The sequence below is a fragment of the Martelella sp. AMO21009 genome, assembly GCF_053484295.1.
This window is the reverse complement of sequence record NZ_JBAKFR010000003.1, coordinates 118,972-234,314: the sequence shown is the minus strand read 5'-3', so window position 1 is coordinate 234,314 and position 115,343 is coordinate 118,972. Positions and strand designations below refer to the sequence as shown.

General features: G+C 61.2%; 99 protein-coding genes, 2 tRNA genes and 4 pseudogenes (1 of these 105 running past the window's edge). 61 read left to right on the top strand and 44 right to left on the bottom strand.

From position 1 onward, the window contains the following. Positions 1–20 carry the 3' portion of an alpha-amylase gene (amyA, locus tag V6766_RS05335; RefSeq protein ID WP_448464331.1) on the top strand. It extends 1,468 nt beyond the left edge of the window, so 20 of the gene's 1,488 nt are visible here — the last part of the coding sequence; its start codon lies off the left edge, out of view; it ends in the stop codon at positions 18–20. A 6-nt stretch (positions 21–26) separates the two neighbouring features. Here the strand turns inward: amyA and V6766_RS05330 are convergent, their stop codons facing one another. Further along, positions 27–569, bottom strand: a complete 543-nt coding sequence (locus V6766_RS05330; RefSeq protein ID WP_448464329.1) for a VOC family protein — start codon at positions 567–569, stop codon at positions 27–29. Positions 570–663: 94 nt separating this feature from the next. Here V6766_RS05330 and V6766_RS05325 point away from each other — a divergent pair, with 94 nt between their 5' ends. After that, entirely contained in the window at positions 664–1,326 is a 663-nt protein-coding gene (locus tag V6766_RS05325) for a TetR/AcrR family transcriptional regulator (protein ID WP_448464327.1), read from the top strand. 7 nt (positions 1,327–1,333) lie between these two features. Here V6766_RS05325 and V6766_RS05320 read toward each other — a convergent pair whose 3' ends face one another. The 4 genes from V6766_RS05320 to V6766_RS05305 all read right to left on the bottom strand — a co-directional run bounded on the left by V6766_RS05320 (position 1,334) and on the right by V6766_RS05305 (position 5,882). Then, a complete protein-coding gene (locus V6766_RS05320) occupies positions 1,334–2,272 on the bottom strand; it encodes an esterase-like activity of phytase family protein (protein WP_448464325.1) in 939 nt (312 codons plus the stop codon). Next, complete coding sequence (gene cobT / locus V6766_RS05315) at positions 2,269–4,167, bottom strand: cobaltochelatase subunit CobT (RefSeq protein ID WP_448464323.1); 1,899 nt, start codon at positions 4,165–4,167, stop codon at positions 2,269–2,271. Before cobT ends, V6766_RS05320 begins: the two co-directional genes overlap by 4 nt. Before the next feature lie 10 nt (positions 4,168–4,177). Continuing rightward, positions 4,178–5,170: a cobaltochelatase subunit CobS gene (cobS, locus tag V6766_RS05310; RefSeq protein WP_448464321.1), complete on the bottom strand. Its 993-nt coding sequence runs from the start codon at positions 5,168–5,170 to the stop codon at positions 4,178–4,180. Positions 5,171–5,240: 70 nt separating this feature from the next. Continuing rightward, positions 5,241–5,882, bottom strand: coding sequence for a DnaJ domain-containing protein (locus V6766_RS05305; RefSeq protein WP_448464319.1), 642 nt, complete (start codon positions 5,880–5,882; stop codon positions 5,241–5,243). A 162-nt stretch (positions 5,883–6,044) separates the two neighbouring features. On the opposite strand from V6766_RS05305, the gene V6766_RS05300 reads away from it, so the two are divergent. Beyond that, a complete protein-coding gene (locus V6766_RS05300) occupies positions 6,045–6,326 on the top strand; it encodes a BolA family protein (RefSeq protein ID WP_448464317.1) in 282 nt (93 codons plus the stop codon). Between the two features lie 279 nt (positions 6,327–6,605). After that, entirely contained in the window at positions 6,606–7,046 is a 441-nt protein-coding gene (locus V6766_RS05295; RefSeq protein ID WP_448464315.1) for a VOC family protein, read from the top strand. Positions 7,047–7,052: 6 nt separating this feature from the next. Here V6766_RS05295 and recQ read toward each other — a convergent pair whose 3' ends face one another. Next, positions 7,053–8,867, bottom strand: coding sequence for a DNA helicase RecQ (gene recQ / locus V6766_RS05290; protein WP_448464605.1), 1,815 nt, complete (start codon positions 8,865–8,867; stop codon positions 7,053–7,055). A gap of 132 nt (positions 8,868–8,999) precedes the next feature. On the opposite strand from recQ, the gene V6766_RS05285 reads away from it, so the two are divergent. Beyond that, on the top strand, positions 9,000–9,797 hold the full coding sequence (locus V6766_RS05285; RefSeq protein ID WP_448464313.1) for an RNA methyltransferase: 798 nt from the start codon (positions 9,000–9,002) through the stop codon (positions 9,795–9,797). Further along, the gene (gene murI, locus V6766_RS05280) at positions 9,778–10,596 is read left to right on the top strand and encodes a glutamate racemase (RefSeq protein ID WP_448464311.1); all 819 of its coding nucleotides are present in this window, start codon (positions 9,778–9,780) and stop codon (positions 10,594–10,596) included. The genes V6766_RS05285 and murI overlap by 20 nt, the downstream gene beginning before the upstream one ends. Before the next feature lie 234 nt (positions 10,597–10,830). On the opposite strand, the gene V6766_RS05275 is transcribed toward murI, so the two are convergent. After that, positions 10,831–11,571 (bottom strand): HAD-IIB family hydrolase, encoded by a 741-nt coding sequence (locus V6766_RS05275; protein WP_448464309.1) that lies wholly within the window; start codon positions 11,569–11,571, stop codon positions 10,831–10,833. A gap of 4 nt (positions 11,572–11,575) precedes the next feature. Next, entirely contained in the window at positions 11,576–12,913 is a 1,338-nt protein-coding gene (locus tag V6766_RS05270; protein ID WP_448464307.1) for a glycosyltransferase family 4 protein, read from the bottom strand. Between the two features lie 204 nt (positions 12,914–13,117). Between V6766_RS05270 and V6766_RS05265 the strand changes: the two genes are divergently transcribed. The 7 genes from V6766_RS05265 (at position 13,118) to V6766_RS05235 (ending at position 19,922) form a co-directional block, all read left to right on the top strand. Then, on the top strand, positions 13,118–14,398 hold the full coding sequence (locus V6766_RS05265) for a glycerate kinase type-2 family protein (RefSeq protein ID WP_448464305.1): 1,281 nt from the start codon (positions 13,118–13,120) through the stop codon (positions 14,396–14,398). Between the two features lie 194 nt (positions 14,399–14,592). Beyond that, a complete protein-coding gene (locus V6766_RS05260) occupies positions 14,593–15,567 on the top strand; it encodes a polysaccharide deacetylase family protein (RefSeq protein ID WP_448464303.1) in 975 nt (324 codons plus the stop codon). Between the two features lie 135 nt (positions 15,568–15,702). Next, positions 15,703–16,818, top strand: coding sequence for a 3-isopropylmalate dehydrogenase (leuB, locus tag V6766_RS05255; RefSeq protein WP_448464301.1), 1,116 nt, complete (start codon positions 15,703–15,705; stop codon positions 16,816–16,818). 97 nt (positions 16,819–16,915) lie between these two features. Beyond that, on the top strand, positions 16,916–17,665 hold the full coding sequence (locus V6766_RS05250) for a phosphatase PAP2 family protein (RefSeq protein WP_448464299.1): 750 nt from the start codon (positions 16,916–16,918) through the stop codon (positions 17,663–17,665). Between the two features lie 130 nt (positions 17,666–17,795). Further along, positions 17,796–18,626, top strand: a complete 831-nt coding sequence (locus V6766_RS05245; RefSeq protein ID WP_448464297.1) for a phosphatase PAP2 family protein — start codon at positions 17,796–17,798, stop codon at positions 18,624–18,626. Positions 18,627–18,653: 27 nt separating this feature from the next. Continuing rightward, entirely contained in the window at positions 18,654–18,776 is a 123-nt protein-coding gene (locus V6766_RS05240; RefSeq protein ID WP_292055220.1) for a hypothetical protein, read from the top strand. 114 nt (positions 18,777–18,890) lie between these two features. Then, entirely contained in the window at positions 18,891–19,922 is a 1,032-nt protein-coding gene (locus V6766_RS05235; protein WP_448464295.1) for an aspartate-semialdehyde dehydrogenase, read from the top strand. Positions 19,923–20,041: 119 nt separating this feature from the next. Here the strand turns inward: V6766_RS05235 and V6766_RS05230 are convergent, their stop codons facing one another. Beyond that, positions 20,042–21,193 (bottom strand): CaiB/BaiF CoA transferase family protein, encoded by a 1,152-nt coding sequence (locus V6766_RS05230; protein ID WP_448464293.1) that lies wholly within the window; start codon positions 21,191–21,193, stop codon positions 20,042–20,044. Positions 21,194–21,408: 215 nt separating this feature from the next. On the opposite strand from V6766_RS05230, the gene V6766_RS05225 reads away from it, so the two are divergent. Beyond that, a complete protein-coding gene (locus tag V6766_RS05225; protein ID WP_448464291.1) occupies positions 21,409–22,509 on the top strand; it encodes an AbrB family transcriptional regulator in 1,101 nt (366 codons plus the stop codon). Here V6766_RS05225 and V6766_RS05220 read toward each other — a convergent pair. Further along, positions 22,493–23,071, bottom strand: a complete 579-nt coding sequence (locus V6766_RS05220) for an alpha-ketoglutarate-dependent dioxygenase AlkB (RefSeq protein WP_448464289.1) — start codon at positions 23,069–23,071, stop codon at positions 22,493–22,495. The two genes, V6766_RS05225 and V6766_RS05220, sit on opposite strands and share 17 nt — an antisense overlap. A gap of 268 nt (positions 23,072–23,339) precedes the next feature. Next, positions 23,340–23,416: transfer RNA gene (locus V6766_RS05215), tRNA-Met, on the bottom strand. A 231-nt stretch (positions 23,417–23,647) separates the two neighbouring features. Here V6766_RS05215 and V6766_RS05210 point away from each other — a divergent pair. Continuing rightward, positions 23,648–24,094 carry a metallopeptidase family protein gene (locus V6766_RS05210; protein WP_448431452.1) on the top strand — a complete coding sequence of 149 codons (447 nt, stop codon included), beginning with the start codon at positions 23,648–23,650 and terminating at the stop codon, positions 24,092–24,094. 18 nt (positions 24,095–24,112) lie between these two features. Here V6766_RS05210 and V6766_RS05205 read toward each other — a convergent pair whose 3' ends face one another. Both V6766_RS05205 and pdxY read right to left on the bottom strand, forming a co-directional pair. Beyond that, positions 24,113–24,754 (bottom strand): carbonic anhydrase, encoded by a 642-nt coding sequence (locus V6766_RS05205; protein ID WP_448464287.1) that lies wholly within the window; start codon positions 24,752–24,754, stop codon positions 24,113–24,115. 36 nt (positions 24,755–24,790) lie between these two features. Next, positions 24,791–25,672: a pyridoxal kinase PdxY gene (pdxY, locus tag V6766_RS05200; RefSeq protein WP_448464285.1), complete on the bottom strand. Its 882-nt coding sequence runs from the start codon at positions 25,670–25,672 to the stop codon at positions 24,791–24,793. A gap of 212 nt (positions 25,673–25,884) precedes the next feature. Between pdxY and V6766_RS05195 the strand changes: the two genes are divergently transcribed. Both V6766_RS05195 and V6766_RS05190 read left to right on the top strand, forming a co-directional pair. Continuing rightward, positions 25,885–30,666, top strand: coding sequence for an NAD-glutamate dehydrogenase (locus tag V6766_RS05195; protein WP_448464283.1), 4,782 nt, complete (start codon positions 25,885–25,887; stop codon positions 30,664–30,666). Positions 30,667–30,794: 128 nt separating this feature from the next. After that, a complete protein-coding gene (locus V6766_RS05190; RefSeq protein ID WP_448464603.1) occupies positions 30,795–32,117 on the top strand; it encodes an MFS transporter in 1,323 nt (440 codons plus the stop codon). Here V6766_RS05190 and purH read toward each other — a convergent pair. From purH to htpX, 4 genes are all read right to left on the bottom strand, one after another. Further along, entirely contained in the window at positions 32,098–33,714 is a 1,617-nt protein-coding gene (gene purH, locus V6766_RS05185) for a bifunctional phosphoribosylaminoimidazolecarboxamide formyltransferase/IMP cyclohydrolase (protein WP_448464281.1), read from the bottom strand. The genes V6766_RS05190 and purH overlap by 20 nt on opposite strands. Positions 33,715–33,853: 139 nt before the next feature. Beyond that, positions 33,854–35,455, bottom strand: a complete 1,602-nt coding sequence (locus V6766_RS05180) for a heparinase II/III family protein (RefSeq protein WP_448464279.1) — start codon at positions 35,453–35,455, stop codon at positions 33,854–33,856. Between the two features lie 194 nt (positions 35,456–35,649). Further along, the gene (locus V6766_RS05175) at positions 35,650–37,014 is read right to left on the bottom strand and encodes an RsmB/NOP family class I SAM-dependent RNA methyltransferase (protein WP_448464601.1); all 1,365 of its coding nucleotides are present in this window, start codon (positions 37,012–37,014) and stop codon (positions 35,650–35,652) included. Further along, complete coding sequence (gene htpX, locus V6766_RS05170; RefSeq protein WP_448464277.1) at positions 37,005–37,952, bottom strand: zinc metalloprotease HtpX; 948 nt, start codon at positions 37,950–37,952, stop codon at positions 37,005–37,007. Before htpX ends, V6766_RS05175 begins: the two co-directional genes overlap by 10 nt. 202 nt (positions 37,953–38,154) lie before the next feature. Here htpX and V6766_RS05165 point away from each other — a divergent pair, with 202 nt between their 5' ends. Both V6766_RS05165 and V6766_RS05160 read left to right on the top strand, forming a co-directional pair. After that, the gene (locus V6766_RS05165) at positions 38,155–38,370 is read left to right on the top strand and encodes a DUF1674 domain-containing protein (RefSeq protein WP_448464599.1); all 216 of its coding nucleotides are present in this window, start codon (positions 38,155–38,157) and stop codon (positions 38,368–38,370) included. 56 nt (positions 38,371–38,426) lie between these two features. After that, on the top strand, positions 38,427–38,882 hold the full coding sequence (locus V6766_RS05160) for a thermonuclease family protein (RefSeq protein WP_448464275.1): 456 nt from the start codon (positions 38,427–38,429) through the stop codon (positions 38,880–38,882). A 3-nt stretch (positions 38,883–38,885) separates the two neighbouring features. Here V6766_RS05160 and V6766_RS05155 read toward each other — a convergent pair whose 3' ends face one another. From V6766_RS05155 to V6766_RS05130, 6 genes are all read right to left on the bottom strand, one after another. After that, a complete protein-coding gene (locus V6766_RS05155) occupies positions 38,886–39,245 on the bottom strand; it encodes a VOC family protein (protein ID WP_448464273.1) in 360 nt (119 codons plus the stop codon). 51 nt (positions 39,246–39,296) lie between these two features. After that, positions 39,297–40,349, bottom strand: a complete 1,053-nt coding sequence (locus tag V6766_RS05150) for an ABC transporter ATP-binding protein (protein ID WP_448464271.1) — start codon at positions 40,347–40,349, stop codon at positions 39,297–39,299. Between the two features lies 1 nt (position 40,350). Beyond that, complete coding sequence (locus V6766_RS05145; RefSeq protein ID WP_448464268.1) at positions 40,351–41,646, bottom strand: MGH1-like glycoside hydrolase domain-containing protein; 1,296 nt, start codon at positions 41,644–41,646, stop codon at positions 40,351–40,353. Beyond that, the gene (locus V6766_RS05140) at positions 41,643–42,893 is read right to left on the bottom strand and encodes a carbohydrate ABC transporter permease (protein WP_448464266.1); all 1,251 of its coding nucleotides are present in this window, start codon (positions 42,891–42,893) and stop codon (positions 41,643–41,645) included. Before V6766_RS05140 ends, V6766_RS05145 begins: the two co-directional genes overlap by 4 nt. Continuing rightward, the gene (locus tag V6766_RS05135) at positions 42,890–44,188 is read right to left on the bottom strand and encodes a carbohydrate ABC transporter permease (protein ID WP_448464264.1); all 1,299 of its coding nucleotides are present in this window, start codon (positions 44,186–44,188) and stop codon (positions 42,890–42,892) included. Before V6766_RS05135 ends, V6766_RS05140 begins: the two co-directional genes overlap by 4 nt. Before the next feature lie 106 nt (positions 44,189–44,294). Beyond that, positions 44,295–45,638 (bottom strand): ABC transporter substrate-binding protein, encoded by a 1,344-nt coding sequence (locus V6766_RS05130; RefSeq protein ID WP_448464262.1) that lies wholly within the window; start codon positions 45,636–45,638, stop codon positions 44,295–44,297. A 416-nt stretch (positions 45,639–46,054) separates the two neighbouring features. Between V6766_RS05130 and V6766_RS05125 the strand changes: the two genes are divergently transcribed. Next, positions 46,055–46,849, top strand: coding sequence for a DUF1206 domain-containing protein (locus V6766_RS05125; RefSeq protein WP_448464260.1), 795 nt, complete (start codon positions 46,055–46,057; stop codon positions 46,847–46,849). Positions 46,850–46,927: 78 nt separating this feature from the next. On the opposite strand, the gene V6766_RS05120 is transcribed toward V6766_RS05125, so the two are convergent. After that, a complete protein-coding gene (locus tag V6766_RS05120) occupies positions 46,928–48,196 on the bottom strand; it encodes a mechanosensitive ion channel domain-containing protein (protein ID WP_448464258.1) in 1,269 nt (422 codons plus the stop codon). Between the two features lie 236 nt (positions 48,197–48,432). Beyond that, the gene (locus V6766_RS05115) at positions 48,433–49,044 is read right to left on the bottom strand and encodes a hypothetical protein (protein WP_448464255.1); all 612 of its coding nucleotides are present in this window, start codon (positions 49,042–49,044) and stop codon (positions 48,433–48,435) included. A gap of 299 nt (positions 49,045–49,343) precedes the next feature. On the opposite strand from V6766_RS05115, the gene V6766_RS05110 reads away from it, so the two are divergent. From V6766_RS05110 to V6766_RS05065, 10 genes are all read left to right on the top strand, one after another. Beyond that, complete coding sequence (locus V6766_RS05110) at positions 49,344–51,119, top strand: IlvD/Edd family dehydratase (RefSeq protein WP_448464253.1); 1,776 nt, start codon at positions 49,344–49,346, stop codon at positions 51,117–51,119. Positions 51,120–51,338: 219 nt separating this feature from the next. Continuing rightward, positions 51,339–52,658 (top strand): UDP-glucose dehydrogenase family protein, encoded by a 1,320-nt coding sequence (locus V6766_RS05105; RefSeq protein WP_448464251.1) that lies wholly within the window; start codon positions 51,339–51,341, stop codon positions 52,656–52,658. Positions 52,659–52,665: 7 nt separating this feature from the next. Next, positions 52,666–54,138, top strand: coding sequence for a glycosyltransferase (locus V6766_RS05100; RefSeq protein ID WP_448464249.1), 1,473 nt, complete (start codon positions 52,666–52,668; stop codon positions 54,136–54,138). 9 nt (positions 54,139–54,147) lie between these two features. Further along, positions 54,148–55,329 carry a hypothetical protein gene (locus V6766_RS05095; RefSeq protein WP_448464247.1) on the top strand — a complete coding sequence of 394 codons (1,182 nt, stop codon included), beginning with the start codon at positions 54,148–54,150 and terminating at the stop codon, positions 55,327–55,329. Continuing rightward, positions 55,326–56,726, top strand: a complete 1,401-nt coding sequence (locus tag V6766_RS05090) for a sugar phosphate nucleotidyltransferase (RefSeq protein ID WP_448464245.1) — start codon at positions 55,326–55,328, stop codon at positions 56,724–56,726. The genes V6766_RS05095 and V6766_RS05090 overlap by 4 nt, the downstream gene beginning before the upstream one ends. Beyond that, positions 56,723–58,306 (top strand): right-handed parallel beta-helix repeat-containing protein, encoded by a 1,584-nt coding sequence (locus V6766_RS05085; RefSeq protein ID WP_448464243.1) that lies wholly within the window; start codon positions 56,723–56,725, stop codon positions 58,304–58,306. The genes V6766_RS05090 and V6766_RS05085 overlap by 4 nt, the downstream gene beginning before the upstream one ends. A 1-nt stretch (position 58,307) precedes the next feature. Continuing rightward, entirely contained in the window at positions 58,308–59,027 is a 720-nt protein-coding gene (locus tag V6766_RS05080; RefSeq protein WP_448464241.1) for a hypothetical protein, read from the top strand. Beyond that, positions 59,020–60,066, top strand: coding sequence for an alginate O-acetyltransferase AlgX-related protein (locus V6766_RS05075; RefSeq protein ID WP_448464239.1), 1,047 nt, complete (start codon positions 59,020–59,022; stop codon positions 60,064–60,066). The genes V6766_RS05080 and V6766_RS05075 overlap by 8 nt, the downstream gene beginning before the upstream one ends. Before the next feature lie 95 nt (positions 60,067–60,161). Further along, positions 60,162–62,822: a hypothetical protein gene (locus tag V6766_RS05070; protein WP_448464237.1), complete on the top strand. Its 2,661-nt coding sequence runs from the start codon at positions 60,162–60,164 to the stop codon at positions 62,820–62,822. 2 nt (positions 62,823–62,824) lie between these two features. Next, positions 62,825–63,940, top strand: a complete 1,116-nt coding sequence (locus tag V6766_RS05065; RefSeq protein ID WP_448464235.1) for an alginate lyase family protein — start codon at positions 62,825–62,827, stop codon at positions 63,938–63,940. On the opposite strand, the gene V6766_RS05060 is transcribed toward V6766_RS05065, so the two are convergent. Continuing rightward, positions 63,941–64,531, bottom strand: coding sequence for a transglycosylase SLT domain-containing protein (locus tag V6766_RS05060; protein ID WP_448464233.1), 591 nt, complete (start codon positions 64,529–64,531; stop codon positions 63,941–63,943). Positions 64,532–64,742: 211 nt separating this feature from the next. Here V6766_RS05060 and V6766_RS05055 point away from each other — a divergent pair, with 211 nt between their 5' ends. Both V6766_RS05055 and V6766_RS05050 read left to right on the top strand, forming a co-directional pair. After that, positions 64,743–65,132, top strand: coding sequence for a TIGR02300 family protein (locus V6766_RS05055; RefSeq protein ID WP_026173289.1), 390 nt, complete (start codon positions 64,743–64,745; stop codon positions 65,130–65,132). 238 nt (positions 65,133–65,370) lie between these two features. After that, a tRNA-Ala gene (locus tag V6766_RS05050) sits at positions 65,371–65,446 on the top strand. A 572-nt stretch (positions 65,447–66,018) separates the two neighbouring features. Here V6766_RS05050 and V6766_RS05045 read toward each other — a convergent pair. Genes V6766_RS05045 through V6766_RS05035 form a run of 3 tightly spaced genes read right to left on the bottom strand, consistent with a single transcriptional unit; the run spans position 66,019 to position 68,685 of the window. Then, a complete protein-coding gene (locus V6766_RS05045) occupies positions 66,019–66,777 on the bottom strand; it encodes an iron ABC transporter ATP-binding protein (protein ID WP_448464231.1) in 759 nt (252 codons plus the stop codon). Continuing rightward, entirely contained in the window at positions 66,774–67,742 is a 969-nt protein-coding gene (locus tag V6766_RS05040; protein WP_448464229.1) for an iron chelate uptake ABC transporter family permease subunit, read from the bottom strand. Before V6766_RS05040 ends, V6766_RS05045 begins: the two co-directional genes overlap by 4 nt. After that, on the bottom strand, positions 67,732–68,685 hold the full coding sequence (locus tag V6766_RS05035) for an ABC transporter permease (protein ID WP_448464227.1): 954 nt from the start codon (positions 68,683–68,685) through the stop codon (positions 67,732–67,734). The genes V6766_RS05040 and V6766_RS05035 overlap by 11 nt, the downstream gene beginning before the upstream one ends. Positions 68,686–68,826: 141 nt before the next feature. Here V6766_RS05035 and V6766_RS05030 point away from each other — a divergent pair, with 141 nt between their 5' ends. After that, the gene (locus V6766_RS05030; RefSeq protein WP_448464225.1) at positions 68,827–69,786 is read left to right on the top strand and encodes a siderophore ABC transporter substrate-binding protein; all 960 of its coding nucleotides are present in this window, start codon (positions 68,827–68,829) and stop codon (positions 69,784–69,786) included. A 249-nt stretch (positions 69,787–70,035) separates the two neighbouring features. Here the strand turns inward: V6766_RS05030 and V6766_RS05025 are convergent, their stop codons facing one another. Together V6766_RS05025 and V6766_RS05020 are read right to left on the bottom strand one after the other, a co-directional pair. Then, positions 70,036–72,066 carry a mechanosensitive ion channel family protein gene (locus V6766_RS05025; protein WP_448464223.1) on the bottom strand — a complete coding sequence of 677 codons (2,031 nt, stop codon included), beginning with the start codon at positions 72,064–72,066 and terminating at the stop codon, positions 70,036–70,038. A gap of 445 nt (positions 72,067–72,511) precedes the next feature. Then, the gene (locus V6766_RS05020) at positions 72,512–72,688 is read right to left on the bottom strand and encodes a helix-turn-helix domain-containing protein (RefSeq protein ID WP_448464221.1); all 177 of its coding nucleotides are present in this window, start codon (positions 72,686–72,688) and stop codon (positions 72,512–72,514) included. A 53-nt stretch (positions 72,689–72,741) separates the two neighbouring features. Here V6766_RS05020 and V6766_RS05015 point away from each other — a divergent pair, with 53 nt between their 5' ends. The 10 genes and pseudogenes from V6766_RS05015 (at position 72,742) to V6766_RS04970 (ending at position 84,437) form a co-directional block, all read left to right on the top strand. Beyond that, entirely contained in the window at positions 72,742–73,158 is a 417-nt protein-coding gene (locus tag V6766_RS05015; RefSeq protein WP_448464218.1) for a hypothetical protein, read from the top strand. 614 nt (positions 73,159–73,772) lie between these two features. After that, the gene (locus V6766_RS05010) at positions 73,773–74,981 is read left to right on the top strand and encodes a glycosyltransferase family 4 protein (protein WP_448464216.1); all 1,209 of its coding nucleotides are present in this window, start codon (positions 73,773–73,775) and stop codon (positions 74,979–74,981) included. A 193-nt stretch (positions 74,982–75,174) separates the two neighbouring features. Continuing rightward, positions 75,175–76,509, top strand: a complete 1,335-nt coding sequence (locus tag V6766_RS05005) for a hypothetical protein (protein ID WP_448464214.1) — start codon at positions 75,175–75,177, stop codon at positions 76,507–76,509. Between the two features lie 53 nt (positions 76,510–76,562). Beyond that, positions 76,563–77,564 carry a sulfotransferase family protein gene (locus tag V6766_RS05000; protein WP_448464212.1) on the top strand — a complete coding sequence of 334 codons (1,002 nt, stop codon included), beginning with the start codon at positions 76,563–76,565 and terminating at the stop codon, positions 77,562–77,564. 78 nt (positions 77,565–77,642) lie between these two features. Continuing rightward, entirely contained in the window at positions 77,643–78,731 is a 1,089-nt protein-coding gene (locus V6766_RS04995; RefSeq protein ID WP_448464210.1) for a DUF1972 domain-containing protein, read from the top strand. A 59-nt stretch (positions 78,732–78,790) separates the two neighbouring features. Continuing rightward, positions 78,791–79,600 carry a glycosyltransferase family 2 protein gene (locus V6766_RS04990; RefSeq protein WP_448464208.1) on the top strand — a complete coding sequence of 270 codons (810 nt, stop codon included), beginning with the start codon at positions 78,791–78,793 and terminating at the stop codon, positions 79,598–79,600. A gap of 33 nt (positions 79,601–79,633) precedes the next feature. Further along, positions 79,634–81,064 (top strand): hypothetical protein, encoded by a 1,431-nt coding sequence (locus V6766_RS04985; protein WP_448464206.1) that lies wholly within the window; start codon positions 79,634–79,636, stop codon positions 81,062–81,064. After that, a complete protein-coding gene (locus V6766_RS04980) occupies positions 81,061–82,248 on the top strand; it encodes a polysaccharide pyruvyl transferase family protein (protein WP_448464204.1) in 1,188 nt (395 codons plus the stop codon). The genes V6766_RS04985 and V6766_RS04980 overlap by 4 nt, the downstream gene beginning before the upstream one ends. After that, positions 82,245–83,438, top strand: coding sequence for a hypothetical protein (locus V6766_RS04975; RefSeq protein ID WP_448464202.1), 1,194 nt, complete (start codon positions 82,245–82,247; stop codon positions 83,436–83,438). Before V6766_RS04980 ends, V6766_RS04975 begins: the two co-directional genes overlap by 4 nt. A 17-nt stretch (positions 83,439–83,455) precedes the next feature. After that, a pseudogene (locus tag V6766_RS04970) lies at positions 83,456–84,437 on the top strand (IS630 family transposase). A 208-nt stretch (positions 84,438–84,645) separates the two neighbouring features. Here the strand turns inward: V6766_RS04970 and V6766_RS04965 are convergent. The 3 genes and pseudogenes from V6766_RS04965 to V6766_RS04955 all read right to left on the bottom strand — a co-directional run bounded on the left by V6766_RS04965 (position 84,646) and on the right by V6766_RS04955 (position 86,955). Then, positions 84,646–85,577 (bottom strand): annotated as a pseudogene (locus V6766_RS04965) (IS630 family transposase). Positions 85,578–85,674: 97 nt separating this feature from the next. After that, positions 85,675–85,881 (bottom strand): annotated as a pseudogene (locus V6766_RS04960) (IS3 family transposase); the annotation flags it as partial. A gap of 78 nt (positions 85,882–85,959) precedes the next feature. Next, positions 85,960–86,955: a hypothetical protein gene (locus V6766_RS04955; protein WP_448464200.1), complete on the bottom strand. Its 996-nt coding sequence runs from the start codon at positions 86,953–86,955 to the stop codon at positions 85,960–85,962. A gap of 276 nt (positions 86,956–87,231) precedes the next feature. Here V6766_RS04955 and V6766_RS04950 point away from each other — a divergent pair, with 276 nt between their 5' ends. Beyond that, positions 87,232–87,762, top strand: a complete 531-nt coding sequence (locus V6766_RS04950; protein WP_448464198.1) for an Hsp20/alpha crystallin family protein — start codon at positions 87,232–87,234, stop codon at positions 87,760–87,762. A gap of 135 nt (positions 87,763–87,897) precedes the next feature. Next, on the top strand, positions 87,898–88,677 hold the full coding sequence (locus tag V6766_RS04945; RefSeq protein WP_448464196.1) for a response regulator transcription factor: 780 nt from the start codon (positions 87,898–87,900) through the stop codon (positions 88,675–88,677). Here V6766_RS04945 and V6766_RS04940 read toward each other — a convergent pair. Further along, entirely contained in the window at positions 88,596–90,932 is a 2,337-nt protein-coding gene (locus tag V6766_RS04940; RefSeq protein ID WP_448464194.1) for a PAS domain S-box protein, read from the bottom strand. The two genes, V6766_RS04945 and V6766_RS04940, sit on opposite strands and share 82 nt — an antisense overlap. 373 nt (positions 90,933–91,305) lie before the next feature. On the opposite strand from V6766_RS04940, the gene V6766_RS04935 reads away from it, so the two are divergent. Together V6766_RS04935 and prs are read left to right on the top strand one after the other, a co-directional pair. Continuing rightward, positions 91,306–92,151, top strand: a complete 846-nt coding sequence (locus V6766_RS04935) for a Crp/Fnr family transcriptional regulator (protein ID WP_448464192.1) — start codon at positions 91,306–91,308, stop codon at positions 92,149–92,151. A 46-nt stretch (positions 92,152–92,197) separates the two neighbouring features. Then, positions 92,198–93,643, top strand: coding sequence for a ribose-phosphate diphosphokinase (gene prs, locus V6766_RS04930; RefSeq protein WP_448464190.1), 1,446 nt, complete (start codon positions 92,198–92,200; stop codon positions 93,641–93,643). A gap of 66 nt (positions 93,644–93,709) precedes the next feature. Here the strand turns inward: prs and V6766_RS04925 are convergent, their stop codons facing one another. Continuing rightward, positions 93,710–94,165, bottom strand: a complete 456-nt coding sequence (locus V6766_RS04925) for a host attachment protein (RefSeq protein ID WP_448464596.1) — start codon at positions 94,163–94,165, stop codon at positions 93,710–93,712. A 100-nt stretch (positions 94,166–94,265) separates the two neighbouring features. Continuing rightward, positions 94,266–95,036 carry a phosphoribosyltransferase gene (locus V6766_RS04920; protein WP_448464188.1) on the bottom strand — a complete coding sequence of 257 codons (771 nt, stop codon included), beginning with the start codon at positions 95,034–95,036 and terminating at the stop codon, positions 94,266–94,268. An 11-nt stretch (positions 95,037–95,047) separates the two neighbouring features. On the opposite strand from V6766_RS04920, the gene V6766_RS04915 reads away from it, so the two are divergent. The 4 genes from V6766_RS04915 to V6766_RS04900 all read left to right on the top strand — a co-directional run bounded on the left by V6766_RS04915 (position 95,048) and on the right by V6766_RS04900 (position 97,560). Further along, positions 95,048–95,323: a nitroreductase family protein gene (locus V6766_RS04915; RefSeq protein WP_448464186.1), complete on the top strand. Its 276-nt coding sequence runs from the start codon at positions 95,048–95,050 to the stop codon at positions 95,321–95,323. 292 nt (positions 95,324–95,615) lie between these two features. Next, positions 95,616–96,263 (top strand): BON domain-containing protein, encoded by a 648-nt coding sequence (locus tag V6766_RS04910; RefSeq protein ID WP_448464184.1) that lies wholly within the window; start codon positions 95,616–95,618, stop codon positions 96,261–96,263. 47 nt (positions 96,264–96,310) lie between these two features. After that, positions 96,311–97,294 carry a zinc-dependent alcohol dehydrogenase family protein gene (locus V6766_RS04905; protein WP_448464182.1) on the top strand — a complete coding sequence of 328 codons (984 nt, stop codon included), beginning with the start codon at positions 96,311–96,313 and terminating at the stop codon, positions 97,292–97,294. Between the two features lie 92 nt (positions 97,295–97,386). Beyond that, positions 97,387–97,560, top strand: a complete 174-nt coding sequence (locus V6766_RS04900) for a hypothetical protein (RefSeq protein WP_448464180.1) — start codon at positions 97,387–97,389, stop codon at positions 97,558–97,560. Positions 97,561–97,709: 149 nt separating this feature from the next. Here V6766_RS04900 and V6766_RS04895 read toward each other — a convergent pair whose 3' ends face one another. Continuing rightward, positions 97,710–98,630, bottom strand: a complete 921-nt coding sequence (locus V6766_RS04895; protein WP_448464178.1) for a LysR family transcriptional regulator — start codon at positions 98,628–98,630, stop codon at positions 97,710–97,712. Between the two features lie 96 nt (positions 98,631–98,726). On the opposite strand from V6766_RS04895, the gene V6766_RS04890 reads away from it, so the two are divergent. The 5 genes from V6766_RS04890 to V6766_RS04870 are packed head-to-tail and all read left to right on the top strand — an operon-like array spanning position 98,727 to position 104,136. Further along, a complete protein-coding gene (locus V6766_RS04890) occupies positions 98,727–100,226 on the top strand; it encodes a CoA-acylating methylmalonate-semialdehyde dehydrogenase (RefSeq protein ID WP_448464176.1) in 1,500 nt (499 codons plus the stop codon). 13 nt (positions 100,227–100,239) lie between these two features. Next, positions 100,240–101,382, top strand: a complete 1,143-nt coding sequence (locus V6766_RS04885; protein WP_448464174.1) for an acyl-CoA dehydrogenase family protein — start codon at positions 100,240–100,242, stop codon at positions 101,380–101,382. Position 101,383: 1 nt separating this feature from the next. Then, a complete protein-coding gene (locus V6766_RS04880) occupies positions 101,384–102,421 on the top strand; it encodes a 3-hydroxyisobutyryl-CoA hydrolase (RefSeq protein ID WP_448464172.1) in 1,038 nt (345 codons plus the stop codon). A 52-nt stretch (positions 102,422–102,473) separates the two neighbouring features. Then, the gene (mmsB, locus tag V6766_RS04875; RefSeq protein WP_448464170.1) at positions 102,474–103,373 is read left to right on the top strand and encodes a 3-hydroxyisobutyrate dehydrogenase; all 900 of its coding nucleotides are present in this window, start codon (positions 102,474–102,476) and stop codon (positions 103,371–103,373) included. After that, the gene (locus V6766_RS04870; RefSeq protein ID WP_448464168.1) at positions 103,366–104,136 is read left to right on the top strand and encodes an enoyl-CoA hydratase; all 771 of its coding nucleotides are present in this window, start codon (positions 103,366–103,368) and stop codon (positions 104,134–104,136) included. Before mmsB ends, V6766_RS04870 begins: the two co-directional genes overlap by 8 nt. A 341-nt stretch (positions 104,137–104,477) precedes the next feature. Here V6766_RS04870 and V6766_RS04865 read toward each other — a convergent pair whose 3' ends face one another. The 4 genes from V6766_RS04865 to V6766_RS04850 form a co-directional block, all read right to left on the bottom strand. Next, positions 104,478–105,323, bottom strand: a complete 846-nt coding sequence (locus tag V6766_RS04865) for a transporter substrate-binding domain-containing protein (RefSeq protein WP_448464166.1) — start codon at positions 105,321–105,323, stop codon at positions 104,478–104,480. Between the two features lie 176 nt (positions 105,324–105,499). Beyond that, positions 105,500–106,396 (bottom strand): polysaccharide deacetylase family protein, encoded by an 897-nt coding sequence (locus V6766_RS04860; protein WP_448464164.1) that lies wholly within the window; start codon positions 106,394–106,396, stop codon positions 105,500–105,502. After that, positions 106,393–107,160 carry an SDR family NAD(P)-dependent oxidoreductase gene (locus V6766_RS04855; protein ID WP_448464162.1) on the bottom strand — a complete coding sequence of 256 codons (768 nt, stop codon included), beginning with the start codon at positions 107,158–107,160 and terminating at the stop codon, positions 106,393–106,395. The genes V6766_RS04860 and V6766_RS04855 overlap by 4 nt, the downstream gene beginning before the upstream one ends. Before the next feature lies 1 nt (position 107,161). Next, positions 107,162–107,953 (bottom strand): IclR family transcriptional regulator, encoded by a 792-nt coding sequence (locus tag V6766_RS04850; RefSeq protein WP_448464160.1) that lies wholly within the window; start codon positions 107,951–107,953, stop codon positions 107,162–107,164. Between the two features lie 82 nt (positions 107,954–108,035). On the opposite strand from V6766_RS04850, the gene V6766_RS04845 reads away from it, so the two are divergent. From V6766_RS04845 to V6766_RS04825, 5 genes are all read left to right on the top strand, one after another. Continuing rightward, positions 108,036–108,785 carry an SDR family NAD(P)-dependent oxidoreductase gene (locus V6766_RS04845; RefSeq protein ID WP_448464158.1) on the top strand — a complete coding sequence of 250 codons (750 nt, stop codon included), beginning with the start codon at positions 108,036–108,038 and terminating at the stop codon, positions 108,783–108,785. 153 nt (positions 108,786–108,938) lie between these two features. Further along, a complete protein-coding gene (locus V6766_RS04840; protein WP_448464594.1) occupies positions 108,939–109,655 on the top strand; it encodes an ABC transporter permease in 717 nt (238 codons plus the stop codon). Beyond that, the gene (locus V6766_RS04835; RefSeq protein ID WP_448464156.1) at positions 109,655–110,374 is read left to right on the top strand and encodes an ABC transporter permease; all 720 of its coding nucleotides are present in this window, start codon (positions 109,655–109,657) and stop codon (positions 110,372–110,374) included. The genes V6766_RS04840 and V6766_RS04835 overlap by 1 nt, the downstream gene beginning before the upstream one ends. A 14-nt stretch (positions 110,375–110,388) precedes the next feature. Further along, positions 110,389–111,156, top strand: a complete 768-nt coding sequence (locus V6766_RS04830; RefSeq protein WP_448464154.1) for an ABC transporter ATP-binding protein — start codon at positions 110,389–110,391, stop codon at positions 111,154–111,156. Positions 111,157–111,166: 10 nt separating this feature from the next. Beyond that, positions 111,167–112,336, top strand: coding sequence for a M20 family metallopeptidase (locus V6766_RS04825; protein ID WP_448464152.1), 1,170 nt, complete (start codon positions 111,167–111,169; stop codon positions 112,334–112,336). Here V6766_RS04825 and V6766_RS04820 read toward each other — a convergent pair. Both V6766_RS04820 and V6766_RS04815 read right to left on the bottom strand, forming a co-directional pair. Further along, positions 112,289–112,551, bottom strand: a pseudogene (locus V6766_RS04820) (transposase); the annotation flags it as partial. The gene V6766_RS04825 and the pseudogene V6766_RS04820 sit on opposite strands and share 48 nt — an antisense overlap. A gap of 176 nt (positions 112,552–112,727) precedes the next feature. Beyond that, a complete protein-coding gene (locus tag V6766_RS04815) occupies positions 112,728–114,908 on the bottom strand; it encodes a hypothetical protein (RefSeq protein ID WP_448464150.1) in 2,181 nt (726 codons plus the stop codon). Positions 114,909–115,343: the final 435 nt, after the last annotated feature.

The following is a 115,343-nucleotide window of genomic DNA, read 5'->3' as shown; positions in this document are numbered from 1 at the left end:
TGCGCGAGGATGCGCTCTGAAGATCGCTATCCGCGCGGCAGCGTGCGGAAGGCCTTCTTCGCGGGCGAGCCCTGCCATTCGGGATGCTCGGCTTCCGCCTGTTTCCACGCCGCAGCCGAACGCCGGTAGGCCATGGGCGAGGCGATTTTCGGGATATGCGCCAGTTCCCAGTGGATGCCGTTGATGGGATCGTCGAAAAACACGCCGTAATAGCCGGGCGCATAGACCGGATATTCCGCCGGGGTCTCCGTCACGGGAACGTCGTTAGGAACGAGGAAATCGCTATGGAAGCGATCGACCTCCTTCCGGTTCTTCGCCCACAGCGCGATGTGATGAATGCCGGTGGCGCGCGCCGCGTGATCGAGCTTGCCGCCGGTCTTGGCCGGCTGGATGCCGATATAGCTGTGGGGAAAGGGAAAGCGCGCCATGTAATAGGTCGAGTGGTAGCCGATATCCATGGTCCAGAAACTCTTGTATCCCAGCCAGCCGAACATCCGGTCGTAGAACGCCACCGAGTTCTCGTAGTCGATGACCGAGAATTCAACATGATTGACACCGCGCCAGCGCATTGTGCATCTCCTGTTTTGCGGCGGAATTGGACCTCGCCGTCATTTCGTGCAATACGTTAGACCACTGGTCTAAAATGTCAATGAAAGCGGATTGATGGCTGCGGAAGACAAGAGAAAGCCGATGGCGGAGGGCGACACGGCGCTTGCAAGGCTAAAAGCGCTGGCGCCGGAGCGCCGCGCGTGCCTGCTGGACGCGGCCGAGGCGGCATTCGCGGAGGCGGGCTTCGCCGGCGCTTCGATGAACGCCATCCTGGCCGCGGCCGCCATGAGCAAGGGGCAGGCCTATTACTATGTGCACGACAAGTGCGACCTCTATTCCGCCGTGATCGAACGCGCGCTCGGCGAACTGGTCAACCGGATGGATTTTTCCGCGCCGCTCCAGGCCGAAACGATCGATCTCTTCTGGGATGGCATTTACGCGGCGTTCGAGCGCCTCAGCGGGGCTCTTGTCGCCGATCCCGTCATGGCGGCGCTTGGCCGGACGATGTATGAGGGCCCGCAGACGGAAAAGGCGCTTGAAGCGCCGCTTGCGCGGATCAGGCGCGCTCTGGAGCTGCTCGTGGAAAAGGGGCAGGGACTGGGCGCCGTCCGCTCCGACATGCCGCGCGCGCTGATCGTCGACATGGTGCTTTCCGCCGCCCGCGCGCTTGACCGCTGGTTTGCGGAAAACTGGGAGGCTTTGTCGCCGGAAGAGGCGGCGCGCCTCAATCTCGAGGGGCTGAAGATGATCCGGGCGATGGCCGCGTCCGCCGGTTGATCCAGCGTCAGCCGGCCAGCCTGAACTCCAGCATCAGCGTCTGCTGCAGCACCGAATCATTGTCGTCCGAGATGATGATCAGATGCAGGCTACCGTCGGGCATCGCAATAACGTCGAGCCCTTCCATATTGTCGATCCGGTTCAAGCCGCTTGCCTGCATGATCACCGGACCGTCGACCACCGCGCCGGCGCGGATCGTATCGGCGGGTATGCGGCGGATGCGCATGCCGATGCCGCCCAGAAGCGAAAACCGACGTTCCAGGAGCAGCAGATCGCCATCCGGCAGGAAGGCAGCGTCGGTGACGTCGAATTCCTGATTCTTGACGACCTTGAAAATGCCCTTTCCGGAACCGGAAATGATGGCCGCGAACAGGTTTCCGTCGCTGTCGATGCTCTTTTCCGCAACCACCACGGTCCGGCCATCAGCATTGGTCGCCATCGCCTCGAGGCCGCCATTGGCGCGCAATTCGTTGCGGGGAATCAGGAAACCGGGGCCGCGCGTTGCCGTCGCGTTGTCATGGCCCTTCAGAGGGTACTGGTCGATCCGGTGCATGTTCTCGAAGCCGACGAGGATCCGTCCGTCCTTGATCGTCATGCTCTCGGCATCCATGGCGACCTTTTTGGCGTGCACGCCACTGACGTTCTTCATCGGCGTGACCGTCACGTCGGCGACGCCGGAAAGTCGTCCCCTGCCATCGCGGGTAATCTCGCCATCGATCCATTGGCCGTCATCGGCGACCGCGATGAAGCGTTTGCCGCCAGGCAGGAAACGGATCGAGGAAAGCGAATGCAGGCCGGAAAGCTTGAGCCCGCCGACGAATTGCAGCGCGCCGAAGCGGGTCACGGCCGGGTCATTGGCGAAACTATCGATCCGCGTGGAAGAGACATCCGCAGCCGAAGCCTGCGCGCTGACGAGCGCCAGCGCAAGAAGAAGGGCGCGTATCATCGAGCGCGTCGACGCCTCGGCGCCTCGGCGCCCTGTTCCTCGAACAGCGCGGCAAGCTGGTCGGTCATCGCGCCGGCCAGTTCGTCGGCATCGACGATGGTGACGGCGCGGCGGTAGTAGCGGGTGACATCATGGCCGATGCCGATCGCCAGCAGCTCCACCGGTGAGCGCGTCTCGATATGCTCGATCACCGCGCGCAGATGCTTTTCGAGGAAATTGCCGGGGTTGACCGAGAGCGTCGAATCATCGACCGGCGCGCCATCGGAAATCATCATCAGGATGCGGCGCTGCTCGGGCCGGCCCATCAGCCGGTCATGGGCCCAGATCAGCGCCTCGCCGTCGATGTTCTCCTTCAGCAGCCCCTCGCGCATCATCAGCCCGAGATTGGCGCGCGAGCGCCGCCAGGGCTGGTCTGCGGATTTGTAGATGATATGGCGCAGATCGTTGAGCCGGCCGGGGGCCGCGGGCTTGCCGGCCTCCAGCCACTTCTCGCGCGACTGGCCGCCCTTCCACGCCTTGGTGGTGAAGCCCAGGATTTCGACCTTGACGCCGCAGCGCTCCAGCGTGCGCGCCAGAATGTCGCCGCAGGTGGCGGCAACCGTGATCGGGCGGCCGCGCATCGAGCCGGAATTGTCGATCAGGAGCGACACCACGGTGTCGCGGAACTGGGTGTCGCGCTCCATCTTGAAAGAGAGCGGCTGCATCGGATCGATGACCATGCGCACCAGCCGCGCGGTATCGAGATAGCCTTCCTCGAGATCGAAATCCCAGGACCGGTTCTGCTTGGCCATCAGCCGGCGCTGCATGCGATTGGCAAGCCGGCCGACCGCGCCCTGAAGGTGGGCGAGCTGCTTGTCGAGATGGGCGCGCAGGCGCTGAAGCTCTTCCTGGTCGCACAGTTCCTCGGCGGTGATTTCCTCATCGAACTCGGTCGAGAACACGCGGTAATCGACCTTTTCGTTGAAATCGTCGAAGGCGGTGTTTGGGCGCTTGGTCTCGCCGGCGACTTCCGAATCGGGATCGGCCTCGTCGTCGAGATCGGTATCGGCCACTTCCGCGCCGTCGAGTTCGCCCTGGTCCATTTCCTCGTCGGCGCTGTCGCTGTCATCGGCGGAGGCCGAATCCTCGCCGGCCTGCTCCTCGACCTGTTCGTCGTTCTCGCGTTCGGAGCGCGGCTGCTCCTCGTCGGAGAGGTTTTCCTCTTCGTCGTCGTTTTCGAGGTCGTCGCCGGCATAGTCGTCGGCCATTTCCATCGATGACAGCATCGAGCGGACAACGCGGGCGAAGGCGTCCTGATCGTCGATCGAGCCCGCCAGCCGGTCGAGGTCGACGGCGGCCTTGTCCTCGATGAAATCGCGCCAGTAATCGAGCACCTTTCCGGCTGATTCCGGCGGTTTTTCGCCGGTCAGCTTTTCGCGTACCAGCATGGCGACGGCTTCGGAAACCGGCGCGTCTTCCTTGCGATCGATGGCGGCGAAATTGGCCTTTTCGTATTTTTCCGCATGCATGGCGGCAAGGTTCTTCGCCATGCCCGGCATGCGCTTCGCCCCGATCGAATCGATCCGGGCCTGCTCAACCGCGTCGAAAATCGACTGCGCCTCGGTGCCGCCGGGCGACATGTGGGCGTGGGTCACGGGATTGTGGCAGGCCATGCGCAGCGCCATGGAATCGCCAAGCCCGCGCACCACGGCCAGTTCCTCCGGCGTCGGGCGCTTGGAGAATTCCGGAAGCCGGATCTGGTGGCCGCTCATGCCCGGCCGGTCGCGCGAAAACACGACCTCCGCCTCCCGTTCGCCGGAGATCGCGCGCACGCAGCCGGAAACGGCCCGGTGCAGCGGCTCCAGGTCTACGGGCGCATAGGGATTGGATTTTCGATTGTCGCCGGGACCGGCCATGGAAATTTCCTCAGGCGCTGATCACGACGTTGGCGGCGCTTTCCTTCAACTCCTCGCCGAAGGCGCGCTGATATTGTTCGGCCACCAGTGTGCGTTCCAGCTCGTCGCACTTGTTGAGGAAGGTGACGCGGAAGGCAAAACCGACATCGCCGAAGATCTCGGTGTTCTCGGCCCAGTTGATCACCGTGCGCGGGCTCATCACCGTCGAAAGATCGCCATTGACGAAGGCCGAACGGGTGAGGTCGGCGACGCGCACCATATTGGAGACGGTTTCGCGGCCCTCGGCCGTGGCGGCAAAGCTCTTCACCTTGGCGAGAATGATGTTCACCTCCTGCTCGTGCGGCAGGTAGTTGAGCGTGGTCACCAGCGACCAACGGTCCATCTGGGCCTGGTTGATCTGCTGGGTGCCGTGGTAAAGCCCGGTCGTGTCGCCGAGGCCAACCGTGTTGGCGGTCGCAAACAGGCGGAAGGCCGGGTGGGGGCTGATCACGCGGCTCTGGTCGAGGAGCGTCAGCCGGCCGGAACTTTCCAGAACGCGCTGGATCACGAACATCACGTCCGGTCGGCCGGCGTCGTATTCGTCAAACACCAGCGCGACATTGTGCTGATAGGCCCAGGGCAGGATGCCGTCCTTGAACTCGGTGACCTGCAGGCCGTCCTTGACCACGATCGCGTCCTTGCCGACAAGGTCGATACGGCTGACATGGCTGTCGAGGTTAACGCGCACGCACGGCCATTTCAGTCGCGCCGCAACCTGCTCGATATGGGTCGATTTACCGGTGCCGTGATAGCCGGAAACCATGACGCGGCGGTTATGGGCAAAGCCGGCGAGAATGGCGAGCGTGGTGTCGCGATCGAACAGGTAGTCGGGATCGAGGTCGGGCACATAGGGGTCGTCGGTCGAATAGGCCGGGACTTTCAGGTCGACATCGAGGCCGAAGGTTTCACGAACCGAGACGGTGGTGTCGGGGAGGTTCGAATAGTCCAGATCGATCTTGCTCATCATTTCTCCAGCACGGCCTCCTGGGAAAAGGCCGCTCAACGGTCTTTTATCTGCTTTTGATAATAGCGTCCTAGCAGAAGCCGGACTGCTTTAACAATTGGTATGCCTGCACCACGGCGCGAAAAGTTTCTTCCGAGCCGCGATCGCCGCCATTGGCGTCGGGGTGGTGTTTCTTGACCAGCAGCTTGTACTGCTTCTTGATGTCGTCGGAGGTCGCCGAGGCGCTCAAGCCGAGCGTGTCGAAGGCCTTGGCTTCCAGCGTCTTCAGCTTGCGCTCGCGCTTCGGACGCTGCGGCCGGCCATCCCTGCCGTCATGAACGAAGCCGAACGGATCGCGCATGCGTGCGCCCGAGGCGGCATTGCCGGCCTTCCTGGAGCCGTTGAGCGGCGTCTTGCGGGTATCGCCGTTGACGCCGACGGTCCAGGTCGGGCGATGGCCGGTGAGCGCTTCCTTCTGATAGCGTGCGATCTCGCTGTCCGACAGGCCCTCGAAATAATTATAGCCCTTATTGTAGGCCTTCACATGCTCGAAGCAGAACAGGAAAAACTGTCCCTCGGCATTGCGGCCGACGGGCGCCTTGTGCTTTCCGGGCTTGTGGCAGCCGTCCCACTGGCACTCGGGCACAGCGGTCTCCGCATCGGCGGGTTTTGCCGCGGCGGGGCCCTTGCGCTTGGTGCGGAGGCGGTCGAAATATTTGGAATCTAGATTCATGGCGCGTGATTATGACCTTCCAAGCCCGCCACAACAAGAATTGACAACGGGATTTCTTACTGGCTTTCTGCCCTGTTAACGCGTTGACCACGGCGCGGGGTTCGCGAAAGCCGGTTTTTAACCTTTCCGTTAGACGCGCCACGCGCGACAAGGAGTGAAACGATGGCAATGGCCGCAGCAATCGAAGACCGGCTGAATACCCTGTTCAATCCCGAACGGCTGATTTTGAAAGACGAGAGCGCGCAACATGCCGGCCACTACAATGATCCGGACGCTCCCGAGATTACCCATTTAAGGATCAGGATCGTATCCGACAAGTTCAAAGGGATGAGCCGCATCGCACGACATCGTGCCGTCAATGAGGCATTGGGCCCGGAATTCGCTGATGGCCTTCATGCTTTGGCGATCGAAGCCGCAGCACCCGACGAGCCGACGCGGTGGTAATGGGGAGGTTCGAATGCAGTGGAGCTCTCCGTTCTATTGACAACGCCTACCCATTCTCCGCCGTCCGCCAATCAGACTGCCGCTTTCACGGCAGTCGTCAACAGACCAGGGTGACGCGCGGCGGGTGAGGGGGAGTGCCGAGGACAGAATTTTGCGCGATAGGGGGCCTGGGTAAAGCGTGTCAGGCGCTTCCTTGCCTTACCTCAGCGCGCGATTAAGCCCTTTACATCTGATGATGAACATAAGAACATATAAGGAACAAAGTCGGAGGTAAACCCTATGGCATTCGAACGCAGGATCAGCCTGATCACATTGGGCGTCGAGGATATTGCGGAGGCGACGGCGTTCTACGAGCGTCTGGGCTGGAAGAAATCATCCGCCTCGCAGGAAAGCGTCAGCTTTTTCGGGCTCAACGGCATCGCGCTTGGCCTTTTCGGGCGAAAGGCGCTGGCCGAGGATGCCGGCCTGGCGGGCGTAGCGGACGACAGACCGGCATTTTCGGGTGTGACGCTTGCCTATAATGTCGGCTCCGAAAGCGAAGTGGACGAGGCGCTGGCCTTTGCCGAAAGCTGCGGCGCGCGGATCGTGAAACCGGCGGAAAAGGTGTTCTGGGGCGGCTATAGCGGCTATTTTGCCGATCCGGACGGCCATTTGTGGGAGGTCGCCTTCAATCCGTTCTCGCCGCTCGACGAAAACGGACACATGACGCTGCCGCTTTAGCCCGCTTCAGCCATGCGCGCGGATGACCGCTAAAAAGTCCTCGCCGTAACGCTGCAGCTTGGTCTGGCCGACGCCCGAAACCGAAAGCATGGCCTCCGGCGAGTCCGGCCGTTCGGCGGCGAGCGCAATCAGCGTGGTGTCGGGGAAGATGACATAGGGCGGCACGCCGCCTTCCTTGGCAAGCGCCGTGCGGGTTGCGCGCAGGGCCTCGAACAAGGCGCTATCCTGCTCGGGCACGGCGGCGCGTTTGTCGGCACTGCGTCTGGCCGAGCCGGAGGAGCCGCCGCGCGTGGGGCGGTCCTTGCGAAAACGCACGGTCCTTTCCTTGCGGAAAACCGCGCGCGCCTCCGGCATCAGCTTCAGCGCGCCATAGGCCTCGTGGTCGACCGTGATCAGGCCTGCGGCCAGAAGCTGGCGGTAGACAGATTGCCAGGTCTTGACCGGCAGGTCGCTGCCCGCGCCGAAGACCGGCATCTGCGTGTGTCCGAAGCGCTCGGTCCGCTCGGTCTCCTTGCCGGTCAGCACGTCAATCAGGTGGCCGGCGCCGAAGCGTTCGCCGGTGCGATAGATTGCCGCCATCGCCTTGATCGCAGCCTCCGTGCCGTCCCAGGTCTCGACCGGCTTCAGGCAGGTGTCGCAATTGCCGCAGCCGCCGGGATGGGCCTCGCCGAAATGGGCGAGAATCGCCTGCCTGCGGCAGCCTGAGGTTTCGCAGATGCCGAGCAGCGCATTGAGCTTGGCGCGTTCGACGCGCTTGATCTCCTCGACCGCGTTGCCGTTGTCGATCATCCGTCCGCGCTGCACCACATCAGCCATGCCGTAGACCATCCAGGCCTCCGACGGCAGGCCGTCGCGGCCCGCGCGGCCGGTCTCCTGGTAATAGGCCTCGACCGAACCCGGCAGGTCGAGATGGGCGACATAACGCACATTCGGCTTGTCGATGCCCATGCCGAAGGCGACGGTGGCGACGAGGCAAAGCTCCTCTTCCTTCAGGAACGCATCCTGATTGGCGTCGCGTAGCGCGCGGTCCATGCCGGCGTGATAGGGGAGCGCTCGGATGCCCTGGCCGTTCAGCCATTCGGCGGTTTCCTCCACCTTGGCGCGCGACAGGCAGTAGACGATGCCGCTATCGCCCTTGTGGCGGGTGAGAAAATCCAGCAATTGCCGGCGCGGCTGGTCGCGCTCGATGATCTCGTAGGTGATGTTGGGCCGGTCGAAGGAGGTGGTGAAAACCGCCGCGTCCTGAAGCGCCAGCCGCTCGATGATATCGTCGCGGGTATGCGGATCGGCGGTCGCCGTCAGCGCCATGCGCGGCACGCCGGGAAAGACCTCTTTCAGCGCATCGAGCGCGCGATATTCCGGGCGGAAATCATGGCCCCATTGTGAGACGCAGTGCGCTTCGTCGATGGCGATCAGCGCGATCTTCACATGCGCCATCATCTCGCGGAAACCGGCGGTCGCCATCCGCTCCGGCGTCACGTAAAGAAGGTCGAGGTCTTCATTATCGAGTCCGCGGCGGATCGCGCCATATTCCTCGCGCGAAAGCGTCGAATTCAGTGCCGCGGCTCTGACGCCGAGCTGTTTCAACGCCTCCACCTGGTCGCGCATCAGCGCGATCAGCGGCGAGACCACCAGCGCCACGCCCGGGCGGCAGAGCGCCGGCACCTGATAGCAGAGCGACTTGCCGGCGCCTGTCGGAAACAGCACCACGGCATCGCCGCCGGCGAGGACCTGTTCGACAACGGCCTGTTGTTTGCCGCGAAAGGCGGCATAGCCATAGACGGATTTGAGGATGGAGAGCGGATCGGCGACATTTGACATGTTGGAGCCATAGCGCGGCGAACGGCGCGCGCCAAGGCCGGGGCGGGACAGGCTTCTGTGTTTGCCGCGTTTTTCTTGCATTCGGCGGCGGCGGGAGCGATAAGCCGAACGATAGATGAAGGCAGATAGCATATGGCAGGCACGAACAGCGAGCGTCCGCTTCTGGCGGAAGGTCCCGTGATCATTCTGGTCAATCCGCAACTCGGCGAGAATATCGGCATGGTGGCGCGCGCCATGGCGAATTTCGGCCTTGCCGAACTGCGCCTCGTCGAGCCCCGCGACGGCTGGCCGAGCGACAGCGCGCGCTCCGCCGCCTCCAAGGCCGATCATGTGATCGATGGCGTAGAGGTGTTTGACCGGCTGGAGGACGCGATCGCCGACCTCAATTTCGTCTATGCCACCACCGCCCGCAGCCGCGACGGCTTCAAGCCGGTGCGCGGGCCGACGGTTGCCGCCGATACGCTGCGCGCCCGCCACAGGGCAGGGGAGCGTTCAGGTATCCTTTTCGGGCGTGAGCGCTGGGGGCTGAAGAACGAGGAGGTGGCGCTCGCCGACGAGATCGTGACCTTCCCGGTCAACCCCGCCTTCGCCTCGCTCAACATCGCCCAGGCCGTGCTGCTGATGTCCTATGAGTGGATGAAATCCGGCATGGAAGATGAAAGCGCGACGCCGTTTCAGGCCGTCGAGCAGACGCCGGCCACCAAGGAAAATCTGTTCGGCCTGTTCGCCCATCTCGAAGAGGCGCTCGATGCGCGCGGATATTTCCGCCCCGCCGACAAAAAGCCCAAAATGATCGACAATCTGCGCGCAGTCTTTACCCGAAGGGCGATGAGCGCGCAGGAAATTCATGTGGTGCGCGGGGTGATTTCCGCGCTCGATCGCTATACCCGCAAGAACCCGCGCGGCCAGGATGGCGGCGATGAGCGATGACGGCCCGGTTCTGATTTTCGATTCCGGCATTGGCGGGCTGACCGTGCTGCGCGAGGCCCGCATGCTGATGCCGGAGCGCCGCTTCGTCTATATCGCCGATAACGCCGCCTTTCCCTATGGCGACTGGGAGGAGGGCGCGCTGCTCGGGCATCTGCTCAGGCTCTTCGGGCAGTTGCTGGAGGAAATCCGCCCGGCCTGCGTGATCATCGCCTGCAACACGGCCTTCACGCTTGCCGGCGCGGCGTTGCGCGAGCGCTTTCCGGAAACTGATTTCGTGGGCACTGTGCCCGCCATCAAGCCGGCCGCAGAACGCACCGCCACCGGCCTGATCTCCGTGCTGGCAACGCCGGTGACGGTGAAGCGCGACTACACCAAGGGGCTGGTAGAAAGTTTCGCCAGCCATTGCCATGCCCGCCTCGTCGGCTCGCGCTATCTGGCGGCGCTCGCGGAAGACTATATCTGTGGCATTGCCGTTGCCGATTCGGCGCTCTGGGCTGAGATCGCGCCCTGTTTCGTGGAGGAGGAGGGCAGGCGCACCGATATCGTGGTGCTGGCCTGCACGCACTATCCCTTCCTCGCCAACCGTTTCCGCAAGCTCGCCCCCTGGCCGGTGGACTGGCTGAACCCGGCCGAGGCGATCGCCATCCAGGCAAAGCGCGTGCTGGGGCCGTCGTCAGCCGCCGCCGATGGCGGCCCCAACCATGACTTCGTTGTCTTCACCGGCGAAAACCTGCGTCCGGAAACCGTGCGGCTGATGCAGGGCTTCGGCCTCAAGATCGCCGCGCGCCGGAAGGGGTGACAGGCTGGCCCCGGCAACTGTTCGGGGTGGTTGACGAAAGGCGGGCGGCGTTTCCAGCTCGGGCACGGTCGCATAACGACCAAGGATGACACGAAACGCGTCCGCCAATCAGACTGTCGCTTTCACGGCAGTCGTCAACAGACAAGACGTCAACAGACAAGGGTGATGCCCGTGGTAGGGGTAGATTTTTCGTCAATCCTGTCCTCGGCCTTTTTCCGCCCAGCGAAAAGCAGCCTAAATTGCGACGCCGAAATGCCTCAAACCCTCGATCACGCCGTCGGCGACTTCGCCGCGGGCCTGATAGATGCGGTCATTGCCCTTGACCAGGTTCCGCAGGTCGTCATGGCCGTTGGCCGGGATGATGCCGCGCACATCGGGCACGGTGAACATCGCGCTGTCATTGCCGGTGTCGCCGGCCACCACGACGTCGTCATGGGCGATGTCGAGTTTCTGGCACAGCCATGAAAGGCAGGCGCCCTTGTCGGCATTCTTCGGCAGGATGTCGAGATCGCGCTTCGATGAATAGATCAGCTTGACCTCGAGCCCCTTCGACGTCAGCGCTTCCTCGATGGCCTGCAACCGGCCCTTCCTGGCGTTTTGCAGATACCAGCTCGATTTGTAGCCGTGCTGATAGCGCTCAGGCTGGCGGGTCACGTCGGGAATATTGGACATGATCCGCTCGACCTTCTCGACATCGAAGGCGTTGCCGATGAAATCGTCGAAACCGCCGATGGGCAGGCCATTGCGGTGGTCATGGGCCATGGTGCCGACGCCGCCGATCAGGAAATCGGGCTCGGGCAGGCCTACCATGCCGATCAGGTCTCGGATATCGTCGACAAGCCGCCCGCTGTTATAGACCAAGAGCGGGCGCTCGGCTTCGGGCACGGCGTCGAAGGCCCGGCGGAAGCGTTCCGTCGAGCCGTTGTCGCCGACAAGCGTGCCGTCGAGATCGGAGGAGAAAAGTCTGATCGCCATCGCCTCAGTCGCCGTCATTCCAGGGTTCGGCCCAGTCGCTGTCCTGCAGCGATTGCCGCATCGGCCGGCCCTCGACCAGCGAGATCAGCTGCTGGGCGATACCGGTCCAGGTGAACAGGCTGCGGGCCTTGTGCGCGCCCATGCGAGCCAGGCGATTATAGAGCCGCTGATGCTTGAACGGCTTCATCATCATGATGCCGAGATCGTATTTGTCGAACGTGTCGGCAAACAGCGCGTGACGCCCGAAGCTGATCGCGCGGTAGAGCCCGCCATTGGTGGTCACCACCGTCGGCGTTCCCGACGCCATCGCCTCGATCGCGGTCATGCCGAAGGGTTCGTAGCGGCTTGAAAGCACGAACATGTCGGCCGCGCGATAAATGTCGGGCAGGTCTTCGTCGGAGACATAGCCGGAGAAGTGGACCTTGTCCTCAAGCCCGAGCTCCTTCACAAGGTCCTTGAGTTCGTTGAGGATTCTGGTTTCGAGCTCGTCCATGTCCGTGCCGCCGACGGCAAGCTGTAGTTCGGCGTCCGGCACCCGCTCGGCCATTACCGAGAAGGCCTGGATCAGAAGATCATAACCCTTGTTGGTGGCGAGCCTGCCGAGCGCCAGCACGGTCTTGCCCTTGAAGCCGAACTGTTCGCGCAGCATGTCGCGGGTGGCGCCGGAAACCGGATAGAAGCGGTTGTCGTCATAGCCGGGCGGGATCATGTAGACCCGGTCCTCGCGGATGCCGTAATCCTCCACCAGCATGTCGACCTGAAGCGGCGTCGTGGCGATCACGCTGTCGCAGGCGCGGTAGATCTTGTTTTCGTGCTTAATCCGCTCGGTGAAGTTGAAGTCCTTTTCGAACTGTTCCTTCTTGTCAGGATAATCGGTCTCCATCGTCCGCTTCTTCCACAACCCGATCGAGTGCGGCGTGTGGAGATGCGGGATGTGGAGCGCTTCGGCGAGCCTGAGGCCGGCATAGCCGGCGTCCCAGTAATGGGAATTGATGAAGGTGTAGTTGAGATCGTGCTCGCGCATGTAGCGTAGCGCGTTCTCGCTCCACTCCAGAAGGTGCTTGTAGAGATATTCCTTGGGAATAAATTCCTTGCCGCCGCAGGGAATCCGCACGACCCGGACGCGCTCGTCGACCTCGTCGATTTCCGGCTGGTCTTCGAACCGGCGCGTATAGATGTCGACGGAAAAGCCGAGCTGGGCGAGTTTTTTCGAAAGTTCCAGAATGTAGACGACCTGTCCACCGGTATCGGCGGCGCCAAGCGGCGGATCGGCGGCAACATATCCATGGGTGGAAACAAGCGCGATATTTGGATATTTACCGGACCCGTTTTTATCTGCCATCGTCAATCCTTCCTTGCATAATAAAGCTTGGCATGGCGGCGCGGATTCGGTTCTGTCATGGTGCCGGGAGGGAGGCGAAAAGAAACGAACGGGCGCACGACCCGCCTTTCTCCGAACGCACAAGCAGCGCAAATGTTCCAGGCAAACTTGAGCGATCCAAGGTTATGTGGAACATAGGGGAACAGACGCATAAGGAAAACCCCCATGAATTCCCCCGCCGGTTTCCAAGACAACCCCGACGTGTTTTTGCGCAGGCTTTTCGATGTCGCCGTGGCCGCCGCTGATCCGATGAAACAGCTTGCGCGATATCTGCCGGAGCCGCCGAAGGGCCGCACGGTCGTGGTCGGGGCCGGCAAGGGATCGGCGCGCATGGCGGAGGCGCTGGAGGCCTGCTGGGAAGGGCCGCTCGAAGGCGTCGTTGTTACCCGCTACGGCCATGAAGCGCCCTGCAAGCATATCGAAATTCTCTCGGCATCCCATCCGGTGCCGGACGAAGCCGGCGAGAAGGCGGCGAAACGCATCCTGGAAACCGTTTCGGACCTGACGGAGGACGATCTGGTGATCGTACTGATCTCCGGGGGCGGTTCGGCGCTGCTGTCGCTGCCGCCGGAAGGCGTGACGCTCGCGGACAAGATCGCCGTCAACAAGGCGCTGTTGCGCTGCGGGGCGGCGATCGATGAGGTCAATTGCGTGCGCAAGCATCTTTCGGCGATCAAGGGCGGCAGGCTGGCCGCCGCGATCCACCCGGCGCGATGCCATACGCTGCTGATTTCCGACGTGCCGGGCGACGATCCGGCGATCATCGCCTCGGGCCCGACGGTCGGCGAGACCACTTCGGTCGAGGATGCAAAGGCGATCCTGAAGCGCTACGCCATCGATCTGCCCGACCATGTCGCCCGCCACCTCGACACCGAGGCGGCGCGCTGCGTGGCGCCCGACGATCCGCGACTGGCACGGGCGGAGAACCACATTATCGCGACGCCGTTCATGTCGCTGGAGGCGGCCGCCGACACAGCCCGTGAAGCCGGGCTCGACGTGCTGGTGCTTGGCGACACGATCGAGGGGGAGGCCAAGGATGTCGGCATCGTCCATGCCGGGATCGCGGGCTCCGTCGTCCATCACGGTGTGCCGGCCAAACGACCCGCGATCATCCTCTCCGGGGGCGAAACCAGCGTGACCGTGAAGGGAGAGGGAAGGGGCGGCCGCAATGTCGAATTCCTGCTCTCGCTTGCAATCGAACTCAACGGGCTTGATGGCGTCCACGCCCTTGCCGGCGATACCGATGGCGTCGATGGCCGCGAAGAGGTGGCCGGCGCCGTGATCGGACCGGACACGCTCGAACGCGCGCGATCGCTTGGGCTCGATGCCCGCGCGGCGCTCGCCGACAATGACGGCCACGGCTTTTTCGAGGCGCTCGGCGATCAGGTCATCACCGGCCCGACGCTGACCAATGTCAACGATTTCCGGGCAATTCTGATCCTCTGAATTGCAACCCGCATTGCGGAACCGGCGCGCTTTCCAAGCGCCGGCGGCGCGTGCGCGCGAAATCGCGGCGCGGCCGGCTGAATGTTCGCTCCATTTTACGCTTTGGTAACCATATTCGCACATTTTTTGCGAGAGCCCGCGCGGCGAATCCCGCGATGCGCGTCCGGCATCTGGTTGGTTGAAGTGGATTACCAATGCGTCGTTTTGTAACCGGTCTTGCAGGCCTCTGCGTTCTCGCGCTCGCCTCCTGCGCCTCCAACGGGGAGCGCGATACCACGATCCTCAAGACCGCGCTGCTGCCGGCACCTGCCCGCGTTCTTTCCGAGGCGCCAAACGCCATTGAGGTCATCACCACGGGTTCGATCGGGGAGATCATGCCGATAGAGGAAGCGCCGCTGCAGCTTGGTTCCATTCATTCGCGCATTGTTGACGGGGCCGATCGCGGCGCGCAGGTCATGACCATCAGCCTCGGCGAGGACGGCCGCCCGGAACGCCATCCGCTGGCGGGCCGCACGATCTATCTGGACGAGACCCGCGATATCACGCTGGCGCCGCTCGAAGTGGTGCTGACTTTCGACGACGGCCCGGTGCCCGGCCGCACCAATGTGGTGCTGGACGCGCTTGATGCTTACGGCGTCAAGGGTCTGTTCTTCATGGTCGGCCAGATGGCGCATTATTATCCCGAGACGGCGGCGATGGTCTCCGCAGCCGGTCACACGATCGCCACCCACACATATTCGCACCCCTATCTGCCCGCGCTTGGCCATGACGCGGCCATCGCCAATATCGACAAGGGCAGGGCTGTCGTGGAAGAGACGACCGGGATGACGCCGCGCTTCTTCCGCTTTCCCTATCTTGCCGAAAACGAATGGCTTGACCGTGCGCTTGCAAGCCGCGGCCTGATCCCGATCGGCGCCGATGTCGATTCCCTCGACTACCGCGAGGCGACCACTGAGCAACTTGTGGAGCGGGTGATGCACGGGCTCGAGGCCCGCGGCGGCGGCATCGTGCTGATGCATGATCTGCAGGGTCGCACGGCGCGCGCCATCGGCCCGCTGCTCGCGCGGCTGGAAGAGGGCGGCTACAAGGTGGTGCAGCTCAAATACGGCGCGCCGCCGCTAAAGGACGACACGCTGATGGCGCGGCTTGAGACAAATCCCCGGCGATAGTTTCCCTCGAACGAGTACCGCAACGGCGCTCAACCGCCTTGAAATGCATGTTTGCGCGGTCTAGAACCGCCTCGGCCCGCCAGAGGCGCCGACATTCCGGATGGCGCGCGGCCAGCAAGCTCCGAGGGAGGCATCATGAGCCATCGTAAACTCTTTCTTCTGCCCGGCGACGGCATCGGCCCGGAAATCACCGAGGAATTCGTCAAGGTCATCAGCCTTTTGAACGACAAGGCCAGCGCGGGTTTTGAAATCGAGCGCGGGCTTGTCGGCGGCGCGGCCTATGATGCCCATGGCAAGGCGATCTCGGACGACGACATGGCGCGGGCGATGGCGGCTGATGCGGTGATGTTCGCCGCCGTCGGCGGTCCGAAATGGGACAATGTCGCCTATGACGTGCGCCCGGAAGCAGGCCTGCTGCGCCTGCGCAAGGATCTGGAACTGTTCGCCAATCTGCGCCCGGCGATCTGCTATGCGGCCCTTGCCGCCTCGTCCTCGCTGAAGCCAGAACTGGTGGAAGGCCTCGATATCCTGATCGTGCGCGAGCTCACCGGCGGCGTCTATTTCGGCGAACCGAAGGAAATCATCGACCTCGGCAATGGCCAGCAGCGCGCGATCGATACCCAGGTCTATGACACCTACGAGATCGAGCGCATCGCCGCCGTCGCTTTTGAGCTGGCGCGCACCCGCGACAATCGCGTCTGCTCGATGGAAAAGCGCAATGTGATGAAGTCCGGCCTGTTCTGGAACCAGGTCGTGACGCGCGTTCACAAGGAGAAGTTCCCCGACGTCGAACTGACGCACATGCTCGCCGATGCCGGCGGCATGCAGCTCGTGCGCGCGCCGAAGCAGTTTGACGTGATCGTCACCGACAACTTGTTCGGCGACATGCTCTCGGATGTGGCCGCGATGCTGACCGGCTCGCTTGGCATGCTGCCCTCCGCCTCGCTCGGCGCGGAAGATGCCGTCACCGGCAAGCGCAAGGCGATGTATGAGCCTGTTCATGGCTCCGCGCCCGATATCGCCGGACAGGGCGTCGCCAATCCGCTCGCCATGCTCGCCTCGTTCGCCATGTGCCTGCGCTATTCGTTCAACATGATCGAAGAGGCGGAAGCGCTTGACGCCGCGATCGCCAAGGTGCTCGACGACGGGCTGCGCACCGGCGACATCATGGCGCCCGGCTGCCGCAAGGTCGGCACCAGCGAAATGGGCGACGCCGTGGTCGCCGCCTTCGCCGCCAAGCTCGGCGTTTGAAGATCAAGGCCGGCGGCGGGGTTTATAACCGCCGCCGCCGCGCTATCTTGTCGGGATGAACGAGACCCGACGATTCCTCCCACAATCCGGTATCCGCATGCCGCCGCTTTTCTGGAAGCGGCGCGTTGCGCACGAGACCTTCCGCCTTTCCGCGACCTGCTGGCCGTGGTTCCTGCTGCCTGCAGCGACACTGGCGCTGCTATCCATGGCGACGCTTGACGGCCCTGTGGCCTCGGCGCGCGACGCCATGTCATCGCGGTTTCAGGATTTTGCCGCGCGGCTGACCGATGTCACCACCGCGCCGTGGATCCTCGGAGCATGCGCGACCGTGACGCTTCTTGCCCTTGCGGCGGCGGCGCTTCTTGCCAGTCCGCGGGCAAAATTCCGCGCGGCGCTGGTGGTGCATCAGGGTTTTTATCTGTTCTGTTCCGTCGCGCTCGCAAGTTCCACCGTCAATGTCGTCAAGCGCCTGATCGGCCGGGCGCGGCCGACGCTGTTCGATACCGTCGGCGACCTGCATTTCAATGTCGGCGTCTGGGCCTATGATTACGCAAGCTTCCCCTCCGGCCACTCTACGACGTCGGGCGCGATCTTCGCCGGGCTGGCGCTGCTCTATCCAAGGCTCGGGCCGTTCTTCGCCGCCTTCGCCATCTTCTTCGGCTTCGCCCGCATCGCCGTCGGCGCGCATTATCCGAGCGATGTCTCGGCGGGGCTGTTCTACGGCGCCTGGATTTCGGTGCTCGTGGCTTGCGTCTTCGCCCGCTACCGGCTGCTGTTTGCGGTGCCGGAGAGGGGCCTGCCGGTGCGTCGGCCGCGTCCGCGCCTGCGCGACCGATTGCGGTCGTAATCTTCCTGTTATGTGGAAAAGTTAGTTGCTTTTGCGAAGCCGGGTCGGCTGCGGGCGTTGATGCCGCTGTCCAGCTCGTCTAACATCCGCCTGGCCGGTTGGGATGCCGGTTCGAATATTCGGAGGGGCGATGACCGTGCGCTACCGCTGGTTCAGCCAGCGCAGAAAACTCAAGGACCAGAAGTGGCCGTGCACGCATTGGCGCGGTTTCATGGTGGGCGTGGCGGGTCTTCTGTTCGTCGCCTTCGCGATCCTCGATTATCCCGTCGGGCTGATGGCCCGCGATCTCTCCGGTCCGATCAGGGAATATGGCGAGTTCGTCACCCATTTCGGCCAGTCGGAGTGGATATTGATCACCAGCGCGCTCGTCTTCGCGCTCGGCATGACGGCGGCCGGCGCGGCGGATGATGCGGACCGGCGCACCCGCGCCAAGGGCGTTTTCCTGGCGCAGGCGGCAAGTTTCGTGTTCGCCGCGGTCGCGCTTTCCGGCCTGGCCGTCAATCTCCTGAAGGGCATTATCGGCAGGCCACGGCCGAACATGCTGGTCTATTACGACCTGAGCCCGTTCGCCTTCGACCCCATGAGCTTTGCCGGGCAGTATTCGAGTTTCCCGTCCGGACACGCCACCACGGTTGCCGCGATCTTCACGGCGGCGGCGTTTTTCCTGCCGCGCCACCGCATCCTGTTCTTCAGCCTTGCGGTCTGCATAGCGATGAGCCGCATCATCGTCGGCGCGCATTATCCGAGCGATGTCATCGCCGGGCTTGCCTTCGGAAGCTGGTTTACATATCTGACCGCGATCATCTTTTCGCGCTATCGCATGGTGTTCAGCATCGATCCGCAGGGCTGGCCAGTGCCGCGCAACGGCTTTTCCGCTCTGAAGCCGGAATTTATGCGCAAGCACCCGCACCATGCCGTGCCCCAAACAGACCTTGACTTGACCACGCAAAAGGGTCATTAGCCTTCGCGGTAGAAGGAAAAGCCGAATATGCCGCTCTTCGCGCGTCACATTGCTGCTGATATCACCCTGGCGCCCCGCGCCGGCGGCCGGATATCGCCTTCCCGCAGTTTCATGAAAACAGCCAAGAAAACGACGACGAAAACCGTCTGACGTTCCTGGCCTACCGCTCTCTCCCCGGTGACGCCGGGGACGGGAAGATGCCGTTTCGGCCGCTCTTCCACTCCCGCGATTTTCGAGGAGAGAAACGAAAGAGAGCTTATCATCATGGGTTTCAAGATTGCAGTCGTGGGCGCCACCGGCAATGTCGGGCGCGAAATGCTGTCCATCCTCGAAGAACGCGGCTTTCCCGCCGATGAGGTGGTGGCGCTCGCCTCCAGCCGTTCCGTCGGCACGGAGGTTTCCTACGGCGACAAGACGCTGAAGGTGAAGAACCTCGAAAACCATGACTTCTCCGACACCGATATCTGCCTGATGTCGGCCGGCGGCACGATCTCGCAGAAGTGGTCGCCGAAGATCGGCGCGGCCGGCTGCGTCGTCATCGACAATTCGTCGGCCTGGCGCTACGACGCCGACGTGCCGCTGATCGTGCCGGAGGTCAACCCGGATGCGATCGAGGGCTTCCGCAAGCGCAACATCATCGCCAATCCGAACTGCTCGACCGCCCAGCTCGTCGTCGCGCTGAAGCCGCTGCACGACCGCGCGACGATCAAGCGGCTGGTGGTCTCGACCTATCAGTCCGTTTCGGGCGCCGGCAAGGAGGGCATGGACGAGCTCTTCAACCAGACCCGCGCCGTCTTCGTCGCCGATCCGATCGAGAGCAAGAAGTTCACCAAGCGCATCGCCTTCAACGTGATCCCGCACATCGACAGCTTCATGGAAGACGGCTACACCAAGGAAGAATGGAAGGTGCTGGCCGAGACCAAGAAGATGCTCGACCCGAAGATCAAGGTCACCTGCACCGCCGTGCGCGTGCCGGTGTTCATCGGCCATTCGGAATCGGTCAATATCGAGTTCGAAAAGGAAATCACCGCCGAGGAGGCCCGCGACATCCTGCGCGAGGCGCCGGGCTGCCAGGTGATCGACAAGCATGAGGACGGCGGCTATATCACCCCGGTCGAATGCGCCGGCGAGGATTCCACCTTCATCTCGCGCATCCGCGAGGACGCGACGGTGGAGAACGGGCTGGCCATGTGGGTTGTTTCCGACAACCTGCGCAAGGGCGCGGCGCTGAACGCGATCCAGATCGCGGAGCTGCTGGTGGAGCGCAATCTGGTCAAGCCGCGCGCGATGGCGTGAGGCCTCACGGATGAACTGCAAACGGCGCCGGGATACCCCGACGCCGTTTGTGTTTTGAGGGACGGCCAGCGCGCCTTTCGGATTTCGGCATGCTCTGCCCCGCGCCTTTCGACCGCCGATCAGCCTTTCTTCAGGTCCGCGAGAACCTCGGCAGTATGCTGGCCGAGCGTTGGCGGCGGCCGTACGGGGCAGCGTTCGCCGTCGATGCGCCACGGCGGGGCGGTGAAGGCGACGTCTTCTCCTTGCGGGTTTCGGTACGTGACCACCATCTCGGATGCCGCAGTGCGCGGGTGCGTCAGGGCTTCGTAAAGGCCCAGGACCTCGCCGCATGGAATGCCGGCCGCCGAGAGGTTCTTCAGCAGGTCCGCGCGGTTGTGCTTGCGCAGTTCGCGCTCCAATTCCGGGATCAGCGCATCACGGTGCTGCGAACGCAGGATATTCGTGGCATAGCGTGGATCATCGGCCATATCCGCGCGTCCGAGCGCATCATTGCACAACGACCTGAACTGTCGGTTGTTGCCGACCGCGATGACAAGCGGTCCGTCGGCCGCGTCGAAAACGCCATAGGGCACGATCGAGGGATGCGCGTTGCCGTAGCGCGGCGGGTCGGATTTCATCACCAGGGCATCGAGCCCGTAATAGGCGCTGAGCGTAACGCCGCAATCATAAAGCGAGAGATCAATGCGGCGACCCTGGCCCGTCCGTTGCACCTGCACCAGTGCCGCGAGTATCGCCTGGGCCGCATACATGCCGGTAAACATGTCGACGACCGCGACGCCGAATTTCAGCGGCGGACGCCCGGCCTCGCCATTGATCGCCATCAAGCCGCTTTCGCCCTGGACCACCAAGTCGTATCCCGAACGCTTCGCCTCGTTGCCGGACCGGTCATAGCCGGCGATCGAGCAATAGATGATCCGGGGATTGATCTTCAGCAGGTCCTCGAACCCAAGGACAAAGCGCTCCATCCCGCCCTGCTTGAAATTTTCCACGACGACATCGGCATCTGCGACCAGCGCGCGCGCCGCCTCGACCATGTCCGGATCGGAGAGATCGAGCGCGACGGAGCGCTTGTTGCGGTTGAAGGCGTAGTAATAGGTCGTCTCGGTTTCGCCGAGGCGGAGCCCCCAGTCGCGCGTGTCGTCGCCGCGCTCGGGATGCTCGATCTTGATGACATCGGCCCCGAGGTCGCCGAGAACCTGGGTGCTCAACGGGCCGGCGAGCACCCGTGAAAAATCGACAACCTTTATTCCTTCCAGGGGTAGAGCCGGCATTTCAAGACCTCCGATTGACGCATTGGCCGTCAGCTATTGACTTATTTACCGTCTAGCCGGAAATAAATTCGAATGGCTGACTTGTCAAACACGCGCTTTACGTGTTGTGACAAGAAAAAGGGGGAGGTAGCAATGGAAAAACCGTCGAATACCTGTCAGCACTCGGGCAGGGGCGACAGCCGCCATCTGCAGGCCCGGGGCAACGGCACGGGAAGATGAGCCAGTACCTGCCTCACGGTTTAAGGCTTCTGGTCATCTTCACGGTTGGCGCCGCGGGCGCCTGCGGCGCGATTGCCGCCGGGATGCCCCTGCCCTGGATGCTCGGGCCGCTTTTTGCGGCGGCAGCAGTGGCGATGGCGAAGCCGAGGGTCTTGGGCGCGATACCGGTGATGCCGACCCCGCTGCGCAATGTCTTCATTCCCATCATCGGCCTCATGATCGGTTCGCAGGTCACGCCCCAGACGATCATGAACATGGGAAAATGGTGGCCGTCGCTGCTTCTTGTCATTCCGTTCGCGCTTGTGACGCAGATGATCAGCTACATGCTTTTGAAGCGGTTTGGCGGCTATGATCGCGCCACGGCCTTCTTCGCCTCCTCGCCCGGCGGCGTCGTGGAGGCGGTGATCATCAGCGAGCGTTTCAATGGCGATCCGACGCTGACGGTGGTGCAGCATCTGGCGCGGATTTCCCTTGCGGTCACCATCATTCCGCTGCTCTTGACCGTCTATGTCGGCCATCCCGTCGGCAGCGCGAGCGGAGCCGGCATGCCGGACGCGGTGAACCCGATCGGCGTGCTGGATACCCTGCTGATGGCCGCAGCGGCCTTCGTTGGCGCCTATGTCGCCCGCAAGATCCACCTGCCGGCAGCCAACATGATCGGTCCGATGATCGCGAGCGCGGCGCTCCATTCGACCGGCCTCACATTCGCCCTGATCCCGACATCGCTCGTCCAGGTCACCCAGCTCGTCATCGGCGCCAGCCTTGGCGGCCGGTTCGCGGCGGTCGACATGCGCACGCTCTACAAGTCGGCGATGCTGTCGCTTCCACTGATCGTCGTTTCCCTGACGGTTGCCGCGGCGGCGGGCCTGACGGTTTCGATGCTCGGATATAATTCCGTGGTCGTCGGATTCATTTCCTTCGCGCCGGGCGGCGTGACGGAAATGGGCCTGATCGCGGTTTCAATCGATGCCGACCCGGTCTACGTCGCCTGCCACCATATCGTCCGCATATTCACGGCCGTCCTGTTCCTGCCCCTGATCTACCGTTTCGTGATTGCGCGAAGATCCAATATTCACGATTTCAAAGGGAGCGGATGACTTTTCTAAAGGTCAGAGAAACCCGGCGCGATCTTTCGATTCTATTCCCTCCAACCATATCTGATTTTCGAGCTGGGATTTCGTGGGTCCATGCATAGCGAGCGGTATCCTTCATGATGATCACCGACCGAGGTTCAAGCAACGTGGCAAGCTTTGTGCCCGTGCGCTTTTCTCGGAAAACCATTTCGCACTGGGAAAGCAAACTTAGCGAAATAATCGTATCATCGAAACACGGTTCGCAATCAACATGCGCGCTGATCCCCTGCCCAGGCAGGTATTCATTCGCAATAACCTGATCCGGCGGCTCATCGAAATAACCAGCAGCCACCAGACGACTTCCCAGATATTGAAGCCAGTGGGGCAATTCCCCCATATAGGCATCCGACGTAACAGCACGCGCTTTGTAGTTGTAGCGATATCCAAAATGCTGAACACGGCGCCTAAGCTCGCTACTCCAAACGCCGGCGTCGAGCCGTTTTCCAAACTCGTCCTCTTCGGCCTGCGAAATAAAGTCGGCAGCATAGCGAGCGCCCGGTGGCAGACGTGATCCTGTCTTGTTCAACGCAGCATCCATTTTCGCCCCACTCGCCTTTTCCGATCGAATACATAAGTAACGCACTCTATTTCCGAGGTTGCTACACTTGTGCCGTCATCTTTCGTTTTGACGTGGGCATACCCAGGATAATCAGAAAAATAGAAGGGATAAGCAACGGGAATTTCGTACGCGGTACGGCGGAATGACAGATACTTTGCCGTTCCGGATCAAACTATATCTCGACGAGTAGCAAGAGGCAGACTAAACTGCATGTAGCTTAAAAATCAAAGAGTATTGGTAGCGGAGGAGGGATTTGAACCCCCGACACAAGGATTATGATTCCTCTGCTCTAACCTACTGAGCTACTCCGCCAACCTGATCACCGTCGGAGGGTGACAAGCGGTCCGGCGCTTTGCGCGGGACGGGGCGTTATTAGGGCCTGCGGCAGGGGGTGTCAAGCGTCAAGGGCGGGATTTCCGATCGGTTTGCGGACGACATTTTCGCGCCCGGCGCGCCACGTCGATCCGGCGCGGCGATGCCGGCATATTCTTTGCTCGAAATCTCCGGCGAAAAGGCCTATATGGGCCGGACGAAGGAGCTCATATGGCGATTGAAAACAAAAGCGAGGACTGGCAGGGGCGCTATTCGCCCAGTCTCGAGAGCGTGGAATCGCTGGCGATCGAGGCCTATGCCAGATTGCCCGAGGCGTTTCGGGCGCTGACCGGCGACCTCGTGATCGAGATTGCCGATTTTCCGAGCGACGAGATCTTCGAGGACATGGCGCTCGAAACCCCGTTCGATCTGCTCGGCCTGTTCGAGGGGCGCGGCGTTTCGGAGCGCTTCACCATGGAAACCGGCGAGATGGTGAACCGGATCACGCTCTATCGCCGGCCGATCCTCGATTACTGGGCAGAAAACGAGGAAACGCTCGGCGATATCGTGAGCCATGTGCTGATCCACGAGATCGGCCATCATTTCGGCCTGTCGGATGACGATATGGAGCGGATCGAGGCAAGCGTCGATGACGACGCGGACGACGCCCGGCGCTGAGCGCCGGACGCTGTCTCATCAATCCGGGCGGATGAAATCGCCGGTCTTGTTGTCCATCACCCACAATTCGCCCGATGAAATGTCGAACCAGGCGCCGTAGAGCTTCAGCTTGCCCTGTTTCTCGGCCTCCTTCACATTCGGGAAGGAGCGCAGATTGGCGAGCGAGTTGCGGATCGAAATCCGCTCCAGCGCGGTCTGGCGCTCGCCTTCCGTCATGATCGAGTTGGAATTGATCTGGGCGGCTGCGGGCTTCAGCAGATTGGTCCACTTGCCGATGAAATCGCCCGGCGACAGCGGATCGGCGTTCGGCGAAAGCGCTGCATGAATGCCGCCGCAGCGGCCGTGGCCGAGCACCACGATATTCTTGACCTTCAGCCCCTCGACCGCGAATTCAAGGGCGGCGGACGTGCCGTGATACTGGCCGTCCGGCTCATAGGGCGGCACCATATTGGCGACATTGCGCACCACGAAAAGCTCGCCCGGGCTGGCATCGAAGATCATTTCGGGGGCCGCGCGGGAATCGCAACAGGCGATGAACAGGGTCTGCGGCTTCTGCCCTTCCTCGGCGAGCTGGCGATAGCGGGCGCGCTCCTCGACATAGCGTCCGGACATGAAGTTCTTGTAGCCGTCGAGAAGGGGTTTCGGGAAAGAGTCCGTCATTCTGCCGTCCTTATTTTTGGGCGCTGTGCCAGCGCGTCAGTTTCTTTTACGTCGCCGGGCGGGATGCATCAATTGACGAAGGCCAACTTTTGCAAAAGGCGCCCTCAGGCTTTGCGCGTCCTTTTCCGGCATCAACTCGTCCGCGCCTTCGCGCACCGCGCGGGTCAGGGTCTCGAATACGGAGGCGGTGGATTTTTCAAGCGCCTCTGCCGGCGGCTTTCCGGCAAGCCTTGCGGCCAGAAACAGCGCGGAAAACAGGTCGCCGAGCCCGTTCGGCGGGTTGTCGACGCGCTGATGCTCGGCAAGTAGCGCCTGCCTGCGATCGACGAACAGCGCCGCGACGCCCTGCTTCAGCATGGAATGCGCCGAGGTGACCACGACTTCCGCCGGCCCGAGTGCAAGTGCTGCATCGATTGCGGCCGTATTGTCTTCAAGCGTGCGCCCTGAAAGCCAGGCGAGTTCGAATCGGTTGGGCGTCGCGATATCGGCGAGCGGCAGAAGCCGGTCGCGGATTGCGCGGGCGGTGTCTTCGCCGACATAAAGCCCGCCCTCATCGCCGATCACGGGATCGCAGAGATAGATCAGGTCGGGATTTTCGGCGCGCAGGTTTTCCACCAGTTGCGCGATTGCATCGGCCTGCGCCGCGCTGGCGAGATAGCCGCTGATGACGGCGCGAACCTCTCCGCGCCAGCGGCTTGCGCCGAGTTCTCCGAGTGCCGTCGCGAAAGCCTCGCCTTCAAATTGCAGCCTTGTCGCCCGCCCGTGTCCCGGGTGCCAGGGCAGCACGACGGTGGGCACGGACCATGTATTGTAACCAAGAGTTTCCAGTGCAAACACGATGGCGCGGTTGCCAATCTTACCGCGCATGACGTAGCTTGAAATCGCGATAACGGCGCCGTCGGGCATGTCGAATGTCATAGTGGGCCCCGTTGATGCCTGGGCTGAATGCAACCGGAACGATAAGGCGGCGAAATTGTTTTGTCATTCGCCTCAATTACGCTCTAAATCGCCTATTGGAGCAGGCTGTCAAGCGGCTGTCATGGCCGCGGCGTTAAACGGTATACCAATGGTGCGGAAAATCGCCCAAAATAGCGGCTCGATCCGCTGACATAAAATAAGCTGGAGGAAACATGGACACCAAAGCCGACCAGAAGCGCAAGTCCCTGATGCAGCAGGCCGAGCGCCTCGCCAGGGAGGCCAACAAGGCTTACATCAACCCGGCTTTCATGTTCGACCATGCCAGTCCCGAGGATCTGGAGCGCTACACGCCCGAAGCGATTGCGGCCGCCGCCTACCACGCGGCCGACGAGATCGCGGCCTATGACGGCGGCGACGCGCGGGTCACGATCGGCGCTGTCGAAGGCATCGCGCCGGAGGGCATCGCAACCGACGTGATCACCGTCACCGACCGCAACATGCCGTTCATCTATGATTCGGTTATGGCGGAGATCGCGGAATTCACCAATGATTTCATGCTGGCCGTCCACCCGATTCTGGTCGTCACCCCTGGACAGGCGCCGGTGGCGTTTTCATCCGATGTCGAGCATGCCGAAGACGACCGCATCAGCCATGTCCAGGTCCATGTCCGCCAGCTCGCGCCGGAAACGCGCGCGCGGCTGAAGGCGCAGCTCGAATATATCCTGAACCATGTTCGTCTGGCAGTCGCCGGCTGGCCGGAAATGCTCGCCAAGCTCGAAACCGCGATGAACGAAATCAAAACCCGCGCCCCGGCTGCCGTCGCGGATGCGCGGGAGGAGGCGCTTGCCTTTCTCGCCTGGCTGCGCGATGGCAACTTCACCTTCCTCGGCATGCGCGAGCTTGTCTATCTCAAGGATGCGGACGGCGCGCGGGTCGAGCATGTGCCGGACGCGGCGATCGGCATCCTCTCCGATCCGGAAATGCGGGTGCTGCGGCGCGGCCCCAATCCCGTGGTCTCGACGCCGGAAATCATCGGCTTTCTGGAAAGCCCGAAACTGCTTCTGGTGACCAAGGCCAACACCACCTCCACGGTCCATCGCCGCGCCTATATGGATTATATCGGCGTCAAGCGTTTCGGTGAAAATGGCGAGGTGGTCGGCGAGCTCAGGATCGTCGGCCTGTTCACCTTCACCGCCTATACCCAGTCGGCGGTGCGCATACCGCTCTTGCGCGCCAAGATCGCGGATGTCACGCGCCGCTTCGGGTACGAGCCGAAGAGCCATGCGGGCCGGATGCTGCAGAACATTCTGGAATCCTATCCGCGCGACGAACTGTTCCAGGCTCCGGTGCCGCTGCTTGCCGATTTTTGCGAGCAGATCATGGCGATCGCCGACCGGCCGCGCATCCGGGTGCTGAGCCGGATCGACAATTTCGACCGCTTCGTATCCGTGCTCGTCTATGTGCCGCGTAACCTTTACGATTCCCGCCTGCGCGAGAAGATCGGCGACTATCTCGCCAGCGTCTACAAGGGCCGGGTGTCCGCCTATTATCCGTCGTTTCCCGAGGGGCGTTCGGCGCGGGTGCATTTCATCATCGGCCGTCGCAGCCTGGACAAGACGCCGGACGTGCCGCAGGCCGAACTCGAGGCCGAGGTCACAAGACTTGCCGCCGACTGGACGGAGCGGTTCAAGGAACTGGCCGGTCCCGGCGCGCCGGAGATCGAGGCAAATGAGGCCTATCACGAGGCCTTCTCCCCCGACGAGGCCTATGCCGATCTCGGGCTGATCGGTGACGCGGCCAAGAAAGGCATGCGCATCGATTTCTACCGCGACCGGCATGAGGAAGAGGCGGAGGTGCTCCGTCTCAAGATATTCCACGGCGGCTCCCATGTGCCGTTGTCGCGCCGCGTGCCGCTTCTGGAAAATCTCGGCTTTTCCGTGGTCTCGGAGCGGACCTTCGAACTGGAATATGCCGAGAGCGGTGCTGCCAGCACCGAGGTTGTCCTCCACGACATGGAACTGCTGGTCGAAAGCGATGTCGATCTGGAGGCCGATGGCGACCGGCTTGAGGAAGCCTTCGTCGACGCCTTCCAGGGCGCGATCAGCAATGACAGCTTCAACCGGCTGGTTCTGCTGGCGCGGCTCAGCGGGCGTCAGGCCAACGTGTTGCGCGCCTATGCGCAATATCTGCGCCAGGCCGGCGTCAACTATACCGGCGATTACATCGCCCATTCGCTCTGCCAGTATCCGGTGATCGCGCGGGCCCTATTTTCCATGTTCGAGACCGCCTTTGATCCGGCGCTGTCCGATGACGCCCGCAGCGACGGCATGAAAAGCGCGCGCGGCACGATCACGGAAGGGCTGGAAGGCGTGCCGAATATCGATGACGACCGCATTCTGCGGCTGTTCGTCAAGCTGATCGACGCGACGCTCAGGACCAATTATTTCCAGACCGACGAGAATGGCGCGCTGCGGCCCAACCTCGCCTTCAAATTCGCCTCGCAGTCGCTTGCCATCCTGCCGCAGCCGCGGCCGTTCCGTGAAGTCTATCTCTATGGCCCGCAGGTAGAAGGCGTGCATCTGCGCTTCGGCAAGGTCGCGCGCGGCGGGCTCAGATGGTCGGATCGCGGCCAGGACTACCGCACCGAGGTGCTGGGGCTGGTCAAGGCCCAGCAGGTGAAGAACGCCGTGATCGTGCCGGTCGGCGCCAAGGGCGGCTTCTACCCGAAGAACCTGCCGGTCGGCGGCAGCCGCGAGGAGGTGTTCAACGCCGGCCGCGAGGCCTACAAAAGCTATATCCGCACCCTTCTGTCGATAACCGACAACATCATCGACGGCGAGGTGGTGCCGCCGAAGGACACGGTGCGCGCCGATGAGGATGATCCCTATTTCGTCGTCGCCGCCGACAAGGGCACAGCGACCTTCTCCGATACCGCCAACGCGCTGGCGCAGGAGGCGGGCTTCTGGCTCGACGATGCCTTCGCCTCCGGCGGTTCGGCGGGCTACGACCACAAGAAGATGGGCATTACCGCGCGCGGCGCCTGGGAGGCGGTGAAGCGGCATTTCCGCGAGATGAACATCGACATCCAGACCACGCCGTTTACCGTGGCGGGCGTCGGCGATATGTCGGGCGACGTGTTCGGCAACGGCATGCTGCTGTCGGAACAGATCCGGCTGGTGGCCGCCTTCGACCACCGCGATATCTTCATCGACCCCGATCCCGATCCGGCGACGGGTTTTGCCGAGCGCAAGCGGCTGTTCGACCTGCCGCGTTCGAGCTGGCAGGATTATGACCGGGAGAAGCTGTCTGCGGGCGGCATGATCATCTCCCGCAACGAGAAATCGGTCCGGCTGACGCCCGAGGCGGCCGCCGCGATCGGTCTCAAGGCGGAAGAGTATTCGCCGTTCGATGTGATGACCGCGATCCTCAAGAGCGAGGTCGATCTGCTCTGGTTCGGCGGCATCGGCACCTATATCAAGGCCGCCGGCGAGACCAATGCCGAGGTCGGCGATCGCGGCAATGACGCGATCCGCATCAATGCCAACGAGCTTCGCGTCAAGGTGATCGGCGAGGGCGCCAATCTCGGCGTCACCCAGAAGGGCCGCATCGCCTTCGGGCTGAAGGGCGGGCGCTGCAATTCCGACGCCATCGACAATTCCGCCGGCGTCAACTGCTCCGACGTCGAGGTCAACATCAAGATCGCGCTGGCCTCCGCCATGCGCGCCGGACGGCTTTCGCGCGAGGACCGCGATCATCTGCTGGCGGAAATGACCGAGGCGGTGGCCGAAATCGTGCTAGAAAACAACTATCTCCAGACGCTGGCGATCTCGCTCAGCACCCGCGAGGGGCTGCAGAGCCTGCTGTCGCTGTCGCGGATGATGGACGTGCTGGAGCGCGAGGGTCATCTCGACCGCGCCGTGGAAATGCTGCCGGACGAGGAGGCGCTGAAAACGCGGCGCCAGGCCGATCAGGCGATGACGCGGGCCGAAACCGGCGTGCTGCTCTCCTATGGCAAGATCGTGCTGTTCGACCAGATCCTGGAAAGCGATCTGCCGGACGATCCCTATATGGAGCCGGTGCTCTACGGCTATTTCCCGGAGCGCATGCGCAAGGCATTCTCCGACGATATTGCCGGCCATCGCCTGCGCCGCGAGATCATCTCCACCGGTCTTGCCAATGACGTAATCAATCGCGGCGGTCCGGAATTCGTGATCAATGCCTGCGATATGACGGCTGCGACGCCGGCCGAGGTGGTCAAGGCCGCGGTCATCGCCCGTGACGGTTTCGCGATGGAGGATGTCTGGCAGGCCGTCCATGCGCTGGACGGCACGATCGATGGCGATGTCCAGAACGCGATCTATGCGCAGCTTCGCTATCTGTTCCGGATTTTGACGCATCTGTTGCTGCGCAACGGCCTTGCCGAGGGCGATATCGCCGGTTCAGTCAAGAAGCTGCGCGATGCCTTCTCGCTGTTCGAGGCGGATATCGAGGGCCTGCTGCCGGAGGCGCGGGCCGAGTGGCTGGCGGACCAGGAGGCCGGCTGGCTGCAGGCCGGCGTGCCGGAGGCGCTGTCGCGGCGGCTCGCGCATCATCTGGCCATGATGTTCGTGCCGGAGGCGCTGCAGATCGCAAGCCGCAGCGGTCACAGCCTGGAAAAGGCCGCCAGGGCCTATTTCGAGGTGACGCGGATGTTCTACGTCTCGCCGCTCTTGTCGGCGGCAGCCCGGATGAGCCCGACCGACTTCTACGATTCGCTGGCGCTAGCCCGCTCCATGGACCAGATCTCCGCAAGCCGCCGCGATCTTGCGGCCAACGCGCTGATCGGCCATGGTGAGGCGGAAGAACCCGTCGAGGCCTGGCGCGAGGCGCATGCCCAGCGGGTGCTGCAGGTCACCGACCAGCTCTCGCGGCTTGCCGCCTCCGGCGATCCGACGATCGCCAAGACGACGGTGGCGGCCGGTCTTCTGGGCGACCTCGCGCGCGATCTCGTCTGACAGCTTGCACAATGCCTGCCGTCATTCTATCGGGTAGGGGGCAGGCGTGAATAAGGGGCGACGGGGTGACACTGGCTGAAGGCGAGGCGGACGAACGCGCGGCGGGCCGGTCGGGCATCCTTGGCTGGATGTTTTTCGACTGGGCGGCGCAGCCCTTCTTCACGGTGATCATCACCTTCATCTTCGGCCCCTATTTCGTGGCTTCGCTCGGTCCGGACAAGGTCGCGGGCCAGACGGCCTGGGCGAATGCGGCGACCGTGGCCGGCGTCGTGATCGCGCTCACCGCCCCGCTGGCCGGCGCGCTGTCGGATGCGACCGGCGGCAACAAGCGCTTCATCGGCAGCCTCGCCGTGGTGCAGATCGCGGCTCTGTGCATGCTCTGGCAGGCGGCTCCGGGGAGCGGCTATTTCTGGCCGGCGGTGATGATCGTGCTCGCCACGGTGGCCGCCGAGCTCTCGGTGGTCTTCAACGACGCGATGCTCCCCCGTCTGGTCGAGCGCGGCGCGATCACCCGGATTTCCAACGACGCCTGGGGGCTCGGCTATCTCGGCGGCATGATCTTCCTCATCCTGTTCCTGCTGTTCCTGTCCGCCGATCCCGATACCGGCCTCACCATCCTCGGCAATCCGCCATTGTTTGGGCTGTCGGCCGCCGAAGGCGAGCCGGCGCGCCTTGCCGGGCCGCTTTCGGCGCTGTGGTACCTGGTGTTCCTGATGCCGATGATCCTGCTGACGCCCGATCATGTGAAGACCGGCGCGGCGGGCCGGCGGCTGAAGGGCTGGCTTGCGGACTTTTTCGCGACCCTTTTAAGCCTCAGGAAGCGTCCTGCGCTGTTCCGCTTCTTTATCGCGCGCATGCTCTATATGGACGGGCTCAACGGCCTGCTGATCCTCGGCGGCGCGTTTGCCGCCTCGATGTTCGACTGGTCGATCACCGAGATCGGCATCTACGGCATGATCCTCAACGTCGCCGCCATTTTCGGCTGCTTTTGCGCCGCCCGCCTCGGCCGTCGCGTCAGTGCAGGGCGGGTGGTGATCGTCACTCTTTCGATGCTGATTTTCGCGACCCTCGGCGTGGTGTCCACAAGCGTCGATGCCACGGCGTTCGGCCTGATGCCGCTTGCGCCGGCTGGTAACGGGCTGTTCTCGTCGGGCGCGGAAAAGGCGTTCCTGTTCTATGGCGTAGTCATCGGCCTGGCATTCGGGCCCGTGCAGGCGGGCTCGCGCGCGTTTCTGGCGCGGGCGGTGGACCGCGCTGAAGCCGGCCGCTTCTTCGGCTTGTTCTCGCTCACGGGCCGACTTACGAGCTTCATGGCGACCGCGGGCTTCGCGGCGCTGACAAGCTGGACGGGCTCGCCGAATATCGGCATGGCGAGCCTGCTCGTGTTTCTGGTCGCGGGGCTGGCGCTGTTCGTGCCGGCGGCCGTGGCGGTCAGTGACGGAAAGTCCTGACCCCGGTGAACACCATCGCCACGCCATTGGCGTTGGCGGCGTCGATCACCTCCTGATCGCGGATCGATCCGCCCGGCTGGATCACGGCGGTGGCGCCGGCCGCAACGGCCGAAAGAAGGCCGTCGGCAAACGGGAAGAAGGCCTCCGAGGCAACCGCCGAACCGCGCGTCATCGGCTCGGGCCAGCCGGCGGCCTTGGCGGCTTCCTCGGCCTTGATGCCGGCAATGCGGGCGCTGTCGATGCGGCTCATCTGGCCGGCGCCAATGCCGGCGGTCTGGCCGTCCTTGACGTAAACGATCGCGTTCGACTTGACGTGTTTGGCGATCGCGAAGGCCATCTTCATGTCCTCAAGCTCGCGGTCGGTCGGCGCGCGTTCGGTGACCACGTTGAGGGCGATCTCGTCGATCATCGCGGTATCGCGCGACTGCACCAAAAAGCCGCCGGCAACGGTCTTGAAATTCATGCCGCGGGCGCGCGGATCCGGCAGGCCGCCGGTGGTGAGCAGCCGCAGGTTCTTTTTCGCGGCGATGATTTCGCGGGCGGCTTCATCGGCATCCGGCGCGATGATCACCTCGGTGAACAGCTTGACGATTTCGGACGCCGTCTCGGCATCGAGCGTGCTGTTGAGCGCGACGATGCCGCCGAAGGCCGACTGGCTGTCGCAGGCAAGCGCCCGCTTGTAGGCTTCGGTCAGCGTCCCGGCGCGTGCCACGCCGCAGGGATTGGCATGCTTGATGATGGCGCAGGCAGGCGCCATCTCCGGCGGGAACTCCGCGACCAGTTCGAAGGCGGCGTCGGTGTCGTTGATATTGTTGTAGGAAAGCTGCTTGCCCTGATGCTGGACGGCGTTCGCCACACCCGGGCGCTTGTCGCCGGTGACGTAGAAGGCCGCCGACTGGTGCGGGTTTTCGCCGTAGCGCATCTCCTGGCGCAGCGTGCCGCCGAGCGTCATGTGGCGCGGATTTTCGATCGACAGCGCCTCGGCGAACCAGCCGGATATCGCGGCGTCATAGGCGGCGGTGCGGGCATAGGCACGGGCGGCAAGCGTCTGGCGCAGCGCATAGGGAATGGCGCCGTTGCCGGCCTCGAGCGCCGTGCGCACCTCGTCATAATCGGCCGGGTCGGTGATCACCGTGACATAGGCATGGTTCTTGGCGGCCGCGCGGATCATCGCCGGGCCGCCGATATCGATGTTTTCAACTGTGGTCGGATAATCGCCGCCGGCGGCGCGGACTTCCTCGAACGGATAGAGGTTGATGACCGCGAGATCGATGCCGGAAATGCCATGCTCGCGCATGGCCGCCTGATGCTCCTCGTCGTCCCGGATTGCCAGCAGGCCGCCATGGACATTCGGATGCAGCGTCTTGACGCGACCGTCCATGATTTCAGGGAAGCCGGTGATGGCGGAAACGTCGGTGACCTCCAGGCCGGCCTCGGCGAGCGCCTTGTGGGTGCCGCCGGTCGACAGCAGCCTGATCCCCTGAGCCGCAAGCGCGCTTGCGAATTCGACGATGCCGCTCTTGTCGGAAACCGAAAGCAGCGCGGTTTTCACGGTGACGAGATCGGGTGCGGGAATTTTCTTGGAGGCGACAGCCATGACGATGTCCTTCGGGCGGTCGCTGCGGGGGCCGCAGCGCTGAAATACGGGGATACCTGCGGCGCTTTAGCATGCTGCGCGGGAATTATAAACCGCTGCCCGAATGGCTTCTCGCTGTGTCCACTTATAAGAGATCGCCTCAGTCCAGACGTTTGAACTGCCAGGCGATGTCGGCGTGTTCGGCGATGTCGGCGGTGATCACGATCTGGTGCGAGGCCTTGGCGCCCGTGCTTGCGGCGAAGAAGACGTCGTCTTCGATTTCAGGCGCAAAGCCCGGGGCGGAAAACAGCCAGCTTTCATTGTCCGGCGCGGTCATGAAGATGGTGTCAGCATCTTCCCGCATCGTCCAGATGGCCGGATGGAGATGGAAGCGGATGGTGGCGACATGGCCATCGCGCGCAAGCGGCAGGGCGTCATGCGGGCGGCGGAACCGGTCGATGCCGGAGATCGTGCGCCCGTCCGGCGACAGCGTCAGGCTGCGTTCGCAATAGAGCCGGAAGCGCGACAGATAGCCGTCATGGCGCATGACGAGACGATCATCGCCGTGCTCGTTCTCGTCCCGCTCAACCTCGACATGGCGTAGACCGCCGAATGCGACAGGCCCCAGGAAGTTCGAACGGGAGAAGCGGATCGAGGAGTGGTCGTCGATCGTGACGGTGGAATGGGCGGCGGTGGCGCGCGCCATGCGGGCCGCATCGCCGCGCGGGGCGGCGGGAACGCCGGCATTGACGATGAAGCGATTCCTGCCGGATGACAGTTCGAAGGCGGTCGCACCGGCGTGAGCGGTCTTCGAAAGATGCGCGGAGAGCGGCTTTCCGGCATCGGCGATCAGCACGGTGCCACCGGCCTCCAGCCGCTGGAATCCGGTATGAGGCAGGGCCTTGAAGCCGGCGCTGCCGATCTCGTCATAGCGCAGAAGCGCGGAAAGCGCGGTCGAGGGCACCCGGCCCGAGCCGTTGAAAAGCGCAAGCTCGCCATCGCTGTGGCGGAAGAAATTCAGCGCCGCATAGGCCCGGTCGATGCTGGCGAGTAGGCGCTTGGGCAGCGGCTGTTCCAGATTGATATAGGTCTGCCGGAGCGGCAGCAGGCCGAGCAGAAGGCGCAGAAGCGCATCGGGGCAGCGCGAGACATGGCCGCCATCGGGCAGGATCTGGCGGGCAAGCTCGTCATCCAGCCGCTGCCGCGCCTCGGCTTTGCGCCGGTCGGAAAGATCGAGGCTGATCGAGGCCATCGCAAGCGTCATTGCTACCTGCAGCTTCAATTCGTCGCGCGCCATGCCGCGATAACGCCGGCGCAGCACGCGCTCGTGGCTGATGACGGCATCGATGAAACGGCGGTAGAAGGCGGCGTCCGCGCCCTTGAGAATGACGGTGGAGTGGCAGAGCCAGGCGTTGAGCCGGGTCGCCACCGTTTCCGTCGCAAAGCTCGGGCCCGTTCGCGTGCGGTGGCGGCGCAGGAAGCTCAGCACCGCGGCGCGGGCAAACTCGTTCGCTCTGCTGTCGCGCTGGGTCCTCAGATGCCTCAGCCAGCCGAAGCCGGACACGATCCGCTCGAAATTTGCGCTCGGCATTTCACAGGAGAACAGCGGCCGGCCCTCCGTGAGCAGCAATTCGCCGGCAAAGGCGAAGCGGCCGGAGACGATGTCCTCGCCCTCCAGCGGATCGGCGATACGCAGATCGGTGGGCGCGACAAGCAATTGCGGTGTTGCGCCGCCGGGCCAGCGCGGCAATGGCAGCGACAACGCGGCCGCCCTGGCGCGCCGGAGGGATTCCTCGGCGTACAGAAAGGCATATCGTGCGATTTCCGCGCCCGGAAAAATCAATTTCAGACCCTTTTTGTTTGTTTCGTTCGCCGGAAACCGGCGTGATCCGACCTTACGGGGTAGCGCAAGAGCCTGAACACTTGCTTAACAGGTTGTGCTTTGTCGGTTTCTGCTTACCCGTCTGTCCGCCGAAGCGCGACAGCGTAGAAGCCATCGAGGCCGGTCTTGCCGTCAAGCATGGCCGCCGGCGTGGTCCGGATCGCGCCGTGGGCGTCGAAGAACGGCGCAAGTGCGTCCGGTTTTCCGGCCGGGAAGGCCGCGCGCTCGGCAGGCGCGCCATCGGCCAGAAGCCGCTCGACGACGGCCTCGCCCTCCAGCGGATCGAGCGAACAGTTGGAGAAGATCACCATGCCGCCGGGGCGCACCAGATCGAGCGCGCGCCGCGCCATGGCATATTGCACCTCCGCCAGCTTCTCGATGTCGGAGAAATCCTTGGTCCAGAACACGTCCGGATGCCGGCGCGCAGTGCCGGTGGAAGAGCAGGGGGCGTCCAGAAGGGCGGCGTCGAAGAGCGTTTCCGGCTGGTATTCCATCATGTCGGCGGCGATCGTTTCGGCGGAAAGCTGCAAGCGGGAAAGGTTCTGCTCCAGCCGCCGGAGCCTGCTTTTGGAGCGCTCCAGCGCGGTCACCCGACCGCCCTGCATGATCAGTTGCGCGGTCTTGCCGCCGGGAGCGGCGCACAGATCAATAACGCGCTGGTCCGTGAGGTCGCCGAACAGCGTTGCGGGGATCGCGGCGGCGGCATCCTGCACCCACCATTCCCCCTCGGCAAAGCCGTCCATGCCGGAGACCGCGCCGGAGGGCGCATCGAGGCGGATTGTGCCGGTGGACAGCACCGTGCCGCCTAGCCTTGCGGCCCAGCCTTCCGGATCGGACTTGACGGAAATATCGATCGTCGGCGGCTGAAGCTGGGCGCGACCGATGGCTGCGGCCTTATCCGCGCCATAGACGGCAGTCAGCCGCTCCGCGAACCAGTCGGGAATCGGGCTCACGGTTTCGAGTTCTGCAAGGATTTTCGCCTTGCGGCGCGTCATGCCGCGCAGCACGGCGTTGACGAGACCGGCAAACCGCTTGTTGCGCGGATCGGCATTGGCCTGTTCCACGGCGATATCGACGGCGGAGTGATCGGGCACGTCGAGATAGAGGATCTGCGCGGCGGCGATTGCCAGAACATGCGACAGCGCCCGCGCGCCGCCCGGCAGCGGACGGTCGAGCAGCGAGGCAATCGCCTGGTCGATCATCGGCTTGTGGCGGAGCGTGGTCAGCACCAACGCACGAGTGAGCGCCCGGTCGGCGGGGCCGAGCGCGCGATAGGCGGCATTGCCGTGCTCGGTGTCGATCATGCCGTCGAGCGGCGTCTTGCGGTCGGCCACGGCTGCGAGGATTTTGGAGGCGGCGGCGCGGGCGGCGTAGCCGGGCTTATCGGTCGGACGGTCCTTTTTCGGGGCCGTCCGCTTCATGTCATCATTCAAGACCAGGGACCTTTGAAGGGCGGTTCATTGCCGTTGCCGGTGTTGGGAACCGACTGCGATCTGCGGGTCGCTGTAGCAGGCCGGTAGCTCTGCGTCGAGGTCTGCCCCATGCTTGCGGCCTGATCGCGCAGTGCCGCGATCCGGTTTTCGGTGTTGGGGTGGGTCGAAAACAGATTGTCCATGTTCTGGCCCGACAGCGGATTGATGATGAACATGTGGGCCGTCGCCGGGTTGCGCTCGGCGCGTTCATTGTGGATCGCCTGCGCCCCGTGATGGATTTTCTGCAGCGCGGAGGCAAGCGCCATCGGATTGCCGCAGATCTCGCCGCCGCGCCTGTCGGCCGAATATTCGCGGGTGCGGCTGATCGCCATCTGCACCAACGCCGCCGCCATCGGGGCGACGATCATCATCAGCAGAACGCCGACAATGCCGAGCGGATTGTCGCGCCCGCGCCCGAAGAAGAAGGCGAAATTGGCGAGCATCGAGATCGCGCCGGCAAGGGTCGCGGTGATCGTCATGGTCAGCGTGTCGCGGTGCTGGACGTGGGCGAGCTCATGGGCCATCACGCCCGCCAGCTCCTCGCGCGAGAGCATTTTCACGATGCCGGTCGAGGCGGCGACGGCCGCGTTTTGCGGGTTTCGCCCGGTGGCAAAGGCGTTCGGCTGCGGGCTGTCGTAGAGATAGACCTTGGGCATGGGCAGGCCGGCGCGGCCGGCAAGCTCGCGCACCATGCCGTAATATTCCGGCGCCGTGCGCTCGTCGACCTCCTGCGCGCCATACATTTTCAGCACCATGCGGTCGGAATTCCAGTAGGAGAAAACGTTCATGGCGGCGGCCACGAGGAAGGCGATCACCATGCCGCTCTGGCCGCCGAGCATATAGCCGATGCCCATGAACAGCGCCGTCATCGCGGCGAGCAGCATGGCGGTGCGAACGAAATTCATGTCCAGGTCTCCTGAAGCGACAAAGAGGAACTCTTCAGATTGTTTGAAGCTTGCCCTATAATTGGGGCATGGTTGGCCATATATCAATATTGCGGCGACGCAGGGTTTGATTGACGAGAGACGTGGCATGAAAGACGGAAACGACGGCAACAGCAACGAAAACGATATCGCCGGTCTGCCATCGGCAGCCGATCTGGCGGCGCTGACGTCGACGCCGGAAAAGCCCGCCGACGCGCCCGATGCGCAGCACCGCGATCTGCCCGAGGCCGCGAAACGGGCCTTGGCCGAGGCCGAGGAACGCCGCCGCAATGCTGCAAACGCGGCTGGCAAGCCGGCAACCGAACACGGCGGCCGCGGCGGACTTGATCCGGCCCGGTTCGGCGACTGGGAGATCAAGGGTCGCGCAATCGATTTTTAACTATGGGTAAAAATTCCTATTGATGCGGCGGAAACAAAGGAATAAATTCCTTTGTCATGAATCGCTCCTTCTTCACATGCGCGCTGTTCTGCGCCGTTTTCCTGTCGCTGCCGCCTTTCGCCGGCGCCGTCGAGATATTCGCCGGGCCGGTGAGCGCCGAGGTGGTGCGCGTTGTCGATGGCGATACGATCGCAGTCGAGGCGCGCCCCTGGCCGGGGCAGATCATCGAGACGCTTGTTCGGGTGCGCGGCGTCGATACGCCGGAGCTCCGCTCGTCCTGCGGGGCCGAGAAGGAAGCGGCCAATCTTGCGAAAGACTATGTGATCTCGCTGCTGCATGAGGGCGACCGGGTGGAATTACGCGAGATCGCGGGCGACAAGTATTTCGGCCGCGTAGTCGCCGATGTCGGCGTGCCTGAGAAGGGCGATCTCACAACATTGCTGCTGACCGGCGGTTATGGGGTGCCCTATGACGGCGGCCGCAAGACGCCGTTTGTGTGTCCGTCTTCCTGACGCTCACGCAGCGTCGGCGTGGACGAGGATGTTGAGCAGCAGGCCATCGGGATCGCGCACGAAGAAACGACGCACGCCCCAGGGTTCGTCGGCGGGACCATAGGCGAGGGCAAGGCCCATCGCCTCCGCCCGGGCGAGGGTCTCGTCAAGATCATCGACCTCGATGGAAAGATCGGGCACCGGCGTGCCGGAACCGCCTTCGCTCGCGAAGGCGATCTGGACCATCGCACGTTCGTCGGATGCCAGGGTGACGATCCAGCCGTGATCCATCACCGCCTTCAGCCCCAGCAGTTCTTCATAGAAGCGGCGGCGCTCCACTATCGACTGTGTGGCGATGTTGGCAACGATCCGTTTGACGGTCATGACGCCTCCCTGGCTTTTTCAATTGCGCGCGGGGCCGGCGATGCGTCCGGGTCAGATCGAGGCCCCCGATTCATCGAAAAAGTGTAATTTTTCCGGCCGGAATTTCAACCCGACCTCCTTTCCGCGCATGCCGGCCTCGATCTCCGCCACGCGCACGATCAGGCGGCCGGCGGTGCCGCAATCGACATAGAGGAAGGTGTCGGAGCCGAGATATTCGTCGATCTCGACTTTGCCGGTGACCTGCCCCTCGCCGGGGGCCACGACTTCGATATGTTCGGGACGGATGCCGAGCGACGTCGGCGCATCGGCTGTGCCATCCGGCAGCGCGCCGCCGCCATGGCCTTCGATGGCATATTTCCCGTCGCCGCCGGTACACGGCAGGATGTTCATCTTCGGCGAGCCGATGAATTGCGCAACGAACAGATTGTCGGGTTTTTCGTAGAGTTCGCGCGGCGTCCCGATCTGCATGATCCTGCCGTCCTTCAGCACCACGATCCTGTCGGCAAGCGTCATCGCCTCGACCTGGTCGTGGGTCACATAGATCATCGTGGTGCCAAGCGTCTCGTGCAGGCGGGCGATCTCGAAGCGCATTTCGACGCGCAGCGCGGCGTCGAGATTGGAGAGTGGCTCGTCAAAGAGAAAACCCTTCGGCTCGCGCACGATCGCGCGGCCGATCGCGACGCGCTGGCGCTGGCCGCCGGACAACGCCTTGGGACGGCGGTCGAGATAATCGTCAAGCTTCAGTATTTCGGCGGCGCGGCTGACCTTCTCCTCGATTTCCGATTTCGGGCTACCGGCGGTCTTCAGCGAAAAGCCCATATTGTCGCGCACATTCATGTGCGGATAGAGCGCGTAGGACTGGAACACCATGGAAAGCCCGCGCTCCGACGGCAGCCTGTCGGTGACGTCGTCGCCGTCGAGCAGGATGCGCCCGCGGCTGGTCTCCTCGAGGCCGGAAATCATCCGGAGCAGCGTCGATTTTCCGCAACCCGAGGGGCCGACGAAGATGACGAACTCGCCATCGGCAATCTCGAGGTCGATGCCCTTGATGACCTGCAGGTCGCCGAACCATTTTTCCACGTTTTCGAGCTTGATCGCGCCCATATCAGTCTCCTTCCGCCTGCAGCATGTCGTCGCCCATGGCCCAGGCGAGGTGAATGGCCGCCGTCCAGGTAAACAGCTTGCCGCCCAGACCCTCGCCGGAAAGCGGGTCGAAATATTCGTAGAAGCCGGATTTCTCCACGGTCCTGCGTGTGTCGGCCCGAAGCCGTTCGGCAAGCGCCGTCTCGCCCTTTTCGGCAAGGCCGAGGCCTATCATGTAATTGACCACGGACCAGATCGGCCCTCGCCAGTAGCGCCGGCTTTCGAACCGCTCGTCGCGCGGGTCCCAGCTCGGGAAACCATAGGTGCAGTTGTCGAGAATGGCGGCGATTTCGGCGATGGAGCGCGCCTGCTGGTCGGTCGTGCCGGCATCGGCGTAGAGCGCCATGGCGGAAGCATTGGTGAAGGCGGTCGAGAGCCCGCCGGAGCGCAGGTCCTTCGCAACGAAGCCGCCGACCTCCTCGCTCCAGAAACTGCCGCAACCCTCCTTCGATCGTTTCAGCCAGGCCTCGCATTCATCGCGGATGCCGGGCTCGCCGAATTCGCCGGCAAGTTCGGCAAGGTCGCGGTCGCCGCGCATCAGCGCGAATTGAACGCAGGGGTCGACCATGAAGAACGGGCCGTTGCGGGCGATTTCCAGATGATCCCATCGGCATTCATGGCCGAATTTCACGATGGCGAGGTAGCGGTTATATTGCTCCGCCGTCGGGCGTTCGGACGGGTCGACATGGGTGATGTCGCGGCGCGGCAGGTCGCCGAGATCCTCCGGCACGGCCACTTGCGCCATGCCGATATCCCAGTCCGGGCAGTTGTCGCGGCCGGATTCCCAAGGGTGGATGATGCCGACCACGCCTGTCTCATCCGGGTCTCGGTATGTGTGGAACCAGCGATGCCACCGAAAAAGCTCTTCGAACAGTGCCTTGGCCCGCGCCCGGTCCATCGCGCCGCCGGTCTTCATCATCGTCAGCATCGCGCTTGCGGCGACCGGCGGCTGGGAATGGCCGGAGGAGGGCGGCACGGTGTTGGATTTCCACATTTCCGGGCCGGGAAAATAGTCCGGATCGGTCTTGTGGAAGATGATATGCGGCACCATGCCATCGGCCCACTGGCCGGAAAACAGCGTCTCGATCTCGGTCCAGGCCCGGTCGCGGTCGAAGGTCGCGAAGCCTAGGGCCGCGAACACGGAATCCCATTCCCACTGATAGGGGTAGAGCCGCGCAGTGGGCACGGTGTAGCCGCCGCGATCGTTCATGCGCAGGATGTCGATGGCCTGTTGTTTCAGCGAGGTATGCATGCTCATCCTTTCACGCTGCCGGCCGTCAGCCCCGCCACCAGGAAGCGTTCGAACCACAGGAACACGACCAGCACCGGCACGGTGGCGATCACCGCGCCCGCCATCAGATGCTGGCGCGGGACCTCGGACGAATTGAGCGAGACGACGCCGCGCGAGAGCGTGAACATGTTGATGTCGTCGAGGAACATGAAGGCGAACAGGAATTCGTTCCAGGCGATCATGAACACGTAGAGCGCGACCGAGGCGAGCGCCGGCAATGCGAGCGGCAGGGTGATCTTGAGGATCACGCCCGGGCGCTTCAGCCCATCCATCAGTCCGGCTTCCTCAAGCTCGGATGGCAGGCCGCGGAAATAGCCCTGCAGCATGTAGAGCGCGACCGGAATGGTGGTGGCGGGATAGACGATCATCAGCCCGAACAACGAGTTTCTGAGGCCGATCTGGGAAAACGCGGAATAGAGCGGGATCACCAGCACGATCGCCGGCACCATGTAGATCAGCAGGATCGATCGCGACAGGAAGTTCTGTCCGGGAAACCTGAGCCGCGCCACGGCATAGGCGCCCGGCACGGCAAAGACCAGCGTGATCACCACGGTGGCGACCGAGACGATCGCCGAATTCATCAGGAACGTGCCGAAGTGATAGGTGGTGAACAGCTCGATATAGGAGCTGAACAGGCCGGAAAGCCCCTGCGACAGATCGATCGACAGGTCGAGCGGATTGGAGACCAGCGATTGCTGGCTCTTGAAGCTCGTCATCACCATCACATAGAAGGGCAGCGCCACGACGATGGTGAACAGCGTCAGCCCGAGACCCTTCATGAACCGCAGGAACACGACTTCGAGGTGATAGCGGCCGATATTGCCGGCCGGCTGATCATGAAGCGCCGCCACGATCGACCAGCACAAGGCGGCGATGAAGGCGACAAGCGCGATCAACTGATAGAGCGTGGAGTAAAGCAGCGACAGGCCGAAGGGCTCGCCGAAGGTCACGATCATCAGCACGGCGAAGATGGCGATGGCCATGACGGCCTTAAGCCGCGTGCCGCGCGCCTTCGGCCGGTCGCGGGTCTTCACCGGCGACACTATGTAGATCGCCGCGGCCACCGCGCCGGCGAGCGAGGCTACCCACACCTGCGGCGCGCTCGCCTCGCCGGCAAACAGCGTGTAGATCAGCCCGATGACGACCATCCAGACCGCGCCCCAGAAGGCGCCGAGAAGGATGGCCGCGATGAAACCGGTTCCGATACGCATCATCCCTCGTCCTGCGGTGAGAATTTGAAGAACAGCAGCGCGAACGCCAGAAGCACGACGAACACCACGACCGCGACCGCAGCACCCGCGCCGAGATTGGAGACGGCAAAGGCCTGCTCATAGACATCGACCGTCAGCGTGCGGGTGCCGGCTGCGCCCCCGGTCAGAAGGAAGATGTCGTCGAACTTGTTGAAGGTCCAGATGAAGCGCAGCAGGAACAGCACCGCCAGAATGCCGACGAGCTGCGGCAGCGAGATGTACCAGAACTGCTGGAGCGGCGTCGCGCCGTCGATTTCCGCCGCCTCGTAGACGTCGGTGGAAAGCGCCTGCATTCGCGCCAGGATGAACAGGAAGGACAGCGGGAAATAGCGCCATGCTTCAAAGGCGATCACCGTCGTCAGCGCTACCGGGAAATTGAAGGTGAAGCCAAAAACCGAGATCGGTATATCGCGTTGGCCGAAGAAATCCACCGGCGCGCCGATCATGCCGGAGCGCACCAGAAGCGCGTTGAGCGTGCCCGAATAGGGATCGAGCAGGATCACCCAGGTGAAGGCGACGGCGATGACGGGAGCGACATAGGGAAACAGGAACAGGCCGCGCAGCACGGTGCGCCCGCGAAAGCTCTGGTTCAGGAGTTGTGCGGCGAACAGGCCCAGCACCAGCGCGCTCGCGGTGCCGAACACGGTGTAATAGAAGGTGACGCGCAGCACTTTCCAAAAATCCTGCGAGGAGAAGATGCGCTGGAAATTGTCGAGCGTGAACTCGAAATTGGTCAGGATGTTTTCCGCGCTGCCGAAGGCTGCAGGGTCGCTGTCGCGCGGGCTGACGGGCGTTTGAAGATAGGCCGTGTCGGCGATCACCTGAAGGCGGATATTGTCGCGGAATTTCGGCGGCAGATCGCCGAGCGTGCAGCTCACCTGCCGGCCCTCGACCACGCAGCGCTCGTCAACGCCGGTCACCTTCAGACCGTCGGGCACGATGTCGACGAAGCCAGCCTCATAGATCGAGGCATCCTGAGAGGTGTTGCGCAACCGGTATTCGAGCTCGACCGCGTCGCCCGCGTTTTCGATATCGCCGCGAATGCGTTCGTTGATGTTGAGCTGCGGCGGGCGCAGGTCGGAGAGCTGGACCGGCTTGAACGAGATCCAGAAATTGGCGATCAGCGGCATCAGCACGACCGCGAGCACGATCAGGAAGGTCGGCGCCAGCATGGAATAGGCAAAGCGCATCTCGCGCCTGGCCATGCGGCCTATCGTCTTCGGCGGCCCCTTCGGCGTCGTTTCGGTTGTGTCTGTCATGCGATCGTTTCCGGCCTGGAGACTGTTCGCGCCCCCGGCGGGGACGCGCTGCAGGATCGGCCGGGCGGTTCAGAAGACCCGCCCGGCGGTTTTCCCGAAAGGGCAATTAGTTGATTGCGCCGAGCTCCGTGTTGAGCCTTTCGACGGCCTGCTGCCCGTCGATCTCGCCGTCGATATACTGGCGCACGACCTGATTGATGATCTGGCTGTTGATCATCTTGGAGGCGAGCGCGAGCTGGCCTTCCTTCACGCCCCAGCGATTGGCTGTTTCAAGACCGGTCACGATCTTGTCCACCGTCGCTTCCGGGTAGAGATCGGCAAGCGGGGCCTTGCGGTCGACGCCGACCGGCAGCGTCGCCCATTCCTCGACGAATTCCGTGGGCGCGTCCGCCGTGCCGCGACGAACCGGGAACTTGCCCTCCGGCGCCATCGACAGCGTGTTCATGTAGCCCTCATCCATGGAGAACTTGATGAAGTCGGCGGCGACATCGATATTGGCGTCCGCGGTCACGCCGAGATAGCGGATATCGGCCCAGGCCGCGCCATCCGGATTGGAGGGGCCGGAGAAGGTGGTGACGACGTCGGTCTTCTGCGCCAGTTCGGTGGAGGTCGGGTCGTCATTGATGGTCGGCGGCGCGCTGTCGCGCAGGCCGGCGAGCTCATCGAGAATGAAGGGCGACCAGATGATCATCGCCGCCTTGCCGTCGAAATAGAGCGAGCGCGACTGGTCCCAGTAGAGTTCGCCGGCGGGCGATGCATCGGCCAACGTCTTGTAGAATTCCAGAACCTCGATCGTCTTCGCCTCATCCAGAGGCTTGAAGCCGTTTTCATCGACCGGCGTCACCCCGTTTGCGAGGAAGACATGTTCCAGAACCTGGCTCATGAAGTTCTCGTCGATCTTGGTGGCGGCGACGAAGCCATACATGTCCGGCGGATTGTGCAGCGCCTCGATCGCCGTTGCGATATTTTCGTAGGAATCCGGCGCGGCAAGGCCGTTCTCGTCGAACAGGTCCTTGCGGTAGATGATCATCTGCGTCCAGCCGTCGACCGGCACGGCGGCGGTCATGCCCTCGAACTGCGCCATTTCGATCGCGCCTGGCGCGAAGGTGTCGATGCCAAGATCGTTGACGATCTCATCGTTGATTTCGACGTCCAGAATGCCGGCTTCGGCCCAGGGCAGAACATATTGCACGGTGTGGTAGATCACATCGGGAAGATCGCCGGCGGCAAAGGCGGCGGTGGCGCGGGTGCCAAGATCGGTCTCGGTCACCGGAATGACCTGAACCTCGTTTCCGGTCGCTTCCTTGAACTGATCGGCGATTTCCTGCTGCTTGGCGAGGCGTTCCGGCTGTTCCTCGGTGGTCCAGAAGCGGATCGTATCCGCCTGCGCCATGGTGGCGGTACTGGCGGAAAGCGCCAGCGCGGCGGTCAGTTTGCTCAAAGTCGACATGTCAGTCCTCCCTCATTTTCAACCGGCGGCGTGCCGGGACCGAACTCCTGCGGGGCAAAAATGCGATTGACCAGGGCGGCCCCTGTCCCGGTGTCGTTGGCAAAATCCATCATACGCGGCCCGGATCGCCGGGTCGGCGTTTCGTTTTGAAAAGAAACTATCAGACTTCACCGAAGGTGAAGCACCCTCCCTAACGCGTTGGGCGCGTCTTTTGTTGCACAAAAAATACGCCTGACCGCTTCTTAGGCAAAAATGTAGCGCCGAAAACGAGTTGGGGTCAAGGCGCAGCGGCGTTTCGGCTCTTTGCCACTTTGGTCTGATGGGGCCTGGGGCCGGTGCCGCGCGCGAGGAACAAAGCCACGGGCCGCACGTTGGCTCACTGTCTATTCACGCAAAACAGGATTGGGGAACGTTCAATGGTGCAGGGCGCGAGATGGCTGAAACCGCTGGCCCGCACGGGCTATTTTGCCCGGGGCGTAGTCTACACGATCATCGGCTTCTTTGCCATTCTGGCGGCGATCGGCTCCAGCGAGAACAAGGATACCAAGGGCGCGCTGGAGACGCTGCTCGGCCAGCCCTTCGGGGCGGTGCTGATCGCGGTGTTGATCATCGGCTTGGTGAGCTACGCGGTGTGGCGGTTGTTCCAGTCGGTCATGGATCCTGATGAGCATGGCACCAAACCGACAGGGCTTGCCGTTCGCGCCGGGCTTCTGGCCAGCGCCTTCACCTATACCGTGCTCGCATTCTACGCGTTATCGCTGATCGCGTTTTCGGGCCCCGGCGGCGAGGGCGGGGGACAGTCGCCGGCTCAATATATTGTCGGCTTCATCGGCTCGCGGCCCGTCTCGCTCGGACTTGCGGCGATCTTCGCCGGCGTTGCGATCGCCCATTGGGTGAAGGCGTTCAAGCGCAAATACGCCGATCATCTGAAGGCGTCGGAAGAGGTGATGGCTTATGTGCATCCGATTTCGATCGCCGGTTTGATGGCGCGCGGTGCGGTGTTCGCGATTCTGTCGGTCATGCTGGTCTTCCGCGGTCTCACGGCCGACGATTCCTCCGGCACGCCCGGCATCAAGGAGGCGATGGAGTTCATTCAGGGGCTTCCCTTCGGCGCCATCCTTCTTGCCGCCATGGGCGCCGGCGTCATCATGTTCGCCGCCTATTCCTTCGCCGAGGCGATCTGGCGGGAGATCAATATCGAGGATGCGTGAGGCGAGGGGGCTCTGCCCTCAATCGAAAGGGTCGATGAACGGAGCAGAGGGGCACGGGCGCATCGTTCCCCCGACGCTTCACTCGCTTTCAAACTCGGTCGGTGCATTCTCGCTCAGGAGGTCGCCCCGGCCGCGAGACTGGCGCTCCCGTTCCATGCGGCGCTGCAGGCTGGGGTCGATGTTGGTGTTTTGCGGAACAGCCGTTTCCTCTCGGCCCTTCTTGGGAGCGGGTTCCACCGGCCTTTCCTCCGTGCCGGAGAAGCCGCTGAGCGCCGATTTGAGGTCGTCATCATCGAAGCGCAGGCGATAGATCGGTTCCGGCAGAGAGAAGCCGTTGGATTCAAGCGCCCGTTTCACCAACCGCATCGCCTCGGATCGCGCCTTCGCCCAGTTTGTGCTGGACTGGTCGATCCAGCCGACGAAATAGAGAACCACATTGGAATCGCCGAGCGCCTCGATCCAGGCATCGGCTTCGGGGTCATCGAGGATGAAGTCCTGCGCTGCGATGGTTTCAAGCCCGATCTTCAGGGCCATGTCGAGATCGCTGTCGGCGCTGACGCCAAGTTCAAAGGTGAAGCGGCGCTGCGGATTGACGGTGTAATTGGTGATCGCGCTCTTGAAGACGGTGGCGTTGGGAATGCGGATATGATTGCCGTCGACTTCCATCAGGATGGTGGCGCGCGAGGTCAGGCTGATTACGAAGCCCTCGAACGCGTCGATTTTCACAAGGTCCTTCGGCCGGAATGGCTGGCGGATCGAGAGCAGAATACTGGCGATATAGTTCTCGACGGTATCGCGCACAGCAAAACCGACGGCGAGACCCACGATCCCGGCAGCGCCCAGAAGTGTGCCGAGCAGGGCGGTTGCGCCCAGAATGTCGAGCGCCAGTACGCCGCCGATCACGAAGAACACGATCCGGACCACCTGGCGCAAAAGATCGGCGATGAAGGCGTTTGGCGCGATCCGCGACCACGGCCAGCTTCGCGAGGCGAGATAGAGGCCGAAAACGATGACGACGACGCAGACGATGAAGGCCACCAGCAGCAGGGGCAGGTAGCTCAGCGCTTGGGCGGCCCGGTCTTCAAGCCTGTCATAGACCGGCTCCAGCCGTTCGCCGAGCGAGGTTTCGACCATGATCCGGCCATTGACGGCGACGACGCCGTCAAGGCTGCCGGCAAGCTCCCGGGCGCGGCTTGCAAGCTGCGCCTCCTGGACTTCGCCGCCGAGCGTGACGACGCCGTAGCGCACAGAAACATCGACCGTCGACAGTCCTTCGATCTGGCTAAAAATGCCCTCAAGGCGGTTCCGGATCGCGGTGTCCGCAGCGGCATCGGCATCGTCCGGCACAGTCCGCGCGCTCTCTTGCTGCGTGGGCTCTTCCGTCAATTGGGCGAGAGAGGGAGACGCCGGCGAGAGCAGGATGAGGGCGGCGACCGCTATGCATCTAAGGATTCTGTTGCATCGCGCTGTCTGTTCGCCAGCGCCTGAACCGGCGCAAAACGACAAAATCCCGCGGGCGCGCCGCAGGAGGGTAGGAAAAAGGGCCCTCTGCGGGCCCTTTCTTGTAGCTTCAGCTTCCATGCTTACGGCTGCGTGCGGCGGAAGAACGGACCGCGGAAGGCCGAGATCGCAATGCCTTCGTCGCGGTGGTTGCCGCCGGCAATGGCCGCAAACCATGCGCCTGCCGCACCGAGAACAGCGCCGGCGCCGGCCGCGAAGGCGGTGATCGTGGAGGCGGACTGCATAAGCTGCATCATTTCGGCGCTCACTTCCGGATCCGCTGCGGCAGGGGCCATGGCGGACGAAACCGCTGCCGAAAATCCAGCCGCAAGGCCCATCGCCACGGTGGCGAGCGCCCAGACGACGATACCGTGAATGCCGTCGCGGAATTCGCTCTCGTCTTCCGTGCCATCGCCGAAATGCGAGCGCATCCGGCCTGCGACATAGCCGCCGGCGCTGGCGCTGGCGAAGGGGATGAGAACCAGCCACAGGCCCACCAGGAAGATGCCCCATGTGAGACCGTCTTCAAGGGTCGGCTCCGCGGTTGCGATGCCGATGCCGGCGCCGAACTGCGTCAACACCACTGTCAGCGCGCCGGCAACCACGGCGCCGGCGAATATCGCGCCCCACTCGATGTAGGAGACGCCCGGCTTTGCAGCGGCGGTGGTTACGGGTTTGTGATCAATGTCACTCATGGTTACGCCAGACCCAGAACGGACAGGATGAACATGACGACCACGATCAGACCGACGAGATAAATAATACCACTCATTTTTCTGCTCCGATTGAAATTGATATCCGGTAAAACGGCTTGACGCCGCGAACGTTCCGCAACCGGCCTGTTTTTTCGGTTCCGCGCTCCAATCGCAGGTCGTGGCTGTGTCCGGCAACGGCCTTTTTCGAAGGGAGAAAGTCGGAAATCTGCACGTTGCCCGTGGACCGGGGCGGAGAGTTTCGCCACTTTGCGGCTGAGGAAAGCTCTATCGGGAGAAGAATGACAATGTCGCATCGCCGCCTGCGTTCACAAGACTGGTTCGACAATCCTGACCACGCGGATATGACCGCTCTCTATCTGGAGCGGTTCATGAACTATGGCACCACGCCGGAGGAGCTGCGTTCCGGCAGGCCGATCATCGGCATTGCCCAGAGCGGCAGCGACATCAATCCCTGCAATCGCCACCACCTCGATCTCGCGCGCCGGGTCCGCGACGGCATTCGCGATGCTGGCGGCATCCCGATCGAGTTTCCCTCCCATCCGCTGTTTGAAAACTGCAAGCGCCCGACGGCGGCGCTCGACCGCAATCTCGCCTATCTCGGCCTCGTGGAGATCCTTTACGGCTATCCGCTGGACGGGGTGGTGCTGACGACCGGTTGCGACAAAACCACGCCCTCGGCGCTGATGGCCGCGGCGACCGTCAACATTCCGGCGATCGTCTATTCCGGCGGGCCGATGCTCGATGGCTGGCATGAGGGCGAACTCGTCGGCTCCGGCACGGTGATCTGGCGCTCGCGGCGCAAGCTCGCCGCCGGCGAGATCACCCGCGAGGAATTTCTGGAAACGGCGCTCGATTCCGCGCCGTCGGTCGGCCATTGCAACACGATGGGCACGGCTTCGACGATGAATGCGCTGGCCGAGGCGCTCGGCATGTCGCTGACCGGCTCGGCGGCGATCCCGGCGGCCTATCGCGAGCGCGGTCAGGTCGGCTACCGCACCGGCCACCGCGCGGTGGAACTCGTCAACGAGAATATCCGTCCGCTCGATATCCTCACCCGCCCGGCCTTCCTCAACGCCATCCGCGTCAATGCCGCGATCGGCGGCTCCACCAATGCCCAGCCGCATCTGGCCGCAATCGCCCGCCACGCCGGCGTCGAGCTGAAGCCGGAGGACTGGCAGGAGCATGGCTATGACATACCGCTGCTTGCCAATGTCCAGCCGGCCGGCAAGTATCTCGGCGAACGCTTCCATCGCGCAGGCGGCGTGCCCGCCATCATGTGGGAATTGCTGAACGCCGGCAAGCTGGAGGGCGATGCGCCGACGGTCACCGGCGCGACCATGGCCGATAATCTTGAAGGGCGCGAGGCGGTGGATCGCGAGGTGATCCTGCCTTACGACAAGCCGATGCAGGAGCGCGCGGGCTTTCTGGTGATGAAGGGCAATCTCTTCGATTTCGCGATCATGAAGATGAGCGTGATATCCGATGCATTCCGAGAGCGCTATCTGTTGGAGCCCGGCCATGAGGGCGTGTTCGAGGGCAAGGCGGTGATCTTCGACGGCTCGGAAGACTATCACGCGCGGATCAATGATCCGGCGCTTGATATCGACGAGCGCACCATCCTGGTTATCCGCGGCGCCGGGCCGCTCGGCTGGCCGGGCTCCGCCGAGGTGGTAAACATGCAGCCACCGGATCATCTTATCAAAAAAGGCATCACCAGCCTGCCGACCATCGGCGACGGACGCCAGTCCGGCACGGCCGACAGCCCTTCCATCCTCAACGCCGCGCCGGAAAGCGCTGCCGGCGGCGGCCTCGCCTTCCTGCGCGATGGCGACACGATCCGCATCGATTTCAATCAGGGGCGCTGCGACATGCTGGTCGACGACGCTGAAATCGAGAGACGCAAGACCGAGGGCCTGCCGAAGGTGCCGGACGACGCGACGCCGTGGCAGCGGCTCTACCGCCAGACGGTGACGCAGCTTTCCGACGGCGGCACGATCGCGGGCGCCGAGGAATTTCGCGATATCGCCCGCCGCCCGCCGCGCCACAATCATTGACGTTTCGCGCGGAAAACCGCCGGCGGGTTAAAAAACGGTCATGAATACGGTATCTTTAGAAATTGCGGATACAGCTATTGACAATCGCGCTGCTGCCTTTTTCCGGACAGTGCAGCGTATTGGCTCGACCGCGCGGGCGATGCGGTTGAATCAAAACCGTCAGAGTGTGTTTTCCGGGCGCGAAAATGCCCCGGACGTTCAGACCCGAAGGAGGGGCCTGTGGTAAGAGTAAGCGTGTTTGGCATCGGCTATACCGGCACCGTTTCAGCGGCCTGCCTTGCCGAGCAGGGTCATCAGGTGGTCGCGGTCGATATTGACGCCGCCAAGGTCGCCTCCATCAATGCCGGGCGTACGCCGATCGTTGAGGAACGTCTCGATGAGCTGGTCTCGACCAATCACGCTGCCGGCAGGCTTTCGGCGACGACGGATATCGCCGAAGCGATCCTGAACACCGACGTCTCGATCGTCTGCGTCGGCACGCCCGGCGAGGAAACGGGGGCGATCGGACTTTCCTATGTCACGGCGCTCTGCCGCTCCATCGGCGCGGCGCTGGCTGAACGGAAAGGCCATCACAGCGTCATCCTGCGCTCCACGCTGGTGCCGGGAACGATGGAAAGCGTCTGCGTGCCGGAGCTCGAGCGCGCCTCGGGGCTGAAGGCCGGAACGGATTTCGGCGTCGGTTATTTCCCGGAATTTCTGCGCGAAGGCACCGCTGTCGCGGACTATTTCGAGCCGTGCCTGATCGTCTACGGCGCAATGGACGCGCCGACGATGACGATGCTGCGCGAGCTCAACGCGAGCCTGCCGGGCGAACATCATGCCGTCGACATGAAGACCGCGGAGATGATCAAATACACCAGCAACAGCTGGCGTGCGACCAAGATCACCTTCGCCAACGAAATCGGCAATATCGCCAAGAGCGTCGGCGTCGACGGGCAGGCGGTGATGAAGATCCTGTGTTCGGACGACAAGGTGGCGATGTCGCCCTATTTCCTGCGCCCGGGCTTCTCCTTTGGCGGCTCGTGCCTGCCGAAGGACCTGCGCGCTCTGCGCTTCCTCGCCAATTCCCACGATGTGGCCGCGCCGCTGCTTCAAGGCGTGCTGGAGGCCAACGAGAACCAGATCGCCCGCGCCGAGGCGCTGGTGAAGACCTTCGAGGGGCGAACGGTCGGCATGGTCGGTATCAGTTTCAAGCCGGGCACGGATGATCTGCGCGAAAGCCCGCTCGCGGCGCTCGCCAGCCGGCTTCTGGACGGCGGTTATGAGGTGAATATCTATGATCCGTCCGTCAAGGCCGCTTATGACGAGGGCATGAGCGGGGCAGGCCGCGGCAATGACAGGATCGGCGATCTGCCGGAAAGGCTCGTCGCCGATTTGGAGGAGCTGATAGCGTTGTCAGACATCCTCGTGGTCGGCCATCGCTACAAGGAGGCCGTCGAGCCGCTCGCCGCGCTGATCGGCGACAAGCCGATGGTCGATCTCGCCCGCATCGCGCCGGGCGTGGTGACCGGCGATGGCTATGAGGGGATCTGCTGGTAGGAACGGGATGCTCTATCATATCCTCTATATATGCACGGCCGTGAATATCGCGTTGTTCGCAGCGCCGAACGTCGTTGGCAAGTCCGGCACGCTCGCGTTGACGATCGGGGTGCTCGGCATTTGGCGCTATTCCTGGGGGATATTGAATTTCATCCGCGCAAAATACTACATGCATTTCGCGTTTCCCCGCCGCCGCCGGCGCGCGGAGGCACTTTATGCCGCGCAAACCTATCGGGCGCACGCCTTCTTCCTGGTGACCACCTACAAGATCGATCCGGCGATCACCGCGCCGGTCTATCGCTCGATCTTCGAGGCGGCGCGCAACTCCGAGGGCGGGGCGACGATTGTCGCCTCGGTCGTCGATGCAAGCGATATCCGCCTGATCAAGGCCGTCTTCGCCGGCTCCGATGCCAACCGCTGCGGTACGGTTTCGCTGGTCTTTGACCGGATCGCGGGCACCGGCAAGCGCGATGCGCTGGCGACATCGCTGCGGACCATCACCCGCCTCAATCCGACTCGGCACGACATGATTTTCCTCGTCGACGGCGACACGCGGGTGCCGCCAAATCTGGTGGCCAAGTCGGCTCCTTTCTTCACCGATGAGAAGATGGGCGCGCTCACCTCCGACGAGGTTTCCGATGCGACCGGCGGCCGGCTGTTTCAGGACTGGTTCCACCTGCGCTTCGCCCAGCGCCAGCTCATGATGAGCTCGATGGGGCTCAGCGAACGCGTGCTGACCCTGACGGGGCGCATGTCGGTGTTTCGCGGCGACCTTGCGACCCAACCCGGCTTCATTGCCGGCGTGCAGCACGACTTCATCGATCACTGGCGCTTCGGTCGGGTGAACTTCCTGACCGGCGACGACAAGTCGACATGGTTCTGGCTTTTAAAGCACGGCTACAAGATGGGCTATCTGCCCGATGTGAAAACCGTGTCCGTCGAAACCCAGCCGCGCGACAGCTTTTATGATTCCGCGATCGTGCTGATGCGGCGCTGGTTCGGCAATACGCTCAGGACCAGCAATCGGGCGCTGGCGCTGCCGGCGAGCCGGATCGGCTATTTCACCTGGTGGTCGATCCTGGACCAGCGCATGTCGATGTGGACGACGCTTGCAGGTCCCTGCGGCATGCTCTTGGCGGCCTATGTCTTCAACCCCTACGTCTTCCTCGCCTATCTCGCCTGGGTCATGGCATCGCGCTACGCGATGTGCACGATGATCTCGACTTTCCGGGCCGGAGGGTTTCCGGTCACTTACCCCTTCCTTCTCTATTTCGGCCAGATCGGCGGGGCGCTGGTCAAGACATATGTGCTGTTTCGCCTCGACCGGCAGAAATGGACCCGACAGAACACCGCAACAGGGGCAGCCCGGCAAACGAAGGGCTTTCTCGGATCCGACGGATTTTCTTTGTATCTTCACGCGCTCGCAGTAGCATGGCTGATACTGGGCATGATCTGGTTCGTCGATATTTCGGGCGCTTAGGAGCTTCGCATGCTTATGGAACATCACCCGAACGCCGATACCGACCTCGAGGAATCCGCGATCGAACTGCCCGACAACGGCCATGACACCGATCACCCCTCGATCTGGATGCCGTTTTCGGTGTTCATCGACGGTCGGGAGCTGGAAGGGGTCGGCGTTTCGCTGGTCGCGGCCTATGTCGGCGGCTGGCATGGCGGGGACATATCCGGCCATCGGATGATCGCCCGGTTCAGCTTCCAGTTCGAGGGCTATTCGGTGGTGCTGCCGATCGAGGTGCGCGCCGAGCTGGAATCGGCAAGCGGCGGCGTCTACAAGCTGGTCTTCCTCAATCCCACCGGTCCGCATCTGGCGCATCTGCGCTATCTGATGAACGCCTATCTGGCAGGCGATCTGGTGCAGATCAATGAATTGCTGCGCGTGCCGCCGGAAGCGCGGCAGAAATCGGTGGCGGCACCCCCGCCGCGCAGAAGCTTCCGCGAGAGGATGCGGCGTCTGGCGGGCGCGGGAATGGTGGCGGCCCTGACGCTGGGTCTGATCGCGCTCACGCTTTACACCATACACTATCACATCTTCGTCCACCGGGTGCCGGGCCTTGCCACCGTCACGCCGGCGGGCCTGCCGCTGACGGCGCCGGAAGCCGGGCAGATCGCCTATGTCGACCAGAGCGCCGGCGAGGGGGACGTGGTGTTCTCGCTGCAATCGGCGCGCGGCGGCATGCTGAACTTCTCCAATCCCTGCGATTGCAGGATCGTGCTGACCGAAAACGGCGCGGTGGGCGCGACCGTTCTGCCCGGAACGCCGATCGCCTATGTCAGGACCGACGATTCCGGCCCGACGATCAAGGTCACGATGCCGGACGATCTGGCAAAGCTTCTGCTGTTCGGCGCCGAGGCCCATGCCTCGCTGCCGAATGGCGACGATCTGCCGCTGACCGTCAAGGACGTCAAGGCTGAGGACGGCGCTTCCGGCACGACGGCGCTGGTGACGTTCAGCGCCGCGCCGGATGCGCTGACGGCGGCCGATATCGGCAAGACCGTGGCGCTGACGGTGACCAGCAAGCCCTATGCGAATTTCCTGGAGCGGATCAAGACCCGGGTCTTGCGCTTGACCGCGACGAAGGAGATGAGCGAGCGGGCCAAGGCGTGGCCGCTGATCGGCAACGCGCAGGCCGCCACGGAGACGGGCCGATGAGGGCCGTCTATCCGCTCATCATGTGCGGCGGCGTCGGCATGCGGCTGTGGCCGCTGTCGCGCGCGGAAACGCCGAAGCAGTTTCACCGTGTCGCCGGTCGCGGCTCGCCAAGCTTCTTCCAGGCGACTGTCGAACGGCATGCCGGGCCCGGCTTTCACGAGCCCTATGTCAGCGTAAACAACCGCTACGAAACGCTGGTGCGCGCGCAGCTTCATGCAATCGGCCGCACGGGCGAGCTGATGATCGAGCAGAGCTCGCGGCACACCGGCCCGGCGGTGCTGGCGGCCGCCTTTGCCATAGAGGCCCGCGATCCCGGCGCGTTGATGGCGGTGCTGCCATCCGACCATCTGATCAACGGCGATTTCGGCGCGGTGGTGCTGTCGATGCGCGCGGCGGCGGAGAGCGGTCGCATCGTGCTTTTCGGCATCCGTCCCGCCTACGCCGAAACCGGCTACGGCTATATCGTCGATGATGGGCCGAACGACCGCTTCGAGGGCGCGCGCAATGTCTCTCATTTCATCGAAAAGCCGCCGCGCGAGACCGCCGAGAAACTGATCGAGAACGGCAACGCCTATTGGGCGTCGGGCGTCAGCCTGTTTCGCGCGGATGTGCTGATTTCGGAATATCAGCGTCTCGACCCCGAAACGACTGAGACCGTCCGGGCGGCGGTGGAGCGGGCGGCGCGGGAGCCTGGCCGCACCGTTCTCGACGACCGCTGCTTCCGCAAGGCCCATGCCGCGGCGACCGAAAGCGTCGTGTTCGAGCACAGCGACCGGGTGCTGATGGCGCCGGCTGATATCGCCTGGAACGATGTCGGAAGCTGGCGTTCGCTCTACGAGATCGGCCGGAAGGACGGCGATGGCAACGTGCTGAGCGGCGATGTCGTGCCGGTGGATACCAGCAATTCCTACATCCGCGCCGAGGACGGCAAGCTGATCGCGACGATCGGTGTCGACAATCTCGCCATTATCGACACCGAGGACGTTCTGCTGGTTGCCGCGCTTGAGCGCACCCAGGACGTGCCGCAGGTGCTCTCCGCGCTCAAGGTGCACAAGGGCGAACTGACCAAGCCGAAATGGGCGCATTCGGGAACGCCGTTGAAGACCGGCCCCGGTTTTCGCCTCGCCGAACACGAGATCATACCGGGGGCGGCGCTGACGATTGCGGCGGAGGAAAGCCGCCGCCGGGTGCTGACGGTCTGCGCCGGCCATCTCCACCTGGAGCAGGGCGGAAGCCGGCGTGCCGGCGAGGCCGGAGACAGCTTTACCATTCCCGCCGGCCATGGCGGCGTGCTGCGCAATCTCGGCGACGTCACCGCGACGCTGATCGAACTGCAATATGACGCCGACGACGTCAACGACGCGCCCTTTCTGGCGTCCGGAGGCGAGGCAAGATGATCCGCGTCGGGCGCGTTTATGGACGTTGCGCGGCACTGCTGCTGCTCGCCTTCGCGCCTTTTGCCGACGCGCATGATCATAATCGCCTGGCCGAGATCAACCGCAATGCCGACAGCCTGCTCGAGACGCTGAAGACTGACGCATCGGGCGTTGGGCCGGCGCTTGACGCGGCGCGAAAGCTGCTGGACGAGGCCGGCGTCAAGCCCGCGCGGCAGCCCTCGGAGCCGGTCACCCGATCCGCCGAAGCGGGCGAAAACGCGGCTGCCCCCGCCGAATTTGACACGGTGCTTTTCGCGCCGCTCCTGCAACAGGTCGCGCTGGAGACCGGCAATCTCGGTCACCGCGAACTGATGGAGGCGGCCGCGCCTTCGGGCGGACAGGCGCTGTTGCTGAAGCGCGGGGCGTTTACGCTTGCAGGCCTTGCCGATGCCCTGGCCGGCGACAGCGACGGCAGCGGACTTGCGGCCGCAGACAATGGTTACCGCCTCACGCTGCCGCTTTTCATTTCCGAAGGTGCCGCGCTTGCTATGACGAAGGGCGACCGTCTGGAAATGGCGACGGAGCGCGGCGTCTTCATCATCAATGAGGGGCTTCTGACGATCCGCGACGCCGAGGTGACCGGCACGGATGCAGCGCCGAGGGTCGTTGATTTCCATCCCTTTATCCTGACGGTGCGCGGCGGTCGCGCGGAGATCGAAGACAGCCGGCTTTCCGGTCTCGGCTATGACGGCCAGCCGCTGATGAGCGGGATCAGTTTTGCCTCCAGCCGCTTTGCCGGCAAACGCAGCAGCGGGCGCGTTGCCGGCAATGTCCTGAAAAATATCCGCTCGGTGGAAGTGACCGGCGTTGCCGATTTTCGCTTTGCCGGCAACCGGCTCGATGGCGCGCGCGGCATCGGGCTCAGGCTCGAGCGGGTCGATCAGGGCGTCATCAGCGACAATCTGATCGTGGCGAGCGGGCAGCACGGGTTGTTGATGATCGGCGGCAAGAACACGCTGGTCAGCGGAAACGTGATGGCGGAAAACGCCGGCCGCGGCATTTTCGCGCGCGACGGCGTCGGCCATGCGACGATTGCGAACAACGTCCTTCTGGCAAACGGCGTCCAGGGGATTTCGGTCGCGGGCGGGGCCTGTGTCGATATTTTTTCCAACGCCGCCATTCGCAACCGCGCCGACGGCGTCCGCGTGGCGCAAAGTCTCGGCGTGCGCATTTCCGGCAACCTGCTTGCCCGCAACCAGGGCGCCGGCATCGCCGTTACCGATGCGATCTCTCCCGATGACGAGACCGAGATCACCGACAATATCTTCCTCGCCAATGTTTCCGGCATTTCGGCCGAGCGCTTCTCGCGTTTGCTGTTGAAGCAGAATGACCTGTCCAACCAGTTGCCGGTGATCTTCGCCGGCGCGCTGCAATATGAAACGCCGCGCTATCTCACCTTCCAGCGCGCTCTGGAGAAGGCATCCGATGCCGGTTTCCGGATATCGGCCGACGCGTCTGCCCCGCCGTCGCTGTTTCGCGGCAATGGCGGGCAGTTCCGCCTGTCCGATTTCACCGGCTGCCATCCCGGGGAGGGCGAATGATATGGTGAAGGTCCATGCGATTGCCGCCCTGTTGATGCTTTTGCCTGCCATTGCTTTCGCGGGCGACGCGTCGGTCCGGACCGTCGCCTCGATCTACGACAATGCCCCGCGCCTCAAGGATATCCGGGCGCGGATCGTCGCCGATGAGCCTGTCACGATCACCGAGCTCCAGATTCTCGCCGATGTCGGCGACGGGCTGGCCGCCTACCGGCTCGCCCAGCGGCTTCTCGCGATGAACCGGCCGGAGCTGAACGGCAAGGCGGCGCACTATCTCGCGATCGCCGTGGAGGATGGCCGCACTTATGCCGTACCGCCGCTGTTCGATATCCTGTCGGATCGGACCAGCGATATCTCGCCTGTGCGGCTCGCCCATATCGAAAACGCGCTGGCCCGACAGGCGGCGGCCGGAGACGCGGCGTCGGTGCTGGCGCTGGCGCGGCTTTACCTGCAGGGCTACCCCTTCGGTGCGAAGCCGGAGAAAGCGAGGGCGCTGTTGCGGACAGTCGCTGACCAGCAATCCATCGATGGCGCGATCGCCTTGCAGATGGCGATGCTGATTGCCTCCGGCGGGCCATTGACGGCGGAGGATGAAGCGGCGGTGCGCGCCTATCTGGAGGTGGCGCGGCAGAGCCCGGAGCTTGGAACCCGCACGGCGGCGGAAAACCTGCTGCGTGCCTTTGCAGAGCCAGAAGCGATCCCGGGGGAGGATGAGCATGGATAGCATGAAAACGATAGCGGCCTTGTGTCTCGCGACCGGGCTTGGTTGCGGCATTGCCCATGCCGAAGATGCGCCGTCATCTTACGGATGCGTCAATCTCGCGGAGCAGGGCGATCCGCAGGCGCTGGAGGGGAAGGACGGATTTTTCTTCACGGTGATGGATGATATCGCGATGAAATCCGTCGCCGATCCAGTGCTGGCGGAGAACGTTGCGGCGTTTTCGAAGCTGTTGAAGGCGCAGGGCACCATTCTGGTTTTCGTGCCTGTGCCCACGCGCAGCCAGGTGCTTGCCGACAAGGTGCCGCAATCGGCCTGGCTCTACGGCTATCAGGACACCGTTAACACCGAAATCTATCAGGAAGCGATCAAGCGGCTGAATGACGCCGGCGTGGTCACGGTCGATCTGCTGACGCCGATGAAAACAAAGGCCGCCGGTGATAGCCCTGTCTACCAGAAGGCCGATCCGTTGTGGACCACCGAAGGCGCGCGAATTGCCGCAGAGGCGATCGCGCAGAAGGTTACGGCCATGCCGGAGTCGCGCAAGGCCAATCTGATGACCTTCACCACCACCAAGGGCGAGGACTACAGCCGCCGTTCGGACCTGCGCGAGGCGATCCAGGTGCATTGCAGCGAAAGCCTGCCGCCGGTAACGGAAACCCGCTACGAGACCGTGGGCAAGGAAGCCTTTGCCGCAGACCGGCCTTTCAACATACTGGGCGCGGATGCGCCGGCGCCGATCGTCCTCGTCGGGTCGCGGTTTTCGGCCGATGGGCAGAGCCATTTCGACGGGTTTCTGAAGCAGCTCTCAAGCATGGACGTCGATAATCGGGCAAGCGCTTCGGGCAGTCCGTTCAAGTCGATCACCGACTATCTCCAGTCGGGCGATTTTCAAGCGAAGCCGCCGCTCTTCCTGATATGGGAGGTGCCGCCTGGCGGCAATCTCGCAAGCTATGGCCCTGAGCCCTGGGAGACGCTTTCGAAAGGCGCTGCTGGCGATTGCGGACCGGACGGCTGCGGCGCGGCGGCGAAAGGAAACGAATGAGGCGTTTGAGCATTCCCGGATTGCGATACAGCGGACGCGGTTACGCCCGATCGCTTATGTTGGCGCTTGGGCTATCGGTGGCGTCATCAGCGGCGATGGCGCAACAGCCCGTCATCGATTTCCGTCCGCCCGACATCGAGGCGGCGAAGGTGTGCGCCGACCGCAAGTCCAACGACGCGCTGGAGCTGCAATGGTCGAACTGGAACGGCGGCCAATTGCCGAGCGGCGTCGAATATCGCGATCTTGATCGGGAACTGATGCGGCTTCGCAATATCGACGCGAACAAATATTTCGACACGGTGAAGGCCGCCTACGACCTGCGCCGCCAGGAAGACCCTTATTACAGCCGGGCGGCCTATCTGCTCGATGTCGTGGCGCTCTATGTCGAGGCCGAGCGGTTCGACGAATTGAAGGCAACCGGCTTCGTCACGGAGCTGGAAACCATCGGGCCTTCGGCAACGCCGGGCACGATCAACTTCCTCGCCGACCTTTATCTTGAAGGCAAGGCGGTGCCGCAGGATATCGATCGCGGCATCCAGCGCAAACTTCAGGCAGCCTATAACGGCGATCCCGACGCGGTGCTCTATCTGGCCGAAAAGACCAGCAAGGGGGAGGCGGTTCCGGGCTGGGACATGGACCCGCAACTCGCCTTCACACTCGGCTTTTCCTCTCTGCTTGGCAATCTCGACAATGCGATCTGCGGTCGGGTGCGCCGCATCGCGCGGGCGTTCGAAAGCGGGGAGGTGATCGCCCAGGATCATGCGCTGGCTGAACAGTGGTATCGTTTCGCGGCCGATCTCGGCGATGGCCAGTCCGCCTGGGAGACGGCGCGCTATCATCTCTCCGGCGAAGGCATCGAGAAGGACAATACCAGGCTTCTGCGCTACCTCCAGCAGGCTTTCGACGCCGATATCGTTCCGGCGAAAGTGCAGATGGCAAGGCTTTACGAAGACGGCGTCCTGGTGCCGCCCGATCCCGAGCGGGCAATGGCGATCTACGACCAGCTTGCCGACGACGGCGAGCGCGAGGGCTTTGCCGGCGCCACGCGACTGCTTGCCGCGCGCGGGCTCGAGACGCCGGAAGACCGTCAGAAATATCACGACCGTCTGGTGGCGCTGGCGCGCTTCCCCGATGCGCCGGGCTGGGCCTTTTCGCGGCTCGGCTTGATGGCGCTTGAGGAAAGCGGTCCGTGGGAAGGGCAGGCGGAGGCGCGGCAGTTCTTCGAAGCGGCCGCCGAACGCGGCGACAGCGCCGGCAAGCTTGAGCTCGCCCGGCTTTACCTGCGCGACGGCGACGAGGCCGACCGCCAGAAGGCCGTGGAACTGCTCAAGGAACTGATCGCCGCCGAGGGTTCGACGCCGGCCGTGGACGAGCTGAAAAACGCGTTGTTGTGCGCCAATCCCGATGGCCCCCAGACGGCCGAGTGGGAGAAGTGGAAACACCTCGATCGCGACAACCAGCCGCAATTGCCGGAGGATATCACCGCCGATGCGTTGGCCGACAATGCGGAGGCGACGGCCAGCCTGCAGAGCGCCGCCCTTTCCGGCAGCACCCAATCGGCCGGCGACCTGACGTCGGTCCTGGCGCGGCTGCATCCAGACCGGTTCGATGATATCGTTGCGCACTGGCGGGCGACGATGCGCGGGCAGGCGGGCGGCGAGGCGGCGGTGCTTGACGGCGCCTATCACGCCGCGGACTCTGATGCGAAGCGCGAAAGCGTGCTTTCCGCCCTGGAGACGCTTGCCGCCTCCGGCGATGTCGCGGCCAAGACCGTGCTCGCCGAAATCCATATGGCGGCTGCGGGCAGTGACGCCGCTTCGCTCGACAAGGCCACGGCCCTTGTGGAAGACGCCGGAGGGCAGATCAAGGGTTCCACGCTCTGGCACCTCGACGACGCCTACCGCGCCGCCGGCAAGGGCCGTTACGAGCCGCCGCAGGCGCTGCTTTCGGATATCGCGGCCTATGGCGATTTCGAGGCTCTGCTTTTCGCCGCGACCCGGGCCGCAAGCGATGAGGATCGCGCTCTTTTCTATGACCGCGCCAGGGCGGCTATGCCCTGTGATTTGAACGCTCTTGCCCGCAAGGCCCAGTATGCGCTGAACGCCGGCCGCCCCGGGGAGGCCGACGATGCGCTGGATGTCGCGCTGGCGCTTTCGCCCGATCAGGGGTGGCAGCAGGTCAAGCTCGCCGACATCTACACCACGCTCGGCTCGATCGCCGATCGCGAGGAGGCCTTCAAGCTCTATGAAGCCGCGCATGGTCAGGGCTATGAGCCGGCCTCGCGCCGGCTGCTCGACTGGTATTCCGATCCAGACAGCCGGTTCTATCAGGAGGATGAACACGCGAAACTTCTGCTGGAGGAGCTCGAGAAAGCCGCTCCCTCCGAGCTTTACGGACTGGCCAACCGGTTGAAATATGCGCCCGAAGCCGTCAGAAACAGGGTCAGCGCGGTCTTCGACATGAAGGACGCCTATCGCCAGGGCGCCGAAGCGGGCGATCCCGTGGCCATGCGCGAATATGCCAAGATGCTGAACCGCGATCCCGCTTCGGAAAAGGAGCTGAGCGACGCGACCGACTGGCTCACAAAGGCCGCCAATGCCGGTGACGCCGAGGCGATGCTGCTGCTGGCGCAGGCCTATGCCTTCGGCGCGGGCGTGGAGCATTCCGCCGAAAAGGCGGGGCAATGGCTGAAGGCCGCGGCGGCAGCGGGCGATGAAACCGCCGGGACCCTGTTGCCCGGCCTCAACACCAATTGAACATGACCAAGCGAAAGGGCCGCGATTTGTCAGAGCTCCGACCATCTTTCCCGCAAATCGGCCGGCTGGCGGCCGGCATTGCCGTTCTCGCGCTCGCCGCCTCGCCCGCCCTGGCCCAGGAGGACGACGAAGCGTGCCCGGCCTTTCCGCCGCCGACCGTCACCCTCGACTATGGCAGCCGTTACGACGAAGGCAGCGCCGATCGCTCCACGCTTGATGAGGACAGCGACGCCGCGGTGGATGCGGCGCTGAAGGACGCCGATGACTTTATTCGCGAAATCACCGGCCTTGCCAATGATGCCCGGGCCAATCCCGCTGTCGCGCCCTTCAACGCGGCTTGCGTGATCAATGGCGTTCATGCCTGGGCCGCGGCCGATGCCTTCGGTAAGCTGGAGACCGAAAACGCCAAGATGACCTATGCCGCCCGTGTCGGCGGCATTGCCAGCGCCTACCGCCAGGTGCGCGATCTGGCTGATGGCCTGACCGACGAGAAGGCGACGATCGAGGCGTGGCTGACGAAGAATGGCGATTTCCTGATTGCCTATTGGGACAATGATGCCCCGCCCAAGGCGAAGCTCGGCAATCTGCGGCTATGGGCCGTCTATGCGGTGACGGAAATCGCGCTGATCGTCAAAAGCCAAGATTACATCAATTGGGCCTTTGCGAGCCACCGCGCCGTGCTGGCGACGGTCGCCGAGGATGGCAGCATGCCCTATGAAATGCGCCGGGGAAAATACGCGCTGCATTATCAGCTTCATGCGCTCGCGCCGCTTTCGGCCTCCGCCGCGCTGATCTGCCACAATGATTACAGCTATAGCCCGGACGAGGAAGCGGTGATCGAAAACGCCGTTGGCTTCGCGCTCGCCGGGATCGAGGACCCGTCGAAGGTTGCCGAAATCGCCGGCGTGCACCAGTCGGTGCCGCAGGGGCTTTCCGAACAGGAGCCGTTCACCATCGCCTTTCTTGAGGCCTATCTGAGCCTTGTCAGCGATGGCGGTCTCGACCGCAAGCTCGCGCCGCTGCGCCCGCTTTCCAATTCCAAGCTCGGGGGTGATCTGACCCTGCTTTACCGCAACAATCCGACCATGCAGCCGGGATGCTTCGGGAAGCAGAAGTGATCAGGAGCAGCGACGCAACTGCGCCTCGTAGATCTCAGTCATCTTCTGGGCGCGCGCCGCGGCGCTCTTGGCCACCGGCCGGTTCTTCCAGACGCCGCGGGAATAGCCGCTGTGGCCGGAATGATAGGCAAGATAGAGATTATAGGGATCGTTGAGCGCGATGCCGTTCCGGATATGGCTCTGGTAGTGATACCAAGCGATGAAGTAGATCGCGTCGCCGAAATCCGTGCGGCTTGCGCCGCGCTGGCCGCTGCGGGCCTGATATTCCGCCCAGGTGCCATCCAGCGCCTGCGAATAACCAAGCGCACTGGAAGCGCGGGGGCCGGGGATGAAGCCGAGGATTTTCTTGCGCGGCGGACGGGCATGGGAATCGAAGGAGGATTCGACATAGATCGTCGCCATCAGCACCGAAACCGGCACTCCGTAGTCGCGCGAGGCCTTTTCGGCGTCGCGCCGCCAGTTTTCGAAGATGCCGTTCTTCTGCGCGAAGATCGCGCAGCTATTGCCGACATTGCTGACCGTGGTCGAGCAGGAGGCGAGCGCGGCAAGCGAAATCACCGCAAAGAGCGTGATGAGGCGACGAATAGACATGGAACCAGCATCTACCCGGCAGGATTTAAGAAAGGGTTCTTAAAAATGGTTAACGTCGAAATTGGAGGTTTTTGCCAGCTTGCGCCGCTGTCCGGAAAACGATGAACTTAGCCTTTGACAGACGGACGGCATGACGATAAGGGACCGCCTGATGCAAAAGCGCACAGGCGCTGGTGATGCCAGCCTTCAACCGCAACATGAGAGGTCGATCGTGGCGAAAGCGGAACTCGGAACCAAAAGAACATGCCCCGATACGGGCAAGAAATTCTATGACCTGAACAAGGACCCGGTGGTTTCGCCCTATTCGGGCGGTTCGTGGCCGCTTTCCTATTTCGAGGATACCGCCTCGATCGCGGTTGTCGAAAGCGAGGAAGAGGAAAACGACGTCAAGGAAGTCGATACCGAGGAGGGCGATGTCGAGCTGGCCTCGATCGAAGCCTCCGACGACGATAGCCCTTCCGACAACATCCCGGGTGACGATGACGACGATGTCGACCTCGATGATGATGACGACGATACCTTCCTCGAGACCGACGATGACGATGATGACGACGATGTCTCCGGCATTATCGGCGTGTCGGACGATGACGACGACAGCTGAGGCGACCGCAAGCGGTCTTTGACGATACAGGCGACGCCGGGTCAACGCGACCCGGCGTTCTGCTTTTAAAGGCGTGTCCGGCTTCGTTTTCGGGGCAAGTCGAGCGGCAGACCGGGCCCGGAGGATTTTTTTCCGGGCTTTAATTTTTTGGGGCTTGCATCGTGCGAAAAACCACAGTAACAAGCCGCCACCCGACGCGAAAACGTCGCTTCGCACCGCCCCGGCGGTCTCGAAGATTGGGGCTATAGCTCAGCTGGGAGAGCGCCTGCATGGCATGCAGGAGGTCAGCGGTTCGATCCCGCTTAGCTCCACCAAACTTCCTGATTTGTAAAATGTCACATAGATTGACCTTTTTGTGCAGGCTTTGACCCTTTCGGTCACTTGGCTTGAACTTTTGGGCGTCTAGAGCCGCGATGCGCGCTTGGTATCTGGTGTTCAGGGAGAGGGGCAGTCCGATCTTACCCCGCTCCGGATCGTCGCTCCGTGAGATAGGACTAAGCTCTATATAGGCGGGCACGATGGCTAAGGCATCAAGATGGGGTTCGCTCGTCACATGACTGCTTTGCGCCCCATTTCGGTCGTCCAAGCGAGCTCTCGATTGCCATCAAAGCTGCCGATCCGCGCAGGTCGCTGCGGTGCCTATCAGGGGGAAAGGCTGGCAGGCTTTGGTTAGAATACGCGACTGCCCAGCGGTCCTCGCGTGCCCGGGCAGATCGCGCCGAACATGCCGTGTGGTGCGGATGAGCCGCCATCATAGATCGAAGCGAGCGAATGAAGATGCGGCGACTGATCAGCATCGCCTGTCTACAGAACCAAATGCCGCAACCTGGCTTCATCTAGAGCCGGCCGCAAGCAAATTGCTGAACCCATCGCACTGGCATGAATTCTAGCTGTAGAAATCCACGATCCGTTTGCCGTTGAAATCGCGTACGACGAAGGGTGTATCGAAGACCCTTTGCAGCATCGTCTCCTCGATGATTTCGACCGGTGAACCCTCGGCGGCGATGCGGCCTTCACGCATGGCGATGATACGGTCCGAATAGGCGGAGGCGAAATTGAGGTCGTGGACGACCAGCACGACCGTCTTTCCGAAGTCATGGGCCATGCGCCGGATCAGCCGCATCGTCGCCACGGCATGTTTGACATCGAGATTGTTGAGCGGCTCGTCGAACAGCACGTAATCGGTATCCTGCGCCAGCACCATGGCGAAGAAAGCCCGCTGCCGCTGGCCGCCGGACAACTGGTCGAGAAACCGGTCCGACAACTCCTGGAGATCGGCAAAGACGAGAGCGTCATCGATCCGGCGCGCGTCTTCGGCCGTCAACCGCCCCCGCGAATAGGGAAAACGCCCGAAACCGACGAGATCGCGCACCGTCAGGCGCGCGGCGATATGGTTTTCTTGGCGCATGATCGAAAGCTTGCGCGCGAGCACATCGTCAGCCGTTTCCGCAATATCGAGCCCGCCGACACGAACTGCGCCGCTGTCCGCCTTCATCAGCCGGCTGACGACGGCGAGAAGGGTCGATTTGCCCGCGCCGTTGGGACCGACGATACTGGTAAGGCCGCCCTTCGGGATCGTCAGCGTCACATCGTCGAGCACGCGGGTGGCACCGTAGCTTTTTGAGATATTGCTGAGTGCGATCATCGGAGATTTCCCCGCAGAAGCAGAAAGATGAAGAAGATGCCGCCGGCAAATTCGACGATGATGGACAGCGCCGTCCCGAAGGAAAAGACCCGCTCCAGAACGGTCTGGCCGCCGACAAGGGTGAGGGCGGCAAGCAGCACCGCTGCCGGCAGCACAACGTGATGCCGCCCGTCCGGCATTATCATATAGGCAAGGTTTACCACCAGAAGGCCGAAGAATGTGACGGGCCCGACCAGCGCGGTTGCGACCGAAACCAGGATGGTGACGACGAAAAGCGTCAGCGTGACCGCACGCTTGTGGGAGACACCAAGCGCAATCGCCGTTTCGCGCCCTGTCAGGATGACGTCAAGGTCCGGCAAAAGCCGCCAGCCGAGAACCGAGACGGCAAGGATGATCACCGCAGAGATGCCGAGCAGCTCGGTGTTGGCGGTGTTGAAGCTTGCAAAGAACCGGTCCTGCAACACCACGAAATCGGTCGGGTCGATCAACCGCTGCATGAAGGCGGAAAGGCTGCGAAAGAGACCGCCGAACAGAATGCCGACAAGCATGACGAGATGGATACTGCGGGTGGCGCCGGAAAACAGCCAGCGAAACAGCAGCAATGCAAACCCGCTCATGACCGCCGCCTCAAGCACGAACATCACGCGTTGATCGATGGCATTGAGCCCGCCGGCCCCGAGCGCGAACACGAAGAACGTCTGCAGCAGGATATAGAGCGCATCAAACCCCATGATCGAGGGCGTCAGGATGCGGTTGCCGACAATGGTCTGGAACAGCACTGTGGAGACTGCAATCGCATAGGCTACCAGCAGCAGGGCCGCAAGCTTGACGCCGCGGAAACCAAGCACGAAGGACCAGTTGCCGCGGGCGCCAAGTGTCATGAAGGCAACGGCCGACACAAGCGCCAGGGCTGCCAGCACGGCGATGATCAGTGCGCTTTTACGACCTCTTTGATCAGCGTGCATGGGCTTCCTGCCGCAGGAGAAGATAGAGGAAGATCGCCGAGCCGAACACGCCCATCATCGTGCCGACGGGAATCTCGTATGGCGCTATGATCAGGCGACCGGCGATATCGCAGGCAAGCACCAGCACCGCCCCGCTATAGGCAATCCACGGCAGTGTGCGCCGCAAGTTGTCGCCCATCACAAGTCTGACGACATTGGGCACGATCAGACCGACAAAGGGGATGGAGCCGACGGTGACGACCACCGATGCCGAAATCAGCGAGACGATGGAAAGCCCCGTCAGCATGGCACGGCGGTAGTTGAGCCCGGTCGATATGGCCACGGCCTCACCGAGACCGGCAAGCGTAAACCTCGCCGCGGTGACGTAGGCGACAACACCGAGGCCAAAGGAAATCCACAGCAGTTCATAACGACCGCGCAGGACCATCGAAAAATCGCCGTTGGTCCAGGCGCCGAGCGACTGCAGCAGGTCATAGCGATAGGCAATAAAGCTGGTGATCGCGGAAATGACGCCGCCCAGCATGATGCCGGTCAGCGGCACCATCAATACCGCGCGCGCCGGAATTTGCCGCACCAGCCTGAGGAACAGCGCTGTGCCGGCCATTGCAAAAACGGCCGCCAGCAACATTTTGCCGATCACCGGCATTCCGGGAAAGAACAGGGCCGCCGTCAGCATGCCGAGGGCAGCGGATTCCGCCGTGCCGGCCGTGGACGGTTCGACGAACCGGTTCTGCGCCAGCATCTGCATGATCGTGCCGGCAATCGCCAGTCCGCCGCCGGCAAGGAGCAACGCCAATGTGCGCGGAAGCCGGCTTGCCAGCAATACCAGTCCGCCGTCCTCTGCCCAGAACAGCGATGAAAGCCCAAGCGTGCTCGCACCCGTCAGGAGGCTTGCGAAGAACAAAACGAGGCCGAGAACAATTGCGGAAAAAATGCGGATCATGAAAGTCTACTTTTCAACTCCCGGCCTTATGCGGCGCGCGTCGCCCGGGGTCAATGGCGCGGCCGTCCGGGCTCACGGCAAAGTGTGCACCCCATCGCGCGACACGACCGAGACGTGCTTGTCAGCCATGCCATTTTGAATATGTTGACCAGAACAATCAAGTATGAGGAGTCTCCCGTGAGAATCGACGCAGTCCACCGTGCCACGCTCTTCGCCGCCATCGCGATCGTTCCGACCCTTGCCGCCGTGCCGGCGCTTGCCGAAACCATGACGATCGAGCATGTAAGCGGCAGCACCGAGGTTGAGATGAACCCCGAGACCGTCATTGTCTACGACCTCTCCGCACTCGATACGCTCGATGCCCTGGGCGTGCGCGTAACAGCCGTGCCGGATGCACCGATGCCGCCTTCCCTTTCTGAGTTTTCCTCCGATGACTACGAGAAGGTCGGCTCGTTGTTCGAGCCGGATTTCGAGGCCGTCAACGCGCTGCAGCCCGATCTCATCATCGTTGCCGGCCGCTCGCAGGCAAAATACGACGACCTGTCGAAGATCGCCCCGACGATCGACCTGACGATTGCCAATGACGCTTTCCTCGAAGGGGTCGAAGGCAATGCCCGGCTTCTGGGGGAACTTTTCGGCAAGCAGGAAGAGGCCAAAGCCGAGATTACGGCCCTGGAAACCACGCTGGAGACGCTCCAGGGGCTGACCGAAGACGCCGGAACCGCACTTGTGCTGCTGACAACGGGCGGCAAGATTTCCGCCTTCGGCCCCGGTTCACGCTTCGGCGACGTCTATGACCTTTATGGCTTCGAACCGGCCGACGAAACTCTCGACGTCGGCACGCACGGACAGGCGGTTTCGTTCGAATATATCATGGAGCAGAATCCGGACTGGCTCTATGTGCTCGACCGCGACGCTGCCATCGGCCGTGAAGGCGAAGCAGCGCAGCAGCTTCTCGACAATGAACTCGTCGCACGCACCAAAGCCTGGCAGAACGACCAGGTAATCTATGCCGATGGCGGGGTGCTCTATCTTGCAAGCGGCGGCGTGCGCGCGCAGAAGGCCTTGGCCGAACAGGTGTTGGAAGCGCTGAAGGACTGAAATCCTGGCTGCAAGCGGCGCGGTAGAGAATCGGTTTGGTCCGGGGTCGCTTTCCTAGCGAGAAGAATGGTCGTTCCACGACCGGACGGCCTGCTTCCGGCCCCGTTGTAGCCGGTCCGGAAGGCGCCCCCATTTTGGTCATTCAGCCCCTTTCACACTTTACCGACAACAGACACAGTCCGTGCTCTCGCAATGACGCTAAGTTTAGAACTGCGGCGACGTTCAGGTATTATTGAGAATGGACCCTAGTTAGCTCCCTTGGTGCCGCGCACGTTCGGACGTTGAAGACGACTCCACCTCTGAAGCCTCTTCAGCCAGCTCCGGTGGCGGTTGACAAGGATCGGACAGCGGTTCTGCCGCTTCCGGTTCAACTATGTCATCTGCATCAGCGCTGCCATATGGCGGATAATCAAGTGTCCCTTTCAGACGCTCCTGTTCTAGGCGAGACAGACGTGGGAAAGGCAGCTGCCCCGTATCACGCCAGCGTTTCACGGCATCTTCCGCACGCGTGCTGCGCTCCTCGTCGCGCCCTTGATCCTTGGCCATATAAACGGTCTGAGAAGGAAATGCGAAATCGGTACCGGCTTCGTGGACGGCCTTCAGAATACGGAGGTCTACATCCTCCCTGATCGCGAAAAAATCGTTCCACTCACGCGTTTGCGCGTAGATTCGGATGGAAATTTTCAACGAGCTGTCCCCAAAACCGGCGAAGCGGACCCGGACGGTTTCAGCATCAATACGAGGGTGGGCGTGAAGCATGCGTCGCAACGCGACCAACAGGTAGCGCAGCTGGTCTTCAGTTGTATCATACCGCAACCCGATGGTTTCGTTGATCAGCATCTGGTCGCATTGAGCCCAGTTGATGATCTGCATATCCGCAAACTGTGCATTGGGTATAGATATGACCGTGCGGTCAACCGCACGCAGCTTTGTCGAGCGTATCCCGATCCCCTCAACGGTCCCCTTCTGATCGCCGACGCTGCAGAAATCTCCAACGCGAACGGGCCTGTCGACGAACAGGATTACACCTCCAATCAGATTTTCAAATGTTGGCCGCACGGCAAGGGCGACAGCTAGACCCCCGATACCAAGTCCAGCCACCACGCTGAGAATTGGCAATCCGATAGCATGCCCACCGAGCGCCAGGATGCAGACCGAACCGAAGAGACCGAGCGTTGCGCCACCGAGACGAAGTAGATCTGCGTCAAGACTTTCATCTCTGATGCGTGGCGACAGAATAATGGTTTCGACGAGTATTCTGGTCAGGAGCCAGAAGATGAAGGCCGATCCGCCATAAATGGCAATCGTAAGCACGACATCATAGAACCGGGCGAAGGAGCCAGACAAATGAATCTGAAGCGCGATGAAAGGCAATACTGAACTCGCGCAGTAAACTAACAGCACCGGGGCCAAGGTACGAGCCACCAAGACAGACACCCGACCGGTTTTGACCATTGAACGAACAGCATGGTGAATTCCGAACAGAACCAAAGCGAAAACGAGCAGCAATGCTGTCTCAAAAATAACCTTCCAGGCCGGGGTCTCGAACCAGAGTTCGGTCAGAAGCGGCGGCATGGCCTCCACGAAGGCCGGAGGAACGAGCGGTCCTGTCTGCTGAGGGCCGAAACTCGCCCAGCTTTCAATACCCAGAGGGCTTATCAGCGGCAGGTGGCGCACCGCTTCAAAGAAACGCGGCGCAACGCGAACTGTCTCTTCCGCAAACAGAAATTCTCCTTTGCGCGGCCCGTTTACAACACGCTCTATTCGCAAAGGCGTATTTGGTATCCGAAAACTGTCCGACCCGGTTCCCGAGGCCATGTCCAGGTCGGGAAACATCGTAACGTCGGGAGGGCCAATGCGCCCAAAGATATCCATCAGATATTCGAATGTTCTGATGCCTGTTTCTCGACGAGTCGCCGCAGCCACATTCTCCAGATCCACAAGATCCACAAGGAGGTCTGAAAAAAGCGCGATCTCGGCCTGAAGTTCCAGGCTCGGATCCTCCAGATAGGCTTCAACGCTGTCCTGCAGTGCATCTGAGGCGTTCAGGAATGATTCCATCGTATAGCGCGGCGAGTCGGTGCGTATCTGAGCCCAGAATCTTTCGGATACGACATCATCTGACAGGTCCTGTGCGTTGCCGGGCTGTGGCATGAGCAGGAAAAGCGTCACCGCGAGGAGGCCGATGCAAACGCTTAGTCCGAGCCCGAAAAAGCCGCTATCGTTCTGCCTCTCACCTCCATTGCGGGAGCTGTAGCGCGAGATGAAAAACCTTATCATATTCTGTCCTGCCGATTTCCGCCGCTTAGGTAATGCTACGGCATGGTGCGCCATTCAATACAGCAGGCCTTCTCATTTTAGGGAGGTTTTACAAACTTAATTGAGGTGTTCCTCTTTTAATAGCAAGAAGAACGGCATGCTACCATAAAATGCAGTTAGGCCGGTTCGCGCTTTGCGGCGCGATAGGCAAATTGAATTGGAGATTTGACCTGAGACCTCGTAGTCATTCTTGTTATTCAACGTGGTCCCGGGCCCCGCATACTGTCGGCCTTTCAGAGATTCATCGCGCCGATCGGATTCGTCCGCCTATGCCGAATTTCAATACGCTAGCTATGCTAATACGCACATGACCACTTCCCGAGGAAGAGCATCTCGAAGCCGACAGTCTGTTTCCGGCCCCAATTTGGTCGTGTAGTGGGGCAGTCGCCTATTGGGCTCAATCAGTTTACTCGCTTTGAGTTTCGTGCTTGAGCGCCTGATATAGTGTTGTCTTGCTTACCTTAAGCCGCGTAGCGGCTTCGCGCACGTTGAGGCCAGTCGATATGAGTTGCTGTGCTTTGGCGAGTTTTTCCGGTGACATGACAGGCTTTCGCCCACCCAAGCGTCCCTTCTCGCGTGCCACCTGGAGGCCTGCATTTGTTCTCTCGCGGATGAGATCTCGTTCAAACTGGGCATGTGCTTTCGGATGCGTTCGCGGCCCGTATCATACACGCGGCCGACTGCGAATTCGGGTTGTGTGGAGCTTATCATCGCGGCGATGGAGGACTTGTTTCTGAACGGTTCGACGTTGACGCCATCGTCGAGATCGACGTGCCCGCCGACTGGGACAACAGCCGGGCGCTCGACATTCTGGAAGAGTCGTTGCAGGGATTTCCGGGCGTGAACAAGATCGTGCGTTGCACCCGATGCGTACAGCTCCAGTTTCCGTTCATGCACATGGACGTGACGATTCTCGACCGGCAGCAGCGCCTCGCCGTGGAGAGGGTCGGCGAAATCTTCCATGCACCCGACACCGGTCCGGCGTTGCGGGTGCCGTCCAACCCGTGGGGATTCACCAACTGGTTCCGAAAGCCTCCTCAAAAGGAAGCTTGAATCACAAAACTGACTGGCCGTGAATCCTATGTGTCCACAGACCCTAGATCGTCGGCTCGAAGCCGTCCTGCGTGTCGTGCATGGCTTCCGTCTACAAACGTCAAACGACACCAGAAACTCTCTTCGAAGGACCGCTAGCCTGCAGCTTAGCTATATGCTACTGATCCAAGGCTGCATGACGAAGTTTTTTTGCTCATAATATTAATTGCCAAACACACGACGCCTCATTGTTGTACAGGTTTGTTAGCCTGAGACAAGGACCCAAATGACAAGCTAACCCAGCCTGCTACAGAAAAGGGTCGGAGGTCGCATAATCCGTCCTCGGCGGTGCATTCCGGGAATGTCGCGGTGTAGCATTGTCGCGGTGACCAGATCAAAACTTGGCTGGCAGTGCTACAACTGAACACACACACGCCTCTTTAAACCTGCAGGTCGCAACCGGCGCGGCAGCCGGCGCAATCAAGACCACGACACCAGTAGTCTCGGTTGGAAGAGAAGAAGTTATCGAGCTGGTGCCTCACGACCAACGCAAACCCAGCAATTCAGCTTATGCAATGCTGACAACAGCGCACAAATTGATACGCCCTTGAACAAAGGCATCAGAACCAGAAAAGATGCATATTCTACAGATCAACAACAACCATAGGATCACTGGCGGGTCGGATCGTTTATATCTCAACACGGGACGAATACTTGAAGCCGCCGGTCATGCTGTCAGTTATTTTTCTGCGCGAAGCGATCGCGATATTGACTGTGCAGACTCAAAATTTTTCTGCAATGCAGTCGATACAAAGAATGCAAGCTTTCATGATGTTACGCGATTTCTCTTCAATGCAGACGCTCGCGCTATGCTAAATCGTATGTTGGAGGCAAAGAGACGTGTCGACCTCGCGCATCTGCATATCTACTACGGTCGACTTACCGCTTCGATCCTCCAGCCGCTGAAGAGGCGTGGCATACCTGTCATTCAGAGCCTCCATGAATACAAGCTGGTGTGTCCTGTTTACACGCTGGAGCGGGACGGCAGGGTGTGCGAAGCCTGCATCAATGGAACCACTGCCAATTGTATTCGGTACCGCTGCAGAGACAAATCGCTTCACAAAAGCGCTTTGCTCTGGCTCGAGCATAACCTTTCCCGCCTGCAAGGCAGCAGCCAGTCAATTGACCGCTTCATCTGCGTTAGCGACTTTCAGCGCGAGATGTTCATTCGCGCCGGGATTCACGCACACAAACTCACGACACTGCACAATTTCGTCGACCTCAGAGCAGTCCTGCCGCAACGAAACAGGCCAAGGGGAGACTACCTGCTCTATTTCGGACGCATTGAGAAGCTGAAGGGGGTGCCAACGCTGCTGGAGGCGGTGGCTGGAACGGCTATCAGACTGAAAATAGCAGGGATAGGTTCTTGGAGTGCAGAGCTTCGCGAAAAGATCAGAGGTATGCCGAACGTCGAATACCTTGAATTCGTGTCCGGCGAACCCCTTAAAGAGCTAGTCGCACAAGCACGCGCCGTTGTGGTTCCCTCAGAATGGTACGAAACATTCGGGCTGACGGCTCTTGAGGCAAAGGCCGCGGGTACACCCGTTATAGCCTCGCGCATAGGCGGGTTGACCGAAGTCGTCAGAGAAGGTCAAGACGGCTTCCTGTTCGAGCCGGGGAATGTGGGGTCCTTGAAAAACGCATTGAAAGCGCTGCAGAACGCCGATATTGCCGCGATGGCGAATGCCGCGAGGCAGGATGCCGCATCGCGCTTTTCGCCTGAGAGCTACTTAGCCCGCCTGTTGGATATTTACGCAACAACCGTCGAAGAAGCGCAGGGGTGAAGACGAGGCAGACGCCGAAAGGGTGGTCAACCATGATTGTAGCGTCGTCTCAGCCTTTTCAGGTCAAATCTGGGCGTTCGCGCCAAAGCCATTGTGATGTCAGGAAGTTAAGCGATATATTTCAATCAGTTGCAGTTTTTTGCGCATTCCAAGCGGAAGGGATGACAGACAGCTCGCAGAGCAGCCCAAACAAATGTACATAATTTACTTTTTTGCTTTTCTTGTTACGACGCAAGAGACCATTTTCGCGTTGCTAGGTCTGTCTGGAGGCACCTTGTTTCTGGCTCGGGCTGCCGTCGACCTTTCGTCAGTCGTCCTGTTCGTCTTGGCAGCGACTGCCGCGACGCTCCGGTCACGCACGATTTCACTGAGCGGCATTCGCTACGAGCGCCCCTTCATGCTCTTTTTCTGCTATTCGATCGTTATTAGCCTGATTTCAACGCAGGCCAGCCTGTTGACTAACGGCAGTGAAATCTTTGTCCTTAATCGCTTCGTATTCCTCGCTATGGCATTGCCGTATGTGGTCAACAGCGATCAGAAAGTCCAAAGACTGCTCCGCTTCCTGTTTGTCTTGATCATTTTCCAGGCAACAATTGGTATATTGCAGCTTCTGGGTGGGCCCTCTGTCATAGACTTGTTCAAACCAAACGACTACAGCAACATTTTGACGGGTGACGCGCGTTCATTCACCTCAAACCGCAGCCTCAGCCGCAGGATGCTGATCGGTAGTATGGGTGATTTCATTTCGTTCGGTTATATGATGCTGTTCGGCATGATATTCGCGATAGCCCGGCTGAAACGCGGGCCGGGAACCGTTGCCTTGCTACTGATGTTTCTTGCTCTGGTGTTCTTTAGTGGTTCGCGCACCATCTTCCTTGCTGCGCTGGTACTTCTGACACTCTATCTCTTCTCAAGGGCACGAGTCGCCTGGCGCGTCATGATGGTTCTGATCATCCTTTTGATCGCCCCGATTGTACTCAACATTTTTAGCCAAATGGCCGCCAGCACAACATTTGAATACACTAGCTTTCTAGGCATCTTCAATCCCAAGTTCATAGATGCTCTTTTGAATCAGCGCTTGGGGCACGTGGTCCTGTATCTCCCGAAATTACTCGGAGATCCGATGGCGCTGATAGGATTTTCGCCGGACCGTCGTCTGGTTGAACAATACGTGCTTGAAAACTATGGTCAGCAACTGCCATACATCTACTTGGCGACCTTCTACCACACGCTGGAGGATTTTTACCCCATTGCATTGCTCAGCTATTATGGTCTTATAGGCACGGCGCTGTTTTACCTTGCGCAATACCGCATATTCGCAGGGGCCAAAGCGGGCAGGAAGAGTGACAATCCGCTATTGGCGCAACCGGCAAGAATCGTATTTTGGGGAATAATTGGAATAAACATCCTCAGTTTTGGAAACCAGAGCTTCGAAAACCGAGGACTTTCATTCATGTTTTGGTTAAGCGTCGGTCTTTACGCCAGCGCGATTAAATGCACGAATTTAAAACACAAATTAAAAACATAGGCTTGTCATTCAAGCTAGGAATTAGATCTATTTGAAAACAGGACCGCATCCCGATGATATTCGTCGTTGGAAATAGCCGCAGCGGCACCACGCTGCTGGGGCGCATGCTTGATAGGCATTCAAATGTCTGTACCTTCGAAGAGCTCCATTTCTTTGAACAGATGGTCGATTCAAAGACTATTCGCGAGCGGCCCCACTGGCCCCGGGATAAAAGGCGGCAAGCGATCGAAAGGCTTTTGACCTCTGCCCGCGACAATGTTTTTGCCAAGGTGCAGCCTGGCCTCTTCACCGCAGAAGCAGAGGAAATATTGAACGAGACAAACGCATCCGACGTCATCTCGGCTTATGCTACCATGCTTGACCGTATTACACGTGCATCAGGGAAGGCCATACCCTGTGAGCAAACTCCGAGATACCTCTATGTCGCGGAGGAAATACTGGAGGCATTTCCCGACGCGGTAATGGTTTGTATGGTTCGCGATCCGCGTGCGGTTCTTGCATCTCAAAAAAACAAGTGGCGGCGCTATAGCATTGCCAGAGATCGGATGCCGCTCTTTTGGGCGTTTCGCGCATGGGTGAATTATCACCCCAAGACTATGGCGTTGATGTGGGCATCCGCCAGCCGGCGAGCTCGGCAGCTGGAAAAGCACCCTCGCGCAATTGTCATCCAGTATGAAATGTTGCTTTCCGATCCTCGACGCCAGTTGCAAGGGCTTTGCGATTTGGCGGGAATTAACTTCGAAGAAGAGATGATGGAGGTAGCACTGATAGGTTCGTCGACCGCTTCGGATAAACCCGATCAAATCGGCGTCGACGCCTCACGCGTGGATGCGTGGCGCAACGGCAGTCTTACCCCCTCCGAACTAGCGATTTGCGAAGCAACGACAGCTAAGGAAATGGACTTTTGGGATTATACGCCGGTCGCTCGACCAATGCCTGCGCCTACGCAACTCTTTCATACGGTTGGCTTCCTAGTCAAGTCGGGTACAGCTCTGCTACTAAACATCCGCCGCTTCAAAAACTTGCGCGAAACGATCAAACGCCGGCTGGCATAAAAGGGAGCATGTCATGACTGCAAACCCTCGTCGCCATACGCAGGCGCGGATATTTTGGCAGGATGAAAGCCAGTATTCATGAGCGGACATCGCATTGCCATCATCGGCACCGTGGGAGTGCCAGCATGCTATGGCGGCTTCGAGACGCTGGTAGAGAACCTGCTCGACTATAATAAACAGTCTTCCCCCCCACGTCTTTTGACAGTTTACTGCAGTAAACCTGCCTACCAACAGCGCCCCTGCACCTACAAAGACGCGAGTCTGGTGTACGTGCCGCTGAAGGCCAACGGCGTGCAGAGCATTCCCTACGACATCTGGTCGCTCGTTTCTGCGATACGAGGCGGCGCAGATACCCTGCTTCTGTTGGGCGTTTCAGGGGCGATTGCCCTGCCTTTGATCCGTCTTGTCACCCGCGCGCGCATCGTGACCAATATAGATGGCCTTGAATGGCGTCGTGAGAAATGGGGACGTCTCCAGCGCCGTTTTCTCAGGCTCAGTGAGGCGCTTGCTGTACGATATTCGCATGTCGTCATTTCGGACAACGGAGCCATCTCGGAGTATGTGCGTCGCGAATATGGCAAGATACCCAGTACTATTGCATATGGGGGAGACCATGCCATAAGGCCTGATCCGGTGCCGTTGACAGAAGTTGATCTGCCGGCTCACTATGCCTTCAACGTCTGCCGGATTGAGCCTGAGAATAACGTCCATATTTTGTTGCAGGCTTTCGAGCACCGAGAAGAGACCCCCCTAGTCTGCGTAGGAAACTGGGATCGGAGTCCCTACGGCCGAGAACTCAAGCAGCGCTATGCGGACGTACCTGGCATCATACTCCTTGATCCGATCTACGATGTGGGAAAGCTGCGATCCCTGAGAGAAAATGCCAGCTTTTACCTCCATGGGCATTCTGCCGGGGGTACGAACCCTTCGCTCACCGAGGCAATGCAGTTCGGTGTGCCTGTGCTCGCCTTTGATTGCGACTTTAATCGCCATAGCACGGAAAACAAAGCACTCTTTTTCAAGACTGCCGCAGAATTGGTAGGGCTTCTGGACGGAACCGCCCCCGACACGATGAGGCAGATCGGCGTTGAGATGCGCCGGATTGCAGAAACCCGCTATACTTGGAACGTTGTTGCAAAAGAGTATTTCGAACGTCTTGATTGGTGAAATCCGTCTCAACCGAGATGCTCTATTGAGCAAAGCTCAGCACGTCAAAAGAGGTCGAAATGGAAGACATTTCAGTCATTGTCGCCACTTACAATGACGAAGCCTACATTGCCGAATGCTTGGAAAGCATCGTTGCGGCCGGTGCCGCGGAGATCATCGTGATCAATGATGCCTCGACCGACGGCACACAGGCAGTTCTTGAAAAGCTCGATGTTCCGCAGATGCGCGTCATCACCCTGCCGGTAAATTCCGGACCATCTGCGGCACGTAACATTGGTCTTGCCGCAGCTACGCACCGCTACTGCGCAGCCATCGACGCGGATGACATCATCCCGCCGGAGCGCTTGCAAATTATGTCCGAAGTGGCGCGGCAGACTGACGCCTGTGTCGTTGTTGACGAACTTTTGGCTTTCAACAGCCAGACGCGGGAAATCATGTGGAGCAAGCTGGCCCGCGTTCCGCTCACCGGCTGTACCCATGAACTGAGGGCAGAGGACATGATCAGGCACGATCTTGGTTTCCTCAAGCCGATGCTGGACTTGGAAAAACTTCGCAGGATCGGAGTCACCTATTCCGAGGACATCCGCCGCGGCGAAGACTTCATTTTTCTGCTTGAGATCATGCAACGCGGCGAGAAAATCATTGCGACTAGCAAAACGCATTATCTGTTGCGTCGCCGAACCCAGCAGCGGCTGACATCCAACCGGCCCAGGCTCTATGCAGAATTGCTCGGAAACGAAGTCCGTTTCCACGCGCGTCAATCTTGGAGTTTCCCACAGCATCTTCAATTTCTTCGCAGACATGTTCGAAATACTCTAGCGTTCGGAAAGAATAGCTTTGCCTACTTTCTTAGGAAACACATCAGATAATAATAAACATATTGATTTATTTAGGGAAATACAATGAAGACACTCGTTTATGGCTTTGACGGAATGAGCTTGGCCATCCTGAACGCGATATCGCCGGAGTTTTCGGAGTATATCGCCACACTGAAGGTTCACGACATCACCGACGACACGCTCGGTCGCGGATGGACCAAGATCAACAGTGGCCAGTCGCCGCAGATCACCAATGCCTATTTCCAGATGCCAGTGGCCGACGGTTCCTACAAGATCGACAAGAACTACAACCTGACAACACCAGGTGCCGAGTCCGATGGCCGATTTGAGTACCTGTGGGACGTTGCCGACAGGCTGGGCGTGCGATCGGTGTTCGTCAACATGCCAACAACATCGCCTGCTCCCTCCAAGGGCGCGGCCTTTGTTTCGGGTATCGGAGGCGGCCGTTACCCGCAGGACGGGCTCGACACGGACCTGTATTATCCCGGCGATATCGGCGCCCTCATCAATTCCGAATATCGGTTGGATATCCGCCTCAACAAAAAGTATCCTGACATTGAAAGCTTCTGCGCCGAACTCGATGCCATTCACAGGGCTCAATCGGCCTTTCTTGTAAAATTATGCGAAACTAAGGATGCGGATTTCGGCTTCTACGTGAACAAGCTTACGGTCGAGATATTGAATCTCGCGCTATTCGACGTGCTGAACCCCAAGCAGTCAGACCCCCAAGTGCGTGCTGCGCTGGAGACGCATTTTCGCTCTGTTTTCGCGGACTTCAAGGCAATGATCGAGCGGCTCGCGCCGGAGCGGATCATCATCGTTTCTGACCATGGCACCGTGCCTTACAAGTATGACTTCAACGTTGACTTGATTCTCGAGCGCCTCGGTTTTCTCCGTTTCGTTCAGGATGGCACCAGGAAAAAGATTAGAAGCCTGATCGCAAGACACATGCCCAAAGCCATGAAATCCCGGGTTAAGGCCAGCCTGAACTTGCAGAACAAGCGCCATCCCCTGCGCACGCCGACATCGGATTCGCTTGCTTTCGGCACGGTGTTCGACACCGGCAATTTCTGTGGTATCTATCTCAATGACGATCGTTTTGGTGGCAGAACGCGCAGCCGCGACGTAGAAACGGTGAACGCAATCTGCGCCGCGTTGAACGAGACTCCGGAATTTCGCGTGCTGGACCTTGCAGCAGAGCCTTATGAGCCGCGATCAATGGACTCGCCCTATGCCGCGGGCTCGCCCGACATCCGTATCCGCAAACCCGATGAAGTCTTCTGCCAGGCCCAAGGGCGTCCGAGCACGATCCTTGGCGTTTCCCCCACCTATGGCCCGATCAGGCCGGATATCAGCGGCTACACCTACCCCAACAGCGGCGTCAAATCGTCCAAGGCGCTACTGGCATCCAGTTTCGAAGCGGCTGTCAAGCCAGATTCGCTTTGCGACGCATATACGTTGATTGTCCAGGCCATGGAGGAAGGTTTGGAATGAAAATCTTTTTTGCCGGTCAGCAGACCCTCGCCAACCGCGGATGTGAGGCATTGGTCGCATCTACGCTTGAAATGCTGCGCGCAGCCCGCCCCGACGCCACTTTCGTCATACCTTCCACAGACATCGCGCGTGACAGCGCGGCTATGTCGAAATACGGATTCGACAACTACACCTTCGTGCCCGCTCCGGAAATCACGAATACTATCCGCGTCTGGAACAGGTTGATGCGCTATTTCCCGTGGCTGGCCTCCTTATGGGTTCCGGAGAAAATGAATTGGGATAGGGAAACGCTGGAGCAATTGCGCAGCAGTGACCGAATCCTGCATATCGGTGGCGATACCTATTCCTATGACTATTCCTACGCGGGGCTGATATCCAACACGGCGCAGATCGAGCAAATCGCCCGTCTGGGGAAACACCAGGAAATCTGGTGCGCCACCGTCGGTCCATTCGATTCATGTCCGCCGCTGGAGCGGCGCGTGCTTGCCAAATTTCGCAAGTTGAACCGGATCACTGTGCGCGAGGTCGAATCCAGAGACTATCTCCAATCTAAAGGGATACCGGCGGTGCTCGCGGCTGATCCCGCCTTCAACCTTAAGTCTAAGAGCAACGACCTTTACACCCCGAAACCCGGGCAGAAGCGGATCGTGGTCAATATCAGCCCATATATCTATCGCAAGACGACGGCAGAAGTCGTCGAACCGGCGCTGCGAGCCTTCGTCAATAAGCGCATTGCCGAAGGTTACCGAATTGTGCTGTTAAGCCATGTGAACACGGCAACCAGTTCTGACTCCGCAACGATCCGCAATGTCTTCCGGGACGTTATGGAAAACGACAATGTGGACCTCGTGCCGGAGGAACTTACGGCGGCGCAGTTCAAGGGTATCGTTGCGGGATCGGACTTTGTCGTTGCCTCACGAACCCACGTCACCATAGCGGGGTTTTCCAGCGCGACACCGGTTGTGTCAATTGCCTATTCCGCCAAGGCGCCTCGACTAAACCGTTTCTTGTTCGGACACGAATCCTTTCTTATCAATGCATGGGACATCACCACGGATGATCTGGAAAAAACATTCCAGCAGGTGGCTGGCGCCCAGGACGAGATCCGCATGATCCTCAATGAAAAAGGCGCTGCGCTGCGCGCAACCTTCGGCGCCCTCTGCGAAAGCGTTTTCAAAGGATGAAGATCTATTTTCTGAAGTCGTTGGCTGCTCTGTTGAACTTCCTGCTCATTTCATTCGTGGTGCGGGAATTGCCAACCGAACTGGCCGGGGACTATATCCTGATTTTGGGCTACATCGTCCTCGGAGCTCTGATTGTTGGTCTAGGCATCGACACAGGGATCGAGCGCTATGCCCGCGGCCTACTGGTGACTTGGTCGCGGTTGCAGTTGATGTTCATGCTCCTTGCCGTTTCGCTGGTGCGGACCGGTCTTCTCTTCGCTTTCGTTGCGCTCGCCAATTTTGTGCATCCAGGCCTGCTGAATGTGCAGACCTATGCCTTTGCGTTGGCCTTTTTCACGTTCTTTTTCACCACTTTGTCTTCGTTGTTGAATGGCGTTCTGCTCTACATGGCCTCTGCGATCTCGAATCTGATCCGGGCGGTTTTACGTTTCTTGATCTTCATTCTGCCGATGAGCGTGCTGTCGCTGAATTCCATGCTGACTGTCGAGGTCTTTTCGGCAGGCTGCGCCGCTTTCTACTGCATCATCGTCCTCATGCGACGCCCCATCGATATTTCCAGTACCGCCCCCCAAAGCCGCATTGTCTTAAAATTCCTCGGCTGGAACTACCTGTCACGGCTATTCCTCAACCTCGTTTCATTGAATACTGTCAAGATCCTGGTCCTGCGCAGCAACCATCCCAACGCCGTTCTCTTCGCCTATGCAATCCAGCTAACCGAGTCGGCTGAGAAATTCCTGCCCAGCGTGGTGTTGGCCGGACAATACCGGCCTGCGTTGTCGAAGGCTTTCGATGAGGGGGCATTCGATCACCTCAGGCAGCGCCTGCGTAACCTGACCCGTAAGAGCCTTATCTCCTCCGCACTCATGTCGCTTCTGCAACTTGCCGCCATCCCGATAGCCTTCCTCTTGTTGCAGGGGAAAAGCCCGGCCGATTTCTGGCCGCTCATCGCGCTGTGTGCCGCATGGCTGTTCGTGGTGAACTTCAAGTTCAGCCTGAACATCGTATCGAACGTGATTGAAGCCAATCATATTCAACTATTTGCATCTTTCGCTATTGCAGTGGGGTTCTTCGCTGTTGTATGGGCGAACTCGATTACAAACCCGTTTTCGCTAATGCTTTGGATGCTTCTGTGGAACCTGAGCTATCCAGCGATCTGGGTGGCACTAGCATACAAGCATATTTACCGCTGATCATAGCTCGCGGCGGCATGAAAGATGGAGATCATCACGTCTGCTCGCCCCATCGAACCGCATACACCACGCTGCGGGACACGATCGGGGTTCTTGCCATTGAGGCTGGCGAGAGCTGCCGAACGGTTGCTTCCCGTTTTGGGGTTTCCGTATCTGCTGCAGTGAAGTGGTCACAGCGCTACCAGGCGACCGGTTCGGTAGCGCCCGGCAAGCTGGGCGGCCACCGCAAGCACATTCTGGAACCGCACCGGGCCTTCATCATCAAGCGCATCAACCAGACCTCGCATCTGACGCTGCATGGGCTGAAGGATGAACTGGCTGCGCGTGGCGTAAAGGTGTCGCACGATACGATCTGGAGGTTCCTGCGGCGCGAGGGCCTCAGCTTCAAAAAAAAACACTGTTCGCCCTTGAGCAGGCGCGCGCCGACATCGCCAGACGGCGTCAATGCTGGCAGACTTTGGAGGCTGGCCTCGACCCGGCAGGCTGGTGTTCATCGATGAAACCTGGATCAAGACCAACATGGCGCCCCTCCGGGGATGGGGCAAACGCGGCAAACGCCTTCGGGGCTTTGCGCCGCATGGCCATTGGCGAACCCTGACCTTTCTCGGCGCGTTGCACTGCGACCAGCTGACGGCCCCGAGCGTCTTCGACGGGCCGATCAACGGCCACTACTTCCAAGCCTATGTCGAGCAGATTCTCGTGCCCACTCTCAAGCCCGGTGATATCGTCGTCATGGACAATCTCGGAAGCCACAAGTCAGCCGTGGTCCGTAAGGCGATCAAAGCGGCAGGCGCAAGGCTCTGGTTCCTGCCGCCCTGTTCGCCAGACCTCAATCCGATCGAACAGGCGTTCGCCAAGATCAAACACTGGATGCGTATGAGCCAAAAACGAACCATCGAGGACACACGGCGCACAATTGGTCGCCTTATCGCAACCATCAAGCCGCAAGAATGCTCAAACTATCTCCAAAATGCCAGATACGCTTCCATTAAAAGCTGAAACGCTCTATCTTGTTGTTTTTGCGCTATTCTGGACGGTGAACCGGTGTCCATTTCACCTGGGATTGCTATAAATGGATTTCCGCCTCGATTATGCCGCCAGCATCATCGGTGTCGGCGCGCGGAAGTAGGCCTTATCCGGCGTCTGCCGGTCACGGGATGAATGTGGTCGTCGGGAGTGCTAGAGCACGTCCATTTTACTCGGGGTCCTATCCGCAGGAGACGAAGTAGTTTTCGCATTCCTGCGGCTCGAACAGTGTGACGATCTGTCCGACCGTGTTCTATAGGCTGTCGACCGTTCGCTCGGCTTTGGCGCGCAGAAGCGCCTTCAGCTTGGCAAAGGCCTTCTCGATGGGGTTGAAGTCTGGGCTGTAAGGCGGGAGATAGAGTAAGCGGCATCCTGCATCTTCGATTGCATGCCGTACGCCCTCCGCCTTGTGTGCTGGCAGATTGTCCATGACGACGATGTCACCCGGTGCCAAGGCTGGAATGAGTACCTGCTCAACATAGGCCACGAAAGCGATCCCGTTCATCGCGCCATCGAGGACCATGGGCGCGGTCATGCCCGAAAGCCTGAGAGCTCCTGTGAAGGTCGTTGTTTTCCAGTGTCCGTGCGGGATCGGGGAACGACACCGCTCTCCACAAATAGCGCGTCCGCGAAGCCGGGCCATTTTCGTGCTGAGTCCGGTTTCATCAATGAAGACGAGACGTGCCGGATCGAGATTGAGCTGACCGTCGAACCAGTCCTGACGCCGCTTCAAAAGGTCAGCGCGTTCCTGCTCCAATGCATGTGCGGTCTTTTTTTGAACGTCCAGCCACGCTTTCGCAGCCAGACATCAAGTGCGCTGCGGCCAATGGATACTGCCCGTTCTTCGGCCAGTCGCAGGACCATCTCGTTGAGCGTGATGTCCTTTGCCTCCTCGATCAGGCCGATGATGTAATCCTCGTGGGCATCAAGGCGCGAGCCGCCGCGGCGCCCTTGTTTCTCTGGTGTCAATCGACCCTGTCGGGCGCTGGCAATCCAGGCGATGGCCGTCGAAACACCAATCCCAAATCGGGCTGCTGCCGAACGCGCCGACATGCCATCACGTGACGCATCCAGAACGCGGCTACGCAGATCATTGCTGAAAGCTCGGGTCATATTGCCTCCGACCAAATCACAAGTCGGAGCAAGAGAATCAGAATTCGCCAGCCAAGGGAATCCTCAAAACGATTCCGATTTCAACGGACGTGCTCTAGAAGGTGAGATAACGACCGATGCCAGCGTGGGCCTCGGACACAGGCTTGTAGGTGTGGAGGTAGACCTTCTCGTGTTTGATCGAGCGCCAGGGCCGCTCGACGAAGACATTGTCCAGCCACGAACCCTTGCCATCCATCGCGATGGCGATTTCCGCCTTCTTTAGCACCGCCGTGAAGTCCATCGAGATGAGCTGCGAGCCCTGGTCGCGAGACATCGATGGACATATCACCCGGCCCTTCTATCATCGAAGACAGGAGCTGTTGATGTCTGTGCAGGGACGGTTTTAAAGCAGGTTCCCGCCAATCTCTTCGGCGCGCGCAAGCAGCACCTTTGTCTGGGCGATCCACTTCTCCGGGGTGACGGGAGGTTCATCACGCAGATGGTCGATGGCAAGGCGCGCCCTGAGGAATAGACGGAACAGGCTGTAAAACTGGCATAGCCCTACCGAAGGCGCCGGTGCAAAATGTTCGTTGACGAGCAGGCGCAGGTCGCGCCCGATCCACCCGTGTCCCGCCATCTCGCATTCGAGCCCCAGATAGTTGACTTCGTCATAGACGTCGATCTGGCGCATCCGCGCGTCGAATTCCAGGCGATCGAAGAAGACGGGAGGCGAGGTCAAGCAGACGTGTTCGGTCCTGAGGTCGCCGTGGCCGTCTACAATGAGGCCCGCGGTACTCCGCCGGAAAATCTCCTCGACTTTGCTGTCGAACCGCTCCTCGATCCGCTGCAGAAGCGAATGGGGTATACGCAGATCGAGGTCGGATTTCACTGCAAGCAGGTGCAGCCGGTTGGTCGTCATTTCCCGGGACAGGTGACGGATGTAGATATCGCCGGCATCCGGCCTGCGGGGCTGCTTGCGATAGAAGGTACATAAATGGCGGCCCAGCGTTGCTATTTCGGCGGCGGTGACGTTGCGGCGCGCAAGTCGCCTGTCGAGCATATCGCGATCCGGCAGCCGCTTCATCTCCACAAGCCATTCGACCGCGCCGCCCTTGCCATCGATGACCAGTCCTCCGTCCGCTTCGCGGGTAACCGGGATGACGCGCTGATAGACATCACCCGCCATCTGCCGGTTGACGCGCAGTTCTTCCAGGCAGATGGCGCGTCGTTTTTCCAGGGTGGAGAAATCGAGATAGGCCAGCCTGATCGGCTTTTTCATCTTCAGGGCGCGGTTTCCGGCAAGAAAGACGAAGGCCGTGTGGGTTTCCTTCACCTGGACAGTGTCAGCCGGAAACGCCCGGGAAGATGACAGAAACGAAACCAGCTCCGAAGTGTCCATTGTCAAACGCCCGCATGTTGCAGTCAGCGGCCCGCGCTGCTCCTGTCGCTTTGCCGACGAATATCACTCAGACATCCGATGCGCGCGTGAACATTGATGGTCATCAAGACTGGCGGTCCTAATGTTCGGCAAGCGCCGGATTATAGTAGTTCTTGATCGCCATCAATGCGGCCAACGCAGTCTGCACGAACATTCGGCCATCGGGCCCGCGTCGCGCGCAGCATCTGGTGAAGTCACCGCGGGACGGGCCCGAAAACATAGCTGAGGAGAATGATGATGAACGACAAAACCAAATCCGTTTCGGTGTCGAAATCCTCCGAGACCAGCGACGCCGCAAAGCAGAATGTTCCCGCAGTCCAGCAGTTGCGCAGTGAAATCGATCGCCTTTTCGATGATTTCGGTCTGTTCGACTGGAGCTTCCCCTTCACGCGCAGCCGTCGTTCCCGGATGTTGCGACGGGAGGACAACTGGAACTACGTCCCCGCCGTCGACATTGCCGAAACCGAGAAGGCTTTCAAGCTGACCGCGGAACTTCCCGGTATGGATGCCGGCGATATCGACATCAAGCTTTCCAACGGTTCGATCATCGTGCGGGGAGAGAAGGAAGCCTCGTCGGAAACCAAGGACGAGAACTATTTCTTTTCCGAGCGGCAATACGGTTCGTTTCGCCGCACCTTCACCCTTCCCGAGGGCATCGACCGCGACAAGATCGAAGCCGACTTTGCCAAGGGCGTGCTGACGGTGACGCTCCCGAAGCTGCCGGAAGCGATAAAGTCGGAAAAGAACATCAAGGTAAAAGCCGGATAGGCCGTAGCAATAGCAGACACACGCTCTCTTCGTGGTAACTTCAGGCGAATTGATTGGGGTTGGAGCCACTGCTAGACTGCCGGCCAATCCTGCTCGAGAGGCAGGGGATGGGCGGCTTTCGACGAGGGCTTTGACGTGTCATCCGAATTGGGCAAGTGTGTTCTCGTCGTCGAAGACGACAAAGGCGTCGCGAACCTTCTTCGCGACGCACTTTCCGATGCCGGTTTCAAGGTTCTGACGGCAGGCAGCAGAGAGAGCCTGAAGCGGGTGATCGCCGAAAGCGCGGTCGACCTGATCACGCTCGACCTGAATCTCGGGGGCGAAGACGGGCTCGACATCGCTGCCGAGATGCGCGCCACCTCCAATATTCCGATCATCATGATTACCGGGCGTACAGCGCCGCTCGAAAGGGTCAAAGGTCTGGAAAGCGGCGCCGATGACTATATCGCCAAGCCTTTCCATGTCAGGGAAGTCCTGATCAGGGTGAAATCCGTGCTGGCGCGTTACGACCGGCCGGCGTCGGCCGACCATGACGCCGGCGCGCAGGATGATCTCCCGTTCGACGATGGTTGCGTCCTGTCTTTCCGGCATCGCGCGATTGAATGTTCCAATGGCCGGCGCATCGAACTGACAGATACGGAGTTCGAGCTTCTGGTGCTTTTCCTCACCAATCCGGGCCGAATTCTGTCACGCGACGACCTGTGGAAGACGCTTCGTGGCCACGAGCGTGATCCGCTTGATCGCACGCTTGACGGGCATATTGCGCATCTGCGTCAAAAAATGGATGTCGCTGGCAAGCGATCGTTCCTCATCAGGAGCGTTCGCGGGGTTGGTTATGTCTTCACCGGAGAATGCTCGTCCGGTGGCCCGTGGAGCGCTTTGTATAGGGCAGAGGCCAACTCCCTCACCGAATAGGGCTTGAGAAGGATCGGGCAGGAGATTTCTTCCTCGGTCTGATGCGGCCAGTCTTCCTCATTGTAGCCTGTGGCGAGTATGAGGCCGGTTTCGGGGTGCTGGTTTTGCAGCCATCGGACGAAATCGAACCCATCGACGGCGCCGTCCGCGGCGATATCGAAGATGACGCATGCCGGCCTGAGGCCCGTCTCGATGATCGTGGTCGCCTCCTTGCCATTGCTTGCCTCCCTGACATCATAGCCGAGTTCGGTGAGCCGCTGGATGGTCATCGAGCGGAGTTCGCGGTCGCCCTCGACCAGCAGGACGAGTTCGCCGCTGCCTGTGGGCATGGCCGCGTTGTCGGCATCGAGTTCCCGGACCGTGGCGCCGGCGATCTCGGGCAGATAGAGCCGTATTTCGGTTCCCTTACCCGGCGCGCTGTCGATCTCCACCCACCCGCCGTTCTGGTCGGCAAATGCATAAACGCCCGTCAGGCCCAGACCGACACCCCGGCCGGGAGGTTTCGTTGTAAAGAAGGGAACCGCTGCGTGGCGCAGGATTTCCGGGGACATGCCCTTGCCCGTGTCCCGCACGGTCAATAACAGGAAGCGGCGCTCCCGGTTTTCACCATTGTCCTTCGGGGGGCGGTCGCTGCTGCGCTGCAGCGAAATAGACAGCGTTCCGCCTGAGGGCATGGCGTCGCGGCTGTTTGCAACGAGATTGAGGAAGGCTGCATCGAAGTCGCCGGGCTCAAGCTTCGCGAACAAGGCCTCATCGGGCAGATCGACATCGAGCTTCACCTTTTCGCCGATCGTATGGTCCAGCAGGTCGGACATCTCGCGGATGCGGCGGGCGACATCGACCCGGCGGCGCACGAGCGACCTCTTGCGCGCGACAGACAAGAGGCGATGATTGATATTCACGCCCATTTCAACGGCTTCGATCGCGCCGGCAATCCGGCGCTGCTGGCGTTCGTCAACGGCGGCTTCGGCGATCAGCTCCAGATTCCCGGCGATCACGGTAAGGACATTATTGAAGTCGTGCGCGACTTCGCCCGCGATGCGCCCGAGCGCCTCCAGCCGGCGCGACTGTGTCAGCGCCTCATCGAGACGGCGCATTTCTGTAAGGTCGTTGATGGAGTCGATCTGCAAAATCTTGTTTCCGGCATCATCGAGTACCGGCGTCGCGGTGTAGCGCAGAAACCGGGATTGGCCGCTTTCCTTTTGAACGAGAATGAGCTCGTAGTCGCTGAGATATTCACCCCTTCTCGCCCGGTTCTGCGGCCAGGCGGCGGGCGGCATGGGCCGGCCGTCCGAATGGCGGAAATCGTAGTACTGCTCAAAGGCGCCGAGCTTCTGCCTGGCTTCGTGCAAGTCCCTTAGCCCGAGAATTTCAAGCGCCGCGGTGTTCAAGGCGATGATCTCGCCTGCGTCGTCGAGAATTGCCAGGCCGATATCAGCATTTTCAAATACGGCCTGTAATTTATCATGCTCCTGGCGAAGCAGTTCCAGCGTCTGCCGCCGTTGTTCGATCGAAGAGAACATGGCGAAAAACTCTGGCGTTTCGCCCGGTTTCGACGGAAGAAGCCAGACATGCCTTTCCACCCATACCGGATTTCCATCCCGGTCGAGCAGCCGACATTCGTCGCTGGAGGCATTGATTTCTCCGTCCAGGATCCGCTGGACCATGACCGCATGGGCTTTCCTGTCATTCGGAAAAATCAGGGAACTGATCCTGCGCCCGATGAGGTCGGCGGAATTGATGTCGACAAGATTGCAAAAGCCCGGATTGCAGTAGCTCAGTTTGCCGTCAGCGCTATGGGTCACGATCGCGACGTTCGCGCGTGTCACGATCTCGTCCAGCGTTCGTTCGGTCACCTGCAGCGTATCGGCGGTCTGGAGTTTTTCCGTGATGTCCTGGGAGAGCCAGATGACCTGGGCTTGCGCGGCGCTTCCGGTGGTCGCTCCTCGCTGTTCGATCCACCTTGTGGCTCCGTCGTCACCCCTGATCCTGAATGTGAAGCGCGGAACATAGTCTGATGTCTTCCCTGCGCGCGACAGTTGATCGGTCACCGTTTGTCGGTCTTCGGGCACGACCAGCGCATCGATCCATTCGTCGACGGTTTCCGGCAACGAACCCTTGTTGATATGAAAAAAGAAACGAGCTGTTTCGGGAAAATGGAGATATCCGTCCTCGACAGACATTTGCCAAAAACAGATATCGTCATCATCGGTGAGTATCGACAGCAGCGACTGAAGTTGATCCTCGTGCTTCACTGGTGCCCCCTTCGGCGCCCGGACGAGAACTCCCGGGGACGAAGACAATTGCCCTGACGCTTACATTCCCCGCTTAGGATTTTTCCGAGTTGGAGACTATTTTGTCAACCGTCGTTCGCGCCGGCTTAGCTACCGATAGACGAGCGTCCGAGGTTGCGGCTGTCTCGGGAAAGGTGACTGACCCTTGCAAGAGGCGCAGTCAATGGAGGGGTCCAGCCGCTCAACAAATCTCAACAAAATTCACATTGCCCGGCCTTCATTACCTGTGATTGAATTTGGCGCAGACAATCACCGCAAGATAAGACAAGAAAGCGGTGCCTTCGGTCCCGGAGAACGGCGCCTAAAGTCGCCGGACTGCAGAGGAGTGCGCCACATGTCAATCCTGAATGTTCGCCATGCGCAACTTAGGTGTGCGCACTGCCCGGCCCGCGAAGGCGGACCTTGCGGCGTTGCCGGTCCACATGGCCAGGACCTGCTGTTCCGGAATTCAATCTCTGCCTGTTTCAACAAGGGCGAGACGATCCTCCCGCAGGAAGAGGTCGGAGAACGGATCGGGATCATACTCGGCGGGACCGTAAAGCTGATCAACATCGCCGCTGACGGACGGGAGACAGTCATTGCGCTTCTGGGAAGAAACGACCTCATCGGCAATCCGGTGGTCGCGCGCTCACGTTTTTCCTACGAGGCGGCTTCGGCCGTCACGGTCTGCATGATCACGCGCTCGGCTCTCATCCAAGGAATGCGGGAAGATAGCGACATTGCCGTCCGGCTCGTCGAACTGATCTCCAGGCAGGCGGAGGAGGTTGAGGAGTGGCTTACGCTCTTCAATTGCCGGACCACCCTGCAGCGGCTCGCAGGCTATCTGCACGCACTGGCCCGGGTGAGGTCGCGCCGCAGCCTGAATACCGAGGCCATCGTTCTCGACATTCCCATCTGCCGCAAGGATCTTGCGACCTTTCTCGGGACCACGCCAGAGACGCTGTCACGGAATTTTCAAAGGCTTGCCCGCCAACATATTCTGACGCTGGTGAGCGGTAGCCGCGTCGTTGTCACGGATTTCTCCGCGCTCGGGCGGGTCGCGGGCAGGAGCGGTGACGAGCTACGCTCGATTTTAGGCTTCGCTGCTGATGCGGTGAGCGAACGTGGTCAATCCCTTGTAGATCGAAAGCAGAGTGAGGTCATCGCGCGGCGACCGGCCGTTGCAGGCACCCGTTTCTAGCTTGCGGAATGGCCCGGTTCTTTTTGTAAGAGGGAGGGTCAACCGAATGAAAACCTGGACCCATGACGGCTTTGAACGGTTATTTTACCGGATCGACAGTGTCCCGAGTCCCAGAGACGTGCGGCTCAGACGTCTGGTCGTTGGGTGGAGACGGAGAGCCGCGGGCAGGGTTGTGCCTGTTGCGCACGATCTGGCCGACTGTCTCAGGGCTGATACTTCCTTCGGTTTCGTACCCGCTGCTTCGGATAGTCATGACTACATACTGAAAAGCGGCGGAAGGACTATCCGTGTGCTGCTTGGAGAGGCGGGGCTGTCACTGATGGCAGCGCAAAACCGTCGGGGCGCTGTCCGTTGCCGTCGTCTGTTCGACCGGGTTCTTGAACAGGGAGAGCCCTTGCTGGTCGAGTTCGAAGCCGAGGTGCCCGGTCTCGGCCCGCTGATCTGCGAGATGCTCGCGCTGCCTGTATCCAGCGATGGCCTGAAAGCCGACGGGATCGTCGGCGGGTTGGCGCTGCGTCCTACATATCACGCCCCCCTTCATCCCGTCCATTTCGTTGACAGATCGCCTTTGCTGTTTGCTTTCGAGCGGGACCGGGCGTTCGGCCAGAGTGTCGCGCGACGGGCCGGCTTCGATCTCACTCCGCTTGAAGAACGTGAGTTTGAGGATGGCGAACACAAAGTGCGACCGATGGCCGATGTGGCCGGTCGCCGGGTGTTTGTCATAGCCAGCCTTTATGGTGACCCGGTCCAGTCGACCAATGACCGGCTCTGTCGTCTTCTGTTTTTTGTTGCGGCGCTCAAGACCAATGGAGCCGACTGCGTGACGGCGGTCGTTCCCTATCTCTGCTATCAGCGAAAGGACCGGCAAACCAAACCCCGCGATCCCCTGACCGGGCGCTATGTCGCGCAATTGCTCGAAGCGGCGGGAACCGATCAGCTGATCACGATGGAAGCCCATAATCTGGCCGCGCTGCAAAATGCCTTTCGATGCCCTCTGACCCATCTTGATGCTTACGACATATTCGCGGAGCACTTCGTGGCAAAGATCGGCGGCGACCCGGTCAGTGTTGTCTCGCCGGATCTTGGCGGCGCCAAGCGCGCCGATGCGTTTCGTGAGACGCTGGAGCGAAGCATGGGGGTGCCGGTTGGAAAGGCATTCCTGGAAAAGCAACGGAGCATGGGCAGGATTACCGGCGAACTGTTCGCGGGCGACGTCGAGGGGAGAGTGGCGATCATTTTCGACGACATGATCAGTTCCGGCGTCACCATGGCGCGTGCGGCGTCAGCCTGTCGCCGCCATGGGGCTTCACGCGTCTATCTCGCGGCGACGCATGGTCTGTTCTCGCAGGATGCCCTGCAGGTCCTTTCCTCGCCGGAAATCGATGGCATCTGTGTCACCAATACCGTTTGGGGTCGCGTCAGTCTCGATACTGTGGACGTGATCGATGTCGCGCCGCGTTTCGCTTCGGCGATCCCGGTGTTTCTCTCTTAGGGCATTTTCGCGGACGTAAGGTGCACCAACCTGATTGCGAAATACCGGTTGAATGCAGGCGCGCCGTCATGCCGACAGATTTTCGGCAATCTCATCAACTGGAAAATTGACCAGGTCCTTGCTGACTGACATTACAATGCGTCCAGTGTCTTCCGTGCTGGCAAGGGCCTCGCGCAGCGCGGCAAGTGATCGGGGCGGCGCGACCAGAACCAACCGGTCGATCTCTTCGCTTGCCGCAATCTCGTGGGCGCGTTCGGCAACGTCCTTGATGAATTTCTGGCCGGCAAGTTCGTGGAAATTGGTGATTTCCACCGCGCTTCTGTGGCTATCGCTGACGACGCGTCCGGGGCGGTCTGTTCCCTGCTCGTGGGCCGCGGGATTGGGCGGCGCGTCCATATGCTGCAGTAAATCCAGTTTCGGCTTCTGGCCCGAAGCGATATTTCTGAAGATCAGCGCCTTGCTGAAATCTGCAACAATGACAAGAGCGCCATGCGGAATCATGTCGTCCATTTTCGCCTCCATGCGGATCAAGGGGACAAAGGCCTTTTTCGACCGATAGTGCGGATGTCGGACGTTTTCGTTGATGCCTGTCAATGTCGGCGCATCAATCAGGGCGAAGGCTTCACGGCCGCGGTGTCCTCCGGAATTTTTCGAGCAGGGACACGACTTCGCTGTCACTCAGCTGCGGGAAGTCGGCGTAATGGGCGCCGACGGCTGGGACAGCCCCGAAATCCTCAAGGCAGATGAACTGATCCGCGAGCTTGCGTATCGCCGGCGCGATCTCCGCCGGGGCGACGGGCACAGCGACAACGATCTTCCTCGGGGCCATTTGCTTCAGGCCTTTCAGGGCAGCGAGCATCGTGGAGCCCGTGGCGATGCCATCATCGACCAGGATGACCGTCTTGCCGACAACGTCCACTGGGGTTTCGCCGCCATGATAGACCCTGTCCCGGCGGATCAGCTCCTTGAGCTCCTTTTCCTTCACGCGGTCGAAGGTGACGTCGGCAATGCCGGCGCGACGAATGATCTCTTCATTGCGCACGATCACCGGCTCGGACTGCAGGAGAATAGCGCCCATTGCGACTTCCGGCGCGAACGGTACGCCGATCTTGCGCACGAGCAGGACGTCGAAAGATGCGCCGAGGCTTTCGGCGATCGCAGCTCCAACGGGCACGCCGCCGCGGGGCAATGCAAGGACTGTAGGGTCCTCTTTCCCGAGAGGCAGGAGCGCTTCGGCGAGCCGTTTGCCGGCTTCATCCCTGTTCGCGAAGGTCAATGGTCCGGTACTCCATCGGTAGAGCGGAGACGTGGCGGCGGCACGGCCCGCCATAGCCCGGCGGACGACAGCTTGCTCTTGGTCGCGCGCCCCTCCCGTTCCGTCATTGACGACCATCAACGCAGGCGTTGCCATTTCGCGCCAGAAGCGTCGGGAGCATCTGCCGGAAAGGTATCACGGCTTCTTTCGAGCTTCCGATCACGCCCTGCAACACGTATCATTTGCCTTGTTCTCATGTCGACGCAGGGATTATCGCCGAAAACGTCTGTCTCTTCTGTGCTTCCGAGGGGCTGGCGACGCGCCTTGGCGGCGGTGCGAACCGGGAGGCCCTCCAATCGGTCCTGTCGCTTTCCGATCGGAAGCCGGTCATCTTCGTACAGCCGGTGGGCTGTCCGCATTCATGAGCGGCTCGAGGTTCTCTTCGAAGAAACGGGGTTGCACCCTTTCGGTTGAGATGATCGGTATCGGCATGGGCCGAGGCATGGTTCTGAATGGTCTGGAACGGCATGCAGGCCCTCTGAGAGGGGATGTAGGTCGCCGCCCGGGAGCGGCGAGCCCGACGTCGAGCACGCACGGACTATCCAGCTTTTTCATCATTTCATCTCCTCCGCGGATCCTGTTGACGGCTATCAATGACCCGCCGCCCTCTCGCGCTCACGCTTGCGGCATCCATCGCAAATCCTCAGGGAGGTCGTCATGCAGGACAAGACATTGCGCCAGAACATAATCGATGAACTGGAATACGAACCCAGCATTGATGCTGCGGATATTGGCGTGGCGGTTGAAAACGGCATCGTCACTCTGACAGGCCATGTTCCTGCCTACACACAAAAGACCACGGTCGAAGCGGTCGTCAGGCGGATCAGGGGCGTCCGCGGCATCGCCGAAGAGATCGAGGTTCGGCCGCGGGGTGCCAATATTACCGCCGATGATGAGATTGCCCGCCGGGCGGTCATCGCCCTGAAATGGAATGACCTCGTTCCTGACGAAAAGCTTCAGGTCACGGTCAGCAAAGGCTGGCTGAAGCTGACGGGAACGGTTGAGTGGCAATATCAACGCGAAGCGGCGATGCGCGCGATCAAGGGGCTTGCCGGCATAATCGGCATCAGCAATCTGATTGAAGTCGTGCCGAAGGTCTCCGCTCCGGATGTCAAGAAACGCATCGAGGATGCGTTCAGGCGAGATGCAGAGATCGAAGCCGATGCGATCAAGGTTCACGTTCAGGACGGCAAGGTCACGCTTGAAGGCAAGGTGAAGGCCTATCGCGAGCGCCAGGCCGCAGAGCGGGCGGCATGGTCGGCGGCGGGCGTCCGGCACGTCGATGACCGGATCACGGTTCTTTGAGACATGACGGGCTGGCGGAAATGCCAGTCCGTTCTTGGAGCGATGACATGAAGGCTATGGTTCTGCGGGCGTTGCGAACGCCGCTGGCTCTGGAAGAAAGGCCTGACCCTTCGCCCGGCGCCGGCGAGGTGAGCGTCAGGGTCGAGGCCTGTGCCGTCTGCAGGACCGACCTGCATGTCGTCGACGGCGATCTGCCGGAAGTGCGGCTGCCGGTGATCCCCGGCCATGAGATTGTCGGGATCGTCGAACAGCGCGGCGATGGCGTGGCCTCGCTCGCCATCGGACAGAGGGTCGGCATTCCCTGGCTCGGGCACACATGCGGGCATTGCGCCTATTGCGAGGAAGGCAGCGAAAACCTCTGTGATCATCCGCAGTTTACAGGCTGCACGCGGGATGGCGGGTTCGCCACGCATGTGATTGCCGCATCCGATTTCACCTTTCCCATGGACGGGTTCGACGATCCGGCGGCCGCGGCCCCGCTGATGTGCGCCGGCCTGATCGGATGGCGGTCACTGAAGATGGCGGGCGAGGGCAGGCGCATCGGGCTTTATGGCTTCGGCGCGGCGGCGCACATCCTCGCGCAGGTGCTCGCCTGGCAGGGCCGCGAGGTCTATGCCTTTACGCGCGCCGGCGATGCCGCCAGTCAGGAGCACGCGCTGAGCCTCGGCGCGGTCTGGGCCGGGACGTCGGAAGAGATGCCGCCGCAGGCCCTCGACGCCGCCATCATCTTTGCGCCGGTGGGAGAACTCGTGCCTCTGGCGCTCCGCGCTACCCGAAAGGGCGGCAGGGTGGTCTGCGGCGGCATTCACATGAGTGATATTCCGGCCTTTCCCTATCGCCTGCTTTGGGAGGAAAGGCATATTCTGTCGGTGGCCAACCTCACCCGGCAGGACGGCCTTGAGTTTCTGAAGATCGCGCAGGCCGCCCGTGTTTCGACCACAATCAGCCGATATCCGCTCGAAGCGGCCAACCGTGCTCTCGATGATCTCCGGCACGGCCGCTTCCAGGGTGCCGCGGTTCTTGTTCCCTGACCGGCGTCATTTCGTTTTTATATAACGATCAATGCTCTTTGCGGCAGCCAGTGATCGACTGTCACTGATATTGGCAACACAGGGAGGCCGACATGGTCAAGGATCTGTGTGTTCACCTCGGTGGAGGCGATGGCGGCGCGGACCGCCCGTTCGTCTCGACGCTGCCGCAGGAGGACGATCATGAAGACGCGGCGCTGGTGGAAACCGCAGCGCCACCACGACAGAGGCAGTCCGTCGAGCAATACAAAATAGTCAAGAGAGCCTGAGAGTGCTTTCGAAGCGGTACGGGATCAACCAGAAGACAGTCGGATGCAAGGCGGATCACGTTCAGGAGTGGAGCGCTTTGGCGTCTCGGACAAGATTCGCAAATGATCGGAAAACGCCGCGGTGATTCCATTCCGTGGCCGCTGAAAGCTCAATCGGCACGGTCGATTTCTTTCGACCTGACGCTGAAGAGCGCCCGGGCTCTGCCGACTTCATCGGCAATGAACCGCATCACGGTCCGGATGCGAGCCGAACCGCGGGCGTCCTCATGGGCGATGACCCAGAAGGTGCGCGTCAGTTCGATCTCTTCGGCCAACACTGGCTGAAGCGCTGGGTCGCTCCCAGCCATGAAGTCGGGAAGGATGCAGAGCCCGGCACCGGCTTTGGTGGCGTGGAGCTGGGCGAACAGGCTGGTGCTGGAAAGCTGCGGGGTGAGGTGTTCGCCGGCCTGGCTCAGATAGTCGAGCTGCGGCGAAAAGATCATGTCCTGAATATAGCCGATCAGGGGATGGCTCATGACATCGCGTTTGGAGCGGATGGCCTCGTGGTGGGCCAGATAGCCCTGCGACCCATAGAGATGGAGGGTATAATCGGTGAGCTTGCGGGAGTAGAGTCTTCCCTTTTCCGGGCGTTCGAGACCGATCGCGATATCGGCCTCGCGCTTGGTCAGGCTGAAGATGCGCGGCATGGCGACGAGCTGCAGCTCCAGTTTGGGATGTGCGGCGGTCAGCGCGCCGATGCGCGGGGCGAGAAAAAGCGAGCCGAAACCTTCCGGCGCTCCGATCCGCACCACACCACTTAACGCGAGCCGCTCGCCGGCAATGTCGTTCTCAATTCCCGTGGCGGCACTCTCTATGCCTTCGGCCTGCGTCAAAAGCCGCTCGCCCGCATCTGTCAGCGAATAGCCGCGCGGCGAGCGACGGAACAGTTCAGCGCCGAGCCCGGCTTCGAGATTGGCGATATGGCGGCTGACGGTGGCGTGGTCGGTGCCCATGCGTTCGGCTGCAACCGTCAGCCGACCGGTGCGGGCCACCGTCAGGAAATAGCGCAAATCGTTCCAGTCAAAGCTCATGGGTATGAGCATATATGCACAATGGTGTTGAGATCAATCGCATAGATTTGCACAGCTCTGCCGTCTATGGTGTCACGGCAATGGGAGGAAAACATCATGCGCGAAATCGGGCATTTCATCGGCGGCAAGTCTGTGGCCGGCAACAGCGGACGGACGGCGGACATCTACAATCCGGCAACGGGAGAGGTTCAGGCGCAGGTGGCGCTTGCATCCGCTCAGGAGCTCGAGGTCGCGATTGCCGATGCCAGGGCCGCCCAGCCAGCCTGGGGCGCCATCAATCCGCAAAAGCGCGCACGGGTGATGATGAAGTTCGTCGATCTGCTCCACCGCGACATGGACAAGCTTGCGGAAATGCTCTCGCGCGAACACGGCAAGACCCTGCCGGATGCCAAGGGCGACATCATCCGCGGCCTTGAGGTCGCCGAATTCTGCATCGGCGCGCCGCATCTGCTGAAGGGCGAGTTCACCGAAGGCGCGGGCCCCGGTATCGATATCCATTCCCAGCGCCAGCCGCTTGGCGTGGTTGCCGGCATCACGCCGTTCAATTTTCCCGCGATGATTCCGATGTGGAAGTTCTGCCCGGCGATCGCCGCCGGCAACGCCTTCATCCTGAAACCGTCTGAACGCGATCCTTCCGTGCCGATGATGCTGGCCGAACTGATGATCGAGGCCGGACTTCCGGCGGGCATCCTCAACGTCGTCAATGGCGACCGTGAGGCTGTCGATGGCATTCTCGACCATCCCGACATCATGGCCGTCGGCTTCGTCGGATCGACGGCGATTGCCGAATATGTCTATACGCGCGGCTGCGCCAACGGTAAGCGCGTGCAGTGTTTTGGCGGCGCCAAGAACCATATGCTGATCATGCCGGATGCCGACATGGATCAGGCCGTGGATGCATTGATCGGCGCGGGATACGGGGCTGCCGGCGAGCGTTGCATGGCAATCTCGGTTGCCGTTCCCGTCGGCGAGGGCACGGCCGAGCGTCTTGTCGAGAAGCTTGCGCCGCGCGTGGAGAAGCTGCGGATCGGACCCTACACCGCCGGCAACGACATCGATTTCGGACCGCTTGTCACCAAGGCCGCGCTGGAACGCGTACGGGGCCTGGTCGACAAGGGCGTCGAAGAGGGCGCCGAACTGGTCGTCGATGGTCGGTCCTTCTCTATGCAGGGCTATGAGGGCGGGTTCTTCACAGGCGCAAGCCTGTTCGATCACGTCACCCGCGACATGACCATTTATCGCGAGGAAATCTTCGGACCCGTACTTTCGGTGGTGCGCGCCAAGACATATGAAGAGGGGCTCGATCTCGCCATGACCCATGAATACGGCAATGGCGTCGCCATCTTCACCCGCGACGGCGATACCGCGCGCGATTTTTCGAGCCGCATCAATGTCGGCATGGTCGGCGTCAATGTGCCTATCCCTGTCCCGCTCGCCTATTATACGTTCGGCGGCTGGAAGAGGTCCGGATTCGGCGATCTCAACCAGCACGGACCGGATGCCTTCCGGTTCTACACCCGCACCAAGACGATCACATCGCGCTGGCCGTCGGGAATCAAGGAAGGCGCGGAATTCGTGATCCCGACCATGAACTGAGCGGATACAGCAGATGAATTTCGACCTTACCGATGAACAGACGGCCATTGTCGAGATGGTGCGCGACTTCGCTGCGACGCAGCTGGCGCCGAACGCCCAGGCATGGGAGCGGGCGGGAACGATCCCGCGCGACTTCCTGCGCGAAGTCGGAGCGCTCGGGCTTGGCGGCATCTATGTGCGCGCCGAGAGCGGCGGATCTGGCCTTTCACGCCTCGATGCCGCGCTGATCTTCGAGGCGCTGGCCTCTGCCTGTCCTTCGGTCGCGGCCTTCATCTCGATCCATAACATGTGCGCCTGGATGATCGACCGTTTCGGCTCGGACGCCCAGCGCCAGAAGTGGCTGGCGGACCTCTGCAGCTTCCAAAAAGTCGCCTCCTACTGCCTCACCGAACCGGGCTCCGGATCGGACGCGGCGGCGTTGCGGACACGGGCTCTCAGGGAAGACGGCGGCTTTCGGGTGACCGGCACCAAGGCATTCATTTCCGGCGGCAGTTATTCCGATCTCTATGTCGTGATGTGCCGCACCGGGGCGGAAGGGCCGAAGGGCATCTCTGCTCTGCTGATCGAGGCGGGATCGGAGGGGCTTGGCTTCGGCGCAAAGGAACACAAGATGGGCTGGCGGGCGCAGCCGACGACGGAGGTTCAGCTCGACAATTGCCGCGTGCCATCCGATTGCCTTCTGGGCGAGGAAGGCGCGGGTTTCAAATACGCCATGGCCGGGCTGGATGGCGGCCGGCTCAATATCTCAGCCTGCTCGCTCGGCGGCGCGCAGGCCGCGCTGGACAAGGCGGTGCGCTATGTCGGCGAGCGGAAGGCCTTCGGCGAGCCGCTTTCCGCGCTGCAATCGATCCAGTTCAAGCTTGCCGATATGGAAACCGCGCTGCAGGCCGCGCGCGTCTTTCTTCGCCAGGCGGCGAGCCTGCTCGATGCCGGGTCGCCCGAGGCCACGCAGTTTTGTGCCATGGCCAAGCGGTTTGTGACTGACGCCGCCTTCGATGTCGCCAACGACGCATTGCAGATCCACGGCGGCTACGGCTACCTGGAGGATTTCGGGATCGAGAAGATCGTGCGCGACCTGCGCGTTCACCAGATTCTCGAAGGCACCAACGAGATCATGCGGGTCATCATCGCCCGCCAATTGCTGGGAGCGCGCTGAGATGGCCGATATTGACATCGGAACAGTTGGCCGCGTCGGTCGGGTCACGCTGACGCGGCCGAAAGCGCTCAATGCGCTGAACCACGAGATGGCGCTGGCGCTGGAGGATGCGCTCGATCGCTGGTGCGCCCAGGGCGAGGTTGACATGGTGCTGGTCGATGCCGAGGGCGAGCGAGCATTTTCGGCTGGCGGCGATATTGCCACGCTCTACCGCAGCGGCAGTGCGGGCGATGTCAGTGCCGGTCGCCGTTTCTGGCAGGACGAATACCGGCTGAATGTGAAGATCTCGGAGCTCGCGCTGCCCTATGTCGCCATCATGGACGGAATTGTGATGGGCGGCGGGATCGGCATTTCCGCCCATGGATCGCACCGGATCGTAACCGAACGCTCGCAGCTTGCGCTGCCCGAGTGCAAGATCGGCCTGGTGCCGGATGTCGGCTGCTCGTTTCTGCTTGCCCGCGCGCCGGGCGAACTCGGCATGTTCCTCGCGTTGACCGGCTGGCGCATGGACGCCGGCGATGCAGTGGCGGCAGGCTTTGCCGATGTCGCGGTATCCAGCGGGGATCTCGCCGCGCTGAAGACGGCGCTTGAGGAAAGCGGCGACCCGGCGGAGATCGCACGTTTTGCCCGCGCGCCAGAAGCTGGCGCGCTTGCCTCGTATCGCGACGTGATCGACGCGCATTTTTCGAAGGATACCGCGCTCGCCTGCCTGCTCTCGCTGGAGGCGGATGACAGCGAACTGGCGCGAAAGGCGGCGTCGATGATCCGCCATGCAAGTCCGCTGTCGGTGGCGGTGACCTTTGCGATGGTTCGTCGCGCGCGCGCATTTTCGGGCGTGGCCGATGCCGTGCGGCAGGAATATCGCTTCACCTTTCGCTCGATGACCGAGGGTGATTTCCTGGAAGGCGTTCGCGCGGAGATCATCGACAAGGACCGCCAGCCGAAATGGAGCCACGCCCGGCTCGAGGATATCGATCCAGCGATGGTTGATGACATGCTCGCGCCGCTCGGGCCCGACGAACTGACGTTCGAGCGTTGAAGGGTCGAAAGTTTCAAAACAGTCGTGCAATGTCTGCGGGAGAAGATGTCAAATGAGCAGGATCGCGTTTATCGGGCTTGGCAATATGGGCTTGCCCATGGCCATCAATCTGCACAAGGCCGGCCATGACGTCGTCGGTTTCGACGCCGTTCCGGCGGCGCTGGAAAAGGCCGGGCAGGCGGGTCTTTCATGCGGGCAGAGTATCGCCGACACTGTCGGCGATGCTGAGATCATCATCACCATGCTGCCGAATGGCGCAATCGTGCTCGATGTTGTCAGCGCTGTTCTCGCGGCGGCGAGGGCCGACGCGTTGCTGATCGATTGCTCGACCATCGATATTGCAAGCGCGAGGCGCGTGCATGAACTGGCGGGCGAAGCCGGCCTGCTGTCGCTTGATGCGCCGGTTTCGGGCGGCGTTGGCGGGGCCGAAGCGGGCACGCTCACCTTCATGGTGGGCGGTGCGAAGCAGGCGTTCGAGAAGGCGTCGGCCGTTCTTGATGTCATGGGCGGCCGGCTCGTGTACTGCGGCGATGGCGGCGGCGGACAGGCTGCAAAGATGTGCAACAACATGTTGCTCGGCATCTCCATGATCGGTGCATCGGAAGCCTTTGCGCTCGCTGAAAAACTCGGACTTTCCGCCGAAGCCGCGTTCGAGGTGATTTCCACCTCCTCCGGTTTCTGCTGGTCGGTGAACAAGTACTGCCCGGTTCCAGGCGTCGGCCCGCAATCACCTGCCGATTTCGACTATCGGCCCGGATTTGCCACCGAACTGATGCTGAAGGACCTGAAGCTTGCCCAAGGTGCGGCTGAGGAAACCGGGCAGGCGACGCCGATGGGCGCAAGAGCCAGCGAGCTCTACGCACGCTTTCTGGAGGAGGGCGGCGCCGGACGCGATTTCTCCGCTATCATCGAATATCTGAAAAAGGCCGAACGGAGCGCACCAAATGCATGAAGTCGAAACTTCCGTCGATCAGGGCGTCGGCATCGTCACGATCAACCGGTCGGAGGCTCTGAATGCCATCAACCACGCGGTGATGGATGGTCTGCTTGAGGCCGTGGCGGGCTTTGACGCCGATCCGGAAATCGGCGCGATCGTCATCACCGGCGCCGGCGACAAGGCTTTCGTGGCCGGCGCCGACATCAAGGAAATGGTCGACAAGTCCTTCATGGACATGTTCATGGCCGACATCCAGGCCGGGTGGGAGCGCTTCGCAGCGACCCGGACCCCGCTGATCGCCGCGGTCAACGGTTTCGCGCTTGGCGGCGGCTGCGAGATCGCGATGATGTGCGACATCGTGATCGCCTCCGAGCGGGCCAAGTTTGGTCAGCCGGAAATCAGGCTCGGCGTCATTCCCGGCTGGGGCGGCACCCAGCGGCTGGTGCGCGCCGTCGGCAAGGCCAAGGCGATGGACCTGATCCTGACCGGCAGGATGATGGACGCCGAGGAGGCGGAACGCGCCGGCCTGGTGGCCCGTGTGGTGCCCCATGAGGATGTCCTCAAGACCGCGCTCGAGGCCGCAGGCACGATCGCGAGCTTCGGCAGACCTTCGGTGATGGTTGCCAAGGAGGCAGTCAACCGCGCCTTCGAGACCCCGCTTCAGGAAGGCATCCGGTTCGAACGGCGCGTGTTCTATTCGCTGTTTGCGACCGAGGACCAGAAGGAAGGCATGGATGCCTTCGTTTCCAAGCGCCAGCCGCAATTTCGCAAGCGCTAGATACCCTCTTGGGCGGCAATATCGCGCTACAGTCCGCTATCGGCGGCAAATGGCGGGCCATGCGAAAAGCGATAAGAACTACATCTACTCCCCTTGCCCTCTATACCCCGCCAAAATAGGGCCAATTCTTCGCCGCCCAGCATGGTGAAGCCATGAGCCAGGTCAACAGCGAAACGAGCCTGTTGCTGTCTACGTCGCGGACCGCCAGAGCGAAACTGTAAAGCCGGACCCGTGGTCTCCAAAGGGTGTAGTCAGTCTCCTGTCGACCGAAAACAAAAAAAAGCCAGCCCCGCACAGGTGGCGGAGCCGGCTTACGGCCTCGGGGGAGGCTCGGAGTAACTTCAGTTTTTAGGGCTGAGATCGGCGTTGAACCACTTTTCCGACAGCTCCGCCAACGTGCCGTCCGCAGTCATTTCGGCGAGAGCCTTGTTGAGCTTGGCCTTCAGGTCCGGCTCATCCTTACGGATGCCGAGGCAGACATTCGTCGCCTGAACGCCGCCAACCAGAAGCGGGCCGCTGACGGTCAGTATTCCGTTACTGGCCTCGGCGCGATCACGCGCAAAAACGACATTGTCGAACTGACCGTCAAGGCGGCCGCTTTCGATGTCGAGCTGAACCTGCTCGGAGGATTTATAGGTCTTGATATTGGCCACATCGCCGAAATTCTGTTCGACGAAATTCAACTGGCTGGTGGATACCGATGCGCCCAGCGTCATGCCGTCAAGGGCTTTCTTGAGATCGGCAATGGCCTTCTGGCCTGCCTCGGTGTCGGTGTCGAGGTGCTCGCCGGTATGGGGAAGATCCGTCAGCGGGCCGTCGGACGCCACCAGGAAGGTGTTCGGCGTAATGACATAGGGATCGGAGAAATCGATCACTTTGCGGCGTTCCTCATTCGGCCCTGCCGTCAAAATCACATCGAACTTGCCTGAGATCAGCGAAGGTATCTGGCTGTCCCAGGACTGGGCCACGATATCGCATTCGAGCTCGGCGCGCTCGCAGACCTCGGTAATGACATCGAGGTCGAGACCTTCCAGTTCGCCGGAGGGCGTGGTCGCGTTGAAGGGCGGGAAAGCGCCTTCGACGCCAACGGTGATCTTCTGCCAGTCCTTGGCGAGCGCGGCGCCGCCGGGCAGCATCGAGATCGCGCCGACGATGGCAACGGCTGCAAGAGATGATTTTTTCAACATGGTTCCCTCATTGTTGATTGGACGTGCAGGAAATCCAGTCGCCTTCAGGCCGAAACCGGTCACCTGGCTGAAGATATTTTGGCTACAGCCGGGCGGCGTGAATAGTGAATTGTTGTTCACATATAAGAATATTGTTCAGAAAAATCGAAGTGATGTCACGGCATACAGCGTTTTGCCTATGCGGAACGGGCGTGGTTCACGACATCGGCATGCGTGCCGAACCACGCGCCCTTTCTGGCATGAATATGGGCGAGTAATTCTTTGAGGATCCAGATCCGGCTTCTGTGGCCGATGATGTCTGGATGCATCGTAAGCTGGAAGATGCCGCCTTCCTCAAGGGCGGCGTCGAACTCGGCAATGAAGATGCGCAGGATATCGTGCGGCGCGATCTGCGGCCGCAGCCCGCCCCAACGGTCCATGACGAGATAGGCGGCGTCGTCGCGTATCCACTCGACGGGCAGTTCGATGACGCCTGCCGGTTTGCCGTCGAGGAGAAGCTCATAGCAATCCACGTCCGCCATAAGCGAGGAATCGTAGAGCAAGCCCATTTCCGCGGTGATCTTCAGCGTATGTTCGCTGAAGTCCCATGACGGCGTGCGAATCCCGACCGGGCGGATGCCGGTAATGTTCTCCAGCGTATCGGCAGCGCGGTATTGCAGATCCCGTTCGGTCGTTTCATCGAGCAACGTGTTTCTTTCGTGGATCCAGCCGTGCAGGGCAATCTCATGGCCCTCGGCAATCAGTGCGCGCTGCTCGTCGGGGTAGTGAAGCGCGGTTATGGCCGGAACGAAGAATGTGGCAGGTATGGCATGGGATTCAAGCAGTTTGCGAATACGCGGAATGCCCTGCCGCGGCCCGAACTGCCCCTGGGACAGGGCCGATATCGACTTGCCGCCATCGCGCAGTTCGAAGGTGTCGTGGTCGGAATCGAATGAAAGCGCGACCGCGCATCGCGCGCCGCCCGGCCAGGAGGAGGGACGCAGGCTGCGGCCCGCGCGGGCGCGGTTCATAAGGGCCTGCAATCGCTCCTGCGACCAGTTCCAGGTCGCAATCGGGGTGTGGTCGCTGTTCATGATACGGGTCCTCCGCTGACGGAAAGCGTCTGGCCGGTCATCCAGCTCGCATAGGGCGAGGCGAGAAAGAGGACGGCATTGGAAATGTCTTCGGGCTGGCCGATGCGGCGCAGCGGTATCTGTTCGATCATGGCTTTCTGGCCGTCTTCGCCGTAAGACGCCCACTGTCGTTCATAATCCGGGCTGGTACGCAGGAAGCCCGGCGCCACGGCATTGACGTTGATGCCGAAGGGTCCGAGTTCGTGCGCCAGTTGCCGGGTAAGGCCGATGAGCGCGGCCTTGGCGCTTGCATAAGCCTGGATGCCGGTCAGGCTGACGCCGAGGCCCGCGCCGCTCGAGATAAAAACCATCTTGCCCGCCCCATTCGCCTTCATCGCCGGAACAGCGGCGCGGGCGACAAGGAATGCGCCCCTGACATTGACGTCGTAGATGCTGTCCCAGTCCGCGGCGGAAACATCCTCGACGGGCTTGTGCTTCTGGCCGAGCACGCCGCCGGCAACATGAACGAAGATATCGAAACCGCCCCCATTCTCGGCGAAGAGGCGCTTTGTTCCGGCTTCGTCGGTCACGTCGAGAACGGCCGTTTCGATCGAGCCGCCGCGCCCGGCGCAGGCGCTTTTGGCCAGCGGCTCGAGCGCTACAAGATTGACGTCTGTTGCCAGGACGGCAGCGCCATCGGCGGCAAAGGCCTCGCTGATCGCGCGCCCGATGCCGCGGGCGGCGCCGGTAACGAGAACGCGCTTTCCTTTGAATTCTATATCCATCTTATCGATTTTCCGTGTCTTGAGACTTGTAGCCGAGCCGGGCGCTGAGTTCGTCCGCATAGCGGATGACGGCGGCGATCATCCGCTCTCTGCTGGCGTCGAACCGGGCGGTGACCGTTGCGATATTGAGCGCCGCGATGACAGTGCCCGAAGCGTCCCGGACAGGGGCGGCGACCCCGGAACCGCCAGCGACGGCCTCTTCGTCGCTGATTGCGTAGCCGTCCTGCCGCGCGGCCTCGATGATCTTGCGGATTTGTACGCGGTCGATGACCGTGTGCTCGGTTATCTGCACAATCCGCTCGCGCGCCAGATAGGCAGACGTCTTTTCCGGGTTCCAATACGCTAGCAGAACCCTGCCCATGGCCGTGCAGAAGGCTGCATCCGATCCGGTGAGATCGGAATCGAAGCGTACAAGCTGATGGCTGACGCTTTTGGCGAGAAGCTTTACACGCCCGTCCCGGCGGCGGCTGCCGAGAAACACGGTTTCATGCTCGGCATCGCGCAGCGCGTCCATGATCGGTTGCGCGGTCGCGATCAACTGTGCCTCGCGCCCGCTCGTCCAGCCAGGGCCGTTTCGGAAGGCTTCGTGAATCCGGTAGGATTCCGGTTCCTCGCGGATGACATAGGCACGAGACACCAGCGTGGCGAGTAGATTGTAGGTGCTGCTCTTCGGATATCCGAGTTCCGAAACGATGTTCTTGAGCGTCAGTGGCCTGCGGGCGCGGGCGAGGAGTTCGAGAATCTCCAGTGCTCGCACAGCGGACTTGACTTCAGGATCGGCTTTGTTGTTCATGTATATGAACCAAATTCTCATTGAAGAATGGTCCGATAGCCATACCATGCCCTTGTGAATTTGCAAAGGAGCAGTTTTAAGCATGAGCGCACAGACAAAGGTCGCTATCGTCACGGGCGCGGCGCGCGGAATCGGCAAGGCATGCGCGCTGGATCTGGCGCGGGCGGGATTTTCTCTTGTTCTGGTCGACCTGTTGGAGAGAGAGCTTGCCGACACAGCAGCGCTGATCCAGTCGATGGGCAATGAAGTCGTGTATTTCGGGGCCGATGTTTCGAACTACGCCCGGACGGGCGAGGTCGTCAGCGGCGCGATCGAAAAATTCGGCCGCATCGATTTCCTTTTGAACAATGCGGGACGCTCGGCGCCGGTCGGCATTCTTGAAATTTCCGAGCGGGAATTCGACGACGCCATCGCCGTCAATCTCAAGAGCTGCTTCAATTACATTCAGCATGTCGCGCCGCATATGCTGGCCGAAGGCGGCGGCCGCATCGTGTCCATGTCGTCGCTGAACGCCCTGTCGGGCGGCGTAACCGCTGCCGTCAGCCGTTTCGCCTACGCCGCCGCAAAAGCTGGCATTCTTGGCATGACGCGGGCGCTGGCCAAGGAACTTGGACCGCATATTAATATCAACGCCATATGCCCGGGCGTCATCCGCACCGAGATCGAGACCGATGTCACCGATCGTGCCGAGGAAGTCACCAGGGGAATAGCGCTCGGCCGGCTCGGTTGCGCCGATGATGTAGCGCGGGTGGTGACGTTCCTGGCGACCTCCGAACCATGTTTCATGACTGGCCAGACGCTGACGGTCGACGGCTTCCAGTTCAATGTCTAGTCGATTCTATGCCTGGATTGGCGGACGAAGTGCGACATCCGGCTATTCGTCAGTCTGGCGCTACGATAGGAAAACACGAAGATCGGGCGGTAACGATTGATCGCCTGATATTCCAGTCATCGCAGATTCCCTGAAGGAGAGCTCCGAGACATGATGGAACAGTTGCAGCTTTTGAGTTTCGGCCCGGGCGGGTGGGGTGCGGCGCTGCTCATGGCCGCGTTGATGACGGTGGCGGTTGCAGGCTGCGGGTTTGTCATCGGCAGCGTGATCGGAGCGTTCGTCGCCTGGGGCAAGTTGGCGGGCAATGTGCCGGTCGGTTTTGCCGCGGATGCCTATACGACTGTCTTTCGCGGGATTCCCGAACTGCTTGTCATCTATCTCATATATTTCGGCGGCAGCATGGCCGTCACCAATCTGTTCCATATCTGGGGCGGAGACGGATTTGTCGATGTGCCGCCCTTCTTGGCAGGCGCGGTTGCGATCGGCATCGTTTCCGGCGCCTACCAGACAGAAGTCTTTCGCGGCGCTTTCCGCGCCATATTCCGGGGTGAGATCGAGGCGGGAAAGGCCGCAGGGATGCCGCCATTCCTGTTGTTCCGGCGGATCATCGCGCCGCAGATCCTGCGTCATGCCCTGCCGGGAATCGGCAATGTCTGGCAGATGGCGCTGAAGGAATCCGCTCTCATCTCGGTGACGGGGCTGGTTGAACTGCTGCGTCAGGCGCAGATTGCCGCAGGCTCCACCCGGAAGCCCTTCGAATTCTACCTCATTGCCGGTGCGATCTTCCTTGTCATCACGTGGTTTTCACAGCGTCTGTTCTCTCAGCTCGAAAGGCGCTCGCGCCGGAGCGTGGCCGAGAGGACCGCGTGATGGATCTGCCCTTCCTCTGGAACAGTTTTGTTCAGCTTCTTTCCGGCGTTCCGCTCACGCTTGAGCTGACCGCCATCGCGTTCACGCTCGGTCTCGTCCTGGCGATTTTGATCGCCCTTGCACATATGTCCCGTTTCCGGGTTCTGCGCGGCATTGCTTCCGCCTATGTTTTCGTTCTCCGCGGCACGCCGCTTCTGGTGCAGATATTCCTGATCTATTACGGCCTTGGACAGTTCCGCCACGCGCTACAAAGCGTCGGCCTCTGGCATTTCTTCCGCGAGGCCTATTGGTGCGCGATTCTCGCCCTCTCCCTCAACAGCGCCGCCTATGGCAGCGAGGTTTTGCGCGGCGCGCTGCACGCCGTCTCGCAAAAGGAGATCGAGGCGGGCCGCGCCTGCGGGATGTCCGGCTTTCTGCTTTATCGCCGGATCATCCTGCCTTCTGCCCTGCGCCAGGCGCTGCCGGCCTATGGCAACGAACTGATCCTTATGGTCAAGGCGACGTCGCTCGTCTCGATCATCACCATGATGGAGATTACCGGCATCGCCGCCCGTCTCATCGCGGAAACCTATCGTCCGGTCGAAGTCTTCATCGCGGCCGGTTCAATCTATCTCATCATCAACTTCCTGCTGACGCGCGCCATCGCATGGCTTGACTGGCGGCTCACACCGCATCTGCGCAGCGCGCCCTTTTCGATCAGGGCGGAGCAGGGCAAATGAACGGAGGTCACAATATGGAACCGGTCATATCCCTGCGCAACCTGCACAAGAGCTTCGGCTCTCTCGAGGTTCTCAAGGGTATTTCCCTCGACGCCTGCAAGGGCGAGGTCATTGCGATCCTCGGCGCTTCCGGATCCGGCAAGAGCACGATGCTGCGCTGTATCAACATGCTCGAAATTCCGACTGCCGGAGAGGTCTCAGTCGGCGGAGAAACGGTGAAGTTGAAGAAGCATGCCGGCGGCCTCGCCCTTGCAGATCGCCGTCAGGTCGACGGCATTCGGGCGCGGGCAGCAATGGTGTTCCAGAGCTTTAATCTCTGGTCCCATATGACGATTCTCGAAAACCTTATCGAGGCGCCGGTCCACGTTCAGCATCGCGCCCGCAGCGAATGTGTGGCGGAGGCGCGGGCGCTTTTGCACAAGGTCGGTATCGGCGACAAGGAGAACGCCTATCCCTTGCATCTGTCGGGCGGGCAGCAGCAGCGCGCGGCAATTGCCAGGGCGCTGGCCATGCACCCGGATGTGATGCTTTTCGACGAGCCGACATCCGCCCTCGATCCCGAGCGCGTTGGCGAGGTCCTCGCCGTCATGCGTTCACTCGCCGAGGAGGGGCGCACGATGCTGCTCGTAACCCATGAAATTGCGTTTGCGCGGGATGTGGCAACGCGGGTCGTCTTCCTCCATGAGGGCGTGATCGAGGAGGACGGACCGACCGAAGAGGTGTTCAACAATCCGAAATCGGACCGGTTCCGCCAGTTCATTTCCAAAAGCCAGCATCGCTGAGGCGCGGACGATGAACGGAAATGATCGCGACATCGTCGCATGGCTTTCGGCGCGTCAGAATGACATGATCGGCCTGCTTGCCAGTCTGGTGAACATCGATTCCGGATCTTACGACAAGCAGGGCGTAGATGCCGTCGGGGCGGAATTGTCAACCTTTCTTGCCGGATATGGCGTAGCGGTCCACTCGCGGCCGGTCGAAGGGTTTGGCGATACGCTGCTGGCGGACACACAGGCTGTGCGCCGCGACAAGGGTCGCCACAATTTTCTTCTCTCGGGACACCGGGATACGGTTTTCGGCAAGGGCGAGGCGCATCGCCGGCCGTTTCGGATCGAAGATCAATATGCCTATGGTCCGGGTGTTGCGGATATGAAGGCCGGTCTGGTCATGAACGCGTTCATTCTAGCGGCCTTCCAGACGTTTGCGCCCGATGTGCCGGTGACGGTGATGATGACCGGGGACGAGGAAATCGGTTCTCAGGCGTCGCTTGGCCATATCTACGACGAAGCGCGCTTTGCCCGCGCCGTTTTCAACGCCGAACCGGCGCGGCCGAACGGAAATTTCGTCTGCGCGCGCAAGGGTGGCTTCACCTATCGGTTCGAGATTGCCGGCAAGGCAGCTCATTCCGGAGTCAATTTCCGCGAGGGCGTCAGCGCGATCGGCGAACTGGCGCACAAGATCACCGCGCTTCATAACCTGACCGACGCGGATGACGGCGTGACCCTTAATGTGGGGTTGGTTTCGGGAGGGGCCGCGACTAATACCGTGGCGGCCAAGGCGACGGCGGAAGTGGATATTCGTTTCGTTGACAATGAACAGCGCGACCGGCTTGTTCTCGAGATCGAGAAAATCCTGTCCCATCCGGTGATTTCCGGAACCGTGACGACCTTTGAACGGGTGAGTGAAAGCCGCCCACTCGTGTCGACGCCGCGAAACGCTGTGCTTTGCGACACCTATCGTGAAGCGGCCGCGTCTCTGGGGTTTGATATCGCGGGTGAATTCACCGGCGGCTGCGCCGATTCCGGACTCACCTCCCATGCCGGCGCGCCGACGGTGTGCGCGACGGGACCGGTAGGCGGAAAGGCCCACACAGAGGATGAGTACATCCTGGTCGATACGCTCTCGCAACGCGCTTCAATCGTGGCCGCTTCGATAATGCGACTGTTGTCGATTTACGTTTGAAGTGGCTTTTCCTCGATGTCTGTGATTCAGGGGCAGCATTCTCGATCTCATCAGTTCTGGGCGGGCCCGGCCGTACGTGGCTCGTTTCAGCGTTTTAAGACTGTTGATCTCCCTTCGGTCTGCCCGCTGCTCCAAGGGAGTTGTATTGCATTTTTGACGGCATCGATATCTCGGCGTAAAACGCTGGCGAAGCGCATAATAGCGGTGAGTTCGGTATATCAATGATCGTGTCCCGGCACGTGGTGTAGCTTCGTCGCTCACCGTGCCTTAAATTTTTCAATGCTTTGGCTCTCGATCGGACCTCACTGAGAGGCCAGCCACCGACGCGTACCCTGCTTTCGATGGCAGCGTTCTGCGGCGGACGATTTCGCCCGCCGCGGGACATGGTCGCTCATCGCGTGGCTTCGCCGGAATGAAATTCATCCTTTCCGATGGAATAACCTTCCACTTTGGAATTGTATTTGGTCATGTTTCCAAGGGTTTCATATGTAGAAACAACATTCAATTGATCGCCCGGCTCAAGCGTCAGACCATTGAGATAGGTGAAATCAAACTCGCTCGTGCCGTCAGCCACCTGCTTATCAACCATTTTGGTCCCGTCGCTTGTACGCCAGGCCATGATCACCTGCCGCTGCTGGGCGGCAATTCCGGATACCGAGTTCGCTCCGACGCTTTTGAGTATGACATCGTGCAGCTGATTTTCGCCCAGAACTCTAATGAACTGATCGGACGCTATAGTGTCGCCCACATAGACCGCGGTTGCCGTGAAGACCGTATTAAACGGCTGCGCCTCGTCGATCTGCACGCTCCAATATTCATCCTCCGTTGGCGAGGCGATATAGGTTTTCGATGTGCCTTTCGGCGGAGTGACGGTCAAGGTGACCTGAGTGTTGTACTGTGCCGTGCCGGTGATCTCATCGGTTTCGATGCCTTGGATCTGTGGGGGGATCGGGCGGTTGACGACAGGCTGGGTCTCAATTGTGTAGTAGTCTGATCTGGGCGATGTTGCTTCGCCTTGTGCATTTTGGATGTCGGCAACAGCAAAAATCCGATGGCCGACGGTGGGCGTATAGTCAGGCGTTACCGTCCACTTCTGATTCACGACAGGTGCCAGCTTGAGGTTCAGCGCGTTATCGTGATCATCGTGGTCGTAAAGACGGATGGTCGTGCCGGCCGTCTCTTCTGTGCCCGTGAAAACCACGCCATCGTAATTGTCGATGACGGGCTTGCTGATCTGGATTGCATCGGTGTCTGCCAGACTGGACGCAAAGAGCGAGGTTGGCAGTAGAATGTCTCCGGAGGACAGTTCCTCGCGTGCCTCGAAGTATACAATCGTGTCCTTGCTGAGAGACCCGACGTGCCCGGTCCAACCCATCGACCAGTTGCCATCGTCGTCTGTTCTGGCGGTGAAGAAGGCGCCCAGATCTCTTGTCGATGCGACTATATGCATTTGGGCATCGGCCAGCCCGTAGGCACCGCTCCTCGAGATTTTCGTCACGGAGGGGAGGTTCGGCCTCTCGCCACCGATCTCGACTGCGGAATAGAAATAGGACACCGCCCCAGTGTCGAGATTCTTGGTCGAAGCTTCAATGACGTCTCCATCGGCGAAATGCGGTACCGGAGAGTCGGGGTCGCTATTCCACAGGCCGGAACTGTCTGCCGTTGCTGAGCCAGAGTAGGTGCGCCGGTCGTCGTGAATGATACCGTAGTTTACCTGGAGGCCCGGCTGGGCTTCCCCGCCGATGCGGCCAGTAGCAACGAGTTCGATGGCCGGCGCGAGGCACTTCTCTCCAAGAGTGACCAGAAATTTTGGCCCGCTGGCTGTGGTGCCGTTCTTGTGAACGCGCCTGATCTGGACGGGCAGCCCGTCGTCAAGCGCCTTGCTGAAGTCCATGGTCCAGGCGCCGCTATGGGAAGCCTTCGTTCGCGCGATCAGGAAGCCCGTCTTCGCGTCACTGAGTTCGATCCTGTCTTCCGGCGCAGCGCCAAAGCCGGCAATATGCGCAACATTGCGGTCTTCCACTGAAAATTTCTTGACGGTCGTGAAATGCGGAAGGGAGGTATTGCCGTTGGGAAGCGTCGCGATGATGCAGATCCGTTCCCCCTCCCGTAACGGGTTCTCAAAACCGACCGACCAGCAGCCAGACCTGTTGAAAGCAAATGTCTTCCGGAGAGTTCTTCCATCGGGCCCGTATACGGCAACTTCAGCGTTCGGCGTGGTCGCGCCGAATGCCAGTGTCTCGCTGGCATAAATATCGGCCATCGTTGGGCTGCTGCCGCCAACGGTGATCCGCACCTTGTCGGAGGCGCTTCCTTCCGCCACATTGCACGCCCATATCTCGAGAATAGTATACCATTCTGGCGCGCTCCCAAGATCGATCGACCAGTTTCCTTCCACGTCGACCGTGGTCGAATGCGTCTTTGTGTCATCGCTGCTCGAAATCATGATCGTCAGTCCAGGCGTGGCGGTACCGCTGAAATGGCCGGTCGCCTGGGAAAACCGAATTTCAGGCGGAAGCGGCTGTGCCGCGACCGCGTTATCATGATGAAAATCTTCCGTTTCGACGGGCATTGCTAATCTCCTTAGGGTTGGCTAGCCAGCTTCATAATCGACACCAGTTCACTCTTATAGGTTGTATTTTCAGCCAAAGATTTTCTGCGTCTCGTTCCGCGACCGATTTCAATGTGTATTGGTTACTGTTTCAGCGCCTGATCATCAGCCCATGATCTTGAACAGCGCGACGGTCTCGCTCTTCCCTTGCCGTGCCGGAGCACCGAACAAAACGGATTTCACTTTCCTCACATCGTTGCGGAGCGCAGCGAAATCGGAGCGAACGTCCGGCCTGAATGACAATATGCCTTAGGACAGTTTTCTGGCGCGGGGGGGGGGGGGGGGGGCGGCCCCCCCCCCCCCCCCCCCCCCCCCCCCCCCCGGGGGGGTTTTTAAAAAAAAAAAAAAATAAATAAAAAACAAAAAAAAAAATTTTTTTAAAAATTTAATCCCCCC

Bases quoted from the DNA above. Each gene is read 5' to 3' on its own strand.
- V6766_RS05330 (WP_448464329.1), bottom strand. From the start codon at position 569: ATGCGCTGGCGCGGTGTCAATCATGTTGAATTCTCGGTCATCGACTAC.
- V6766_RS05325 (WP_448464327.1), top strand. From the start codon at position 664: ATGGCTGCGGAAGACAAGAGAAAGCCGATGGCGGAGGGCGACACGGCG.
- V6766_RS05320 (WP_448464325.1), bottom strand. From the start codon at position 2,272: ATGATACGCGCCCTTCTTCTTGCGCTGGCGCTCGTCAGCGCGCAGGCT.
- cobT (WP_448464323.1), bottom strand. From the start codon at position 4,167: ATGGCCGGTCCCGGCGACAATCGAAAATCCAATCCCTATGCGCCCGTA.
- cobS (WP_448464321.1), bottom strand. From the start codon at position 5,170: ATGAGCAAGATCGATCTGGACTATTCGAACCTCCCCGACACCACCGTC.
- V6766_RS05305 (WP_448464319.1), bottom strand. From the start codon at position 5,882: ATGAATCTAGATTCCAAATATTTCGACCGCCTCCGCACCAAGCGCAAG.
- V6766_RS05300 (WP_448464317.1), top strand. From the start codon at position 6,045: ATGGCAATGGCCGCAGCAATCGAAGACCGGCTGAATACCCTGTTCAAT.
- V6766_RS05295 (WP_448464315.1), top strand. From the start codon at position 6,606: ATGGCATTCGAACGCAGGATCAGCCTGATCACATTGGGCGTCGAGGAT.
- recQ (WP_448464605.1), bottom strand. From the start codon at position 8,867: ATGTCAAATGTCGCCGATCCGCTCTCCATCCTCAAATCCGTCTATGGC.
- V6766_RS05285 (WP_448464313.1), top strand. From the start codon at position 9,000: ATGGCAGGCACGAACAGCGAGCGTCCGCTTCTGGCGGAAGGTCCCGTG.
- murI (WP_448464311.1), top strand. From the start codon at position 9,778: ATGGCGGCGATGAGCGATGACGGCCCGGTTCTGATTTTCGATTCCGGC.
- V6766_RS05275 (WP_448464309.1), bottom strand. From the start codon at position 11,571: ATGGCGATCAGACTTTTCTCCTCCGATCTCGACGGCACGCTTGTCGGC.
- V6766_RS05270 (WP_448464307.1), bottom strand. From the start codon at position 12,913: ATGGCAGATAAAAACGGGTCCGGTAAATATCCAAATATCGCGCTTGTT.
- V6766_RS05265 (WP_448464305.1), top strand. From the start codon at position 13,118: ATGAATTCCCCCGCCGGTTTCCAAGACAACCCCGACGTGTTTTTGCGC.
- V6766_RS05260 (WP_448464303.1), top strand. From the start codon at position 14,593: ATGCGTCGTTTTGTAACCGGTCTTGCAGGCCTCTGCGTTCTCGCGCTC.
- leuB (WP_448464301.1), top strand. From the start codon at position 15,703: ATGAGCCATCGTAAACTCTTTCTTCTGCCCGGCGACGGCATCGGCCCG.
- V6766_RS05250 (WP_448464299.1), top strand. From the start codon at position 16,916: ATGCCGCCGCTTTTCTGGAAGCGGCGCGTTGCGCACGAGACCTTCCGC.
- V6766_RS05245 (WP_448464297.1), top strand. From the start codon at position 17,796: ATGACCGTGCGCTACCGCTGGTTCAGCCAGCGCAGAAAACTCAAGGAC.
- V6766_RS05240 (WP_292055220.1), top strand. From the start codon at position 18,654: ATGCCGCTCTTCGCGCGTCACATTGCTGCTGATATCACCCTGGCGCCC.
- V6766_RS05235 (WP_448464295.1), top strand. From the start codon at position 18,891: ATGGGTTTCAAGATTGCAGTCGTGGGCGCCACCGGCAATGTCGGGCGC.
- V6766_RS05230 (WP_448464293.1), bottom strand. From the start codon at position 21,193: ATGCCGGCTCTACCCCTGGAAGGAATAAAGGTTGTCGATTTTTCACGG.
- V6766_RS05225 (WP_448464291.1), top strand. From the start codon at position 21,409: ATGAGCCAGTACCTGCCTCACGGTTTAAGGCTTCTGGTCATCTTCACG.
- V6766_RS05210 (WP_448431452.1), top strand. From the start codon at position 23,648: ATGGCGATTGAAAACAAAAGCGAGGACTGGCAGGGGCGCTATTCGCCC.
- V6766_RS05205 (WP_448464287.1), bottom strand. From the start codon at position 24,754: ATGACGGACTCTTTCCCGAAACCCCTTCTCGACGGCTACAAGAACTTC.
- pdxY (WP_448464285.1), bottom strand. From the start codon at position 25,672: ATGACATTCGACATGCCCGACGGCGCCGTTATCGCGATTTCAAGCTAC.
- V6766_RS05195 (WP_448464283.1), top strand. From the start codon at position 25,885: ATGGACACCAAAGCCGACCAGAAGCGCAAGTCCCTGATGCAGCAGGCC.
- V6766_RS05190 (WP_448464603.1), top strand. From the start codon at position 30,795: ATGTTTTTCGACTGGGCGGCGCAGCCCTTCTTCACGGTGATCATCACC.
- purH (WP_448464281.1), bottom strand. From the start codon at position 33,714: ATGGCTGTCGCCTCCAAGAAAATTCCCGCACCCGATCTCGTCACCGTG.
- htpX (WP_448464277.1), bottom strand. From the start codon at position 37,952: ATGAATTTCGTTCGCACCGCCATGCTGCTCGCCGCGATGACGGCGCTG.
- V6766_RS05160 (WP_448464275.1), top strand. From the start codon at position 38,427: ATGAATCGCTCCTTCTTCACATGCGCGCTGTTCTGCGCCGTTTTCCTG.
- V6766_RS05155 (WP_448464273.1), bottom strand. From the start codon at position 39,245: ATGACCGTCAAACGGATCGTTGCCAACATCGCCACACAGTCGATAGTG.
- V6766_RS05150 (WP_448464271.1), bottom strand. From the start codon at position 40,349: ATGGGCGCGATCAAGCTCGAAAACGTGGAAAAATGGTTCGGCGACCTG.
- V6766_RS05145 (WP_448464268.1), bottom strand. From the start codon at position 41,646: ATGAGCATGCATACCTCGCTGAAACAACAGGCCATCGACATCCTGCGC.
- V6766_RS05140 (WP_448464266.1), bottom strand. From the start codon at position 42,893: ATGATGCGTATCGGAACCGGTTTCATCGCGGCCATCCTTCTCGGCGCC.
- V6766_RS05135 (WP_448464264.1), bottom strand. From the start codon at position 44,188: ATGACAGACACAACCGAAACGACGCCGAAGGGGCCGCCGAAGACGATA.
- V6766_RS05130 (WP_448464262.1), bottom strand. From the start codon at position 45,638: ATGTCGACTTTGAGCAAACTGACCGCCGCGCTGGCGCTTTCCGCCAGT.
- V6766_RS05125 (WP_448464260.1), top strand. From the start codon at position 46,055: ATGGTGCAGGGCGCGAGATGGCTGAAACCGCTGGCCCGCACGGGCTAT.
- V6766_RS05115 (WP_448464255.1), bottom strand. From the start codon at position 49,044: ATGAGTGACATTGATCACAAACCCGTAACCACCGCCGCTGCAAAGCCG.
- V6766_RS05110 (WP_448464253.1), top strand. From the start codon at position 49,344: ATGACAATGTCGCATCGCCGCCTGCGTTCACAAGACTGGTTCGACAAT.
- V6766_RS05100 (WP_448464249.1), top strand. From the start codon at position 52,666: ATGCTCTATCATATCCTCTATATATGCACGGCCGTGAATATCGCGTTG.
- V6766_RS05095 (WP_448464247.1), top strand. From the start codon at position 54,148: ATGCTTATGGAACATCACCCGAACGCCGATACCGACCTCGAGGAATCC.
- V6766_RS05090 (WP_448464245.1), top strand. From the start codon at position 55,326: ATGAGGGCCGTCTATCCGCTCATCATGTGCGGCGGCGTCGGCATGCGG.
- V6766_RS05085 (WP_448464243.1), top strand. From the start codon at position 56,723: ATGATCCGCGTCGGGCGCGTTTATGGACGTTGCGCGGCACTGCTGCTG.
- V6766_RS05080 (WP_448464241.1), top strand. From the start codon at position 58,308: ATGGTGAAGGTCCATGCGATTGCCGCCCTGTTGATGCTTTTGCCTGCC.
- V6766_RS05075 (WP_448464239.1), top strand. From the start codon at position 59,020: ATGGATAGCATGAAAACGATAGCGGCCTTGTGTCTCGCGACCGGGCTT.
- V6766_RS05070 (WP_448464237.1), top strand. From the start codon at position 60,162: ATGGCGCAACAGCCCGTCATCGATTTCCGTCCGCCCGACATCGAGGCG.
- V6766_RS05065 (WP_448464235.1), top strand. From the start codon at position 62,825: ATGACCAAGCGAAAGGGCCGCGATTTGTCAGAGCTCCGACCATCTTTC.
- V6766_RS05060 (WP_448464233.1), bottom strand. From the start codon at position 64,531: ATGTCTATTCGTCGCCTCATCACGCTCTTTGCGGTGATTTCGCTTGCC.
- V6766_RS05045 (WP_448464231.1), bottom strand. From the start codon at position 66,777: ATGATCGCACTCAGCAATATCTCAAAAAGCTACGGTGCCACCCGCGTG.
- V6766_RS05040 (WP_448464229.1), bottom strand. From the start codon at position 67,742: ATGCACGCTGATCAAAGAGGTCGTAAAAGCGCACTGATCATCGCCGTG.
- V6766_RS05035 (WP_448464227.1), bottom strand. From the start codon at position 68,685: ATGATCCGCATTTTTTCCGCAATTGTTCTCGGCCTCGTTTTGTTCTTC.
- V6766_RS05030 (WP_448464225.1), top strand. From the start codon at position 68,827: ATGTTGACCAGAACAATCAAGTATGAGGAGTCTCCCGTGAGAATCGAC.
- V6766_RS05025 (WP_448464223.1), bottom strand. From the start codon at position 72,066: ATGATAAGGTTTTTCATCTCGCGCTACAGCTCCCGCAATGGAGGTGAG.
- V6766_RS05010 (WP_448464216.1), top strand. From the start codon at position 73,773: ATGCATATTCTACAGATCAACAACAACCATAGGATCACTGGCGGGTCG.
- V6766_RS05005 (WP_448464214.1), top strand. From the start codon at position 75,175: ATGTACATAATTTACTTTTTTGCTTTTCTTGTTACGACGCAAGAGACC.
- V6766_RS05000 (WP_448464212.1), top strand. From the start codon at position 76,563: ATGATATTCGTCGTTGGAAATAGCCGCAGCGGCACCACGCTGCTGGGG.
- V6766_RS04995 (WP_448464210.1), top strand. From the start codon at position 77,643: ATGAGCGGACATCGCATTGCCATCATCGGCACCGTGGGAGTGCCAGCA.
- V6766_RS04990 (WP_448464208.1), top strand. From the start codon at position 78,791: ATGGAAGACATTTCAGTCATTGTCGCCACTTACAATGACGAAGCCTAC.
- V6766_RS04985 (WP_448464206.1), top strand. From the start codon at position 79,634: ATGAAGACACTCGTTTATGGCTTTGACGGAATGAGCTTGGCCATCCTG.
- V6766_RS04980 (WP_448464204.1), top strand. From the start codon at position 81,061: ATGAAAATCTTTTTTGCCGGTCAGCAGACCCTCGCCAACCGCGGATGT.
- V6766_RS04975 (WP_448464202.1), top strand. From the start codon at position 82,245: ATGAAGATCTATTTTCTGAAGTCGTTGGCTGCTCTGTTGAACTTCCTG.
- V6766_RS04955 (WP_448464200.1), bottom strand. From the start codon at position 86,955: ATGGACACTTCGGAGCTGGTTTCGTTTCTGTCATCTTCCCGGGCGTTT.
- V6766_RS04950 (WP_448464198.1), top strand. From the start codon at position 87,232: ATGAACGACAAAACCAAATCCGTTTCGGTGTCGAAATCCTCCGAGACC.
- V6766_RS04935 (WP_448464192.1), top strand. From the start codon at position 91,306: ATGTCAATCCTGAATGTTCGCCATGCGCAACTTAGGTGTGCGCACTGC.
- prs (WP_448464190.1), top strand. From the start codon at position 92,198: ATGAAAACCTGGACCCATGACGGCTTTGAACGGTTATTTTACCGGATC.
- V6766_RS04925 (WP_448464596.1), bottom strand. From the start codon at position 94,165: ATGGAGGCGAAAATGGACGACATGATTCCGCATGGCGCTCTTGTCATT.
- V6766_RS04920 (WP_448464188.1), bottom strand. From the start codon at position 95,036: ATGGTCGTCAATGACGGAACGGGAGGGGCGCGCGACCAAGAGCAAGCT.
- V6766_RS04910 (WP_448464184.1), top strand. From the start codon at position 95,616: ATGCAGGACAAGACATTGCGCCAGAACATAATCGATGAACTGGAATAC.
- V6766_RS04905 (WP_448464182.1), top strand. From the start codon at position 96,311: ATGAAGGCTATGGTTCTGCGGGCGTTGCGAACGCCGCTGGCTCTGGAA.
- V6766_RS04900 (WP_448464180.1), top strand. From the start codon at position 97,387: ATGGTCAAGGATCTGTGTGTTCACCTCGGTGGAGGCGATGGCGGCGCG.
- V6766_RS04895 (WP_448464178.1), bottom strand. From the start codon at position 98,630: ATGAGCTTTGACTGGAACGATTTGCGCTATTTCCTGACGGTGGCCCGC.
- V6766_RS04890 (WP_448464176.1), top strand. From the start codon at position 98,727: ATGCGCGAAATCGGGCATTTCATCGGCGGCAAGTCTGTGGCCGGCAAC.
- V6766_RS04885 (WP_448464174.1), top strand. From the start codon at position 100,240: ATGAATTTCGACCTTACCGATGAACAGACGGCCATTGTCGAGATGGTG.
- V6766_RS04880 (WP_448464172.1), top strand. From the start codon at position 101,384: ATGGCCGATATTGACATCGGAACAGTTGGCCGCGTCGGTCGGGTCACG.
- mmsB (WP_448464170.1), top strand. From the start codon at position 102,474: ATGAGCAGGATCGCGTTTATCGGGCTTGGCAATATGGGCTTGCCCATG.
- V6766_RS04870 (WP_448464168.1), top strand. From the start codon at position 103,366: ATGCATGAAGTCGAAACTTCCGTCGATCAGGGCGTCGGCATCGTCACG.
- V6766_RS04865 (WP_448464166.1), bottom strand. From the start codon at position 105,323: ATGTTGAAAAAATCATCTCTTGCAGCCGTTGCCATCGTCGGCGCGATC.
- V6766_RS04860 (WP_448464164.1), bottom strand. From the start codon at position 106,396: ATGAACAGCGACCACACCCCGATTGCGACCTGGAACTGGTCGCAGGAG.
- V6766_RS04855 (WP_448464162.1), bottom strand. From the start codon at position 107,160: ATGGATATAGAATTCAAAGGAAAGCGCGTTCTCGTTACCGGCGCCGCC.
- V6766_RS04850 (WP_448464160.1), bottom strand. From the start codon at position 107,953: ATGAACAACAAAGCCGATCCTGAAGTCAAGTCCGCTGTGCGAGCACTG.
- V6766_RS04845 (WP_448464158.1), top strand. From the start codon at position 108,036: ATGAGCGCACAGACAAAGGTCGCTATCGTCACGGGCGCGGCGCGCGGA.
- V6766_RS04840 (WP_448464594.1), top strand. From the start codon at position 108,939: ATGGAACAGTTGCAGCTTTTGAGTTTCGGCCCGGGCGGGTGGGGTGCG.
- V6766_RS04835 (WP_448464156.1), top strand. From the start codon at position 109,655: ATGGATCTGCCCTTCCTCTGGAACAGTTTTGTTCAGCTTCTTTCCGGC.
- V6766_RS04830 (WP_448464154.1), top strand. From the start codon at position 110,389: ATGGAACCGGTCATATCCCTGCGCAACCTGCACAAGAGCTTCGGCTCT.
- V6766_RS04825 (WP_448464152.1), top strand. From the start codon at position 111,167: ATGAACGGAAATGATCGCGACATCGTCGCATGGCTTTCGGCGCGTCAG.
- V6766_RS04815 (WP_448464150.1), bottom strand. From the start codon at position 114,908: ATGCCCGTCGAAACGGAAGATTTTCATCATGATAACGCGGTCGCGGCA.